96 protein-coding genes, 1 tRNA gene and 1 other RNA gene (1 of these 98 running past the window's edge) are annotated in these 115,343 nt (G+C 52.3%); 17 read left to right on the plus strand and 81 right to left on the minus strand.

From position 1 onward, the window contains the following. Both JKK62_RS04765 and JKK62_RS04770 read left to right on the plus strand, forming a co-directional pair. Nucleotides 1-231 (plus strand): DUF4368 domain-containing protein (locus JKK62_RS04765; RefSeq protein ID WP_186833030.1); only part of this gene is annotated, 231 nt, incomplete at its 5' end. Nucleotides 232-364: 133 nt separating this feature from the next. Beyond that, the gene (locus JKK62_RS04770) at nt 365-646 is read left to right on the plus strand and encodes a DUF6291 domain-containing protein (RefSeq protein WP_186833029.1); all 282 of its coding nucleotides are present in this window, start codon (nt 365-367) and stop codon (nt 644-646) included. A 368-nt stretch (nt 647-1,014) separates the two neighbouring features. Here the strand turns inward: JKK62_RS04770 and JKK62_RS04775 are convergent, their stop codons facing one another. The 17 genes from JKK62_RS04775 to efp form a co-directional block, all read right to left on the minus strand. After that, a complete protein-coding gene (locus JKK62_RS04775; protein ID WP_186833028.1) occupies nt 1,015-1,941 on the minus strand; it encodes an RluA family pseudouridine synthase in 927 nt (308 codons plus the stop codon). Continuing rightward, the gene (lspA, locus tag JKK62_RS04780) at nt 1,928-2,416 is read right to left on the minus strand and encodes a signal peptidase II (RefSeq protein ID WP_186833027.1); all 489 of its coding nucleotides are present in this window, start codon (nt 2,414-2,416) and stop codon (nt 1,928-1,930) included. The genes JKK62_RS04775 and lspA overlap by 14 nt, the downstream gene beginning before the upstream one ends. 321 nt (nt 2,417-2,737) lie before the next feature. Next, on the minus strand, nt 2,738-5,515 hold the full coding sequence (gene ileS / locus JKK62_RS04785) for an isoleucine--tRNA ligase (RefSeq protein WP_186833041.1): 2,778 nt from the start codon (nt 5,513-5,515) through the stop codon (nt 2,738-2,740). A gap of 306 nt (nt 5,516-5,821) precedes the next feature. Continuing rightward, on the minus strand, nt 5,822-6,502 hold the full coding sequence (locus tag JKK62_RS04790) for a DivIVA domain-containing protein (RefSeq protein WP_186833026.1): 681 nt from the start codon (nt 6,500-6,502) through the stop codon (nt 5,822-5,824). Between the two features lie 85 nt (nt 6,503-6,587). Beyond that, nucleotides 6,588-7,316 carry a YlmH family RNA-binding protein gene (locus tag JKK62_RS04795; protein ID WP_186833025.1) on the minus strand — a complete coding sequence of 243 codons (729 nt, stop codon included), beginning with the start codon at nt 7,314-7,316 and terminating at the stop codon, nt 6,588-6,590. Further along, nucleotides 7,317-7,841 carry a cell division protein SepF gene (locus JKK62_RS04800; protein ID WP_186833024.1) on the minus strand — a complete coding sequence of 175 codons (525 nt, stop codon included), beginning with the start codon at nt 7,839-7,841 and terminating at the stop codon, nt 7,317-7,319. 580 nt (nt 7,842-8,421) lie between these two features. Further along, complete coding sequence (locus JKK62_RS04805; protein WP_186833023.1) at nt 8,422-9,135, minus strand: YggS family pyridoxal phosphate-dependent enzyme; 714 nt, start codon at nt 9,133-9,135, stop codon at nt 8,422-8,424. Further along, nucleotides 9,116-10,438 (minus strand): biotin/lipoyl attachment domain-containing protein, encoded by a 1,323-nt coding sequence (locus JKK62_RS04810; RefSeq protein WP_186833022.1) that lies wholly within the window; start codon nt 10,436-10,438, stop codon nt 9,116-9,118. The genes JKK62_RS04805 and JKK62_RS04810 overlap by 20 nt, the downstream gene beginning before the upstream one ends. Continuing rightward, nucleotides 10,431-11,369 (minus strand): tRNA (adenosine(37)-N6)-dimethylallyltransferase MiaA, encoded by a 939-nt coding sequence (gene miaA / locus JKK62_RS04815; RefSeq protein ID WP_243411760.1) that lies wholly within the window; start codon nt 11,367-11,369, stop codon nt 10,431-10,433. The genes JKK62_RS04810 and miaA overlap by 8 nt, the downstream gene beginning before the upstream one ends. 2 nt (nt 11,370-11,371) lie before the next feature. Then, the gene (gene mutL, locus JKK62_RS04820) at nt 11,372-13,417 is read right to left on the minus strand and encodes a DNA mismatch repair endonuclease MutL (RefSeq protein ID WP_186833020.1); all 2,046 of its coding nucleotides are present in this window, start codon (nt 13,415-13,417) and stop codon (nt 11,372-11,374) included. Between the two features lie 374 nt (nt 13,418-13,791). Continuing rightward, nucleotides 13,792-16,395: a DNA mismatch repair protein MutS gene (gene mutS, locus JKK62_RS04825; RefSeq protein ID WP_186833019.1), complete on the minus strand. Its 2,604-nt coding sequence runs from the start codon at nt 16,393-16,395 to the stop codon at nt 13,792-13,794. Between the two features lie 140 nt (nt 16,396-16,535). Beyond that, nucleotides 16,536-16,943 carry a YlbF/YmcA family competence regulator gene (locus JKK62_RS04830; protein WP_186833018.1) on the minus strand — a complete coding sequence of 136 codons (408 nt, stop codon included), beginning with the start codon at nt 16,941-16,943 and terminating at the stop codon, nt 16,536-16,538. A gap of 237 nt (nt 16,944-17,180) precedes the next feature. After that, complete coding sequence (gene miaB / locus JKK62_RS04835; RefSeq protein ID WP_243411761.1) at nt 17,181-18,581, minus strand: tRNA (N6-isopentenyl adenosine(37)-C2)-methylthiotransferase MiaB; 1,401 nt, start codon at nt 18,579-18,581, stop codon at nt 17,181-17,183. A gap of 285 nt (nt 18,582-18,866) precedes the next feature. Continuing rightward, the gene (locus JKK62_RS04840; RefSeq protein ID WP_186833017.1) at nt 18,867-19,331 is read right to left on the minus strand and encodes a hypothetical protein; all 465 of its coding nucleotides are present in this window, start codon (nt 19,329-19,331) and stop codon (nt 18,867-18,869) included. Nucleotides 19,332-19,371: 40 nt separating this feature from the next. Next, nucleotides 19,372-19,953: a sporulation protein YunB gene (locus JKK62_RS04845; protein WP_186833016.1), complete on the minus strand. Its 582-nt coding sequence runs from the start codon at nt 19,951-19,953 to the stop codon at nt 19,372-19,374. A gap of 475 nt (nt 19,954-20,428) precedes the next feature. Continuing rightward, a complete protein-coding gene (locus JKK62_RS04850; protein WP_186833015.1) occupies nt 20,429-20,917 on the minus strand; it encodes a CD1247 N-terminal domain-containing protein in 489 nt (162 codons plus the stop codon). Between the two features lie 91 nt (nt 20,918-21,008). Further along, a complete protein-coding gene (efp, locus tag JKK62_RS04855) occupies nt 21,009-21,566 on the minus strand; it encodes an elongation factor P (protein ID WP_186833014.1) in 558 nt (185 codons plus the stop codon). Between the two features lie 84 nt (nt 21,567-21,650). On the opposite strand from efp, the gene JKK62_RS04860 reads away from it, so the two are divergent. Then, the gene (locus tag JKK62_RS04860) at nt 21,651-21,797 is read left to right on the plus strand and encodes a hypothetical protein (protein WP_207752138.1); all 147 of its coding nucleotides are present in this window, start codon (nt 21,651-21,653) and stop codon (nt 21,795-21,797) included. Between the two features lie 235 nt (nt 21,798-22,032). On the opposite strand, the gene JKK62_RS04865 is transcribed toward JKK62_RS04860, so the two are convergent. The 20 genes from JKK62_RS04865 to JKK62_RS04960 form a co-directional block, all read right to left on the minus strand. Next, nucleotides 22,033-23,100: an aminopeptidase P family protein gene (locus tag JKK62_RS04865; RefSeq protein WP_186833012.1), complete on the minus strand. Its 1,068-nt coding sequence runs from the start codon at nt 23,098-23,100 to the stop codon at nt 22,033-22,035. Further along, entirely contained in the window at nt 23,100-23,681 is a 582-nt protein-coding gene (locus tag JKK62_RS04870) for a hypothetical protein (RefSeq protein WP_186833011.1), read from the minus strand. Before JKK62_RS04870 ends, JKK62_RS04865 begins: the two co-directional genes overlap by 1 nt. A 137-nt stretch (nt 23,682-23,818) precedes the next feature. After that, nucleotides 23,819-23,995: a 30S ribosomal protein S21 gene (gene rpsU, locus JKK62_RS04875; protein ID WP_186833010.1), complete on the minus strand. Its 177-nt coding sequence runs from the start codon at nt 23,993-23,995 to the stop codon at nt 23,819-23,821. Nucleotides 23,996-24,207: 212 nt separating this feature from the next. Beyond that, nucleotides 24,208-25,749: a hypothetical protein gene (locus JKK62_RS04880; protein WP_186833009.1), complete on the minus strand. Its 1,542-nt coding sequence runs from the start codon at nt 25,747-25,749 to the stop codon at nt 24,208-24,210. A 226-nt stretch (nt 25,750-25,975) separates the two neighbouring features. Beyond that, a complete protein-coding gene (gene leuS / locus JKK62_RS04885; RefSeq protein WP_186833008.1) occupies nt 25,976-28,396 on the minus strand; it encodes a leucine--tRNA ligase in 2,421 nt (806 codons plus the stop codon). 196 nt (nt 28,397-28,592) lie between these two features. Then, complete coding sequence (gene rsfS / locus JKK62_RS04890) at nt 28,593-28,949, minus strand: ribosome silencing factor (protein WP_186833007.1); 357 nt, start codon at nt 28,947-28,949, stop codon at nt 28,593-28,595. An 80-nt stretch (nt 28,950-29,029) separates the two neighbouring features. Further along, nucleotides 29,030-29,590 carry a bis(5'-nucleosyl)-tetraphosphatase (symmetrical) YqeK gene (yqeK, locus tag JKK62_RS04895; RefSeq protein WP_186833006.1) on the minus strand — a complete coding sequence of 187 codons (561 nt, stop codon included), beginning with the start codon at nt 29,588-29,590 and terminating at the stop codon, nt 29,030-29,032. A gap of 106 nt (nt 29,591-29,696) precedes the next feature. Then, a complete protein-coding gene (gene nadD, locus JKK62_RS04900) occupies nt 29,697-30,293 on the minus strand; it encodes a nicotinate (nicotinamide) nucleotide adenylyltransferase (protein WP_186833005.1) in 597 nt (198 codons plus the stop codon). Further along, on the minus strand, nt 30,290-30,583 hold the full coding sequence (yhbY, locus tag JKK62_RS04905; protein WP_186833004.1) for a ribosome assembly RNA-binding protein YhbY: 294 nt from the start codon (nt 30,581-30,583) through the stop codon (nt 30,290-30,292). Before yhbY ends, nadD begins: the two co-directional genes overlap by 4 nt. A 272-nt stretch (nt 30,584-30,855) precedes the next feature. Continuing rightward, a complete protein-coding gene (gene rdgB / locus JKK62_RS04910; RefSeq protein ID WP_186833003.1) occupies nt 30,856-31,449 on the minus strand; it encodes an RdgB/HAM1 family non-canonical purine NTP pyrophosphatase in 594 nt (197 codons plus the stop codon). Next, nucleotides 31,446-31,952, minus strand: a complete 507-nt coding sequence (locus JKK62_RS04915; protein WP_186833002.1) for a hypothetical protein — start codon at nt 31,950-31,952, stop codon at nt 31,446-31,448. Before JKK62_RS04915 ends, rdgB begins: the two co-directional genes overlap by 4 nt. Before the next feature lie 21 nt (nt 31,953-31,973). Further along, the gene (gene ftsY / locus JKK62_RS04920) at nt 31,974-32,894 is read right to left on the minus strand and encodes a signal recognition particle-docking protein FtsY (protein WP_186833001.1); all 921 of its coding nucleotides are present in this window, start codon (nt 32,892-32,894) and stop codon (nt 31,974-31,976) included. 182 nt (nt 32,895-33,076) lie between these two features. Next, nucleotides 33,077-36,652 (minus strand): chromosome segregation protein SMC, encoded by a 3,576-nt coding sequence (gene smc, locus JKK62_RS04925; RefSeq protein WP_186833000.1) that lies wholly within the window; start codon nt 36,650-36,652, stop codon nt 33,077-33,079. 97 nt (nt 36,653-36,749) lie between these two features. After that, on the minus strand, nt 36,750-37,751 hold the full coding sequence (locus JKK62_RS04930) for an elongator complex protein 3 (protein ID WP_186833039.1): 1,002 nt from the start codon (nt 37,749-37,751) through the stop codon (nt 36,750-36,752). Continuing rightward, nucleotides 37,747-38,421, minus strand: a complete 675-nt coding sequence (gene rnc / locus JKK62_RS04935) for a ribonuclease III (protein WP_186832999.1) — start codon at nt 38,419-38,421, stop codon at nt 37,747-37,749. Before rnc ends, JKK62_RS04930 begins: the two co-directional genes overlap by 5 nt. Continuing rightward, nucleotides 38,421-39,437 (minus strand): phosphate acyltransferase PlsX, encoded by a 1,017-nt coding sequence (plsX, locus tag JKK62_RS04940; protein ID WP_186832998.1) that lies wholly within the window; start codon nt 39,435-39,437, stop codon nt 38,421-38,423. Before plsX ends, rnc begins: the two co-directional genes overlap by 1 nt. 221 nt (nt 39,438-39,658) lie before the next feature. Next, nucleotides 39,659-40,987: a methylenetetrahydrofolate--tRNA-(uracil(54)-C(5))-methyltransferase (FADH(2)-oxidizing) TrmFO gene (gene trmFO / locus JKK62_RS04945; RefSeq protein WP_186832997.1), complete on the minus strand. Its 1,329-nt coding sequence runs from the start codon at nt 40,985-40,987 to the stop codon at nt 39,659-39,661. A 185-nt stretch (nt 40,988-41,172) separates the two neighbouring features. Beyond that, nucleotides 41,173-43,242 (minus strand): type I DNA topoisomerase, encoded by a 2,070-nt coding sequence (gene topA, locus JKK62_RS04950; RefSeq protein WP_186832996.1) that lies wholly within the window; start codon nt 43,240-43,242, stop codon nt 41,173-41,175. Nucleotides 43,243-43,445: 203 nt separating this feature from the next. Then, a complete protein-coding gene (dprA, locus tag JKK62_RS04955; RefSeq protein ID WP_186832995.1) occupies nt 43,446-44,555 on the minus strand; it encodes a DNA-processing protein DprA in 1,110 nt (369 codons plus the stop codon). Beyond that, a complete protein-coding gene (locus JKK62_RS04960; protein ID WP_186832994.1) occupies nt 44,552-45,337 on the minus strand; it encodes a TrmH family RNA methyltransferase in 786 nt (261 codons plus the stop codon). Before JKK62_RS04960 ends, dprA begins: the two co-directional genes overlap by 4 nt. A gap of 63 nt (nt 45,338-45,400) precedes the next feature. On the opposite strand from JKK62_RS04960, the gene JKK62_RS04965 reads away from it, so the two are divergent. Both JKK62_RS04965 and JKK62_RS04975 read left to right on the plus strand, forming a co-directional pair. Further along, nucleotides 45,401-45,574, plus strand: coding sequence for a hypothetical protein (locus JKK62_RS04965; protein ID WP_201427110.1), 174 nt, complete (start codon nt 45,401-45,403; stop codon nt 45,572-45,574). Between the two features lie 666 nt (nt 45,575-46,240). Then, a complete protein-coding gene (locus JKK62_RS04975; protein WP_201427112.1) occupies nt 46,241-46,486 on the plus strand; it encodes a hypothetical protein in 246 nt (81 codons plus the stop codon). 1,179 nt (nt 46,487-47,665) lie between these two features. Here the strand turns inward: JKK62_RS04975 and rplT are convergent. The 3 genes from rplT to infC form a co-directional block, all read right to left on the minus strand. Next, complete coding sequence (gene rplT, locus JKK62_RS04980) at nt 47,666-48,016, minus strand: 50S ribosomal protein L20 (protein WP_186832993.1); 351 nt, start codon at nt 48,014-48,016, stop codon at nt 47,666-47,668. Between the two features lie 42 nt (nt 48,017-48,058). Next, nucleotides 48,059-48,256, minus strand: coding sequence for a 50S ribosomal protein L35 (gene rpmI, locus JKK62_RS04985; RefSeq protein ID WP_186832992.1), 198 nt, complete (start codon nt 48,254-48,256; stop codon nt 48,059-48,061). A 78-nt stretch (nt 48,257-48,334) separates the two neighbouring features. Then, nucleotides 48,335-48,892, minus strand: a complete 558-nt coding sequence (infC, locus tag JKK62_RS04990) for a translation initiation factor IF-3 (RefSeq protein ID WP_243411762.1) — start codon at nt 48,890-48,892, stop codon at nt 48,335-48,337. A 559-nt stretch (nt 48,893-49,451) separates the two neighbouring features. Here infC and JKK62_RS17955 point away from each other — a divergent pair. The 3 genes from JKK62_RS17955 to JKK62_RS05005 all read left to right on the plus strand — a co-directional run bounded on the left by JKK62_RS17955 (nt 49,452) and on the right by JKK62_RS05005 (nt 51,464). Beyond that, a complete protein-coding gene (locus tag JKK62_RS17955; protein ID WP_201427113.1) occupies nt 49,452-50,504 on the plus strand; it encodes a CPBP family intramembrane glutamic endopeptidase in 1,053 nt (350 codons plus the stop codon). Next, a complete protein-coding gene (locus JKK62_RS05000; RefSeq protein WP_186832989.1) occupies nt 50,504-50,944 on the plus strand; it encodes a nucleoside deaminase in 441 nt (146 codons plus the stop codon). The genes JKK62_RS17955 and JKK62_RS05000 overlap by 1 nt, the downstream gene beginning before the upstream one ends. Before the next feature lie 178 nt (nt 50,945-51,122). Continuing rightward, nucleotides 51,123-51,464, plus strand: a complete 342-nt coding sequence (locus tag JKK62_RS05005) for a ComEA family DNA-binding protein (protein ID WP_186832988.1) — start codon at nt 51,123-51,125, stop codon at nt 51,462-51,464. A 39-nt stretch (nt 51,465-51,503) separates the two neighbouring features. Here JKK62_RS05005 and JKK62_RS05010 read toward each other — a convergent pair whose 3' ends face one another. The 7 genes from JKK62_RS05010 to JKK62_RS05040 all read right to left on the minus strand — a co-directional run bounded on the left by JKK62_RS05010 (nt 51,504) and on the right by JKK62_RS05040 (nt 59,164). Further along, a complete protein-coding gene (locus tag JKK62_RS05010; protein WP_186832987.1) occupies nt 51,504-52,760 on the minus strand; it encodes a methionine gamma-lyase family protein in 1,257 nt (418 codons plus the stop codon). Nucleotides 52,761-52,867: 107 nt separating this feature from the next. Further along, entirely contained in the window at nt 52,868-53,623 is a 756-nt protein-coding gene (locus JKK62_RS05015) for a GNAT family N-acetyltransferase (protein WP_186832986.1), read from the minus strand. Next, complete coding sequence (gene murD / locus JKK62_RS05020; protein WP_186832985.1) at nt 53,620-55,008, minus strand: UDP-N-acetylmuramoyl-L-alanine--D-glutamate ligase; 1,389 nt, start codon at nt 55,006-55,008, stop codon at nt 53,620-53,622. Before murD ends, JKK62_RS05015 begins: the two co-directional genes overlap by 4 nt. Before the next feature lie 75 nt (nt 55,009-55,083). Next, entirely contained in the window at nt 55,084-56,085 is a 1,002-nt protein-coding gene (locus tag JKK62_RS05025) for an AI-2E family transporter (RefSeq protein WP_186832984.1), read from the minus strand. Between the two features lie 538 nt (nt 56,086-56,623). Further along, nucleotides 56,624-56,875, minus strand: coding sequence for a helix-turn-helix domain-containing protein (locus tag JKK62_RS05030; RefSeq protein ID WP_186832983.1), 252 nt, complete (start codon nt 56,873-56,875; stop codon nt 56,624-56,626). Nucleotides 56,876-57,441: 566 nt separating this feature from the next. After that, nucleotides 57,442-57,802: RNase P RNA component class A (gene rnpB, locus JKK62_RS05035), an RNA gene on the minus strand. Between the two features lie 18 nt (nt 57,803-57,820). Next, nucleotides 57,821-59,164 (minus strand): CCA tRNA nucleotidyltransferase, encoded by a 1,344-nt coding sequence (locus tag JKK62_RS05040; protein ID WP_186832982.1) that lies wholly within the window; start codon nt 59,162-59,164, stop codon nt 57,821-57,823. Nucleotides 59,165-59,514: 350 nt separating this feature from the next. On the opposite strand from JKK62_RS05040, the gene spoIVB reads away from it, so the two are divergent. The 3 genes from spoIVB (at nt 59,515) to JKK62_RS05055 (ending at nt 62,535) form a co-directional block, all read left to right on the plus strand. Next, complete coding sequence (gene spoIVB, locus JKK62_RS05045; protein WP_186832981.1) at nt 59,515-60,525, plus strand: SpoIVB peptidase; 1,011 nt, start codon at nt 59,515-59,517, stop codon at nt 60,523-60,525. 311 nt (nt 60,526-60,836) lie between these two features. After that, nucleotides 60,837-61,616: a sporulation transcription factor Spo0A gene (spo0A, locus tag JKK62_RS05050; RefSeq protein ID WP_186832980.1), complete on the plus strand. Its 780-nt coding sequence runs from the start codon at nt 60,837-60,839 to the stop codon at nt 61,614-61,616. 322 nt (nt 61,617-61,938) lie between these two features. After that, nucleotides 61,939-62,535, plus strand: a complete 597-nt coding sequence (locus JKK62_RS05055) for a DUF4364 family protein (protein WP_186832979.1) — start codon at nt 61,939-61,941, stop codon at nt 62,533-62,535. Between the two features lie 150 nt (nt 62,536-62,685). Here JKK62_RS05055 and JKK62_RS05060 read toward each other — a convergent pair whose 3' ends face one another. From JKK62_RS05060 to JKK62_RS05155, 20 genes are all read right to left on the minus strand, one after another. Further along, entirely contained in the window at nt 62,686-62,937 is a 252-nt protein-coding gene (locus tag JKK62_RS05060; protein ID WP_186832978.1) for a pro-sigmaK processing inhibitor BofA family protein, read from the minus strand. Nucleotides 62,938-63,197: 260 nt separating this feature from the next. Further along, entirely contained in the window at nt 63,198-63,521 is a 324-nt protein-coding gene (gene secG, locus JKK62_RS05065; protein WP_186832977.1) for a preprotein translocase subunit SecG, read from the minus strand. A gap of 418 nt (nt 63,522-63,939) precedes the next feature. After that, nucleotides 63,940-66,180: a DNA gyrase subunit A gene (locus JKK62_RS05070; protein WP_186832976.1), complete on the minus strand. Its 2,241-nt coding sequence runs from the start codon at nt 66,178-66,180 to the stop codon at nt 63,940-63,942. Between the two features lie 82 nt (nt 66,181-66,262). Continuing rightward, a complete protein-coding gene (locus tag JKK62_RS05075) occupies nt 66,263-68,263 on the minus strand; it encodes a DNA gyrase/topoisomerase IV subunit B (RefSeq protein WP_186832975.1) in 2,001 nt (666 codons plus the stop codon). A gap of 171 nt (nt 68,264-68,434) precedes the next feature. Then, nucleotides 68,435-70,396: an excinuclease ABC subunit UvrB gene (uvrB, locus tag JKK62_RS05080; RefSeq protein WP_186832974.1), complete on the minus strand. Its 1,962-nt coding sequence runs from the start codon at nt 70,394-70,396 to the stop codon at nt 68,435-68,437. A gap of 156 nt (nt 70,397-70,552) precedes the next feature. Next, entirely contained in the window at nt 70,553-71,194 is a 642-nt protein-coding gene (locus JKK62_RS05085) for a JAB domain-containing protein (protein ID WP_186832973.1), read from the minus strand. Between the two features lie 240 nt (nt 71,195-71,434). Then, nucleotides 71,435-72,070, minus strand: coding sequence for a signal peptidase I (locus JKK62_RS05090; protein WP_186832972.1), 636 nt, complete (start codon nt 72,068-72,070; stop codon nt 71,435-71,437). A 54-nt stretch (nt 72,071-72,124) separates the two neighbouring features. Next, nucleotides 72,125-73,282, minus strand: a complete 1,158-nt coding sequence (locus JKK62_RS05095) for a signal peptidase I (RefSeq protein ID WP_186832971.1) — start codon at nt 73,280-73,282, stop codon at nt 72,125-72,127. Between the two features lie 155 nt (nt 73,283-73,437). After that, on the minus strand, nt 73,438-74,778 hold the full coding sequence (locus JKK62_RS05100) for a hypothetical protein (protein WP_186832970.1): 1,341 nt from the start codon (nt 74,776-74,778) through the stop codon (nt 73,438-73,440). 41 nt (nt 74,779-74,819) lie between these two features. After that, entirely contained in the window at nt 74,820-77,546 is a 2,727-nt protein-coding gene (locus JKK62_RS05105; RefSeq protein ID WP_186832969.1) for an InlB B-repeat-containing protein, read from the minus strand. A gap of 28 nt (nt 77,547-77,574) precedes the next feature. Beyond that, entirely contained in the window at nt 77,575-79,392 is a 1,818-nt protein-coding gene (locus JKK62_RS05110; RefSeq protein WP_186832968.1) for a hypothetical protein, read from the minus strand. Between the two features lie 44 nt (nt 79,393-79,436). Beyond that, nucleotides 79,437-80,528 carry a hypothetical protein gene (locus JKK62_RS05115; RefSeq protein WP_201427114.1) on the minus strand — a complete coding sequence of 364 codons (1,092 nt, stop codon included), beginning with the start codon at nt 80,526-80,528 and terminating at the stop codon, nt 79,437-79,439. 129 nt (nt 80,529-80,657) lie between these two features. Then, nucleotides 80,658-83,054 (minus strand): coiled-coil domain-containing protein, encoded by a 2,397-nt coding sequence (locus JKK62_RS05120; RefSeq protein ID WP_201427115.1) that lies wholly within the window; start codon nt 83,052-83,054, stop codon nt 80,658-80,660. Nucleotides 83,055-83,306: 252 nt separating this feature from the next. Further along, nucleotides 83,307-84,842: a hypothetical protein gene (locus tag JKK62_RS05125; RefSeq protein ID WP_186832965.1), complete on the minus strand. Its 1,536-nt coding sequence runs from the start codon at nt 84,840-84,842 to the stop codon at nt 83,307-83,309. Between the two features lie 227 nt (nt 84,843-85,069). Beyond that, nucleotides 85,070-86,014, minus strand: coding sequence for a hypothetical protein (locus JKK62_RS05130; RefSeq protein WP_186832964.1), 945 nt, complete (start codon nt 86,012-86,014; stop codon nt 85,070-85,072). Nucleotides 86,015-86,075: 61 nt separating this feature from the next. After that, nucleotides 86,076-87,035 (minus strand): S24/S26 family peptidase, encoded by a 960-nt coding sequence (locus tag JKK62_RS05135; protein WP_186832963.1) that lies wholly within the window; start codon nt 87,033-87,035, stop codon nt 86,076-86,078. 1,073 nt (nt 87,036-88,108) lie between these two features. Continuing rightward, nucleotides 88,109-88,903, minus strand: a complete 795-nt coding sequence (locus JKK62_RS05140; RefSeq protein WP_186832962.1) for a hypothetical protein — start codon at nt 88,901-88,903, stop codon at nt 88,109-88,111. A 175-nt stretch (nt 88,904-89,078) separates the two neighbouring features. Further along, nucleotides 89,079-89,426 (minus strand): four helix bundle protein, encoded by a 348-nt coding sequence (locus tag JKK62_RS05145; protein ID WP_186832961.1) that lies wholly within the window; start codon nt 89,424-89,426, stop codon nt 89,079-89,081. A gap of 84 nt (nt 89,427-89,510) precedes the next feature. Beyond that, nucleotides 89,511-90,326: a hypothetical protein gene (locus JKK62_RS05150; RefSeq protein ID WP_186832960.1), complete on the minus strand. Its 816-nt coding sequence runs from the start codon at nt 90,324-90,326 to the stop codon at nt 89,511-89,513. Nucleotides 90,327-90,907: 581 nt separating this feature from the next. After that, entirely contained in the window at nt 90,908-92,089 is a 1,182-nt protein-coding gene (locus tag JKK62_RS05155) for a leucine-rich repeat domain-containing protein (protein WP_201427116.1), read from the minus strand. A gap of 200 nt (nt 92,090-92,289) precedes the next feature. Between JKK62_RS05155 and JKK62_RS05160 the strand changes: the two genes are divergently transcribed. Further along, nucleotides 92,290-92,379, plus strand: a tRNA-Ser gene (locus tag JKK62_RS05160). A 269-nt stretch (nt 92,380-92,648) separates the two neighbouring features. On the opposite strand, the gene JKK62_RS05165 is transcribed toward JKK62_RS05160, so the two are convergent. From JKK62_RS05165 to JKK62_RS05180, 4 genes are all read right to left on the minus strand, one after another. After that, nucleotides 92,649-93,827, minus strand: a complete 1,179-nt coding sequence (locus JKK62_RS05165; protein WP_186832958.1) for an iron-containing alcohol dehydrogenase — start codon at nt 93,825-93,827, stop codon at nt 92,649-92,651. A 68-nt stretch (nt 93,828-93,895) separates the two neighbouring features. Further along, nucleotides 93,896-94,411 carry a nitroreductase family protein gene (locus JKK62_RS05170; RefSeq protein ID WP_186832957.1) on the minus strand — a complete coding sequence of 172 codons (516 nt, stop codon included), beginning with the start codon at nt 94,409-94,411 and terminating at the stop codon, nt 93,896-93,898. 30 nt (nt 94,412-94,441) lie between these two features. Then, nucleotides 94,442-94,762 (minus strand): TfoX/Sxy family protein, encoded by a 321-nt coding sequence (locus tag JKK62_RS05175; RefSeq protein ID WP_186832956.1) that lies wholly within the window; start codon nt 94,760-94,762, stop codon nt 94,442-94,444. A 62-nt stretch (nt 94,763-94,824) separates the two neighbouring features. After that, entirely contained in the window at nt 94,825-95,649 is an 825-nt protein-coding gene (locus JKK62_RS05180) for a LytTR family DNA-binding domain-containing protein (protein ID WP_186832955.1), read from the minus strand. A gap of 177 nt (nt 95,650-95,826) precedes the next feature. Between JKK62_RS05180 and JKK62_RS05185 the strand changes: the two genes are divergently transcribed. Continuing rightward, nucleotides 95,827-97,923, plus strand: a complete 2,097-nt coding sequence (locus tag JKK62_RS05185; protein ID WP_186832954.1) for a ubiquitin-like protein — start codon at nt 95,827-95,829, stop codon at nt 97,921-97,923. Nucleotides 97,924-98,142: 219 nt separating this feature from the next. Here the strand turns inward: JKK62_RS05185 and JKK62_RS05190 are convergent, their stop codons facing one another. Then, nucleotides 98,143-98,598, minus strand: coding sequence for a DUF5684 domain-containing protein (locus JKK62_RS05190; RefSeq protein WP_186832953.1), 456 nt, complete (start codon nt 98,596-98,598; stop codon nt 98,143-98,145). A gap of 48 nt (nt 98,599-98,646) precedes the next feature. Then, nucleotides 98,647-99,888 carry an AI-2E family transporter gene (locus JKK62_RS05195; RefSeq protein WP_186832952.1) on the minus strand — a complete coding sequence of 414 codons (1,242 nt, stop codon included), beginning with the start codon at nt 99,886-99,888 and terminating at the stop codon, nt 98,647-98,649. 540 nt (nt 99,889-100,428) lie between these two features. On the opposite strand from JKK62_RS05195, the gene JKK62_RS05200 reads away from it, so the two are divergent. Beyond that, nucleotides 100,429-103,458, plus strand: coding sequence for an HAD-IC family P-type ATPase (locus JKK62_RS05200; RefSeq protein ID WP_186832951.1), 3,030 nt, complete (start codon nt 100,429-100,431; stop codon nt 103,456-103,458). 65 nt (nt 103,459-103,523) lie between these two features. Here the strand turns inward: JKK62_RS05200 and JKK62_RS05205 are convergent, their stop codons facing one another. The 7 genes from JKK62_RS05205 to JKK62_RS05235 are packed head-to-tail and all read right to left on the minus strand — an operon-like array spanning nt 103,524 to nt 109,631. Beyond that, on the minus strand, nt 103,524-104,216 hold the full coding sequence (locus JKK62_RS05205; RefSeq protein WP_186832950.1) for a YjjG family noncanonical pyrimidine nucleotidase: 693 nt from the start codon (nt 104,214-104,216) through the stop codon (nt 103,524-103,526). Beyond that, entirely contained in the window at nt 104,209-104,874 is a 666-nt protein-coding gene (locus JKK62_RS05210; protein ID WP_186832949.1) for a TIGR03936 family radical SAM-associated protein, read from the minus strand. Before JKK62_RS05210 ends, JKK62_RS05205 begins: the two co-directional genes overlap by 8 nt. Further along, nucleotides 104,861-106,720, minus strand: coding sequence for a TIGR03960 family B12-binding radical SAM protein (locus JKK62_RS05215; protein WP_186832948.1), 1,860 nt, complete (start codon nt 106,718-106,720; stop codon nt 104,861-104,863). The genes JKK62_RS05210 and JKK62_RS05215 overlap by 14 nt, the downstream gene beginning before the upstream one ends. A gap of 46 nt (nt 106,721-106,766) precedes the next feature. Further along, nucleotides 106,767-107,339, minus strand: a complete 573-nt coding sequence (locus JKK62_RS05220; protein ID WP_186832947.1) for a site-2 protease family protein — start codon at nt 107,337-107,339, stop codon at nt 106,767-106,769. Continuing rightward, nucleotides 107,314-107,682 carry a hypothetical protein gene (locus tag JKK62_RS05225; RefSeq protein WP_186832946.1) on the minus strand — a complete coding sequence of 123 codons (369 nt, stop codon included), beginning with the start codon at nt 107,680-107,682 and terminating at the stop codon, nt 107,314-107,316. Before JKK62_RS05225 ends, JKK62_RS05220 begins: the two co-directional genes overlap by 26 nt. A gap of 50 nt (nt 107,683-107,732) precedes the next feature. Beyond that, a complete protein-coding gene (locus tag JKK62_RS05230; protein WP_186832945.1) occupies nt 107,733-109,118 on the minus strand; it encodes an MATE family efflux transporter in 1,386 nt (461 codons plus the stop codon). Nucleotides 109,119-109,151: 33 nt separating this feature from the next. Continuing rightward, entirely contained in the window at nt 109,152-109,631 is a 480-nt protein-coding gene (locus JKK62_RS05235) for a VanZ family protein (protein WP_186832944.1), read from the minus strand. A 162-nt stretch (nt 109,632-109,793) separates the two neighbouring features. On the opposite strand from JKK62_RS05235, the gene JKK62_RS05240 reads away from it, so the two are divergent. Genes JKK62_RS05240 through JKK62_RS05250 form a run of 3 tightly spaced genes read left to right on the plus strand, consistent with a single transcriptional unit; the run spans nt 109,794 to nt 113,085 of the window. After that, nucleotides 109,794-110,294: a COG2426 family protein gene (locus JKK62_RS05240; RefSeq protein ID WP_186832943.1), complete on the plus strand. Its 501-nt coding sequence runs from the start codon at nt 109,794-109,796 to the stop codon at nt 110,292-110,294. Continuing rightward, nucleotides 110,294-111,505, plus strand: coding sequence for an aminoacetone oxidase family FAD-binding enzyme (locus JKK62_RS05245; RefSeq protein WP_186832942.1), 1,212 nt, complete (start codon nt 110,294-110,296; stop codon nt 111,503-111,505). The genes JKK62_RS05240 and JKK62_RS05245 overlap by 1 nt, the downstream gene beginning before the upstream one ends. Continuing rightward, nucleotides 111,502-113,085: an NAD(P)/FAD-dependent oxidoreductase gene (locus JKK62_RS05250; RefSeq protein ID WP_186832941.1), complete on the plus strand. Its 1,584-nt coding sequence runs from the start codon at nt 111,502-111,504 to the stop codon at nt 113,083-113,085. The genes JKK62_RS05245 and JKK62_RS05250 overlap by 4 nt, the downstream gene beginning before the upstream one ends. A 157-nt stretch (nt 113,086-113,242) precedes the next feature. Here the strand turns inward: JKK62_RS05250 and addA are convergent, their stop codons facing one another. Next, nucleotides 113,243-115,343, minus strand: partial view of a helicase-exonuclease AddAB subunit AddA gene (gene addA, locus JKK62_RS05255; protein WP_186832940.1) — the 3' portion only. Its footprint extends 1,439 nt past the window's final position; 2,101 of the gene's 3,540 nt are visible here — the last part of the coding sequence; its start codon lies beyond the right edge, outside the window — the gene reads right to left on this strand; the stop codon is at nt 113,243-113,245.

Below are 115,343 nucleotides of genomic sequence, written 5' to 3' on the forward strand. Positions count from 1 at the left end.
AACCCGACAGAACTGACGCCCGAATTGCTGAACGAGTTTATCGACAAGATCGTTGTATCCGCTCCGCATTACCTCGACGGCAAGCGTTATCAGTTGGTAGACGTCTATTACAAAGGCGTTGGGATCGTCAATGAAATGACGCCGGAAGAAGCGGAAGCAAGCTTCCAGGCATCGCTTGCAGATCAAAGGCGACGAAAAGAGCTTTTAGCTCAACAGCAAAAAACGGCATAGCAAACGCTACACCGCTAAAACCGAATCAGTCCTTACCAAAAGTTGCATGGTTTTATGACGACTTCCTTATGGAGTTGCATAAAACTATGCAACTTTTTTCTTTATCTTCTCATAGGTGAAGGAGTTGATGATGATGAAAAAGCCAAAAGGATTTTTTACCTACTTTCACCACAGCGCGATGATCAACCATCTGACCGACGAGCAGGCAGGGCGACTATACAAGGCACTGCTGAGATACGGCGACGAGGAAATCGAGACCGACTTTGAGGACGATCGCACCTGCGCGCTTGCGTTCATCGTGCTCAAGGGCGAGGTCGATCTCAACTTTGAGCGCTACGCGGAGGCATGCGAAAACCGATCAAAGGCGGCAAAAGAACGTGAAGCCAAAAAGCGGAAGATCTGTAAGAAAGCATAAGCTTCTCCTTCAAAGTCCCGTGCGGCAAGCCGTGAGGTATCAGCATTTTTTATAGGTTGAGATTGCCGCAGGGCAACCACACGTGTCTGCCCTTCGCAATGACTGTTTCGGAATAACACAAAAAGCACAACTGTGGTCTGTTGTCACAAAAAGCACTAAGAGAAAGAGAAAGAGAAAGAAAAAAAGATAAAGACAATGGTAATGATAATGGTAAACGCCGCTTGCGCGGCGCTCATCTCATCTCATGTCATATCATGATCCTGTTCATGTTTTCATGCAGTTGAGATTGCCACGGGATAAAACCCTCGCAATGACATCCATGGTTGCAATCGCCGCAGGGCTATCCCCTTTGCGATAAACCTTTGTATTCAGACATCCATCCGGCTTCGCAGTTTTTCTCTGAAACTGATAAAGCTCTCGGGCGGGTCGGCGGTGAACTCGATATACTCGCCCGTGACCGGGTGGATGAAACCGAGCTGATAGGCGTGCAGACATTGGCCGCCGAGCGCGGTGATGACCTTTGAGGGGCCGTAGACGTCGTCGCCCGCGATGGGGTGTCCGATGCTCGCAAGGTGAACGCGGATCTGGTGGGTGCGGCCTGTTTCCAGACGGCACTTGATATAGGTGAAGCCTTGATAGCGCTCGAGCACCTTGATATGGGTAACAGCGGGCTTTGAATTGAGCTGTGTGACGCACATCTTTTTGCGATCGATCTTATGCCTGCCGATGGGCGCGTCGACGGTACGCTCATCCTCCTTGATATTGCCGTAGCAGATCGCGAGATAACGGCGCGTGAAGCTGTGATCCTTGATCTGTTCGCTCAACCCCGCGTGGGCGATATCCGATTTTGCGACCGCGAGCAGACCGCTGGTGTTCTTGTCGATACGGTGGACGATACCGGGGCGCAGCTCGCCGTTGATGCCGCTCAAATGATCGCCGCAGTGGTACATCAGGGCGTTGACCAGCGTGCCGCTGTAGTTGCCCGGCGCGGGATGGACGACCATGCCCTTGGGCTTGTTGACGACCAGCAGATGCTCGTCCTCATAGACGATATCGAGGGGGATGTCCTCGGGCGTGATATCGACGGGCTTAGGATCGTCGATCAGCACCGTGACGCGGTCGCCGTCAGCGACCTTGTAATTCTTTTTGACCGCCTTCTCCCCCACCGTGACCTTGCCGTCCTCGATCAGTTTTGTCAGTGAGGAACGGCTGAGTCCTTCAACGGAATCGGAGAGGAATTTGTCGAGTCGTTCACCGGCGTGTTCAGCCGATACGGTGAGATCAAGCCTGTTCATCTTGCGTTTTCTTCTTTTTGCCGTCCTTCAAAAAGTCGGAGAAGAACAGCAGATAGACGATCAGGCAGATCGTACCGGCGGTGATGCAATAATCGGCAAAGTTGCAGATCGGCGGAAAGAATGACAGGCTGAGATAGTCGACAACGTAGCCTAAAAAGATACGCTCGAACAGGTTGCCCAGTCCGCCGCCGATGATTAGCGCGGCGGCTACGGAGAATAATTTGCTCTTTTTATAATTCTTAAAAAGAAGTATAGCAAATACGATGATCACGATCGAGGTGGTGATCGCGAAAAACAGCGTGCCGTCCTGGAACAGTCCGAACGCGACGCCGCGGTTCTCGGAATAGGTCAGGCTGAACAGACCCGGGATGACCGAGATAAAGCCCTGCGGCTTGACGTTCGCTTCGATCGCGGTACGGATACACTGCGACAGGATCGGCACGATCACGATGATCGCGATGTATACGATAAGCATGGTATCACATCCTAATGCAATGAGTAGTTTAAGAGTAAGGTTGAGATTGGGCGCGCGCGCCTTTTTTTATGATAACTCAACATGGATAATCAATGCCGTTGAGTCGGCACACGCTGTATCGTTGTGATAATGGAATCGGTTGAGATTGCCACGGGGCGTATATAAATTGTCATTATGAGGAGGAACGCAGTTCCGACGTGATAATCTCAACCTTAACAATACACGCCCCTCGCAATGACTCATTATAGTATAATGCGGTGTACCGTGTGATACACCGCATCAATTATTACATATAACTAATCACTGATCACTGACCACTGATCACTGACCAAGGATGGCGGCACAGCGGGCGCAGAGGGTGGGATGCTCGCTGTCGGAGCCGACCGTGGTGGAATACGACCAGCAGCGCTCGCATTTTTCGCCTTCCGCCTTGGTGACGGCTACTTCCAGTTCACCGGACAACGCGTTGTCCGCCTTTTCGAGCTTGACCTCGGACACGATGAATACGGATCTCAGCTCGGGAAGCACCTTCTCGATGAAGTCGTATTCCTCGCCGCTCGCCTTGAGGGTCACGCAGGTCTCGAGAGAAGCCTTGACGACCTTCTCCTTGATGACGACCTCGAGCGACTTTTTGACGGTATCGCGCAGCTCATGGATGCGATCCCACGCGGCGATAAAATCATCGTCCACATCGATGGCGACGGTGGAGGGCATGCTGTTATACAGGACGTTTTCCGCGTCGTCATCCGCGCGGTGCGGCAGGTATCTCCAGATCTCGTCAGCGGTGTATGCCAGGATAGGAGTGAGCATACGGGTGAGAGAATCGAGGATGAGATACATCGCCGTCTGTGCGGCGCGGCGCTGTTTGGAATCCGCCTTTTCGGTATATAATCTGTCCTTGAGAACGTCGAGATAGAAGTTGGACATATCGACGACACAGAACTTGTGGATGGAATGATAGACCTGATGGAACTCGAACTTGTCGTAAGCGTTCTGGCACTTGGTGATCAGCTCGTTGAGCTTGACGACCGCCCATTTATCGATGGGCATGAGGTCGTTCGCGTCGACCATATCCTTCTCGGGATCGAAATCATTCAGATTGCCGAGGATATAGCGCGCGGTGTTGCGGATCTTACGATACGCCTCGCTCATCTGCTTGAGGATATCGCGCGAGATGCTGATATCGGACTGGTAATCGGAGGACGCGACCCACAGACGGAGCACATCGGCGCCGTACTGCTGTGTGACCTCCTGCGGGCTGATACCGTTGCCCAGCGATTTACTCATCTTGCGGCGCTCCATATCGAGGATCATGCCGTGGGTCAGAACGGTGCGGTAAGGAGCAACGCCCTGCGTCGCGACGGAGGTGAGCAGGGAGCTCTGGAACCATCCGCGGTACTGGTCGTTGCCCTCGAGATACAGATCGACGGGCGCGCCCAGATAGGGACGGCGCTTGCAGACAGCGCGCCAGGATGAGCCGCTGTCGAACCATACGTCCATGATGTCCTTTTCTTTATCGAAGGACGAGGAGCCGCATTTTTCGCACTTGGTGCCCTCGGGCAGGATCTCAGACGCGTCCTTCTCGAGCCACGCGTTGGAGCCTTCCTTACCGAAAAGGTCGGCTACCGCGAGCATCGCTTCTTTGTTGACATAGGGCTCGCCGCAATCCTTGCAGTAGAAGATCGGGATCGGAACGCCCCACTTGCGCTGACGGGAGATACACCAGTCCTTGCGGTCGCGTACCATCGCGGTGATGCGATCCTTGCCCCACGCGGGGATCCACTCGACGGTGTTGATCGCGTCAACAGCCTTGTCCTTGAAATCGTCCACGGAGCAGAACCACTGGTCGGTGGCGCGGAACAGGATCGGGGTCTTGCAGCGCCAGCAGTGCGGATACTGGTGGATGATCTTCTTCAAAGCGAACAGAGCGCCTGTCTCGTCGAGATAGATGGCGATCTGCTTGTTCGCTTCATCGGTGGTGAGACCGGCAAATCTGCCGGCTTCTTCGGTCAATTTACCGTCGCCGTCAACGGGACAAACGGTGGGGATATCGTAATTCTGGCAGACGTTAAAGTCGTCTACACCGTGTCCGGGAGCGGTATGGACACAGCCGGTACCACTCTCGAGCGTAACGTGCTCGCCGACGATCAAGAGAGATTCGCGGTCGAGGAAGGGGTGCTGTGTCTTCATATACTCGAGCTCAGCGCCCTTGATGGTCGCCACGACCTCATAATCGGTCAGCTCCGCCTCCGCCATCGCGTTCTCGTACAGATCGGTCGCCATGACGTAGTATTCGTCGCCGCATTTGATGACGGAATACTCATAGCGCGGTCCGACGCAGATCGCGAGGTTCGCGGGCAGCGTCCATGTGGTGGTCGTCCAAATGACGAAGAACACCTTATTGGGGTCGATGCCCATCGCCGCGAACTTGCCGAGGTCGTCGGTCACACGGAATTTGACATAGATGGAATGGCAGGGATCCTCCGCGTATTCGATCTCCGCTTCCGCGAGAGCCGTCTTACACTCGGGACACCAGTATACGGGCTTGAGACCCTTGTAGATATAGCCTTTGTCCGCCATTTCGGCAAAGACCTTGATCTGCTCCGCCTCAAACTCGTGCTTTAAGGTGATGTAAGGATTGTCCCATTCACCGATACAGCCCAGACGCTTGAACTGGCTGCGCTGGTCGTCGATATAACCCGTGACGAACTCCTCGCAGAGCTTTCTTAATTCTAATACAGAAATATCCGCGGAAGAACCGATACCTGCCTTGGCACGCGCCTTGAGCTCGGTGGGCAGACCGTGGGTATCCCAACCGGGTACAAAGGGCGACTGGAAGCCCGCCATGTTCTTATATCGAACGATAAAGTCCTTTAAAATCTTGTTCAAAGCGTGACCGAGGTGGATATCGCCGTTGGCGTAGGGAGGGCCGTCATGCAGTACATACTTGGGCTTGCCCTCGTTCTTCTCGATCAGCTTGTCATAGACCTTCTCCTCTTCCCAACGCTCGAGCGTCTTGGGCTCCGCCTTGGGCAGACCGCCTCTCATGGGGAATTCGGTCTTGGGGAGATTCAGGGTCAAATTATAATCCTGGGACATCTTCACATACACTCCAAATTTTTAATATATACATTGAGTATCATCTAATGAAAAGGAACAACGATTCATTATCCCCTTTCTCTGCGATCGGCAGTTATCACAAGGGGATTGCCACAGCCCCCTCAACCCTCCGGCACTTCGTGCCACCTCCCTTAGGAAAGGGAGGCAAGGGGCTTCGCAATGACGATTAGTCGGTTGAGATTGCCGCGGGCGCATACAAATTGTCATTACGAGGAGGAACAGAGTTCCGACGTGGTAATCTCAACCTTATCCTTTCGCGCCCTCGCAATGACGATTGATAATCAATTATTCAACGTCGTAGTTGTCGCCGAACTGCAGCTTGTCGAACTTATCATGTCTCTCGCGCTTTAAGTCGGGACGGATCTTGACGTCCTCGTCAGCGTTGACGGTAACCTCGGGCTCTTCGGCAAGCGGCTCGGTGACATCTTCTGCATCATCGACGGGAGCCTTGATCATATCTTCGACCGGCTCGAAGGGATACTTCTGATCCAGTTCCTCGCGCTTCGCTTTGACGTCAGCCTCCTTGGGCATTTCCTCTACCATCGCGAGGTGCTTTTTGTACAGCGCGATGATCTCGGAACGGAGCTTTGCGGTCTCGGCATGGAGCGCCTCGAACTTATCCTTCTCGCGCTCGGTAGCCATCTCAGCCTCGGTGAGGATCGCGCGGCTCTTTCTCTCAGCGGACTTGATGAGATAATCCGCTTTATCCTGCGCTTCCTTGATCTTGGTATCGCTGAGCTTCTGAGAAGTGAGCAGGGCGTTGCGGACGGTCTCCTCATCCTCGCGGTACTGCTCGATCTTGTTCGCCAGGATATCCATCTTGCGCATACAATCGTTCTTTTCCGCTATGAGCTGCTCGACGGTATCGGTGACATCATCGATAAACTCATCTACATCGGCAGCATTATAACCGTTCTTGCCCGCGCGACGGAAGCTGACTTCTCTGATTTCGTCAATTGTTAACATAGTAAACACTCCTATCCTTGGTTTCCATTTTTTGATCGGTTGGGATCGCATGTCGGCAACTGACCGCCATGACGATCCTTATCCCTTATCTGTAGTGCTTGACCGCGACACGCAGTTTTCCTTTTTTGGAGGTACCGCGCAGCTCGGTCAAAACAAATTTACCGTATTTTCTGATCGTGATCGTCATCCCCTCTTTGAGAAAAGACGACACCTCTGTTTCGGTGACATGATCGACCATCACCAGTTCGTTTTTGATCAGCCGCGCCGCCTTATCGCGCGACAGATGCGCGGCGGCAGCGACAAACGCGTCGAGACGAAGAGAGCTGAGTGTGAACATCAGTTCTTCGATATCGTCGGGGATCGGAAGATCATCCGCGTCCGCGTAAGCGACCTTCACCCCTACCCTGCCGATCTTATCGACGTCGGACAGGAGAAAAGGCACGATGTCGTCACGGACGAAGATCACCGTCCTGCCCTTGCCTGTCAGGATATCTCCCAGCGTATCGCGGCGGATGCCCAGCGCCATCAGCGATCCTAAAAAATCCCTGTGCCGCAGATCGTCCTGCTCGCGATAGGTGAACTCCAGCGCCGTGATCGGAAAGCTCTCCTCCTCAGCCGCGGCGCCCATCATCAGGCGAACGGCGTCGGGATAGCCGCCGTAAAAGGCGACGTCGGCGCTCTTGGGGAGATGTTGTCTGAGATACAGGCTCTCATGCTCATTGAGAAAGCCCAGAAATCGGGGGATGTTCCTGCGCTCGGCAAGATGGAGCGCGTCATACGCCTTGTCGAGCAGGAGCTTATCTTCCGCGATCACTTAAAAGTATACGCCGCTGTGCTCAAGCTCATCGAGCAGATCATCGCCGGTGAGGTCGACGTTGTTCGGGATGATGATAAAGGTAGAGGTAGCTACCTTCTTGATCTTACCGCGGTTCGCGTACGCGACGCCCGACAAAAAGTCGATGATGCGGCGCGCCATATCCTTGTTGGTGTTCTCCAGATTCAAAACAACGGTATGGGTCTTGATCAGCTCGTCCGCGATATTGCGGGTCTCCTCGCCGAAGCGCTCGGGCTTGAAGAGTGCCACGGAGAGCTTGGCGGTAGCGCTGATGTTGACTACCTTGTTGCGGCGGGTCGTATCGCGGGACGACAAGTCGATGTCATCGAGGTTATCATAACGCGCCGAAGAACGGCGGGAGCGGGGCTCGGCATCACTGTCTCTGTCTGCTCTTCTGTCCCTGTTTCTGTCGTTCTTACCCTCGTAATCATCATAATCGCTGTATTCGTACTCATCATCCGGCGCATCCCACATGCGCTTGAACTTGTCTACAAATCCTGCCATTTTGGTTTCCTCCTGTTTATCGTTTGGTTTCTGTTTATCATAAGGTTGAGATTGGGCGCGCGCGCCTTTTTTTATGATAACTCAACATGGATAATCAATGCTGTTGAGTCGGCACACGCTGTATCGTTGTGATAATGGAATCGGTTGAGATTGCCACGTCGTCGTCACTCGCCGTATTCGGTCGGCATATCCGGTTGGTATGCCTTGACCTCATGTGGCGGTTCCTCCTCTCCCCAAAAAGCGGGGCTTTTCGGGGACCCCATATGGAGCTTCGCAATGACAATGTATTAGGTTTAGTCTTAAGCCTTCTCCTTGAAGCAATGTTGACAACTTCAAGAATGAATTGTATCGTCGGCTTACACGCAACATTTGTTGCGGAATATCATGTCATCGTAGGGACGAGCATTGCTCGTCCGCAGAATGACGGGCGTTTTTGTTATCGAAAGCCGCAGATAGTATCAGCAAGTCTCAGCCAAACGGACGACCGATGGTCGTCCCTACGGCAAGGAACATTTGCTTTGCGTTTGAACGACTGCCTTTGATAGGTTTCAGCAGGAGCAGGCTCCTACCCTACGAATCATTATGTCGGATAATTGCGCTTGCCGAACAGAGCCGATCCGACTCTGATCATGTTTGCGCCGCAGCGTATCGCCTCGGCATAATCATCGGACATGCCCATAGACAATATTTCCATAGATATATTATCTATATTTTTACTGCCGATGTCAAGGAAGATGTGCCGCATATTATCGAAAAATTTACAATTTTCTTGTGCATTTTCACAAATCGGGGGGATCGCCATCAGTCCGCGCACTTTGATCGCGGGGATATCCTTGATCTCATCGAGCAATTCGGGCAGTGCCTCGGGCAAAACGCCGGACTTGTTCTCCTCCCTGCCGATATTGACCTCGAGCAGGATATCGGTGGAGATGTTTTGCTTGATGGAACAGCGGGAGATCTCACGGGCGAGCTTGACGGAATCGACGCTCTGGATCAGATCGACCTTGCCGACGATCTGGCGCACCTTGTTGGTCTGCAAATGACCGATGAACTGCAAGGAGGCGTGGTCGAGGTCGTAGTCCTCGTACTTTGACAGCAGCTCCTGCACACGGTTCTCGCCGATATAGCGCAGTCCCAGAGAGATGGCGTGATTAATGGTGGGCGCGTCGACGGTCTTGGTCGCCGCCAAAAAGGTGATGTCATCGGCGGTCTTGCCGACGGACTGTGCCGCCCGCGCGATATTCTCACAGATGACCTGATAATTGTATGTGACATCAGCTAATGATCTTGCCATTGAATAGATCTCCTCCTTCTGTTACAACCTTATCGTAGAGCGCGACCGTGGTGCCGTTGAGCAGCTTGCCCGGATCGGGCTGTTCGTTACAAATGACGAATTCATCGCCCGCATAGACGATCGAGACCTGCTTGAACACCAGCTCCATGCCGTACTGGACGTAGACGCCCTGGACACGTTCTTTCTTTTCGGTTTCGTTGCCCGCGTCATCCTTCGCGGTATAGGTGATATCGTCGTCATGCAGCGCGGATTTGCTGATCTTCAAGCCCTCGTACTCGTTCACGATGATCTCGACGTTTTCCTGACGGAGCTTGGAGAGCGCGTCGTTCATATAATTGCACTGCAGTACGGCAACCGCTTTGTCATTATCGGCGGCGTTATTGTTGACATACAGGATCCTTGCGGGGATCTCGCCGTCGATCGCGGAGGGCAGGCGCACCTTGATGCTCTCATCGGCGTGACTCAGCGCGGTGGCTTCATCACGGGTGACGGGACACAGCAGATACCAGTTCACGCCCTTGACGATCTTTCCGAGATAGGAATCGGCGTTGATCTGTTCGGGCGAGGCGTCTTCGATATCCTTCGCGGTCACCTCGTCGAGCTTGGTGACGTCAAAGCTGTTTTCATAGCCGTCCACCTTTGACACGAAATAGCCGGCGGAACCCGCCTTGACCGTACCGATCGGCGACGCGGCGCTCAGTGACGCGCGCTGACCTTCGAGCTCGGCGATCTTGTCATCAAAGTTCCTTTGGTCGCCTGTGAGCAGCTGCTTGCGCAGAATGGAGGTCAAGAGGTTCTGCTCCACGGTATCCATGTTGGAATAATCGCAGGCGTTGACGGACTTCATCAGCGCGACCATACGCTCGTTGATCTGGCTGTTGAGGGTATCGATACCGACGTTGGTCGAGTTGTTGACCGCGTTGAGCGATTTCAGGTATTCGATCCGCTGATCCAGCTCCTTGATCTGCTGGACAGAGGATACGTCCTCCTGAGAGTTGTAGGCGGTCGCGACGACACCGTCGGAGGTGACCTTGTCGCCGTCGCTGACGTTGTATACCATCACGCCCGACGCGTCGGAGGTGAGATACTCTTCGTTTCTGACCACCAGACACTTTGACTCGATGATATCGTACGCCTTTGATTTAAAGGCTGTCTCGGTCACGATATTGTTGTTGCCGAGAAAGTTGGTTGTGATAAACAGGAACACGATGTAGACCAGTACCAACGTGATTCCCACACCGATCAGGATCCTTTTGGTCAGCTTGGATCGATTGGACGGTGTTTTGGATGTTGACTTACTCATAATGAAATTCCTTTGTAATCATATCTGTTGCTTCGCTGAGGATCTCATCGAAGCTTTGCTCGTCGATATTGAACCAGCGGATCGACTCGTCGCGCTTGAACCACGTCATCTGACGCTTGGCGTAACGGCGCGTCGCGCGTTTTAAGTTAGCGACGCAGATATCGAGGCTGAGTTCTCCGCTGAGATACGGCAAAAGTTCTTTGTAGCCGATCGCCGCACAGGCGGTATCGCCGGACTGCTGCTGATAGAATCGCCGCGCTTCTTCCAGAAGCCCGTTCTCCATCATCAGATCGACACGACGGTTGATGCGCTCATAGAGAAACTCTCTGTCGCGGGCGGTCAGCCCGATCTTGATCGCCTGATAAGCGGAACCGCTGCCCGCCTGCTTTTCGTTGAGCTGTGTCTGGGTCATGCCGGTGGAAAGATAGACCTCGATACAGCGGATCAGGCGCTTGGGGTTGCGGCCGACGCTGAGCCGTTCGGCGGAGGCGGGGTCGAAGGTGCGGATGTACTCCAGCGTTTTGTCAACGCCCTTTTCCTCCACGTCGGCGGTGATGGATGTGCGCAGGACGGGGTCGACCTCGGTTTCTTCAAACTGCATATCGCCCAGCAGCGCGTCGACATACAGCCCTGTGCCGCCGGTGACGATCGGCAGGTTGCCCCTGCCGCTGATATCGGTGACGGCGTTTTTTGCCAGCTCGCAGAAGCGCGCCACGGAGAATTCCTCACAGGGATCCAGAAAGTCCATCAGATGGTGCGGGATGCCCTGCTTTTCTTCCTCGGTAGGCTTCGCGGTGGCGATATCCATGGTTTTGTAGATCTGCATCGAATCGGCGGAGATGATCTCTCCGGAAAAACGCTTTGCCAACTCGACGGATAAGGCGGTTTTGCCGGACGCGGTAGGTCCGATGACCGCGACGATATTTTGCATGATCATTCCACCCTGCCGAACATTCGCTCCAGCTCGTGTTTTTTGAGCACGATGCACACGGGTCTGCCGTGGGGACAATGACGAATATCCTCGTCCTCCACCTGCTTTGCGAGCGCGATCAGCTCCTGCTCGGTGCTGTTGTTGCCGCCCTTGATCGCGGCGCGGCATGATACGTTGGCATAGATCCACTCCATCTTCTCGGAACGGATCTCCTTTTGATGGTTAGAGAGAAATCCCGCCATCTCGATCACGGACGGCTCGATATCCTCGAGCGGCAAATATTGCGGCGCGGAGCGTACAATGATGCTACCGCTGCCGAAATCATCGATGTCAAAGCCCGCCTCACGGAAGACGTCGAGGTGCTCGATGACAGCGTTATAATCGATCTTGTTGAGGGTAACGGTGATGGGCGTGAGCAACAGCTGGCTGTAACCGCTGCTCTTATCTTTTTTCAGCTTCTCGAAAATGATCCGCTCATGCGCGGCGTGCTTATCGATGAGCAGCAGCTCGCGGGGATTCTTTTCGATGATGACATAGGTTTTGAACGCCTCGCCGATGTAGCGATAGGCGTTGTCGTCCACCTCGATCAGGGGCTGGGGTTCCTCGATCGGTTCCTCAGGAACATCCGCCGCCGATCGATCGGCAGGAGGGTCAAGACCCTCCCCTACAGGCGCGGGCTGTTCCGGCTCAGGGTCGGGAATAATCCGCTCCTGCGCGTTTTCGGCGCGTTTTTCTTCGACATCCCGACGATAATGTTCTTCGACAGGTGAAGCGGCGTCGGCGACCTTGGGGTTCAGGTTCAGCTTGGGTACGCTGACCTCAGGCTCGTCGAGCATTTCGAATAAAGCGTCCGATCGTTTTTCTTCACGCTTGGTATCCAATCTGTTGTTGACTGCTTTTGCGGGAGGTATTGATCCCTCCCCTGTATTCGCTTTCGAAGCCGTATTCCGTGCGGGCTGTTCGTCGCGTTCACGGAACACCTTTTGCGCCAGTTCAAAGGGATTGACGCGCTTGATCGGTTTTGTCGTATCGTTGCCGAGGTGTGCCTCCACGCGCTTTTCGGAATTCATCAAAGCGGTTTTGACCGCGTGATAGACCGCGTCGAACACAGGGCGTTCGTTGACGAAGCGCACCTCTAATTTGGTGGGATGGACGTTGACGTCCACCGCGTTGAAGGACATATCGAGGTTGAGCACGCAGGAAGGGAACTTGCCGACCATGACAGTGCCCTTGCACGCCTCGCTGATCGCCGCCATCGCGGCCTTACAGATCACGAAGCGGTGATTGATAAAGAAGTTCTGCATATTGCGGTTGGGGCGGGCGTTCTCGGGACTGCTGATAAAGCCCGTGACATGTACGCCGCCGAGGGTGTAATCCACGGGGATCAGCTTGCGGGTGAAATCCCTGCCGTAGACGGCGTAGATCGCCGAAAGCAGCTTGCCGTCGCCCGCGGTACGCAGGACGTTTTTGGAATCTTTGATATAGGTAAGCGCGATCTCGGGGTGAGACAGCGCGATCTTGTCGATCACATTGGATACGGCGTTGCCCTCCGCCATATCGGTTTTGAGGAACTTCATGCGGGCGGGCACATTGTAAAAGAGGTCACGGATGATGAAGGTGGTGCCGTCGGGACAGCCCGCGTCTTCAAAGAGCACCTCTTCTCCGCCCTCGATCAGATAGCGGGTGCCGATCTCTTCCTCACGCGCCTTGGTGATCAGCTCGAGATGAGATACGGAGGCGACGCTGGCGAGCGCTTCACCGCGGAAGCCGAGGGTCGCGATCGCGTCGAGGTCATCCTCTTCCTTTACCTTGGAGGTCGCATGGCGGATAAACGCGGGACGGATATCCTCCTTGAGGATACCGCAGCCGTTGTCGGAGACACGCATGAAGGTAACGCCGCCGTTTTTGATCTCGACAGTGATGGCGGTCGCGCCGGCGTCGATGGAATTCTCGACGAGTTCCTTGATGACGGAAGAAGGGCGTTCGACGACCTCGCCCGCCGCGATCAACTCCGCGACGTGCTTATCGAGTACGTTTATCTTTCCCATATGCAGTTGCCTCCTTTCTGTGCCTCCCTTTGGTAAAGGGAGGTGGGTTCGCGTTGAGCGAACTCGGAGGGATTGCAAAAATGACCGAGCGTCAGCGAGTAACCATTTTAATCGGTTGGTCGCTCCGCTCTATTCATACAATCCCTCAGTCGCTTTGCGGCGACAGCTCCCTTTACCAAAGGGAGCCTTTATCGGTTGAGATTGCCACAGGGCTGCGCCCTTCGCAATGACGATTTGTATACAGACATCAAAAGATCAGCGCCCTTCGCAATGACGATTTGTATATGTGAGATCGATCCCACTCCATACTATCATCACAATAGAATTGTTTGAGCGAAGCGAGTGACCGGCACCGTTCACCATTCACCATTCACCTACTCCGCCATTCCTTTCAGTTCATACAGCAGGTTCATCGCCTCGATGGGCGTTAAGGTGTTGACGTCTACCGCGCGGAGCTTTTTGAGGATCATGCTGTCGGTGTCGGGCATGAGGCTGAGCTGCATACTGTCCTCCTGCGCGGGTGCTTCGTGCTGAATATGCTCCTGCGGAGCGGATGAATTGAGCTCCGCCAAGATCTCTTTGGCTCTTTCGATGATGCTGTCGGGCAGACCGGCTAATTTAGCGACCTCAACGCCGTAGCTTTCATCGGCGCCGCCGGGTACGATACGGCGCAAAAAGGTGATCTCGTCACCGCGTTTTTTGACGGCGATGTTATAGTTCTTGACGCCGTCGAGCAGCTCCTCCATCACCGTGAGCTCATGGTAATGGGTCGCGAACAGGGCGCGTGCGCCGAGCTTCTTTTTATCGGCGACGAATTCCAGTACCGCGCGCGCGATACTCATGCCGTCGTAGGTCGAGGTGCCTCTGCCGATCTCGTCGAGGATCAGCAGGCTCTTGGACGTCGCGTGAGAAACGATGTTGGCGACCTCGTTCATCTCCACCATAAAGGTCGACTGACCCGAGGCGAGATCGTCGGACGCGCCGACACGCGTAAAGATCGCGTCGACAAGACCGATCTCGGCATAGGACGCAGGCACAAAGCTGCCCATCTGCGCCATCAGCACGATCAGCGCGACCTGGCGCATATAGGTCGATTTACCCGCCATGTTGGGGCCGGTGATGATCGCGATACGGTTGTCGATATTGTCGAGCAGGACGTCATTCGGGACAAACATCGCGTCGCTGAGCAGCGCCTCCACCACGGGATGGCGGCTGTCCTTGAGACGGATGACCGAGTTCTGGGTGACGTCGGGACGGGTATAGCGGTTGTCCGCCGCTACATTGGCGAGCGATACCAGTACATCCAGCGCGGCGATCGCCTTAGCGGTGCGTTCGATGCGGTCGAGGTTGAGCGCGATCTGCTCACGCACATCGTTGAACAGCTCATACTCGATAGCGACCGATCGCTCCTTGGCGCCGAGGATCCGACTCTCGATCTCTTTGAGTTCGGGTGTGATATAGCGCTCGCAGTTGGTCAAAGTCTGTTTGCGGATGTAGTGCTCGGGCACCAGATTCTTGTAGGAATTGGTGACCTCGATATAGTAGCCGAAGACGCGGTTGTAGCCGACCTTCAGCTTGGGGATCCCTGTCTGCTCCTTTTGCTCCGCTTCGATGCGGGCGAGCAGAGAGGTGGAGTCGTTCATGTCGTGCTTGAGCTCGTCCAGCGGCGAGGAGTAGCCCTCTTTGATCAAGCCGCCTTCACGCACCGAAAAGGGCGGATCCTCTACGATCGCCTCATCGATCAGCGCGCGCATATCATCGAGCGGATCGATATCGCGGTACAGCTCGTGCAGGAGCTTGGATTTGAAGGGTTCAAGGGTCGCTTTGAGCGCGGGCAGGTTGGTCAGCGCCTGACACAGCGAGCGCAGTTCACGCGCGTTGGCGGAGCCGTAGACGATCTTGGTCATCAGGCGCTCGATATCGAAGATACCGGTGAGGTTCGCCGTCAGCTCCAAACGGTTGACGGTGTCGTTCACCAGCTCCTCGACGGCGTTCTGGCGCTTTAGGATCGTCGTGATATTCATCAGAGGATGCTCGACCCAGAACTTCATCAGGCGCTTGCCCATAGCGGTCTTGGTCTTATCGAGCACCCAGAGGAGTGAATGTTTCTTTTCCTTCGCGATCATGGTGCGGGTGAGCTCCAGATTGCGGCGGGTGTTGAAGTCGAGCTTCATGTACTGGTCTTCGGCGTAGAGCTCGATGGTGTCGATACGCTCTAGACCTGTTTTTTGTGTATCTTTCAGATAGGACATCAGCACGCCGAGCGCGATGATCAGCTCATTTGAGTCGGCGATCTTGTCCATATTCTCTTTACTGAACTGCTGTTCGAGCAAAGCGGTACATTCGAGCAGTCCGCAGCGGCTTTCATCGGGATGAGATACCGCGGCGTTGGGGAGCTTTTCTTTGATGAACAGGTGCAGCACCTTGTTCTGCGCGAGCTTGCCGGAGATCAGAAGCTCCTTGGGGTTATAGGAAGTGATCTGATCCTTGAGCTGAGAAAAGCTGTGGTCGCTTTTGAAGCGGGATACAAACAGCTGACCGGTGGAGATATCGCAAAACACGACGCCGGTATAGCGCTTGTCCGCGTACAGTGAGCAGATGTAGTTGTTCTCGCTCTCATCGAGCATGGAGGATTCCATGACGGTGCCGGGTGTGATGACGCGGATGATATCGCGCTTGACAAGTCCCTTGGTGGCTTTGGGATCCTCTGTCTGCTCACAGATCGCGACCTTGTAGCCCTTTTCGACCAGTCGGGCGATGTAGCTCTCGGCGGAATGGAAGGGTACGCCGCACATCGGCGCGCGCTCCTCCTGTCCGCAGTCGCGGCCGGTGAGGGTGAGCTCCAGTTCCTTGGAAGCGAGCTTGGCGTCGTCAAAGAACATTTCATAGAAATCACCGAGTCGGAAGAACAGGATGCTGTCCTTGTTCTCCTCTTTGATCTTAAAATATTGCTGCATCATCGGAGATAACTCCGCCATATCCTCACTTCCTTTCTCAGTGGTCAGTGCTTAGTGGTTAGTTAGTTAGTTAACAAATAGAATTGTTTGAGCGAAGCGAGTGACCGGTACTGTTCACTGATCACTCATAACTGTTCTCTGAGCAGAACAAAGTTCTGCTCTCAGCCACATCCTCCGCAGGTGGAGCAATCGTGGGTGCAGTCTTCGGAAAAATCGGTGGTGTCGGGATCCTGACCCTCGGCGCTCTGCTGAACGATCGCGAGGACGCGCTGGAGCACCTTATCGAACGCCTGCTTTGCGTCGTTGTATGCCTTCATGTGCTCGTTGTTCATGATGTCGGAGTAAGCGGTGCGCATTTCCTCATTGAGCTTTTTGAGGGTCTCGTCATCGCGGTCGGTCTTGCACGCCTCGGCATTGATCGCGACGCGCTTGATATTGAATTCGGTGATCAAAGCCTGTAAGGCTTCATCGTTATCAGCCGCGTCCTTCGCGGTCATGATGGTTTTATATTCTTCCTGTTCCTGGATCGCGTGTCCGAGTTGTCTTGCTATTGCAATTACGTCTGCCATTTTATATTTCTCCTTTGGAATTATACTGCCTTCCTTTGGGAAAGGAAGGTGTCACCCTGCGGTGACGAATGAATTGTATTAATTAACCGAGCGTCAGCGAGCAACCATTTTTTCGGTTGGTCGCTTTGCTCCATTGATGCAATCCCTCACCCGCCATTCGGCGGGAGCTCTCCGGTGTATGGGAGTTGTAGCCCAAATCAAAGATTTGGACAACACCTCACCTTTACCAAAGGGAGCCTATGCTAACTCTCCCGTCAGGATCCAGTTCCTAGCCTGAGTGATCCTGACGTTATGAAAGTCGCCGATCAGGCTGTCGTCGCCGTCGAATTCGACGATGATATTGCCGGATGTTCTGCCGCAGAGCCTGCCCTCTTTCTTCGCCTTTTCTTCGACGAGCACCTTCTCCACTCTGCCGACCATGGAGGCGCATCGCTCGGCGGCGATCTCCTCCTGCACGGCTAATAGCTCGCGGAACCACTTGCCCTTCTCTTCATCAGAGACGGGGTCGTCCATCTTGGCGGCGGGGGTGCCGTTGCGGGGTGAGAAGATGAAGGTGAACAACGAGGTGAAGCCCACCTCGCGAATCAGCGACAAGGTCTGCTGAAAATCCTCATAGGTCTCGCCGGGAAAGCCGACGATGACGTCGGAGGTCAGGGATACATCGGGGATACGCGCTTTGGCGTAGTTGACGATATCGAGGTACTTCGCGCGGTCATAGTGACGGTTCATCGCCTTGAGCACCCGATCCGATCCCGACTGGAACGGCAGGTGCAGATGGAGCGAGATATGCTCGCTTTCGGCGATGGTATCGATCAGCTCATGGGTGCAGTCCTTCGGGTGCGAGGTCATAAAGCGCAGCCAATAATCGCCGGGGATCTTGTCGATCTCGCCGATCAGCTGTGCGAAGGTCGGTCGCGGGTCGAGGCCCTTGCCGTAGCTGTTGACGTTCTGTCCGAGCAGGGTGATGTCCTTGTAGCCCTGTTCGATCATTTCCTTCGCTTCCGCAATGATGATCTCAGGCTGACGGCTGCGTTCTCTGCCGCGCACATACGGCACGATGCAATAGGTGCAGAAGTTGTCACAGCCGTACATGATCGGCAGCCATCCCTTGAACTTGCCGTCACGGCAGGTCGGGATGCCCTCATAGACCTTCTTGTCGTCGTTATCGCGGACAAAGACGCGCGAGCCGTCCACGAGACTTTTATAGAGCAGTTCGGGGAACTCGTGCATACAGTGAGTGCCGAATACCAGTCCGACGAACGGAAAACTGTCGTGGATCCGTTTCGCGACATGCTCCTGCTCCATCATACAGCCGCACAACGCGATCAGGATCTGCGGATGGCGGTGCTTGAGCTTTTTCAGAGCGCCGACGTTGCCGAACACCCTGTCCTCGGCGTGTTCGCGTACCGCGCAGGTGTTGAACAGGATGAAGTCCGCTTCTTCCGCATTCTCGGTGAAGCTGTAGCCGGCTTTTCGGAGCATACCCTTGATGCGCTCGCTGTCGGCGACATTCTGCTGACAGCCGTAGGTGCGGACATACGCCAGAGGAACATCACCGCGCTTGCGGATGCTCATCAGCTCGGCGGTCAGGTTCAGATATTCAATTTGACTGTCGGACATCTTGACGGTTTCAGACAAATTGTATTCCTCCGTTCGTCGTCACTCGCCGTATTCGGCAGGCATATCCGGTTGGTATGCCTTGACCTCATGTGGCGGTTCCTCCTCTCCCCAAAAAGCAGGGGCTTTTTGGGGTCCCCTATGATGATTCTTAAATATTATAGACAAATGCGCATATCTGCACATTATAATCCTATTATCCGTAGTATTATAGCACAATATATCCGCCTTTTCAAGCATTTTCACGCAAAATATTGGGATGGCCGTAAAAGAAAGCCGCCTGTCAGCAAGACAGGCGACGAAGGTTCATCTCCATATAAAATCAAACGCGTTGGCAAAGACGCTGAGCCGATATTCACAGTCCCGATACTTGCGTTTCATTACACTATCGTGAGAGGAAAGCATCTGCAATTCGAGCTCGTCGTTATTCGAAACGGCCGCAAAGGTAAACCGCGCACGAAGCGACCGAAGGAAATCGACCAATATATCATAATCCATCTTCATACATTTGAACCTCTCCCCTTTCAAAATGCAAAGGGTCGGTTCATTCAAATCCTCAACGGGGAAGGTGTGCAGGTGGATCTCGAGCGTACATTCCCGATAGTCCTTGTATCGCTCATAGTAGGTTTCATCGGAATAATCCTCGCGAAAGATCCTGAATTCACCGAAGGTCAATCTCAAAATGTCGTTCTCATAAGCGGCGTCGGTCAGAAGCTGGTCGTGCAGCATACTGAACTGCACCCTGAACTCGTTATAGTCAAAATGTCGCATTTTATCACCGCACCCAGTTTAACACAGCATCCGACACAAGTCAATATGATACCACGCCGCTGTAGGACGGTACCGTGCCGACGATGACGGTCTGGGCGATCTCGAAGGCGGATTCGGTGCTCACGGTCTCGCCGACGCGTATCGGACCGTAGATCAAGAGATCCACATACACGGTGACGGTGATGTGGTGGACGGTCTGGTTGACGCCCGCGGACGCAAAGCTGCTTTGGAATTCGCAGGATACGGTTTGGGTGCTGTCGACGGAGAAGGGGATCTCGGGGCCGAAGTTCGACAGGAACACCAAGCCCGTGAAATTGCCGAGCCGTACGCTGATGCCCTGTGAATGGGACAGGCTGTCGATGCGATCCTGCGCGTGTTCGGTGATGTAGGTCTTGGCGGCATTGACGAAGGCGGCGTTGGTCGAGATCGCTGCGACGGAGCCGTTGTCATAGGTGATGTCGCACATCCTGTTCCCTGTATCGGCATGCTCCTCCAAAAAGTCATCCACCGCCATGGTGACAGCCTGTTCGGACAGCGTTTGCATATCACGGATGATGACGTCGCGGAGCTGGTGCTTGACCGCAAGCTCCGCGTAGACGGTGAGCAGGATGAGGATCGCCATAAACACGGCGAGATATTTGCGGAGTTTGCGACGGACGGGGCTTGGTTTTTTGCGGCACAGCATCACGATCACCTCGTGATAGTGTATGCGGGAGGACGGATGGTGTGATCAAATCAGGTTTATCGTAGGGACGAGCATTGCTCGTCCGCGTGGCATAAACGTTTGTTTCCTATCTCACGTTTTCGATAACGTAAACGCCCGTCATTCCGCGGATGGTCAATGACCATCCCTACGGAGAGATTGATTTGCTTTGCGTTTGGGTGGGAGATATTGGATAGGTTGCGGGAGGGTCGAGACCCTCCCCTACAATGGGGTTCATTTGCTTCGCGTTTAGGTGGGAGGTATTGGATAGGTTGCGGGAGGGTCGAGACCCTCCCCTACAAATAACAATTATACGACAAAAAAGGCGGTACGACCGGAGTCGTACCGCCTATGTTGATTGAATCGGATCGGCAAACGGGAAAGGGTTAACGGATTATTTCTCTTCCGCTTTGTCCTCTGCCTTGTCTTCGGCTTTTGCATCAGCCTTTTTGTCCGCTTCTTCGAGCGCGTCGATATCCTCGTTGAGCTCGGAGAAGTCGAACTCGATCTCGGCGCCGCAGTAGGGGCAGTCGAGACCGCCCTCGATCAGCGCGTCTTCGTCAACGATGGTCGTCTTGTCACACGCGGGGCAGGTGACCTCATAATACGCCTCGTCGTCGCTGAACTCGTCGGTATCCTTGTCGTAGGACACATAACCGCCGTCGCCGTAGATATCTTCTTCGACCTCGGCAAGATCCTCGTCGATCTCATCGACCTGGTTGCAGACCTCGTCCACGACCTCTTCCATCTCGACTACGTCGTATGCCATATCCTCGAGAAGATCGATCATCGCTTTGATGACCTTGACCTCGTCGCGGTTTTCATCGAGCTTTAATCCTTCGGCAAGACCGCGGATATAAGCGATTCTCTCAGTCAGATTCATAATATCTCCTTTAAAATGAAACTTATGGAAACACAATTAAAATCATAGCGGGAGGAGCAAGCCCCTCCCCTACAATTTTTTTGATCAGCGCTTACGCTCTGCCCAGATACTCGCCGGTACGGGTATCGATCTGGATCATTTCGCCTTCCTCGATGAAGAGCGGAACCTTGATCTCAGCGCCGGTCTCAAGGGTAGCGGGCTTGGTCGCGTTGGTAGCGGTGTTGCCGGCAAAGCCGGGATCGGTCTGGGTGACCTGGAGCTCGACAAAGTTAGGCGGCTCTACGCCGAATACGTTGCCCTTGTAGGACAGTACCTTGCAGACCATGTTCTCTTTGACGAACTTGAAGCTGTCGCCGAGGATAGAAGCGTTGATCGGGATCTGCTCCCATGTCTCGGTATCCATGAAGTAGTAAAGATCGCCGTCGTTGTAGCTGTACTCCATATCCTTTCTGTCAATGAAAGCGGTGGGGTACTTATCGTTGGGGTTGAAGGTCTTTTCAACAACCGCGCCGGTAATCACGTTGCGGATCTTGGTTCTGACAAAAGCGGCACCCTTACCGGGCTTTACGTGCTGGAACTCGATGATGGAAACAACCTGTCCATCCATTTCAAATGTTACGCCGTTTCTGAAATCGCCGGCAGAAATCATAATCATTTCCTCCTAATGTCTAATTTGAACAGTCTTGTGTCATGATCGGTTGAGATTGCCACAGGCTTCGCCTTCGCAATGACAATGAATGTCGAGATTGCCACAGGCTTCGCCTTCGCAATGACAATGAATGTCGAGATTGCCACAGGCTTTGCCTTCGCAATGACAATGAATGTCGAGATTGCCACAGGCTTTGCCTTCGCAATGACAAAGGATCATGACGAACCTTAACTTAATTATTATACAGGCAAAGTACGGAAAAAGTCAATACTTTCAAAGAATTATATTGTAAATAGGTCACTCGCGTGTTACAACACGCTCAAACATAGATACAATTCCTCACCCGCCTTTTGGCGGGAGCCTCCTCGCCGGAAGCGGCTCCCCCCTTGTCCTCCGGACATTCCCCCAACGGGGGTACCTTTACCAAAGGGAGCCTTTTAGGGCGATCGCCGCATCGGAACAGCCGCTAAATCACAGTAAACTCCTTGGAGATCTGAGCGAGGTCAACGGGAGTATCGCCTTTCACCAGCACCATATCCTCGATACGTACGCCGAATTCTTCGGGCAGATAGATGCCGGGTTCATCGGTGATCACCATGTTGTCCCGCAGCACGGTACGGTTCGTTTTGTAGACGGCGGGGGCTTCATGGATATCCAGCCCGACGCCGTGACCGGTGCTGTGACCGAAGTATTCGCCGTAGCCGCAGCTCTCGATATGGTCGCGCGCGGCGGAATCCACATCAGCGGCGGTATTGCCCGCCTTGATCGCGCGAAGGGCTTTGAGGTGCGCCTGCAGGACGGTCTCATAGATCATCCTCATTTCGTCGGTGGCGCAGCCGACGGCAACAGTTCGGGTCATATCGCTGTGGTAGCCCTCGTACACCGCGCCGATATCAAAGGTGAAGAAATCGCCGTCCCTGACGATCCTGTCCCCCGGCACACCGTGCGGTAAAGACGTATTCTCCCCCGTCACACAGATCAGATCGAACGCCACGCGCTCGCCGCCGTAGAGCTTGATCAGATGCTCGAGCTCGATCGCGATATGGCGCTCCGTGACACCGGGCTTGAGGATATTGAGCACCTCGGTATAGGCGCGTTCGGTGATGCGCTGGGCGGTGACGATCTTTTCGACCTCTTGCTTCATCTTGCACATCCTGATCCGGTTCAGCTCGGCGGACAGTCCGTCGGTGAGGACAGCGGGGATGAACGATTCTTCCAGCTCATGACAGCGCGCGACCGTCACACTCTCGCCTTCGATATAAACGGATCGGATGTTCCAATCAAGAAAAACGCGATTCAGATCATCGATCAACCGAACAAAGCGCACGACCTCCAACGGCGGCTCTACACAGCGGGTCGCCGCCTCATAATAGCGGAAGTCAAGCATCAATACAGATCGGTTTTTCGTGACAAGGATCGCGCCCGCGGACGAATGGAACCCGCTGAGATAGCGGCGGTTCACCTCGCTCGTCACCAATGCGGCGGTGTTTTCATCGGGCAGGAAATCCTGTATACTCTGAATCGCAGTCATCATTAGATCAGTCCGTAGTTAATGGATGAAATATTGTAGTTGTCGTCGTACAGAATAACGGTGTGGTAGCCGTCGCCTGTATAGTGATCGGTTCTCAGATCAGTGCCGGAGGGATCGACCAAAAACGGGAAGTAGGCAACCGGATCGGTAGACTGCACCTTTGTGACGTTATCGCCCTCTTTGAGCAGATCAAACTTGCCGCGGGTCTCGGTAACGCGGTACATGCTGTGCAGACGATCTCTCTTGACCCACTCGCCTTTTTCATTGAAGCGGAGTAAAAGAATCCTGGTGTTGCCGATATAATAAACGGCATAACCGTCATCGTCTTTTCTCAGGCACTGGATCTCGTACTTGTCGTGCAGCTTCTTGGTGTTGATCTTCTCATCATCGAGCATGAATTGATAAATCTTGTCAAGCTCGGTATCCTTGTAGCCCTTGGTGCAGAGTTCAAAGGCACTGCGGGTCGTATCGGACAGCGCGACCGGGAAATTCGGCTCGTTGGACTTGCAGCCCGTCAGACAGGCTGACAGCACCATCACGGCACACAACAGGATCAGGATCGGTTTTTGGATTATCTTTTGCATAGTAGTAACACCTCTTGGTGAAAGTTCATCGGATGAACGCGGCTCATTGATCATTCTATCAACAAATAAGCGCGCATCGTGTCGTTATGACCGTATTACAAAAAACGGACAGGATGACCTGTCCGTTCGTTTGTTGATTATCTGTACTTACGCTTGCGAGCAGCCTCGGACTTCTTTTTACGCTTTACAGAAGGCTTCTCGTAAGCCTCTCTCTTACGAACCTCGGCGATGACGCCGGCGCGCGCGCACTGCTTTTTGAAGCGGCGCAGAGCGCTCTCTAAGGATTCGTTTTCCTTGAGCCTTACTTCTGACATGTATTTCCCTCCCATCCGCCAAAAGGCAGGGGTTATTCGCATAATGCTTCATTGATTATACAATAATGTACCCGAAGTGTCAAGGGTAAAGCCCCAATTTGTAGAATTTTGCCAATATTCAGCGTTAAATTTTTACAAATCGGAGAATAGACATTTGAAAACCGGCGCGGGCAAATACCACCCGCGCCGGTTATAATTCAATTAAAGAAATATCAGTCGTGCTTCTTCGAAATTTGCTTGACAGATACGCAAGCGCCGAACATCGCGATGAAGAGTAATACAACTACCATCATGACCATGTCGGTATGACCGGTCTGCGGAGATTTAGCGGAATTATCCTGTCCTTTTTCCGCGGGTTGCGGAGAAATAGCATACGATGACAGGTCAAACAAAGAAACCTTTGTGATCTCAGCTTTTGTGAATTCATCAGTTAATTCAACAACATAAAGATCCGTTTTGCCGTCTTTTGTTCCGTAGCAAAGGAAACGATAATTGATTCCGGTATCGACAATCCGGGTTGCCAACTCAGCAATATAATCGAGTTTAATTTCCTTGTAGTTAGTTAACGCTTGTTCAACGTCACTTGAATAGTAACTCAAATCATCTGCGCTCGGAGTTTTTGCCGAAACTGTCCATCCATCAGGCGCTTTATCAGTAGTTTTGATATCAGCGGGGTCTATAGCGGCTGAATTCAACAATTTACTGTTGCCCTGATTATCTACAAAAATCGTAGTGATCTCCCATCTAATGGAATCAAAAAAGGCATCCACATCAGTTTTGAGCTCAGTCACAGAAGTCAAAAACACATAATACGTACCTGAATCATCTGTTTGCTTCGCAATGACTTGAGAAGGAAGATATAATACGTTAGTATTACTCTTCATAACAGAAGAAAATATCTTTTTTTCGTCATCTGTAAATTGGTCAGAAGCAAAAGTATAAGTGTGCCATTTACCTGAGATATCGGAATAATAGCCGCTTGAACCGCCGGAGCTGCCGGAACTACCCGAGCCGGAACCGCTGGAGCCACCGCTGCTGCCTTCACCGGGTAAATTTGATTTATCATAATCCCAATTCGTATAAGCACCGGCTTCACTAAGCGCCGCTTCAACGTCATTCTTTGACAAGCCTAACGCACCTGCGGTATCATCGATAAGAGTCTGGTCATCCTTCCCGGAATACACGCGGGCATTATCGAAAGTGTTCTCCAGAAATCCGACAAACAAATCATACGGTGTTTCTGAAGCAAGGCAAGTCTGACCGACCACGTTACCGATCGAAGTGACCTGAAGGCGCGGACCGAGAGTATTGTTCTTCCAAACAGCTTCACCCGCGTTTTTATTAGAGTCTACAGGATTTTCAATCAAATTATTTGTTGTAACAGCAGTATCACCGAAACAGGAAGCATCAAAAACGAGATCATAGGTCTGGGCGCCGGTTGAGGCATCACAAAAGATGACGCAATACTGCTTGCCGGATTCCAATCCATACTCGGAAAGATCCTTCGACCAGATGTTGTTGCCTTCATCCGTACCGTTGAGCTTTTTAGAACCCCAAGGGATCAATTCCTCACCCTCAGGATCATACACAAAGAATTGTACGGGACCCGTCCATTTTGTAATGCTGTTATCAAACTTGATCACATCAGCGCCGGTTACAGCTTTATCGTTGACCTCGGCAGCGGAAAAGCTGAATGCAAAAACGCTTAGCAGCATAACCGCAACCAATGTCAAACAGAATAATCTTTTCATCATTGTTCTATCCTCCAAAGATACCAAATTCAACAAAACAGCCGGATGATGCTGTTTTATCAATATCATTCTACTCTCTGCAACATTCAAAGTCAAGAGAATATCCAAAAAATATTGTATGTTTATAAAAAGTATTGTCTAAAACGTAGAACAGTATGGTGTTCGAAAAAAAAGATGTCCGACAAATAATACACAGCAAAAAAAAGAGGGCATGAAGCCCTCTTTCGAATTATTTCTGCGGTTTGACAACGATGTTGACCAGTCTGCCCTTGATGTAGATCTCCTTGACGATGGTCATGCCGTTGATCGCGTCGGCGACCTTTTGCTCCGCCTTTGCCTGTGCCAGCACATCCTCCTGCGCGGCGTCGGCGGCGATGTTGAGCTTCGCCTTGATCTTGCCGTTGACCTGCGCGACGATCTCGATGGTATCGTCAACACACTTATTTTCGTCATACTCGGGCCACTGCGCCTCGGCGAGGATGCCGTCGCCCAGACCGCACGCCTCCCAGACCTCTTCGGTCACGTGAGGAGCGAACGGATTGAGCAGGATCGCGAAGACAGACAGCTCCTTCTTATTGATCTTGCCGTTGGCGTAGATGGTGTTGATCAGCGCCATCAGCGCGGCGATCGCGGTATTGAACTTGATGTTCTCGATGTCGCCCCCGACCTTCTTGATGGTCTTATGGAAGTCTTTCTCGACCTCGGGACGGATCGTGTCGCCGTCGATCAGCATATCCTGCAGATTCCAGAAACGCTCGATGAACTTGCGGCAGCCTCGCACGGAGTTGGTGCTCCACGGAGCCGCCTTCTCAAAGTCGCCGATGAACATCTCATACATTCTGAGGGTGTCGGCGCCGTACTCGTCGACGATATCATCGGGGTTGACGACGTTGCCGCGGGATTTACTCATTTTCTCGCCGTTCGCGCCGAGGATCATGCCGTGAGAGGTACGCTTCGCGTAGGGCTCCTTGGTGGGAACTACGCCGATATCGTAGAGGAACTTGTGCCAGAAACGGGAGTAGAGCAGATGCAGGGTGGTGTGCTCCATACCGCCGTTGTACCAGTCGACCTGATGCCAGTAACCGAGCGCTTCTTTGGCAGCGAGCGCCTCGTTGTTATGGGGATCCATATAGCGGAGGTAGTACCATGACGAACCCGCCCACTGGGGCATGGTGTCGGTCTCGCGGTACGCCTTGCCGCCGCAGCACGGACAGGTGGTCTCGACCCAGTCGGTCATGTTGGCAAGGGGTGACTCACCGGTATCGGTCGGCTCATAGCTCTCGACCATCGGGAGCTTGAGCGGCAGCTCAGATTCGGGGATCGGAACATAGCCGCACTTTTCGCACTTGACGATCGGGATGGGCTCGCCCCAGTAGCGCTGACGGGAGAATACCCAGTCGCGCAGCTTGAAGTTGACCTTTTGATGACCGATGCCCTTCTCGGTGAGGACTTCGACGATCTTCTTCTTTGCGTCCTCGACAGAAAGACCGTTGAGGATATCGGAATTGACCATAATGCCGGTCGCGCAGTCGGTGAACGCCTCTTTCTGGACGTCCTCGCCGCCCTTGACGACCTCGATGATGGGCAGGTTGAATTTCTTCGCGAACTTCCAGTCACGGGTATCGTGAGCCGGTACCGCCATGATCGCGCCGGTACCGTAGGAGATCAGAACATAGTCTGAGATGAAGATCGGGATCTCTCTGCCGTTGACGGGGTTGATCGCGGTCACGCCCTCGAGCTTGACGCCGGTCTTGTCCTTGTTCATCTCGGTGCGTTCAAAGTCGCTCTTCTTGGCGGACTCATGCTGATACGCCTTGATCTCGTCGAGGTTTTTGAGCTGATCCGCCCATTTCTCGATATAGGGATGCTCGGGGGATACGACCATGTAGGTAGCGCCGTAGAGCGTATCGGGACGGGTGGTGTAGACAACGAGCTTGTCGCCCGCGGTGGTGTCGAACTCGACCTCAGCGCCGTAGCTTCTGCCGATCCAGTTCTTCTGCTGGAGCTTGACGCGCTCGGGATAATCGACCAGATCGAGATCGTCGATCAGGCGGTCGGCGTACTTGGTGATACGCAGCATCCACTGGCTCTTGACGCGATGGACGACTTCACTGCCGCAGCGCTCGCATACGCCATTTACGACCTCTTCGTTCGCCAGAACGCACTTGCAGGAGGTGCACCAGTTAACCGCCATCTCCTTTTTGTAGGCAAGATCATGCTTGAAAAGCTGGAGGAAAATCCACTGCGTCCACTTGTAATAGTCGGGATCGGTGGTATTGATCTCACGGCTCCAGTCAAAGGAGATACCTAAGGACCGGATCTGCTTTTTGAAGCGCGCGATATTGTTCTTGGTAACGATCTCGGGATGGATATGGTTCTTGATCGCGTAGTTCTCGGTGGGCAGTCCGAACGCGTCCCAGCCGATGGGATACAGAACGTTGTAGCCCTGCAGACGGCGCTTGCGGGATACGGTATCCAGCGCGGTATAGGGACGGGGATGTCCGACATGGAGTCCCTGACCCGAGGGATAAGGGAACTCGATCAAAGAATAGAACTTAGGCTTGTCCGAATTGGTCTCGGAATGGAAAACGCCCTTGTCCTCCCAGATTTTCTGCCACTTAGGCTCGACTGTCTTGTGGTTGTATTTCATATAGATTCCTCCAAACGGTTAGATACGTTATAGCCTCCCTTTGGGAAAGGGAGGGGGACCGCGATCAGCGGTGGAGGGATTGCATCATTGACCGAGCGCAAGCGAGAGACCGTTTTATTTGGTTGGTCGCTTTGCTCCATTCATACAATCCCTCAGTCTGCTTCGCAGACAGCTCCCTTTACCAAAGGGAGCCTTTTTATTCCGTGATGATATCGGAGATATCGATGACTTCGCCGTCCTCCCAGAGGCGGTCGAGGTCATAATACTGACGGCTTTCTTCGTTGAACACGTGCACGATAACATCCACATAATCCAGCAGGATCCATGTATCGGAGCGATGACCCTCGATATGGCTGACGGATACGCCCTGCTCGTCCATCTCGTACTCGACGTAGTCGGCGAGGGACTTGACATGGGTGGAGGAGTTACCGGTCGCGATGACCATATAATCGGCAAGAGAAGAGATGTCGGCGATCTTGATGACGCGGACATTCAGACCCTTGCGGTTATCCAATATTTTTGCGATTGCTTTTGCTTCTTGTAATGAATTCATATTATCCTCTCAAATCAAGAATTTGTTCCTATTAATTTTCATTCGGGTGCGGGCAGCGCCCGCCCTTCACCGTTCACCATTCACCGATTTAACAGAATATCATTATATGCCGCGAGGGCGTCGGGGCTGATGAGCGCCTCTCTGCCGGTCAGGCGGCTGATCGTGAACTTGATGCCGTAGATCATGCCTTCCTCCAAAGAATTCTCGGAATGAGCACGGATCACATCGATATCGGGATAATCACGCTCGGCGGAGGTGAAGTCCGCGAGGAAGATCAGCTTTTCGAGCTGACTCATGCCCGCGCGTCCCGTGGTATGATATCGGATCGCGTTGAAGATATCCTCATCGTCGATCCCGATCACATCGCGCACATAGCACGCGCCGGAGATGGAATGCCACAGCTTTGGAGAGCGTTTCTCCAACTCGGTGAGAATTATACCACCGTTTGCGATGATTTGCAACTGTTTCTCGTTATCCGTTTCTTTGGTCACGTCGTGGAGAAGTCCCGCCAAACGCGCTTTCTCTACATCGCCGCCGTACTTCTTTGCAAAGCGCACGGCTTCTTCGGCGACGTTCAGCGAATGGACGCGGCGGTATTCGGACAGATTATCAAGATAAGGCAGATATTGATCGATGTTCATAATGCACCTCAAATAGAATGGTTCTCGCTGTCGCTCGGTCAGATATACAATCCCTCAGTCGACATTCGTCGACAGCTCCCTTTACCAAAGGGAGCCTATGATGACTTTATTCGCGGTACAGGTCATGCTGTTGGATGTATTCGAGGACGCGGGGGTGGATCATGCCGCTGACGTCGGCGCCCGAAGCGATCCCCTCACGTATCAGCGTCGATGACAGTTCTCCGATCGCCTGATGAGCGATCAGCGTGCGGCAGTCATAGTGCTCCCGATAAAAAAGATATTTTTCGTTTAAAGAATCATAATCGACTTCATCGCGCGGCGCGACCAGGATCGTGACATGGTCAAAGATGAACCGGCAATCATGCCACTTGTCGAGCGTCATGTACATATCCGCGCCGACGATCAGATAGAGCGAATCCTCGTCGTTCATCAGCTGCGCGATGGTTTCGGAAGTATAGCTCGGACCTTCACGCCGCAGCTCGATATCGCTGACCTCGAGGAGAGGTTCATCTTCTGTCGCGAGCAGGCACATCTGATAACGGTGCTTGCCGTCGGCGATATGGGAATTATCCTTGAGCGGCGTGTAATGCGTCGGGATCAGCGTCACTCGATCGAGCTCAAACTGCTCCGCGAACTGCAACGCCAGCTTGATATGGTCGTTGTGGATGGGGTTGAATGAGCCCCCGTAGATCGCGCGCCTCATTTGACGAGCTTGATCTTGGGCTCTTTTTTGTTTTTGCGATAGAGCACGAATTTAGAGCCGATCACCTGCACCACGTCGGCGCCGATCTGCTCGGCGATGGTATCCGCCGCCTCACGCGAGGTATACTCGCACGCTTCGAGCACCTTGCCCTTGATCAGCTCGCGGGCGGTGATCGCCTCATCGGCAGTTTTATAAAGCTGTTCGGAAAAGCCGCCCTTACCGACCATCAAAACGGTGTCGATCGGGTTGGCAAGCGCTCTGAGCTGAGCGCGCTGTTTACTGGTTAACATGGTTTTCCTCCAGAATAAGGTTGAGATTGCCACACCTCCTAAAGGAGGTTCGCAATGACAGTTGAATTCGGTTGAGATTGCCACGGTTCCTGCGGAACCTCGCAATGACAATTTATATGATTAGTTTAACCCTCAGTCGCTTTCGCGACAGCTTCCTCGCCGGAAACGGCTTCTTCTGCGAAGACAGCCGACCCTTTTGTCCGCTTTGCGGACATTTCCCCTAGCAGGGGAATCTCCCCTTGTCCTTCGGACATTCCCCCAACGGGGGTACCTTAGGAAAGGGAGCCCTTAAGCGCGTCGCGGAGGTTGCGCAGAGCGTTGCCGCGATGGCTGTATATGTCTTTTTCATCGCCCGACAAAGAGGCAAAGCTCTTGCCGTCCACGACGAACACAGGATCGTAGCCGAAGCCGCCTTCACCCGCGGGCGCATGGGCGATCATGCCCTCACATCTGCCCTCGACCTCGATCACGGTGTTTTCATCGAGGATACAGCAGACGGCGCAGGTGAAATGCGCGGTGCGCTTTTCATCGGGGACGTCCTTTAGCTCATCGAGCAGCAGGGCGATCTTTTCGAGATAGGTCGCATCCTCGCCGCCGTAGCGGGCGGAGTAGATGCCCGGTCTGCCGTCGAGCGCGTCGACACACAGTCCCGAATCATCCGCAATCACAGGGCTGTGACACAGATCAAAGGCGTGTTTCGCCTTGATATACGCGTTGGCGGCGAAGGAATCGCCGTCCTCGACGACGTTGCCGAGGTCGATCCCTCTCTCCCCTGCTGTCACCGCGGTGATGCCGAGGGGTGAAAGGATGCGTTCGATCTCCACCACCTTATGCGCGTTGTTGGTGGCTATGATAAATTCTTTCATTTTTTCACTTCATTCTTTTTCTTACTTTTATACTGCAGCAGTACCAGCACGATATTCGCAACGGTCAAAAAGAAGAGCATCAGAACAGGCACGCGATAGGCAGATTCCCAATAACGTCCCATCATCGAGAGCACGAACCAAGATTGCACCGCATAGTAAACAGACGCAATCAGACCGATGGACCATGACTTGCTCGAACGTTTGAAAGATCGGATTGCCCAGATCAGCAATAAAATCATTGACGCGGTAAGGGAAATGAAAAGGAGGATCGATTCAAAATCACCGATGCTTAAAAATTCATTATGGATCCCGTCGATCGCAAATTGGATCATTCCGGTGGTAGACCTTTGAGAGATGACTCCCAACGGAGCAAAATTCATCGTAATACTCAGTAAGGCGCTGATTCCGCAAAAAACAGAAAGAACCGTATTCGGTCTACCTTCGGTAGATTTCGATTGTTGACTCATTTCATACCTCTCATTCTGATTTGTCTGCACTGTCATTTCGGACACAACAGAACAGATTTATCCTTCTTCCTTTACAAACAGGGCACGGGAGAATTCCTCGGGATCGAAGGGCTGGAGGTCGTCGACCTTTTCGCCTACGCCGATGAACTTGACGGGGATGCCGAGGGTATCTTTGATCGCCAGCACGACGCCGCCCTTTGCGGTGCCGTCAAGCTTGGTCAGCACGATGCCGGTGATACCGGTCGCCTTGGCGAATTCCGCCGCCTGATTGACGGCGTTCTGTCCGGTGGTCGCGTCAAGCACCAACAGCGCCTCTTTATCCGCGTCGGGCAGCTCGCGGTCGATGATACGGCGGATCTTGGCGAGCTCGTCCATCAGATGCTTTTTGTTATGCAGACGGCCGGCGGTATCGACGATGATGACGTCGGTACCCTTCGCCTTAGCCGAAGAGATCGCGTCGAATACGACGGCGGCAGGATCACTGCCCTCGCCCTGCGCGACGATATCGGCGCCGCTGCGCTCCGCCCAGATCTTGAGCTGATCGATCGCCGCCGCGCGGAAGGTGTCCGCCGCGGCAAGGGTGACCTTCTTGCCCTGCTGAACGTAATAGTTCGCGATCTTGCCGATGGAGGTGGTCTTGCCCACGCCGTTGACGCCGATCACGAGGATGATCGAGGGTTGGGTGTTGAGCACCATTTCATTGCCGCCCTCCGACAGGATCTCGGCGCTGATCTCGGCGATCTCGTCCATGATCTTCGCGGGCTTGGTGATGCCCTTTTCACGTACACGTACACGCAGCATACCGCAGATCTTGTTGGCGGTCTCTACGCCGACGTCACCCATGACGAGCAGTTCTTCGAGCTCGTCGAAGAGTTCGTCATCGATGACGGTAAACGCCTGGAGCATCGAGTCGATCTGACCGACGACGCTCTCTCGTGTTTTCTTTAAACCATCTTTTAACTTCTTAAAAAATCCCATAGTGTTCTCCTTTTTCGGTTAACGGTTAACGGAGATCGGTTAACGGTTACGGGAAAGCCTGACGGCTTTTGGATTGTAGGTTTGGGTAATATACTTTAATCGGTGACTCTATTGTATAAAACGGGTGAGGGCGGAGCCCTCCCTTCACCGTTAACTGTTAACCGTTAACCGTTCTCCACATACTAATTCGCTTTCATGCCCAGCTTTGCCGCTACTTCGGATGCGCGAAGCTCGAGCAGCTTGCTGATACCCTCGTCCTGCATGGTAACGCCGTAGAGGACGTCAGCCTCTTCCATCGTACCGCGGCGGTGGGTGATCAGGATAAACTGGGTGCTTTCGGTCAGGTTGCGCAGATACGCCGCGAAGCGGTCTACGTTGACCTCATCGAGCGCCGCTTCGATCTCGTCCATGACGCAGAAGGGCGCGGGACGTACCTTCATGATCGCGAAGTACAGCGCGATCGCGACGAGCGCTTTTTCACCGCCGGAGAGCGCCTCCAGATGGACAACGATCTTGCCGGGCGGATGGACGATGATATCGATGCCCGATGTGAGGATATTCTCGGGATCGGAGAGCTCGAGATGAGCCTCACCGCCGCCGAAGAGCTCCTTGAACGTCAGGGTGAAGTTCTTGTTGATCTCGGCAAAGGAGTCGACAAAGACCTCTTTCATCTGCTTGGTCAGGTTGGTGATCAGGTTTTCGATCTCTTTCTTGGATTTCTCGACGTCGTCGACCTGCGTTTTCATAAAGGTGTATCGCTCGGATACCTCTTTGTATTCTTCGATCGCGCCGGTGTTGACCGAACCGAGCGCGCGGATCTTGTTTTTGAGGGAGCTCAGTCGGGAACGTGCCTCGGTGAGGTTCTCGATCTCGATCGCCTGCTGCTCCGCCTCGTGGCGGGTCAGCTCATACTCCTCCCAGAGCTTCGCGATGATATCGTCGAACTCCTTCTGCTTGCTCGCCTTGCGCTCCTCGAGTCGGGAGAATTCGTTGGAGGCAAGCTCACGCTCGGCAGTCTTGTCACGCTCGAGCTGTCGAAGTGATACGGAGTTTTTCTCCAGCTCCAGCTTCTCGTTATTCAAGCGCTCGATGTTTTCGGCTGACTGCGTTTGCTTCTCGGTCAGCGCGTCGATCTCGGCACGGAGCGCGGTGATTTTATTTTCTATTTCAGAATTATTCTGTTCGTAGGTTTGTTTTTCATTATTCAACTCGGTGATGCGGAGCTGCTGGTCGGAGCCGGTGCTTTCGGCGGACTCGATCTCCGCCTTGCGGGTGTCGATATCCTTCTCAAAGCCCAGAATATCCAGACGCAGCTGCTGGAGCTGATCGGCGTATTCTTCACGCTTTTGCGCCATCTCGTCACGCGAGCCGGTGATGGTCTTGATCTTGAGCTCGGTCGATTCGATATCGGCGTTGAAGCGGATCATATCCTTCTGCGCGAGCTCTCTGGACGCCTTTGCCTCGGTGATCTTCTCAGCGCCGCTTTTGAGCTCACGGTCGATATCCTCCAGATCGCGGCTCACGCCCGCCAGCTCGCTCAGGCAGGCGTTGTACTCGGCGTTGAGACGCACCTTGTCGTTCTGGGTGTTGGTCAGATCGGCACGGGTACCGAGCAGATCCGCCTCGACCTTGGCGTACTGGCTTTCCGCCTCGGTGAGCTTTTCGGCGGCGTTCTTCGCTTTGGCGCTGAGCTCAGCAGCCTGCTTTCTCAGCTTGTCGATCTCGCTCTCACGCGACAGCAGACCGGAATTCTTCGCGCGGGATCCGCCGGTGAAGGAACCGCCCGCGTTGATGACCTGACCGTCGAGGGTCACGACCTGGAAGCGGTAGCCGTATTTCTTCGCAATCGCGGACGCCGCGGAGAGATCCTCGGCGATGACGATCCGTCCCAAAAGGTTGGACAGGATATTCGCGTACTTCGGCTCGGTAGAGCAAAGCTGTGACGCGATACCGATGTAGCCATAGCAGTCATCGAGCCCTTTTTCATCAAGTGAGCGAGGCTTGATGGTGGTGATGGGCAGGAAGGTCGCGCGGCCGCCGTCACGCTTTTTGAGCAGCTCGATAGCGCGCTTTGCGTCGGCGTCGTTGTTCACGACGATGTGCTGCATCTTGGCGCCCAAGGCAACTTCCATCGCGACGTTGTACTCCGACGGCACCTTGATCAGGGTGGTCACAGGGCCGCAGATACCGCCTAAGCCGCCGCGCTTTGCCTCTTTCATGACGACCTTGACGCTGTTATAGAAGCCCTCATAATTCGCCGACAGATCGGACAGGATCTTTGCTCTGCGGGATTTTTCCTCTGCGTCAAGACGCAGGGTCTCGGCAGCCTGTCGGAGCTCCTCACGCTTATCGGCGCGGGAACGAAGCTTCATCTCCAGACCCTCGATCGAATTGCCGAAGGCGGCGATCTTCTGCTCCGCTGTTTTGATCTGTTCTTCGTATTTTTCTTTTATCGAAATAAGCTCATCACGCTGGACGCGCTTTGTTTCACTTGATTCACTGAGCACCTCGGCACGCTCTTCGAGCTCTTCGATCGCGGTCGCGGCGGTGATATCCGTCACGCGGACGTCAGCCAGCCGCTGGGATAAGGACGCGATCATCGCGCTGAGCTTCTGGAGCTCGTCGTTCGAGCGGGAGGTATCGTTGTTGATGCTGTTCAGCTCGTCGGAGATGGCGTTGTAGTCGCTCTGCTTTTCAAGGGTTTTCTCACGCAGGGCATCGATCTCAGCCATTTTGCTCTCGACGACCTTTTTGATGTCGACAGTGGAGCTTTCCGCCTTTTCGATCTCGCCGATGATACGCTCGATGTTCTCTTTGTTATGCAGGATATCGTTCTCGGCAACGGAGATCTCGGCGTTCTTGCCGGCGATCTGAGCCTCAAACAGTGACGCGGCGTTGCGCTCCTGCTCGATCTGCGAACTCATCATACCGTTCTTGATATAGATCTCCTCGGTCTGAGAGGCAATCGATTGCAGGGCGGCGTCCGCTTCTTCATACTGGTTCTTGGCGATCGCGATCTTGTCCTCATGGTCACGCAGGATCGCGGCGCTTTTATCGAGAGTATCGAGCCAAAGGGCGATCTCAAGACCGCGCTTCTCACCGCTGTACTCGAGGAATTTCTGCGCCTTTTCGGACTGGACGCGCAAGGGCTCTACCCTGTCCTCAAGCTCGGTGACAATATCGCGCAGTCGGAGCAGGTTCTCTTCGGTATGGTTGAGCTTACGCTCCGCTTCGGTCTTGCGGTAGCGATAGCGGGAGATACCCGCGGCTTCTTCAAAGATCTCACGTCTGTCCTCGGATTTGGAGGCAACGATGGAGTCGATCTTACCCTGACCGATCATGCTGTAGCCGTCGCGTCCGAGACCGGTATCCATGAACAGCTCATGGATATCCTTGAGTCGGACAGAGGCTTTGTTGATCAGATACTCCGACTCGCCCGAGCGATAATAACGGCGGGTGACCGCTACATCGTCGCCGCCGTACGGCAGACTGCGGTCGGAGTTGTCGATGGTCAGAGTGACCTCGGCATAGCCCTGGCGCTTACGGCGGTCGGTACCGTTGAAAACAACGTCCTCCATCTTGGAGCAGCGCAGGGATTTTGCGCTCTGTTCACCCAGCACCCAGCGGATCGCGTCGCTGATATTGGACTTGCCGGAGCCGTTGGGGCCGACGACAGAGGTGATGCCTTTGTCGAAGGTCAATTTTGTTTTATCGGGAAAGGTTTTGAATCCCTGTAATGTGAGAGATTTTAATAACATTCTGAACCTCTGTGGGAATATAGTTTATTCTTATAATCTGAATGTGATAGAACTATTACGCTTCCACCTCATCCACCGCAAGCGGTCCCCCTTCCCCTCAAGGGGAAGGCTTCACTTCGAGATAAGACAATCGATCATCTTCCGTGATCTGTATCTCATAGCCCATTTCTTTCAGGGCGAGCAGGTTGGATCTTTTGTTGCCCGTCATCTTGGAGCGGCTTCTCGGATGGACGCGCAGGATGTATGCGCCGGGAACTTTATTCTTTAAAAGAATTATTGCTTGATCGAGCATGATTCGGCTCTCGCACAGCTCCTTGAACGCGGGGTGATAAGGTCCCGCAAGACGGTTTTCTTTCAGGCTTTCACTGTCGTGCAAGCCGACACGGATGACGCGGACGCCGTTTTCTTCAAACAGCCGGATCAACCGGGCGCACAGCGCAACCGCTTCTTCCAAGGTCTGCGGCTGATACAAGCCCTGTTCGTATAAATCGCCTAAGCGTGTGCCCTTCATGACGATCGTCGGATAGATCCGCACGCAGGACGGCTGTAACGCGATGAATTCCCGCGCGGTTTGTATATCCGAATCGGGGGTGCTTTGGTACAGTCCCGTCATCATCTGCAAGCCGAGATCGAAGCCGCGGCTTTTGATCAGCTCGCACGCACGGCGGACATCCGCAGCGGTGTGACCGCGCTCATTTGCCAAAAGGACGGCGTCATCCATGCTCTGCGCGCCGAGCTCGATGGTGGTAACACGGTAGGCTTTGAGTAAATCAAGAACCTCATCATCGATGCAGTCGGGGCGGGTGGAGATGCGGATGCCCTTGAAGCGGTCGATATACGGCACGGTCGCGTCGAGCAACATCATCATATACTCGCGGTCGATCGCCGTAAAGCTGCCGCCGAAAAAGGCGATCTCACTGTGGAATGAATTTTCTTTTAGAGAAATTAAAGCGGTTTCGATCGCGCTTTTAACATCCTCGGAGGTCGGCTGGTACGCCCTGCCGGTGATACTGCGCTGATCGCAGAAGGAGCACCGATGCGGACAGCCGTTGAACGGGATGAACAGCGCGACATTCGCGTGTGCTGACTTGCCTTTAATAGCCCATCAACTCCAGTGCTTCACGCGCCGCCTGCTGTTCCGCTTCTTTCTTGGAACGGCCGCCGCCCTTGCCGATGACATTGGAGTTCAGGCATACCTCGACCTTGAAGTGCTTGTCATGATCGGGTCCTGTCGCGCTCACCAGATGATATTCCAGCTTTTCGCCGGGGTTCTTCTGGATGATCTCCTGCAACTTCGTCTTATAATCCTTGAACGAACGATTCTTGTGCTGTTCGATCTCGGGCACAACAAAGCGCAGGATATGCTTTTCGGCGGGCTTCATACCGCCGTCGAGATAGATCGCCGCGATCAACGCCTCGAACGCGTCGGACACGATGGACGGACGCTTGGCGCCGCCGTTGCGGCGTTCACCGTTGGAAAGGCGCAGATAGGAACCCAGGTCGATCTGCTTGGCAAAATCAAACAGGCTCTTTTCGCACACCAGCGAAGCGCGGAGCTTTGTCAGCTCACCCTCGGGCAGATTCGGACAGTGCTTGTAGATATAGTCGGACACGACGATCGACAGCACCGCGTCGCCGAGGAACTCAAGGCGCTCGTTGTATTTCATATTCTTATGCTGCTCATGCGCGTACGAGGAATGGGTCATTGCCTCGGTCAGCAGAGCAGGGTCACGGAACGTGTAGCCGATGGCTTCCTGCAAATCTTTCATCACGCTTCTCCGCCCTCAGCTTCACTGATCTTACTCATTGCGTCGGTCACGGTGGCGATGATATCGGCGGAAACATAGTCCTTGCAGACACGGATCGCGTTCTTGATCGTCTTGGCGTTGGCGTTGCCGTGTGCCTTGAACACAGGCTTGGAACAGCCAAGAACAGCCGTGCCGCCGAACTCATCGAGATCCATTTCCTTTTTGAAGGCTTTCATGTCGCCGAGCACCAGCGCCGCGGCGATCTTGTTCTTCAGGTTCTTTGTGAAGATTCCCTTGATCTTGCCGAGCAGTGCCAGAGCGACGCCCTCGTAGGTCTTGATGATCATGTTGCCGGTGAAGCCGTCACATACGACGACGTCCGCGCCGTCGAGCGGAACATCGCGGCCTTCGATGTTGCCGACAAAATTGACAGGGGTATTCTGCAAAAGCTTATAGGTCTCCTGACGGAGCTCATCGCCCTTATGCTCCTCGGTGCCGACATTGGCGAGTCCGACACGGGGATCCTTGATGCCAATGACCTTGTTCATATACACCGAACCCATGATCGCGAACTGCTGGAGCACAGCGGGACGGACGTCGGTATTGATACCGCTGTCGATGACCATCGCCTTGCCGCTGACGGTCGGGATGACGGGTGCGAACGCGACACGCTTGACGCCCTTGATGCGCTTGACGATAAACATCGAGCCTGCGCCGATCGCGCCGGAGTTGCCGGCGGAGACAAAGGCGTCGCCCTCACCCTCCTTGAGCAGTCGGAATCCCGTCGCCAAAGAGGTGTCCGCCATCGCCTTGGTGCGGATTGCGGAGGGGGAATCGTTGTTGGTGAAGACGCCGGGCGCGTGATGGATAGCGATTCCGTCGAGGCTGATCTGATTGTCAGCCGCTACCTTGCGGATCGTTTCCTCCGCGCCGACGAGGAGGATATCGACGCCGTATTCGTTTTTGGCGTCTACCGCGCCTTTGATGATCTCGAGCGGGGCGTTGTCGCCGCCGAACGCGTCTACAATGATTTTCATACTACCAAATCCTTATCTATAATAATCATACAAACTGATTCAGCCTCCCTTTCCTAAGGGAGGTGGCTCCGAAGGAGCCGGAGGGTTGCCACGTGAAAAACAGAAAGTCTGAGGTGACAGTATTATAAAGAGTAGTATCAACCCTCAGTCGCTTCGCGACAGCTTCCTCGCCGGAAACGGCTCCCCCCTTGTCCTTCGGACATTCCCCCAACGGGGGCACCTTAGGAAAGGGAGCCTATTTCATTCTCCTTCATGAACTCAAGTAAATCAGAAAGCGAGCGATCGGCATATGCCTGTCCGCGTTCCGACTTGTCGCGCGGACGGTGTTCGAGCTCGGGCAGGATGCCGAAGTTAGCGCCCATGGGCTGGAAGTCAGTCACGAAGCTGTCGCTGATATACCGCGCCATCGCGCCCATCATCGTGGTCGGCGGCAGGGTGATCGTGTCCTTGCCGTCAAGCAGACGCGCGGCGTTGACGCCGCAGAGCAGTCCCGACGAGGCACTTTCCATATAGCCCTCGACGCCGGTGAGCTGACCGGCAAAGAAGCGGGTTTTATTTTCTTTATCAGAATAATCCGAATTGAGTATCTTCGGAGAATTGATGAAGGTGTTGCGGTGCATCACGCCGTAGCGCAAGAACTCCGCGTCGTGCAAAGCGGGGATCATGGAGAACACCCGCTTTTGCTCGCCGAATTTGAGGTTCGTCTGGAAGCCGACGAGGTTGTACATGGTGCCCGCGGCATTCTCCTTGCGTAATTGCAATACCGCCCACGGACGGTGACCGGTGCGCGGATCGCGCAGTCCGACGGGCTTCATCGGGCCGAAACGCACGGTGTCCAATCCACGCTGCGCCATCACCTCGATGGGCATACAACCCTCATAGACCTTGGGATTCATCACATCGAACTCGTGTACGGGAGCGCGTTCGGCGCTGACAAGCGCCTCGTGGAACGCCTCATACTCGGCTTTGTTCATCGGGCAGTTGAGGTAATCCTCTCCCCCGCCCTTGCCGTAGCGCGATTCATAAAACGCGTGTTCCATGTCGATGGAATCCGCCGAGACGATCGGCGCCGCCGCGTCGAAGAAGCGCAGACTCTCGCCGTAATGAGCGGCGATATCCCGGGCGAGCGCGTCATGGGTGAGCGGCCCTGTGGCGATGATCACCACACCGTCGTCGGGGATCGCGGTGATCTCCCGGGTGATATAGGTGATGTTCGGTTCGTTAAGGATCGCGTCCGTCACTAACGCGGAGAACTGTTCGCGGTCGACCGCCAGCGCTCCGCCCGCAGGCACGGCGCATCGGTCGGCACACTGCAGCAAGAGCGAGCCGAGGGTGCGCATCTCTTCCTTTAAGAGTCCGGCGGCGGAATTCACGCGCTTTGCCTTAAAGGAATTGGAGCAGACGATCTCACATAATTTTTCGGAATGATGGGCAGGGCTGAATTTGTTCGGCTTGGTATCGTAAAGGTCGACAGGAACACCTCTTTTGGAGAGCTGATATGCCGCCTCACAGCCGGCAAGCCCCGCGCCGATGATGGTTACTTTTTGCATAATGTTCGGTTGAGCATGGTGAGTCGGGCAAATATTAAGGTTGAGATTGCCACGGGACAGACACAGGTGTCCATCCCTCGTAATGACAATTGATATGCCCTCCTCATAATTTCATATTATCAATCGGGTGCGGGCAGCGCCCGCCCTCAACTATTCACTGATCACTGAAAACTGATCACTGAAATTTATTTCTTATACCCGCAGCCTTCGTGCTGGCAGAACAAGCCGCCTTTTTTGCCCTTGCGCTTAAAGAGGATGTCGCCGCAGTTGGGACAGCGCTCTTCGACCGGCTCGTACCATGACACAAAGTCGCAGTTCGGATAATTGGAGCAGCCATAGAAGATCTTGCCCTTGCCGGTGCGCTTCACGATGACGTCGCCGTCGCACTTGGGACATTTCACGCCCACGTTCTCCACATATTTCTTGACATTCTTACAATCGGGATAGCCGGGGCAGGCAATGAACTTGCCGTAGCGTCCGACCTTGACGACCATCTGTCTGCCGCATTTTTCGCAGATGATGTCCGTCTTGTCCTCTTCGAGCTCGATCTTGACGCCCTGCATATCGGCCTTCGCCTTTTTGAGGGTCTTGTCAAAATCGGTATAGAAGCCGTCGAGCAGCTCGACCCACTCGGTCTCACCGCTTTCGACGGTGTCGAGCTCCTGCTCCATCTGAGCGGTGAACTTGACATTGACGATCTTGGGGAAACGCTCCTTCATCAAGCCGGCAAGCGCCTCGCCGAGCTCGGTGGGAACCAGCGTCTTGCCCTCGCGCTTGACGTATTCACGCGAGGTGATGGTGGAGATCGTCGCGGCATAGGTAGAAGGTCTGCCGATGCCGTATTCCTCCAGCGCCTTGATCAGCGACGCTTCGGTAAAGCGCGCGGGCGGCTGGGTGAAATGCTGATTGCCGAGCAGCTCCTTCGCCTTGCAGGGGGTATCCTTTTCTAATGAGAGGATGCGGTTATCCTTATCGTCCTCGTCGTCCTTGCTCTCGACATAGAGAGTGGTGAAGCCGTCGAAGTCGACGCGGTAACCCGCCGCCTTGAAGATATAGCCGTTGCCCTCAATATCCGCCTGAGTGGTTTTCTGGATGCAGTCCGCCATCTGAGAAGCCATGAAGCGCTCCCAGATCAGCTTGTACAGCTTATACTGGTCGTTGGTGACACTGCCCTTGATCTGCGCGGGAGTGATCGACGGCGTGGAGGGACGGATCGCCTCGTGACCGTCCTGAGCACCCGCGCGGGATTTGAAGTGGCGGGGCTTGGCGGGCAGGTATTTATCGCCGTAGGTATCGCGGATGTAGGTCTGCGCGTCGGCGATCGCGTCATTGGAGATACGCAGGGAGTCGGTACGCATATAGGTGATCAGACCGATCGCGCCGATGCCCTCGAGCTCAACGCCTTCATAGAGCTCCTGTGCGACCTTCATGGTACGGCGGGACTGGAAATTGAGCTTACGGGAAGCCTCCTGCTGTAAGGTAGAGGTGATGAAGGGCGGTGCGGGGGATTTTTTGCGGGTGCCGTTCTTCACCTTGGTGATGATGAAATCGGCGCCCTCTAAATCAGCCAGAATCTTATCCGCCTGTTCTTTGTTCTTGATCTTGATCTTGCCGTTTTTGTCGCCGTAGAGCGCGGCGGAAAACGCCTTGCGCGAGCCCTTGGGGATGAACTTGGCGTCGATCGACCAATACTCCTCGGGCTTGAAGGCGCGGATCTCGTTCTCGCGGTCAACGATGATACGAACCGCGACGGACTGGACGCGTCCCGCACTCAGACCGCGATGGATCTTCTGCGATACAAAGGGGCTGAGCTTGTAGCCCACCAGACGGTCGAGGATGCGGCGCGCCTGCTGCGCGTTGACCAGATCGATATTGATGGTACGCGGTGACGCCATACCGTTTTTAACGCCGGTTTTGGTGATCTCGTTGAATTCCACACGATCCACCTCGTCGAGCGGCAAATCGAGCAGATAGGCAAGATGCCATGAGATCGCCTCTCCCTCGCGATCGGGGTCCGTCGCGAGATAGACTTTGTCGGAGCTTTTCGCCTTGCTCTGCAACTCGTCTACCAGCTTTTCTTTTCCCTTGATGACCTCATATTTCGGCGCGAAATTGTTGTTGACATCGACGCTCAGGCGTGCCGAGGGAAGATCCCTGACATGGCCCATGGACGCAACGACGTCATAATCCTTGCCGAGGTATTTTTTGATGGTTTTCGCCTTTGCCGGCGACTCCACGATAACAAGATTAGACATTGTGATTTGTCCTCCAAAAGGTTTGATTTCTGTTTTTGATATTGGTTGAGATTGCCACAGCTCTCGCGAGCTTCGCAATGACAATCGATAGTAGTTGAGATCAAAAGATCCTTATCATTTATTAATCTAATCACTGACCACTAATCACTGACCACTAATCACTGACCACTGATCACTGACCACTGATCACTGACCACTGATCACTATACGATCCGGTACATCCTGCCTTTTTCGGCTTTGATCAGCCCTTCGAGTTCCAGCTCGGTCAACGCCTGTAAAACGACGTTGACAGGGAGCTTGACGGCGGATGTGATCGTATCGATATGGATGGGCTCGGCTGTGACGGCATGATAGACCTTCACCGCGTCCGCGCTGACGTCGATATCGGTTTTATGCGTGGGGATATCCTCAACAATATCGTCGGGATCGCCCTCCAAACGGAACTGCGGATAATACGAGATGATGTCGGTATAATCCGTGACAGGGATCGCGCCGTCCTTGATCAGCGCGTTGGTGCCCTGTGAATAAGGCGAGGTGATGTTGCCCATCACGGCGAACACATCGCGGTTCTGTTCCAAAGCGTTGCGCGCCGTGATCAGCGAACCGCTTTTCGCGCCGGCTTCTATCACCAGAACGCCGTCGGACAATCCGGAAATGATGCGATTGCGTTCGGGGAAGGTATATTTGCCCGGCGGATAATCGGGCGGATATTCGCTGATAAGCGCCCCGCGTTCGGCAATGGTATTGCGCATGCGGGCATTTACCATCAGATAAGGATAGTTGATGCCGCAGCCTAACACGCAGAGCGTCACGCCGCCGACCTCCAGCGCCGCGGTATGGCTCAGGCTGTCGATACCGACCGCGCCGCCGCTGATGATGATCACACCCACCTTCGCGAGTGAGCCCGCGAGCACATGAGAGGTCCTCTTGCCGTAGGCGGTCGCGTTGCGCGTACCGACGATGCCGATGCTCAGACAGCGTTCAAAATCGGGCAGCCGCCCTTTCATATATAATACCGCGGGCGGATCGTAGATATCCTTGAGTTTTTCGGGATAATTCGGATCGTCCAGCGACACGATACTGATACCGAGCTCGTTGCACCGCGCGATCACCTCATACGCTTTTGCGACAGGCGTAGCTTCAAGAGCGGAAATATCCTTGTCGTTCAGAACGCCGGATAATCGCCACTCCATGACCCCGCCCTGATAAAATGCGGTGATATTCGGATAGATTGACGCGAGCGCCTTGCACTTGGGCGTACTGTAGCCGAGTGCGAGGCTGAGCCAGATATAGTATTTTGTCGCGTTGGTCATTTTTTCATTTCCCAGAGAATGATACTTGCGGCGGCGGAGACATTCAGCGATTCCGCGTCGCCGCGCATCGGAATATACAGCCGATGGGTACACGCCTCAATGGTCTTGGGCGTGATGCCGTTGCCCTCATTGCCAACAACAGCCAACACCGCTCCCTCGAATGAGCAGTCATTCAAAGAAACGGAGTTTTCATCGAGCACCGCCGCGTAGGTCGTGCCGAATGCGTTGAAGCGTCCGATCAGCCCGGGCAGGTCGTCGGTGATATGGAATGACAATCGGAACACCGCGCCCATACTGCCGCGCGCTACCTTGGGCGCGTAGATATCACAGCAGTCACGGGTCAAAACGACCGCATCAACACCCAGCGCCTCGGCAGTTCTCAGGATCGTACCGAGGTTGACGGGATCCTGTACGGTCTCCAAAGCCAATACTTTTCCATTATTCTTAATTTTATCAAAGTCGATGGTTTTGTCAAGTGTTTTTATGATGAACAATACGCCCTGCGGCGTTTTTGTATCGGATACCGCGGAAAAGATGTTGTCTTTGAGCAGGAATGTCTGATCCGTGATCGAGGCGGTATCCTGTACGAAGGAGGCGTTCTTCGCGTAAAAGCTCTCGGAAAAGAACGCGGAGACGATCTCGGCGCCGCTTTTGATCGCGTCGCCGCAAAGGCGCAGCCCTTCCGCGACAAATACGCCCTCTTTCCTGCGGAAGGACGCGGAGGAAAGGAGCTTTTTGATGGTTTTGATTCGTTTATTTTCTTTAGAAGAAATTTGTTCCATAGTGTTACCTGTTGTGATGTGTGTCGTGTGTATCGATTGTAGGGACGAGCAGTGCTCGTCCGCATGGCAGAAGCGTTTGTTTCCTATCTAATGTTTTCGGTTATTGAAACGCCCGTCATCCTGCGGATGGTCGATGACCATCCCTACGGAAGCAAGCATTTGCTTCGCATTGAGACGACATCTGATTCAACCCTTTCGGGAGGAGCGAGCCCCTCCCCTACAGTAAACGTCGCATAATAATTGTAGGGGTCGGCATTTGAACACGTGTGTTCGACAACCCGCGGCAGGACGTTTGATATGCTCTGTGGTTGGGTTACAATCAATGATCGTTTCAGAATATTTGTAGGGGAGCGCCTTGGTGCTCCCGCGGCAGGGCGTTTGATAACGAACCATGTTGGTCGAGATAACGAAACATTTCCGTAGGGACGAGCAGTGCTCGTCCGCATGGCAGAAGCGTTTGTTTCCTATCTAATGTTTTCGGTTATTGAAACGCCCGTCATCCTGCGGATGGTCGATGACCATCCCTACGGAAGCAGACATTTGCTTCGCGTTTTGGTGGCATACGCCGGAAAGGTTGCGGTACGTCGGCAAGCGCCGTACCCTACGGAAAAATTGATTTGCTCCGCGTTTCAGTGGCATATATTGGATAGTTTACGGGAGGAGCAAACACGCGTGCCACGCCCCTCCCCTACAGTAAACGTCGCATAATAATTGTAGGGGTCGACATTTATGACGACCCACGGAAGGGCGTTTGATACGCTATGCGTTTGGGTGACATTCAATGAACGTTTCAGCATATTTGTAGGGGAGCGCCTTGGTGCTCCCGCGGCAGGGCGTTTGATAACGAACCATGTCGGTCGAGGAAACGAAACATTTCCGTAGGGACGAGCATTGCTCGTTCGCATGGCAGAAGCGTTTATTTCCTATCTCACGTTTTCGGTTATTGAAACGCCCGTCATTCTGCGGATGGTCGATGACCATCCCTACAGAAGCAGACATTTGCTTCGCGTTTTGGTGGCATACGCCGGAAAGGTTACGGTACGTCGGCAAGCGCCGTACCCTACGGAGAAATGGATCTGCTTCGCGTTTGGGTGGCATCTTGACAGATGTTTCGGCGGGAGCAAGCCCCCGCCCTACAATAAACGTTGATTTGCTTCGCATTGGAGTGACATATATTGGATAGGTTACGGGAGGAGCAAGCCCCTCCCCTACAATATGAGCCATCCCCTACAGTAAACATTTCAGCATATTTGTAGGGGAGCGCCTTGGTGCTCCCGCGGCAGGGCGTTTGATAACGAACCATGTTGGTCGAGGAAAGGGAACATTTCCGTAGGGACGAGCATTGCTCGTCCGCGTGGCAGAAGCGTTTGTTTCCTATCTATGGTTTTCGATAACGAAAACGCCCGTCATCCTGCGGATGGTCGATGACCATCCCTACGGAAGCAAGCATTTGCTTCGCGTTTGGGTGACATCTTTACAGACGTTTCGGGAGGAGCAAGCCCCTCCCCTACAGTAAACGTCGCATAATAATTGTAGGGGTCGGCATTTGAACACGTGTGTTCGACAACCCGCGGCAGGACGTTTGATATGCTCTGTGGTTGGGTTACATTCAATGATCGTTTCAGAATATTTGTAGGGGAGCGCCTTGGTGCTCCCGCGGCAGGGCGTTTGATAACGAACCATGTCGGTCGAGGAAACGAAACATTTCCGTAGGGACGAGCATTGCTCGTTCGCATGGCAGAAGCGTTTATTTCCTATCTCACGTTTTCGGTTATTGAAACGCCCGTCATTCTGCGGACGACCGGTGGTCGTCCCTACGGAAGCAGATATTTGCTTCGCGTTTGGGTGACATCTTTACAGACGTTTCGGGAGGAGCAAGCCCCTCCCCTACAGTAAACGCTGCATAATACTTGTAGGGGTCGGCGACCTCGACGACCCGTGGTAGGTCATTGGTCAAAATGCAGTTTCCGTTGAGGAGATGCGTGTTTTGTAGGGTACGGCGCTTGCCGACGTACCGCATGGTAGAAGCATCGTATTCCTATCTTACGTTTTTGAAAACGAAAACGCCCGTCATTCTCGGTACGTCATAAATGCCGTACCCTACGGAGAAATAGATCTGCTTTGCGTTTGGGTGATATCTTTACATGCGTTGCGGGATGTCGCAAGCGTCATCCCCTACGGTAAACGTTTACTGTGCTTCGCGATAGAATGGGATCTAATCCGTCGTTTTCGGATCGTCAAGACGCCGACCCCTACCATATAATAATATATGACGGCGGACAATATAAAAGCGTTTGGGATGACCCAAACGCAGTTATAGCTTATTAGTTAGGCGTTTTTAACCTGCTCTACGAGAGCGGTGAAAGCGGCGGGATCGGCGATCGCGATCTCGGACAGAACCTTGCGGTTCAGGGTGATGCCGGCTTTCTTCAGACCGTTCATAAAGGTAGAATAGTTGGTGCCGTTAGCCTTGCAGCCGGCAGAGATACGGGTGATCCACAGTCTGCGGAAATCTCTCTTCTTCTGCTTGCGGCCGATGTAAGCGTAGTTACCGCTCTTCATCACCTGCTGCTTCGCCATCTTAAAGTGCTTACTTTTTGCACCGTAATAGCCCTTAGCGAGCTTTAATGTCTTTTTTCTTCTCTTGCGAGTCATCATCGCGCCTTTAATACGTGCCATTTATCTTTACCTCCGATAATTCTAAAGTCAATTAAGCGTTGATTATTTGTAGGGGATCAGGCGCTTTACCTGAGCTACATTGGTCTTATCTGCGACAGCAGTCTTTCTCAGACCTCTCTTACGCTTGGTGGTCTTCTTGTTCAGGATATGGCTCTTGTTAGCGTGAGCGCGGATAACCTTACCGTTCTTGCTCAGTTTGAAACGCTTCTTCGCGCCGCTGTGTGTTTTGATCTTAGGCATATTGATATTCCTCCTTTTAATCGGTTGAGATTGCCGCGGGCTGACAGCAGTCGAGCCCTTGCAATGACTTTGACTTTGTTACTTGGTGGGCTTAGTGGGCTTGGGAGCCAGGAACATGATCATCTGGCGGCCGTCCAGTTTAGCGGGACGTTCGATATTCGCCTCTTCGGCGCAAGCGTCGGAAAAACGCTTCATGATATCATAGCCGTACTCGGAATGTCCCATCTCTCTTCCGCGAAAGCGGATAGAAACCTTGACCTTATCACCGTGAGCCAAGAATTTTTTGGCGTTCTTGAGCTTGGTGTTAAAGTCATGAGTATCGATATTCAGGGAGAGCTTAATCTCCTTGACCTCGACGGTATGCTGATTTTTTCTCGCCTCTTTTTCACGCTTCGCCTGTTCAAAGCGATACTTGCCGTAGTCCATGATCTTGCAGACAGGCGGCTTAGCCTGGGGAGCGATCTTGACGAGGTCGAGATTCTTTTCGTCCGCGATATGCTGGGCGTCGGCAGCCGACATAATGCCGAGCTGAGTGCCGTCAGATCCGATTACGCGTAACTCTCTGTCACGAATTTCCTCATTGATTTGAGGTTCCTGTTTAGCGATGTGTAAGCACCTCCAAAGTTTCTTTAACAAATGAAAAAGCGGACAGAAGGCTCCGTCCGCATACAATACAAAGATAAGGGAAAACTCCCCGATTGTATTGACCCGTGCAGACGACACCCCACAGGTGAAAGCCGTATCCGCAATAATTACGGAATTCCGCTTTACTTTGTTTTCGTTATGTATTATAATATCTTCAATATTGTTTGTCAAGAATTATTTTTGTAAAAAAATAGATTATACTGTTTTCTAATAAAACAGCTTAGCATCTGTTGCGTCTAATTCCGTATAACTTTGTTGTCGTCGTCGCTCGCTGTACTCGCTGAGAGTGGTCAGGTGTGACCACTCTCGTGCTCGTGTTGCGGCTCCTCCTCTCCCCACCGCGCAGGGCGCGTCGGGGACCCCGAGATTTGACATACGCCGGTATGCCCGCGTCGTCCGCCTCGTTCTACACAATTATCCGTTAACATCTGTTTAATCCGTTTTATTAGAAACCAGTATTATTATAATAAACACAGATCAAAATGCGTTGCCGCTTCCCTTAAAAATCGCGATGGTGGCAAAAGATCAAGCAAAATGTAGGTGAAACAACGTGCAATATTATCCGCAACCGACACAATATCCCTATCCCCCGCAGCAATATATGCAGCCGGTCTATTATCCGCCGCAGCCCAGTCCCGAACAGCAGCGTGAAAACACCTATCGCCGCCTGCTCAGAAAAAACGCCAACAGCGTGGGTACGCTCCTGCTCCTGTTCTTCGGCGCGGAATTGGTCATCGGCGTTATCGTGGTACTGATATTGACCCTGCTGGGGCTTCAAGGTCAGGGCACGACGGGAGAATTGATCCTGCTGGAAAACGGCGCGATCTCCATGATCGTCTTTTTCGTCGTCGGCGTCATCTACTGTCTGATCCGCAAATTGCGTTTTGCTTCTATTTTTCCTTTTGAGAAAATAGGTGCGGGATTTTTGACGCAATTATGCGTGGTCGGACTGACCTTCTCGCTGATGAGCAACTATGTCGTGTCTTTGGTCAACGGCGTTTTCGGACTGTTCGGCGTTGAGAACACCGGCGGCAGCTTTGAAGTCGGCGATCAGCCGAATGTCCTTTTGTACCTTTTGGTCGTTGCGGTCCTGCCCGCGTTCGCGGAAGAATTCGCGTTCCGCGGCATCATCATGGGCGTGCTCAGACCGTATTCGGAGGGGCTGGCGATCCTGATCTCCTCCGCGGCTTTCGCGCTGATGCACGGCAACTTTGTACAGCTGCCGTTCACCTTCTGCTGCGGACTGGTATTCGCGTTCATCGACATCAAGGTCAACTCCCTGCTGCCTTCTATCATCATCCACTTTTTGAATAACGGACTGTCCGTTCTTTCGGATATCCTTATCTCCTATAAGATTCTGGATGAAGCAACCGCCAATATGTGCTACGGCGTCCTCTTTGTGATCCTCGGCATCCTCTCATTCATCTTCATCAAGCGATTCGTCAACAAGGATGACGGCAGCTTCTTCACGGTCAAAAACGGCAACACCGTACTGCCGTATAAGGAGAAGGTCAAGACGGCGATCACCTCCCCTACCCTGATCGCGTTTGCCGCTGTGATGGTGTCCTATAGCCTGCTCACCCTGATCACAGGCGCCGCGTAATGGATGAAAGAATGATGGAGCGGGCGCTCGAGCTCGCGCAGGAAGCCTTTGACGACGGCGAGGTGCCGGTAGGCGCCGTTGTCGTGCGCAAGGGCGAGATCGTCGGCGAGGGCAGGAACCGCCGTGAAAAAGGTAAAAACGCGCTGTATCACGCGGAGCTTGAAGCGATCGATAACGCCTGCAAGCATTTAGGCGGCTGGCGGCTGTGGGAATGTGAGCTGTATGTCACCTTAGAGCCCTGTCCCATGTGCGCCGGCGCGATCGTCAACGCGAGGATCCCGCAGGTCTATTTCGGCGCGTATGATCCGAAGAACGGCTGCTGCGGCTCAGTGGCGGATGTACTGAATCTGCCGCTGGCGTTTCATCCCGCTTATCAGGGCGGGGTGATGCAGGAAAAATGCAGCGGGATATTGAGCGAGTTTTTTAAACGGCTGAGATAATACAGGCAACGGAACAATCGATCATCATCCGACGTATCAACCCTCAGTCACCGGACGCGCATGTCCGGCGACAGCCCTCCTCAGCGGAGGCAGCAGACCCTTTTGTCCGCTTTGCGGACATTTCCCCTAACAGGGGAATCTCCTTAGGAAAGGGAGCCTCAAAGAAAGCATCAACAATATGAAAATCATCAAAAACGGTACGATCATCCTCATCATCGGCGTGATCGGACTGATCGCCGTCATCGGCGTACTGCTGTATTTGCAATACACCTATGAACAGCCCGCGAGGAGTTATACCCCCGAAGAGATCGCCGAGATCAAGCCCGATCCGATCAACATCAATACCGCCTCCTTGGAGGAGCTGAGCACCCTGCCGGGGCTTACGGAAAAGCAGGCGCAGAGCATCATCGAGTATCGGGAGGAAAACGGAGATTTCGGATCCGCCGAGGATATCCTGAAGGTCAAAGGGATCGGTGAAAAGACATATCGCAGATTCGCCTTTTTCATCACAACAAAATAAACAGATAAAAAGCGCTTCGGATTCCGAAGCGCTTATCTTTTACTGTACTTTCTCTACTTCCTGCGCGGCAAGCATGACGCTGATCTTGGCGGTGGCAAAGGAAATGCCTCCCTGCAAATACACCGCGTAAGGCTCTCGCAAAGGCCCGTCGGCGGAGATCTCGATGGAGGAGCCGAGGGTAAAGGCACCCGCCGCCATGATGACGTCGCTGTCGTAGCCCGGCATGGGTGACGGCTGCGGTGTGACGAAGCTGTCAATCGGCGAACCGCTCTGGATGCCGCGGCAGAACGCGCAGAGCTTTTCGGGCGTGCCGAGGGTGATCACATCGATGATATCACCGCGGCGCTGTCGGTAATTCGGCTCAACATCGTAGCCGAGCACCTCGAAGAGCGCCGACGCGAATACGGCGGTCTTGATCGCCTCTGCCGTCGCGACAGGGGCATGGTAGGCGCCGAGGTACATCTCTCGCAGGGTGCCGAGCGTACAGCCCAGTTCTCTGCCTGTTCCCGGCGTAGATAAACGATAAGCGCACAGCTCGACCAGATCGGCTCTGCCCGCGATGTAGCCGCCGGTAGGCGCGATACCGCCGCCCGCGTTCTTGATCATGGAGCCCGCCATCAGATCGACGCCGACCGTAATGGGCGATTCAACCTCCGTGAACTCGCCGTAGCAGTTATCGAGCATGATAACGGTATCGGGAGATAACGGCTTGACGATATCACAGATCGCTTTGATCTCCTTGTTCCTCAATGAAGGGCGTTGCGCATAGCCCTTGCTGCGCTGGATATACACCATTTTGGGCTTCTTTTCGGCAACCGCCTTTTTGACGCCCTCGAGGTCAACGGTACCGTCGGATAGCAGATCGACCTCGCTGTATCTGACGCCGAAATCGACCAGCGATCCCGAACATTCGGTGATGCCGATCACAGGTTGGATGGTATCATACGGCGTGCCGGTCACGCTCAGCATCTCGTCGCCGGGGCGCAGTACGCCGAACAGCGCGACGGTGAGCGTATGGGTGCCGCTCAAAAAATGCTGACGCGCCAAAGCGTCCTCCGCGTCGAAAACATAGGCGTAGATCTTATCGAGCGTATCTCTGCCGCGGTCATCGTAGCCGTAGCCTGTCGAGCCCGCGAACATCGCCTCGCTGACATGGTATTCCTGAAACGCTTTGAGCATCTTTTGCTGGTTATATTCTTTGATCCGCTCGATCTCTTCAAAATGCGCGCGGCAAAGCTCCATCGCCTTGTCGGCGGCGGAGCGTATTTTTTCATTGATTTCAAATAAGTTCTTCATATTCTCTCCATATGGCGGAATGGTCATTCCTTATCGAAAAGAACGATTCTCCCGTTGGTCGATCAATTTGTACAATCCCTCAGTCGCCTGACGGCGACAGCTCCCATTTACCAAAGGGAGCCTAATATTTCTGCAAATTCGGCGCAGATCGTGAACCCTGAGTTCTGATAAAATCGGGTATTCGCTTCACTGGCGCTGAAAACGTAAGCCTCTCTGCCCCGCGCGTTGATTTGCGACGCAAGCGTCCGCACCAGTTCGCGCGATAATCCCCTGCGGCGAAAGTCGGGATGGGTCGCCACAGCGCCGAGGATAACAGCGGATGACGTTTCTGACACAGTCATTAAACCGGACACAAGTGTCCCGTCGATATCCGTGCCGAGGATCGTGCATTTCCCGAGATTGCGGCGGTGGGTCACATCGGACAAAAAGGTCATGTATTCCGGGACGATAAATATGTCGCTCGCACAGCTCTGCAGCAGCTCATAAAACGGCTTGATCTCGGGTGAATATAATTCCAATACAGAATTATAGTACTCACCGTTATAGCGCAAAACCTGCCCATCGATCACACGATCCGCCTTGATTTCAAGGGAAAATTTGCGGGCGGACATGACCGCTCCCGCTCCCTGAAAACGCAGGAAGGAGCTGATCTCTTCGAGATCGGAATCATCGGTGAGATACAGGCTGAACTTATCCTCAAAGCGTGAGATCACCGAAGTGAGTTTACTCTCTGTTTCCTGCACCCAAAAGCCGACAAAATCATATCCTCCGCCATAGCTTTCGTACAGCGAGAGGATACGGGTATAAAACGGATCGTTTGTCAAAAAGGAACGCAGGCTTTCTCGGTCTGCCTGTCGGATCATAGGGCGTTGACCAGCGCTTTGAAGTGCTTGCCGCGCGCGTCAAAATCCTTGTACAGATCGAAGCTCGCGGACGCCGGCGACATCGACACGATATCGCCCTCCACCGCTTTTTCACGCGCGCATTTTACCGCTTCTTCCATGTCGTTGACACGAATGATGACGGGATTGTTCTCGGAGTATTTGGACGACTGACGGATCGCGGTCTCGATCTTGTCGGCAGTCGCGCCCATCAGGATCGCGATCTTGACCTTGTCGCAGATCTTGTCGCCCAGCTCGGTGTAATCCAAGTGCTTGTCATAGCCGCCCGCGATCAAAATCAGCTTGAAGTCATAGAGCGACAGGGTGCCGCTGGCGGTACGGGTCGGGCTGGAGGCGATGGAATCGTTATAATACTTGACGCCGTCGAGCTCGCGGACGAACTCGGCGCGATGCTCCACACCGCCGAATTCACGCGCGACCTTGCGGATGCTTTCGACGCTGACGTCACCCCACACGGCGCAAATCGCCGTCATATAATTCTCGACATTGTGCATACCGGGGATCTTGATCTCGCGGATGTCGAGAACATCAAAGATCTTGCCGTCCTCCGCATACTCGATGGTGTTGCCGTCGAGGTACGCGCCGTGACGGAGCTTTTTGCCGCGGGAGAAAAAGACGACCTCTCCCTTACAGCTCAGGTCAAACAAGCGGGTGATCTCGTTATCGTAATTCAGAACCGCCTTTTGATTTTCATTCTGATAAAGAATTATATTTCTTTTTGCTTCTATGTACTCGTCCATGTCCTTGTGGATGTCGAGGTGGTTGGGCGCGAGGTTGGTCACGACCGCAACGTCGGGGCTCTGACGCATGGAGATCAGCTGGAAGGAGCTCAGCTCCACGACGCACACATCCTCGGGCGAGATGGTCTCGATCTCAGGCAGGAGGGGCTTGCCGATATTGCCGCCGACATGGACGGTATAACCGTCGGCTCTCAGCATCTCGGCGATAACGGAGGTGGTTGTGGTCTTGCCGTCGGAGCCGGTCACCGCGTAGATCTTGCACGGACAGATATCGAAGAAGATCTCCATCTCGGAGCTGATGGTCACGCCTTTCTCACGCAGGGCGTTGAGCTCGTCACACCAGAACGGCATACCGGGGGTGCGCAGCGCGATATCGACGTCGATATCGTCAAGGTAGTGTTCGCCTAAGGAAAGTTGAGCGCCGTCCGCCTTTGCCTTTTCGGCGGCCTCGCCGAGCGCTTCTTCGTTGCGCTTATCACAGGCGATGACGGTCGCGCCGTATTTGGTGAACAGCGGGATCAGCGGCATATGACTGCGGCCCATGCCGATCAGCGCAATGCGTTTTCCGCGAATCGATTCAAAAAAGCTGTCCATACTCTGTTTCATTTGTATTCCTCCAAAAGCACAGATTTATCTATTATAATTGTATTATACTATATTATAAAAAAATATCAAGACATATCACAGATTCCGCTTATTGGAATCTGTGTCAAATACACGCGCTGTATTCAGTACGCGATACGCGATGAAGATGCTGACCACATAAAACAGCACCCAGATGTTCATGCTGACGATGGAGAAATAGATCGCCGACAGCACGACCAGCGGGTGCACCTTGACCTGATCGGACACGATGCGCGGCTCGAGGATCTGGCGGATGATCACCGTCAAAAGAAAGTAGATCAGCAGGATCACGCCGCCGATATAATTCTTTTGCAGAATAAAAACCACGGCAAGCGGCACATAGACCGTGCCTGGGCCTAAGATCGGCAATATGTCCGCCACGGCGGTCACAAACGCGAACGCGATCGGATATTCTACGCCTGTCAGATAAAAGATAAAGACCGCTTCAACGAAGGTGATCGCGTACAAAATCAGATAGGAGCGGATCAGCCGGCGCAGGGTATCGCCCGCGATGTGCATGACGCTGCCGAGGACATCACGGTACTCCCCCGCGCGATATAGCAGATCGTCGCGCAAACCGTCTATATGGTGCAGGAAAAACACCGTCAGCGCGAAGGTCACGATCACGAAGGTGATCCCGAGCGGTACCGCGTGAAACAGCGTTGTCGCGACAGAGGTCACGGTATTCAGCAGATCACCCGAGAAAATGTGCTCTTTGAGTGTGTCAAACAGCTCGGGAGAGCGGAACAGATCGACGATCACGCCGCGATAGTCCTCCAACAGGCTCAGTGCCTGACTCACCGCCAAATAAAGAATGATCCCGATCACGGCGAAAATGACGCCGAACACGAGCAAGGTGAGCGTTGTCGCGGCGAAGGAGGATCGAAAGCGAAAGCTCGTCCGCAGACAGCCGTACAGCGGCTTCATCAGCACCGCGATCAGGAGCGATAAAAAGAACGGCAGGACAAATGCTGCCGCCTGTACCGCGAGGATAAATATTAATGTATAGCCGAAAAAGAAAACCAGCCGGGGCTTGCCGCTGAAAAAACGCGCCTTCATATCATCACCAACCTGAGGGTAAGGTAAAGAGAGTCGAACCCCAATCGGTTTATGTCGGTATATTTGCACCTGCTCATCGTCAAAATCCTCGTGAATACGTCAGTATTCATTCCGGTTTTTCCTCGATCAGACGCAAATCTGCACGCCATCAACTGCTACGCACTGAGAAAGAGATCATTTTTAAGGATTTTTCGGTGCAGAGGAGGAGTAACCCTGACGGGTTGCGATCGACGATAAGCCGCGAAAAGACTGAAAATGACTCTTTATCAGCGGTTGTGGTTCGATTCTCTTTACCTTAGTGTTTGTTTCGCGGAATCTTTTATACGATTGAGATCGCCACTTACTTTACTAATTGAAATCGGTTGAGATTGCCACGGGATAAATCCCTCGCAATGACATTCTTTGAAGTAGTTGAGATCGCCGCGGGATCAATCCCCCGCAATGATTTTTTCCATAAAATTCAAACGACAGGCCCTATCAAGAACCTGCCGTCTGAAAAAACAGAAACCAAAATGCTTGGAAAATATCTAATTGAAAGTTACTGCTGAGCGCGTCCGAGCAGGAAATCTACACTGACCTCGAGGATATCCGCTAATGCTACCAGCTCTACGTCGGTAACAAAACGAATCTGTCCCTCGAGCTTGGATAAGCCCGACGCGTTCATGTCGACGCCGTTGACTTGCAGTTGTGCGAGCAGCTCTTTTTGCTTCATACCTTTTTTCTTACGAGCCGCCTCGACACGTGCGCCTACAAGATTACGATCGCCTAATTCCTGTTTACGAAGTCTCATTTTATCTCCCCAAATCTATTCTGAAAATCTGTAATTAATTTCTTTTAAATAATTCCGTGTGGAAATTCTTTAAACGTAAAAAGCTAATGTATCTGTATTATAATACGTTATTCGAAAAAAAACAACCCTTTTTTGTAAGAAAATTTAAATTTTTGATACATTTTTCTGCTTTTCGTTACAAACCTTTAATTTCTGCACAAGAAAATGTATCAATTTTTGTAAACTTTTTCATGTCTCTTGGTGTTGACAAAAACCGACACACAAGATATTGAGGAGCTGTCCAAATCTTTGATTTGGCTTACAGCTCCCATGCTCGTCGTCACTCGCTGAACTCGGTAGGCATATCCTGTTGGTATGCCTTGACCTCGTATCGCGGCTTCTCCTCTCCCCATAATCCGGGGAATTATGGGGACCCCGTTACTCCCAAGAAGCGGAGCATACTTGCGAACGCTGATTGGCTGAGAGCTACTGCAGGGAATGTTTCCAATAATAATATAAACTTATAGTAAAAAAGCAATAGACAACGAAGTTCAATATCCTTGAACGCGTAATGTCTATTGCTCTTTCAAGCGAGCAAATCTATAAGCCGGGTTCTGTATTGGGCAGTCATCTATCTTGGCCGTGCGTTGCCGCAGCGGCTCGGTGCCACCTCCACGGGACTGCCGAGCAAGCATCTTGTCCCTCCGCGGTGTTGCTTCGGATAGGGTTTACACGGCGGTGACGTCTCCGCCACCCCGGTGAGCTCTTACCTCACCTTTCCACCATCACATCCCCCGCCAAATTCCGGCAGAGGAAGCAGTTATTTTCTGTTGCACTATCCCTGGGGTCGCCCCCGGCGGCTGTTAGCCGTTATCCTCGCTCTGTGAAGCCCGGACTTTCCTCGCGCGGAGCCTTTCGGCTCTCGCCCGCGACTGCCTGATTTACTCGTGCCTTATTATAATCAGTTTACCCCTCTTTGTCAATCGTGCTTTTCGCATACGCCAACAGCGCTTCTTTGTCGTTGGGCAGCTCGCCGGCGATCACCTTGTCGAGCAAGAGATCGAGCGTCTTGCCGATCCTCACTCCCGAGCCGACCCCGATATGGATCAGATCGGAGCCGTTGACCGCGAGCTGTCGCAGGCTGTAGCACTCCCCTGCCGCGATGATGCGGTTCAGCTCGTCCGACACCGCGGATAACGTACGGAGCTTTTCTTCGCGCATATATTTGGACTGCGCCAAGATATCCGCGTGCTGGATCAGCATCAGCGCCTGCATGGTCTCCACGCCGAGGCGTTTGAGATAACCCTTGAGCATCACGGCGTCGGGCACAAAGCGCTCATCATGCCAGCGGATCAGCGTGCAGACCTCGTCGATGAACGCCGACGACATACACAGCCGTCTGAGGATCTCACGGGTCATCGCCGCGCCGATCTTCGGATGGTTCTTATAATGGCTCATGCCGTATTTATCCGTCGTCTGCGCCAGCGGCTTGCCGATATCATGGAAAAGCATCGTGACACGCAGCAGCGGCAACGGCTCGATATGGTGTACTGCCGCGACGGTATGGCGGTACACATCACGGTTATGGTGCTTGGAATTCTGCTCAAAATCGAAGGTGCCCTTGAGCTCCGGGATAAATACCGCGATAACGGAACGATAACGCCGCAGGACAAAGGCGGCATGGTCGCCGCACAGTAGCTTCAACAGCTCCTCACGGATGCGCTCGCCCGCGATATCGGAAAGCAGCTTACGCTGTCGAAGGATCGCGTCGGAGGTGTCGGGCTCGATGGTGAATCCGAGCGTCGCCGCGAAACGTAAGGCGCGCAAAATGCGCAACGCGTCCTCAGAAAAGCGCTGTGTGGGATCGCCGACGCACCGGATCACGCCGTTCGCGAGATCCTGCTGTCCGCCGTAGAGATCCACTAAGCCGTCCTCGTCATTATACGCCATTGCGTTGACGGTGAAATCACGACGCGCGAGATCGTCGCTCAGACGATCGGAGAACCGCACCTCGTCCGGATGGCGGGAATCGGAATACTCGCCGTCGATCCGATAGGTCGTGATCTCATACAGCTCGCCCTCTACGATCACCGCTACGGTACCGTACTTTTTGCCGACGCTGACGGTCTGGTAATCCGCAAAGATCCGCTCGATCTCTTCGGGAGGCGCGGAGGTGGTGAGATCCCAATCGTGCGGAGTGATCCCGCGCAGGCTGTCGCGCACGCAACCGCCCACAACATAACCGCTGTAGCCGTTATGCCGTAGCCTGTCGATCATCAGTTTTACGTCTGAGGGCAACCGAATTTCCATATTCCACCGTTTTTCCGCATATTTTTGACAATTTCAGTATAACATCAATTTGATACGGTTACAATAAAAATATGAAAAAAATAGAATGAAATGCAACTCGGCTCCGCCTCAAACAGTTTATACAATCCCTCAGTCTTTTATCGGTTTGAGCCCTCCTAGCGGAGGCAGCAGACCCTTTTGTCCGCATTGCGGACATTTCCCCTAGCAGGGGAATCTCCTTTACCAAAGGGAGCCTTAAACTGTTTGCATGAACCTTCCTGCTTTATTCTGTCGAAAAAACCAAATACTATCGACGGAGCAGATCAAAATCATGAAATGCTCCGAGTGAATAAGTAAAGGTTGTGTGAATAATGAAGAAGATGATCCGATATGTTTGTATGACGCTCGCGGCTGTACTGCTGTGTCCGATCATGACGGCGTCATCGCAAGAGGTGCGTCGTACCGTGCACGTCGGCGGTATGCCGTTCGGGCTGACGATGTACACCAATGGCGTTGTGGTCGTCAATGTCGACGACAGCTATGACTCGCCCGCCAAAGCCGCGGGGCTGCGCGAGAATGACATCATCACCCGCGCGAATGACGAAAAGATCACCTCCAACGAACGCCTGCAAGAGATTATCGCCTCATCCGGAGGAGCGGATATCGAATTATCTGTGTTACGAGGTAAGAGCCCGCTATCCATGACCATTACTCCCGAAACGGATGACGACGGCAATTATACGGCAGGCATGTGGATCCGTGACTCGACCGCGGGACTGGGTACGATCACCTATTTTGATGAAAACACCCATTCCTTCGGCGCGCTGGGACACGGCATCTGTGACCGCGACACGGGGCTGCTGATGCCCCTGGGCAGCGGTAAGATCGTGAAGGCGCAGATCGGCTCGATCACCAAGGCAAAGAAGGGTATCGCAGGCGGGTTGAACGGCTATATGTCGGATGAAGAGATCGGCGAGATGACCGTCAACAACAGCTTCGGCGTATATGGAAAGTATACCGACGAGCCCGAGGGTGAGGAGATCCCCTGCGCCTTTGACAGCGAGATCGAAACAGGCCCGGCACAGATCATCGCCACATTGGATGACGGTGAACTGCAAACCTTTGATGTAGAGATCGAGGGCTTCCATTTGAATGATAAAAGCGGACAAAATATGGTCGTCCGTGTGACCGACGAGGATCTGCTGGACAAGACAGGCGGTATCGTACAAGGGATGAGCGGATCACCCATCATCCAGCATGACCGGCTGATCGGCGCGGTGACGCATGTGTTCGTCAACGCGCCCGAAAAGGGCTACGGCATCACCATCGGCAATATGCTGAGCTGTTATGAGCAGTTCGGCGGTATCAGAGAGGAATCGTAAGATTCATTGTTATCGAGATTGCCACGTCGTCGGCTCTGTTGCCGACTCCTCGCAATGACACCGACTAACACTCCGACAATGATGACGAGCTCTCCGTTTCGCTGTGTGCAACACTCCGCCTTTATTAAAAGAAGGTTCAGAGGCTTATCATAACACACGAGGGTTCTGTGAATGACAAAAAACAGGACGCGCGCGTCCACGCGTCCGCGAAAAATGTCGAATATTTCTTTCAAAAATTTTTATGTTTTCTCTTGCCAAATTTACCAAATTATGGTAAACTCAAAATACAAATTAAAACAGGAGATGTAAAAATGACAGAAAGAATGAAACTCTTGATGACGCAGGAGCCGACTGACAATATGACTGAAATCATGCAAACCCTCGAGCAATACGGCTTTTCGACCGCCTTTTGTACGAAAGACGGCGAGGAAGTGATCAACCGCATCCAAAGCGAGAGGCCCGATGTAGTGATCATGGATCTGTTCATGACCCACATCGACAGTATCGGGGTCATGCGCGCGATCCGTAAGCAAAAGCCCGATAAGCTGCCGATGTTTGTGGTTTATTCGAGCTTTGACAGTCCGGTGCTCGAGCGTGAGGTAATGAGCGCGGGCGCGACGTATTTTGTATTGAAGCCGTTCAATCTGAGCGATCTGGCGGAAAATATCGTCAGACTGAGCAAGCGACAGCGGCAGAGATCGAAGGGCGGAATCCGACAGATCGGCTACGACAGCAACAGCTTGGAGCTGAAGGTAACGGAGATACTGCACCAGATAGGAGTCCCCGCCCATATCAAAGGCTACCATTATCTGCGTGACTCTATCATCCTGTCCATCGAAAAGCCCGAGATCATCAACGCCGTGACCAAACAGCTCTACCCCACCGTGGCGAAGAAATATGAAACGACGTCATCCAGAGTGGAGCGTGCGATCCGCCACGCGATCGAGGTCGCGTGGGACAGAGGCGACGTCGAGGTGCTGAACAGCTATTTCGGCTACACCATCCAAGGGAGCCGCGGCAAGCCTACCAACAGCGAATTCATCGCGATGATCTCGGATAAGCTGAGATTGCAGATGAAGAACGCGGGATAACAAGCGCGCTTGTTTTCTATTTATTATCGAACCGCATAGACCCATTTCAACCGAAATACGCCTTATCATTCTGAGGATCGATCCGAAGGATCTTTTCAAAAGAATTGATCAGAATAAAACAGAGCTGTCACGGAAATGTCCGCGGCAGCTCTTGCTTATTGACAGAGTTTAGGGATGAATGGTATAATATGATCAGTATAAATGTATCTCGCGTGACACTTTTGCCACGCTCAATCAATCGATACAATCCCTCAGTCTGCTTTGCAGACAGCTCCCTTTACCAAAGGGAGCCTTTGATCATCATAAAAAAGGCGGTGTTAGAATGGCGTTTGATACATTTGATGAAGGCATCAGCTTAGGCGGTATGCGCTCCAAAACCGAGATCCGCACCCTGATCTGTTATCTGTTCAAGAGCGTCGGCGTCCCGATGACCAAGGACGCGGTCGTGAACGCGCTGATGGAAAAGGGTCTGGCGAATTATTTTGAGACCAGCTCGAGCTTTGACGATCTGATCAGAAACGGCAATATCGAATTGGTAGACGAAGAAAAGAAGCGCTATTTCAATACCGATAACGGCAATATGATCGCGGTACAGCTCGAGGACACCCTGGCGCCGACCGTCAAGGAGCGCGCGATCGAATGTGCACTGGCACTGCTCAAGCAGGAGCGCGTCGAGAGCGAGAACAAGGTCACGATCGAAAAATGCGACAACGGCTACACCGTCACCTTCCGTATCTCCGGCGGCGATATGGAGCTGCTGAGTTTCTCACTCTATGTGCCGGATAAACAGCAGGCACGCATCCTCAGAAAGAACTTCTATAAGGATCCCGATCTGTATTATTCGGTGATGATCGCGATGCTCACCCGCAATAAACGCGCTGTGACGGAGATCCTCGACGAGCTCGGGTCGGTGATTTAATTAGGAATGAGGAGTTAGGAATTAGGAATTATCCTTGATATGCAAAGCATTACCCTGTATCGTATAATCCTCTGTCGGTAACCATTTTTCAATCCAAAAGCCGAAAGGCTTTCCCGAAATTCCTCATTCCTCATTTCTAATTCCTAATTTCTAAAAAGCCGACAGCAGTACCATCAGCGCGACGCCGGGCACCCCACCTGCCGCCGAGGTCAACAGCGTGAGCTGTGTCACCGGGATGTACACCCCCGTCATACCCGACAGGATATTGACGACGCCCAAGGTCAACAGCCCTGCCAATATGGAGAGTAAAGCCCTTTTGAAGGGCTTTTTCTTTTTGGCGGCATAATGGATGAAGGAGAAAACAAGAAAGGTCGATACGGATACGATAAACACAAACAGCATAATGGCTCCTGCAAAAAAATTATTCTAAGGTAATCCTCCGGTTCTTAACAATCGTGTCCGTGGCACCTTACTTATGAACAATAATATCATTAAGTTAAGAAAAGGTATCTCGCTGATGCTCGATCAATTGATACAATTCCTCAGTCCCCATTCGGGGACAGCTCCTTTTACCAAAAGGAGCCTTCTTAACTCTAGATATAACAAAAAAAGACTACCGGATTTCTCCGATAGTCTATTCTATGATAGCTTGTGCAAAAATATTATGCCTCGGGAGCAGTAGTTTCGGTAACCTGATCGCTGACAGAGGTGGTATCTGTCGCCTCTACGGAATCAGCGGGAGTGGTGTAATACGCGATGATGTTCAGTGCGATAACGACGACGACAAAGCCAACGGCGAACCACTTGGTCGCGCGGGCAAGGAATGCGTCATAGGAACGAGCCTTATTCTTGGAGAAGAAGGTGTCCGCACCGCCGGATACAACACCGATACCCTGCTGGTTGCCTTCCTGCAGAATGATAATGATAATCAATACGATAGAAGCGATCAGCAATAATGCTCCTAAGATAATCTCAACAACTGACATAATGTATCTTCCTTTCAAAACGACTGTTCAAAATCGATATACTCAAATGCAAAGATTATTGTATCATACAAATATGCAGATTGCAAGTGTTTTTTTGTGGAATCAAAAAATTTGTTGTAAAGCAACATTGATCGGAAATGTTTCGGGAGGAGCAAGTCCCTCTCCTACGGTAAACGTTTCATCTGCTTCGCGTTTAGTTGACATTGATCGGAAATGTCTCGGGAGGAGCATTCCTCGGCGGAGACGCCTTTCTCTAAGCGAGAACGGCAACCCTTTTGTCCGCTTTGCGGACATTTCCCCTAACAGGGGAATCTCCCACTGTCACTTCGTGACGTCTCCCCAACGGGGAGCACCCCTCCCCTACATTTTTACTTCTTTAAACCTTTTCCGCAGCACTATACTGTACTGCCATTCACCGTCAAATGAGGGAAAGCTGCTGGGCTTCATCCTCCTGTGAGGGCAATGCGCCCGCGGCAGGCAGGGTACGGGTGCGATAACGCGAGGGCTTTGAGAATCTACCCTCCTCATACGGTTCGATCGCCATGACACGGTGACCCTTCCTCAGCTTCATCACCGCTACGCCCTGCGTATTCTTGGTCGTCTTGGGAGCGATCGCGCCGCTGTGGAAGAGCAGCATACGACCGTTGGACGAGGTGAGCAGGAATTCGCGGTCGGTCTTGGTAAAGTCGATCCCCGCGAGAGGCGCTTTATCGGAATAAGCGTTGATCAGCTTTTTGCGGTTGGTCTTGGTCTCGTAAGCGGAAAGCGGCACCTTGGCGACCTTGCCGTTCTCAAAGGCGAACAGCAGATAGCCGCTGTAGTCCTTGGTCTTTAGGACAAACACCGCCTTTTCGCCCTCGTCCATCCCGAGTCGCGCGGGGATGAACTCACCGAAGGCGCTCGCCTTGGTGTCGGCGATCTCACTGACCTTGGTCTTGTAGACCTGACAGCGGTCGGTAAAGAACAGCAGATCGGTGTTATTGGTGGTCTCGGTAGTATAGACGATCTCGTCGTTTTCCTTGAGCTTTTGCTCGCCGCTCATGCGCAGAGACTGCGGTGTGATCTTCTTGAAATAGCCCTCTTTGGTGAAGAACAGATGCACGGGATAATCGGGGATCTCCTCCTCCAGATTGACCTCGGCAGGCAGATCGTCCACATGGAGCAGCGGACAAAGGCGCTCTTTGCCGTATTTATCCGCGACGGCTTTGAGCTCCTTGACGATGATGGTCTTGACACGCGCCTTGGAGTTGAGGATCGCCTCGAGCTCCTCGATATCCTTGATGAGCTGTTCGATCTCAGCGGTACGCTTCAAAATGTATTCGCGGTTGAGATGTCTGAGCTTGATCTCGGCGACGTACTCCGCCTGGATCTTGTCGATACCGAAGCCGATCATCAGGTTGGGGACGACCTCGGCTTCTTCCTCGGTCTCGCGCACGATCTTGATCGCCTTGTCGATATCCAGCAGGATGAGCTTCAAGCCCTCGAGCAGATGGAGCTTGTCCTTCTTTTTGTTGAGGTCGAAGAAGGTACGGCGGCGGATACATTCGACGCGGAACGCGATCCACTCGTTCAGTATCTCCCCCACTCCCAGCGTCATCGGCACGCCGCCGATCAGCACGTTGAAGTTGCAGGAGAAGCTGTCCTCGAGAGTGGTCAGCTTATAGAGCTTGAGCATCAGCTTATCGGGGTCGGTACCGCGCTTTAAGTCGATGGTGATCTTCATGCCGTCGAGACCGGTCTCATCACGAATATCGGAGATCTCCTTGATCTTGCCATTCTTGACCAGATCGATGACCTTTTCGATGATGACCTCGGTGGTCGTCGTGGGCGGGATATGGGTGATGTCGATGCAGTTCTGCTTTTTGTCGTATTCGTAGATCGAACGCACCTTGATAGAACCGCGTCCGGTACGATAGACCTCACGGATCGTCTCTTCGTTATAGATGATCTGCGCGCCGCCCGAAAAATCGGGCGCGGGCAGCGTCGAGATGATGTCGTGATCCTTATCACGGATCAGCGCGGCGGTTGTCTCGCAGATCTCACGCAGGTTGAAGGAACAGATATTGGACGCCATGCCGACCGCGATACCGGTGTTGGCGTTGACCAGCACGGACGGGAATGACGCGGGCAGGAGGGTCGGCTCCTTCATGGTATTGTCATAGTTGTCGACGAAATCGACGGTATCCTTGTCGATATCCTTGAACAGCTCGTTACAGATGGGATCGAGCTTAGCCTCGGTATAGCGGGAGGCCGCCCACGCCATATCGCGCGAGTAGAACTTACCGAAGTTACCCTTGCTGTCGACATACGGATGCAGCAGCGCCTCATAGCCGCGGCTGAGTCGCACCATCGTGTCATAGATCGCGGAGTCACCGTGAGGGTTGAGCTTCATGGTGGCGCCGACGATGTTCGCGGACTTGGTGCGCGCGCCGGTGAGCAAGCCCATCTTATACATGGTATAGAGCAGCTTGCGGTGCGAGGGTTTGAAGCCGTCGATCTCGGGGATCGCGCGCGACATGATGACGCTCATGGCGTAGGGCATGAAGTTTTCTTCGATCGTCGAAGCGATGCGCTGTTCGACGATATCACCCGCGCCCGCGATCACGCCGTTAGCGATCGGTTTGATATTCGGTTGTTTTGTTTGTTTTTTCTTTGCCATAACTTTACCTTAAATAATATAAATTGGGTGAGGGCAAAGCCCTCCCACCACCATTCACCATTCACCGTTCACCATTCACCGATTAAGACACATCCAAATTATCGGTGTAATTCGCGCCGAACTCGACGATGAAGTCTTTTCTGCCCTGCAGATTATCGCCCAAAAGCACATCAAAGATCTGCGCGGTGCGCTCGACATCGTCGGGCATCACCTTGATCAGGCGGCGGGTATCGGGATTCATGGTGGTCAGGCTCATCATGTCGGGTTCGTTCTCACCCAGACCCTTGGAGCGCTGGATCGTGAACTTCGCGCTGCCGATCTCGCTGATATACTTCTCTTTTTCCGCCTCGGTATAGGCGAAATAGACCTTATCCTTCGTCGTGATCTCATACAGCGGCGATTCCGCAATATAGACCTTACCCTCCTTGATGAGGTCGGGCGTCAGGCGGTAGATCATCGTGAGCAGCATGGTGCGGATATGGAAGCCGTCCACGTCGGCATCCGTACAGATGATGACCTTGTTCCAGCGCAGATTATCGATGTTGAAGGCGTTGATGTCCTTTTTCTTCGACTTGGTCTTGCCCATATCGACCTGCACGCCGCAGCCGAGAATCTTGATCAGATCGGTGATGATCTCGCTCTTGAAGATGCGGTCGTAATCCACCTTCAAGCAGTTGAGTATTTTACCGCGAATCGGCATGATCGCCTGAAAATCAGGGTTACGCGCCTGTACGCAGGCGCCCTTCGCGGAATCACCCTCGACGATGAACAGCTCGCGCTCATCGACGTTTTTGGAGCGGCAATCGGTGAACTTCGCGATCTTGGCGGTGATGTCGATCTTGGCGGTCAGATTCTTTTTGATATTGATACGGGTCTTTTCGGCGCTCTCGCGGGAACGCTTGTTGACCAACACCTGATTGGCGATCTTATCCGCCTCAAGGGGATTCTCGATGAAATAGACCTCGAGCTGTTTCCTCAGAAAGTCGGTCATCGCGTCCTGGATACCCTTGTTGGTGATCGCGAGCTTGGTCTGGTTCGCGTAAGAGGTAACGGACGAGAAGGAGGAAATGACGATCACCAGACAATCCGCTACGTCATCGTATTTGATCTTGCTCTCGTTTTTATTGTACATGCTCTTGCTTTTCAGATAGCTGTCGATCTGATAGACAAAAGCGTTGCGCACCGCTTTATCGGGCGAGCCGCCGTGCTCGAGCCACGAGGAATTGTGATAATACTCGGTGACGGAGGCTTTATTGGAAAACGCCAGCGCGACGTTGATCTTGCACTTGTACTCGTCCTTGTCGTCGCGGTCGCGGCACATGCGCTCACCGCTCCAGCTCTGGACGGTAGTGAAGCCATCCTCCCCGATCAGCTCGCTGACATGGTCGGCGATACCGTTCTCATAGAAGAATTCTTCAACGTCAAAGGAACGTCCCGCCTGCTGACGGAAAATGAACTTGACGCCGGGGTTGACGATCGCCTGACGGCGGAGCATCTCGGTGAAAAACGCCTTATCCATCTTGATGTCGGTGAAGACTTCGAGATCGGGCTTCCAGCGGATCTTGGAGCCGGTATCTCTGCCGCTGTAATCTGTTGATTGCAGACCGCCGACGTTCTCGCCCTTTTCAAAATGCAGGGAGTATTTTTTGTGATCGCGCTTGATATCGGCGTCCATGTACTCGGACGCGAACTGGGTCGCGCAGAGTCCCAGACCGTTGAGGCCGAGAGAAAACTCGTAGTTGCCGCCGCTGTCATTGTCGTATTTGCCGCCCGCGTAAAGCGTGCAGAACAACAGCTCCCAGTTGTATTTCTCTTCGTTTTGGTTGTATTCGACGGGGATGCCGCGTCCGTGGTCTTCGATCTCGATCGAGCCGTCGTTGTAGGCGGTAAGGACGATCTCTTTGCCGTAGCCTTCACGCGCCTCGTCGATGGAGTTACTGAGGATCTCAAACACACTGTGCTGACAACCCTCGATACCGTCGGAGCCGAAGATGACCGCCGGGCGCTTACGCACCTGATCGGGACCCTTGAGCACCTTGATATCGTCGTTACTGTAGACAGGTTTTTTCTTTGCTTTTGCCATAGTTTCACCTTGGTTTCTGTATGATAGCCTTCCTTTCCTAAGGGAGGGTGCCCGGCAGGGCGGAGGGTTGCCAATCCCATATCCGAATTGCGCTATAATATAACTGTGCGAGAAAACAAATCAACCCTCAGTCTGCTTCGCAGACAGCTCCCTTAGGAAAGGGAGCCTCATTTATTTGATCCCTTTGAGCTTTTTGATCTGGTCACGCAGATATGCCGCGTGCTCGAACTCGAGCAGCTTTGACGCTGCCTGCATCTCTTTGGTGAGCTGCTTGATCATCTCGATCCGCTGCTCACGCGAGAGTCTGCCGACCAGCTCCATCTCTTCGTCGGTATGGGTGGAGATCTCGATGATGTCGCCCACCTTCTTGATGATGGTCTGCGGCGTGATGCCGTGCTCCTCGTTATATGCCTGCTGGATACCGCGGCGGCGGTTGGTCTCAACGATGGTTCGCTTCATCGAGTCGGTCACGCTGTCGGCGTACATGATGACCATGCCGTCGGCATTTCGCGCGGCGCGTCCGACCGTCTGGATCAATGAGCGTTCCGAGCGCAGGAAGCCCTCCTTATCCGCGTCGAGGATCGCTACCAGGCTGACCTCGGGAATGTCCAGACCCTCTCGGAGCAGGTTGATGCCCACCAGTACGTCGAACTTGCCCAGCCGCAGGTCGCGCACGATCTCCATGCGCTTGACGGTGTCGATGTCGTGGTGCATATAGCGCACCTTGATATCCATACTCTCGAGGTATTCGGTGAGATCCTCCGCCATCTTTTTGGTCAGGGTCGTCACCAGAACACGCTGGCTCTTTTCGGTGCGGATGTTAATCTCGGAGATCAGGTCGTCGAGCTGACCCTCGGTCGGTCTGACGGAGATCTCGGGATCGAGCAAGCCCGTGGGACGGATGATCTGTTCCGCTATCACGGCGCTTTTCTCCAGTTCCAGATCGCCGGGCGTCGCGCTAACGAACACCGCCTGATTCAGCCGCTCATAGAACTCGTCGAAGTTCAGCGGACGATTATCATAGGCGGACGGCAGTCGGAAGCCGTAGTCAATCAGGCTCTTTTTGCGGGCGTGATCGCCGCCGTACATGCCGCGCACCTGCGGCAGTGTGACATGGCTTTCGTCCACAAACAGCAAAAAGTCCTTCGGGAAGTAATCAAGCAGGGTGAACGGCGCGGAACCCGGTTCTCTGCCCGATAAGACGCGCGAGTAGTTCTCTACGCCGGGGCACATGCCGATCTCCTGCAGCATTTCAATATCGTAATGGGTACGCTGTTCGATGCGCTGGGCTTCGAGCAGCTTGCCGTTTTCACGAAAATATTTCAGCCGCTCCTGCAATTCGCGCTCCAACTCAGCGATCGCGCGCGCCATCTTCTCACCGTCGACGATATAGTGCGACGCGGGATAGATAGCGGCATGGCGCAGAGTCGCGATCAGCTCGCCTGTCAGCGGATTGATCTCCGTGATACGGTCGATCTCATCGCCGAAGAACTCCACGCGGATCACACGGTCGGAGGATGACGCCGGGAAGATCTCGACGATATCGCCCCTGACGCGGAACTTGTCGCGCACAAAATTGATGTCGTTGCGTTCGTATTGCAGTTCGATCAGCTTGCGGATCAGATCGTCGCGGCTTTTCTCCATTCCGGGGCGCAGTGAGATGACCATGTTGCGGTAGTCGATCGGGTCGCCCAGTGAATAGATGCAGGATACCGAGGCGACGATGATGACGTCGCGGCGCTCGGACAGTGCCAGTGTGGCGCTGTGGCGCAGCTTGTCGATCTCATCGTTGATCGAGGAATCCTTTTCGATATAGGTGTCGCTCTGAGGAATATACGCCTCAGGCTGGTAGTAATCATAATAGGATACAAAATACTCGACCGCGTTCTCGGGGAAGAACTCCTTGAATTCGGAGCACAGCTGCGCGGCAAGCGTTTTGTTATGGGCGAGCACCAAGGTCGGCTTGTTCACCTGCGCGATGATGTTCGCGATGGTGAAGGTCTTTCCGGAGCCGGTAACGCCCAAAAGCGTCTGTTCCTTATGACCCGCCTTGATACTGTCCACCAGGGTTTGGATGGCGGCAGGCTGGTCGCCCGTGGGCTGATATTCAGATACGAGTTTGAAGCGGTCCATTTGCCGTCCTCCTGTATAATCTCCCCGTTGTTAGCAGCGGGGTAGTACACTCTTTTTAATTGTTTCTCCCGTGACACAAGTGTCTCGGTCGGTCAATCTAATACAATTCCTCAGTCAGCTAAAGCTGACAGCTCCCTTTCCCAAAGGGAGCCTTTTTTATATAATGCCCGATTCCGCCATCGATACGCAATCGTGGTCGGCAACGATGAAGTGATCGAGCAGGGTGATGTTGACGAGCTTCAGAGCATCTTTGAGAGAAATTGTCGTCAGCACATCCTCTTTTGACGGCAGCGCCAGACCGCTGGGATGGTTGTGCGCCAATACCGCGGCAGTCGCGCCGTAGTTGATCGCTAAGGTAACGATCTGTCGGATCGAAACGCCGGCGGAGCTGAAATCGCCGTGGGCGATCATGCCGCTGTAGACCTCTTTCCCCTTTGTGTCCATCAAGAGCAAAAACACGTGCTCGGTTTCTTCATAGCCGATGAACTTGTTCAGGATCAAGCCGGGGATATTGCCGAAGTTCAGCGTCTTGTCGGAGTTCTCGTACTTGTCGACCATATACAGCCGCGTCACACCGGGAAAGAGCTTGAGATACATCGCCTGATGCTCGGTGAGTCCGGCGTCCTTCAAGCTGTCCAGCGATGCGTCCAGTACCGCCGAAAGTGAACCGTAACGTGCGATCAGGTTCTTTGCGATATCATTGGTGTTGCGCTGAGGGATCGCGTAATAAAGCAAGATCTCCAGCACCTCATGCGGCTCGAAAGCGTCGATCCCGTTCGCTATCAATTTCTTTTTCATTCGGGCGCGATGACCGCTGTGATCGGCTTTTTGCATAATATTTGCTCCTCTTGGATAGTTACATCTGTCAGGCAACAATACAAAACCCTATATGTAGCCATTATATAGCGATTTTACCACAAATTGTGGTAGATTGCAAGAATTGTAAAAGGATTTTAACCGCTCCGGATGAATAGTCGGCAATATTATTCTGATAAAGAAAATTGCTGCTCCATACGGAGCAGCATATCAACTGATGCTTTATTCTGATTTATTCGAAGGATCGTTCTTTTCCGATTTCTCCGCCGCGGACTTGCTTTTCTCAGAATTGTCTTTTTCAATCGTTTCAAACAGCAAATCATCTGTCGCGTCGAATTTTTTAGATGTAAAGAACAATGAGACCATCTCGGATCCAAACAATAACACAATGATTCCGATAAAAATAAATATCCCTGTCGGCGTACAGAAAAAGCTATATACCTTTCCTATCAGAACAAGCTTGCGGACGAGCTTTCCTTCGATCTGATCGTAAGTGATCGCTTTGTCCAAGGGCGCACCGGGCGCGTCGCCCCGTGTTTGATAGTAATACTTACCTTCTTTTATCACAGGATCCGAAACGACACGGTGGGTAACATCGCGACCATACATCGAGCCTTCTTTTGACTTGTAAGTAACGATATCATCCTTATGGATATCTTCCGCATCTGAGGAATGAACCAATAACACATCGCCGACCTGCAACGTGGGCTCCATCGAATCCGACGTCACACGGAAAAAGAAGTAGCCGAAAATCGATGGCGTTTGTCCCATAATACGAGACGCAAGAGAATACACTACGATCAAGCTGAGGATCACCAAAAGCACAACAGAAAGCACATGGGTTATCTTTTTGAACACAGAGTTACCTCCCACATTTCAATGCGACCGAAACGATGAAGCAGGGTCAAATTTTCAGCGCTTTTTACGCTTTTTTGAATTCTTCTTTGTTGTGTTGTTTGAAGAAGTCCGGTTTTGGTTGTTTCTCGGTTTTTGCTGTTTTCCGTGCTTGGATTTTTTCTTCTTTGTATCATCCTTGCCGGAATTTGACTTCTGCTTATGCTGATCGTTTTCCTTGAACGAATCATTTTCTCGGGCATGCTTCTCAACCTGCTCTTCGCCGGTTTCATTCTCCACGGGTTGAGCTTCTTCAAACAAAGAGAAGTCTATGGTATCAGCATCATTCGGTTGAGAGCCCTGCTCAACATCTGTATTCTCAGGCGGCTGTTCCTCGGCTTCGGCGGCTTCGGAAGGCTGTTCCCCGGTTTCAGCTTCTTCGGGTTGAGGAGACTCTGATAAAGAGAGATCACTTTTTTCAGCGTCGTCCAATACAGATTCATCCGAATCAGATGCTTCGTTTTGTTTTGCTTCTTTCTCCTTTTCAGCTGCTCTCTTCTTTTTCATTTCTTCCAGCTGCTCTCGCTTGACGCGCTCCACGATCTCCTGGAATGATTCGGTATCCTCCTCTTTTGCGGCGCCGATCGTCAGCTTGATGATATTCACGATCTCGTCAAAGAAAATCAACAGGAGCAGGAAGATAAAAACAAGGAACCCCCCCGTTGAGAAGAAGAAGTTGTAGAGCACCCTCAAAAAGTCTAACTTAGAGAGATATTTTGATTCAACGTCGGCGTAGTTGATCACACCGTCATCGTTTTTATTCGCGTCACCTTTCGTAACGAGAACAAGATTTCCTTTTCCGTCATCATACGGCGCAACCAGCACTCGGTGAGTAACCTTTTGGTTATCGAATCTGGCGTCACCCTGAAAAGTGATAATATTCCCGATGCCGATATCGGAAGGGTCCTTTATCTCTTTGCTGAGAATAACATCGCCGATCATCAGCTCGGGCTCCATGCTGCCGGTAATGATCCGATGCAGAGAGAAGCCGAACAGTGTCGGAGATCCGCCGGACACCTTAGTGAGCATGAAAACAACAACAGCGACAGTGAGTATCGCGATCAACGTCCAACACACGATGTTTTTCACGATACGCGCGACGTGAAGCGACTTTTTGAGCTTGGCTGTCTTCTTTTCACCGAGCTTATTTTTGATCTTTTCTTTCAGCTTTTTCATAAGCATACTCCGATCAGCGGTCTTGTACAATATCAGTATAATAAAAAAGGGCTGTAAAAACAACCCTTTTTGTTAATTTAATTCGGTTAAGATCCTCACGGAATGAACTCCTCGCCGGGAATGTTCGATCGATTGAGATCGCCGCAGATCAAGCCTTATACGCCGATATAAACGTTGTCGATCGTATAAGAAAGCGCCTTGCTGGGAGAATTGTTGATCACATACCAGTAGACCTTAACGATATTGGCGTCATTCACCGTACTGGCAGGGATCTCGATATTCTTGACGATCGGTACATCATTGAAAACATAGTTCGCGTCAGCGGTTACATGTACGGTTGTTTCTACCTGCTGCTCATCGGGATAGGAGCCGCCGGTCGACTTAGTATACAATATCGCCTCGCCTGCTCCGACAGGAGTGATCACACCGGTATCCACATCAACTGTGAAAACAGAGTCATTGCCGGAATAATACTTTAATGTACCGATATAATTCGCGTTGTACTGATAGGTAGTCGTACCGACCGTGTAGGTATCGCTTCTGAGAGGAAGACTGCTCAAAGCCGCGTTAAAGGAATTGCCGGATCCTGTCGCGACAAAGATATCCTTATAATAATGGTTGATGCAGTTACCCGTGACCGTATAGGGCGGCGTATGAACCAAGTGGTTACCGGCAGTATTCGTATCGGAGGTGATCTTATACAGCTTACTATGGGTCGGATCCTGCCCGTCAGACTTTAAGTTATACAGCGTCTGGGAACGCAAGCTATTATCCGGTTGACCGTTATTATGATAATCCCAACCTTCTACAGCGAAAAACGCGTGGGTAGCTGTCGAGGGAATATCAGCAAAATACTGATTGGGGTTGCTATCTCCTCCAACATGCTGCATCTTACGCCACTGACCGTTGGAGCCTTTACCATCCAAGCTCTCTACGCTTGTATCCGGATCTTCATTATAGCAGATATAGAACTCGGTGCCTTTCCAGCCTTCGATTCCGTTGTCTTTTTCAAAATAGATACGCATCTCATTGCGATTTGCGTCAGTCGAAGGCGTCGCCAACGCTGAGTAGTCATGGTAGCTGCGGGTGGGACCGTTTACGCCGAGCGCAAGAGAACCGTTATTTGTCGACGTCGGGATAGAAAGCGTGCGCGCGTAGAGCGAAACATTCTGTACCGAACCGGAATTGTTTGTCAAAGTGGTACAGAAATATTTACGGTTATTGTTCAGCACGTCGGAACCGCTGCAGGCATTATTACCGTTGCAGTCTGTCGTATAAGTACCGTCCGCACCGGTTGCGGAACCCATAGTGGAAACCGCAACATTCTTACCGTTAAAGGCATTAATGTGATAGGTGCCGTCACTGCCGCCGAACATCGCTTTTTCGCCGTCTTGCCCATGAGGACGTGAGAACCATGAAAACGTCGGAACGTTCATGCAGACGATGACCAACACTACCGCGAGTACGATCGCAATAATTACTTTTGACTTTTTCATGGTTTCACCTCCTTAATAATCTGTAAAACTATCAAAGTGTTTTACGGGTCAGTAATCCAGAACTTCTTTGAACTGCTGTCGAAATGGAATATGTAGGTTTTATTACTACCATTCATCGTACAGTTACCGCTCGAAGAATTAAACGTATCACCGCCGGAAGCTCCGTAATAGCCATCATGATAACCGAATCCGTTACTGTACCATGTGCCGCTGTTCGTAAGAATCTTAAATGATTTTGTTCCATTCACATCTACTGAATAAGTATATTCAGTAGTATTGCCGACACGGGTCATTTTGTTGTTATTACCATAATCCCATCCGCCGGTGATCTCGCCAACGACATGATAGGTTGTCACTTCAGTCGCAGTAATCCAGAACTTATTAGTAGTTCTGTTGAAGTGGAATGTAAACTTACAGGTATATCCAACATTCAACTTCATATTGCCGGTACTGTTATTAGAGTTCAAAGTATCGCCGCCACTGCCACCTAAGAAAGTATCTGTACTGTTGGAATACTTGTACTTATAGGTATAAGCGTTGGACCAGTGGATAGCATCTACACCGTCATAAATCTTGAACTCATACGCGCCGGGATCAAGCTCTTGCGTAAAGGTAAGCTCGTTACCGGAACCGGTAAGATGATCCTGTGATTCTGACCATCCGTTCCACGAAGCCTTCAGATAATAGCTGTTCTTCGCCTCAAACTTAGCATAGTAATGGACATCAGCATCACCTAATGTAAAAGTATATGACGCATTCGTTGACGCTGCTGTACCGGTACCACTTGAATTCGTATACCAACCGACAAACTTATATCCGGTTGCCGGATTCGCCTTGATGGTAACAGATGAATTATATTTGACATCGGTCTTTGTAACGGATGTAGAAGCCGTTTCGTTTCCATACTGCACGGTGCTGCCGCTTGAACCTATCGCATCAATATAGACAGTATGCGTGTTCGTCGTGTAGCGTGCGTAATATGTGGTATCAGTATCGAGCGTTATAGGTGAAGACGACGTCACATCCGTACCACCGGATGCATTAGTATAAATACCTTCGAGCGTATAACCCGTAGCAGCGGACGCCGAGTAAGGTACCTCCGTACCCTTATCAACCGTCTTTGAAACAGATGATCCTGAAGAGGAATTCGTGCCGGCAATCGTAATCGTACCGCACGCCGTACCGGAATTGACGCCATCCAGATATCTGTAGATCGTCAACTTTCGTACTTCCTTGAACTTCGCGTAGTAGGTTTTCTCGGTAGGAGTAGCGGGTGCGGTCGTCGTATAAGTCGCGCCGGTATACAATAAGTTTTTATCGTCGCCGTTATCTTCGCCCTCGGGATTATCATACCAACCGACAAACGCATAGTTAGTATTAGCAACAGTGGCGGTCAGCCTGATCGCCTTCTCGGGCCAGGCGTGAACAGTATCCTTATGCTTTTGGCTGGTGCTTTTGGTAGACTCGATCACATGGGTCGAGGTCGTAGTGCCGATATAAGAAGTTGCCGTAACCGTGCCCCACGTACTCTGATTAGTGCAGGCAGCAACCTTGATCGTTGCGGGATCTTGAAATTCACCGGTGCTCTTGTTGCTACCGGTATCGTTGTCATATGCTCCGCCGTTGATCGTCTTGATGATATAGGTCGGGTCGACAGGATCATCCGGAATGGTTGTGTCTTCGGTTTTGTTGTGTATATAAGTAGTATTCCACTGGTTAGCCATGTTCTCCGTAGTCAGGTCGTTTCTCTTAGCGCGGATGAACAAGGTGCTTTGATATGTACCGTTATAATCGAAGGAATAATGCTCATTTTCATCCAGTTCAAGCTTATACAGCTTATCGGGATCACCCTTGGAGCTATCCCAACACCATGCATAGAAATATTGGGTCTCTCCGCTTCGATCCCACTCCGGAGTCGGGAGCAGGGTAACATGGCGAGGCGTCAGATCAGATGTAATGCCGAGATAATTGATCGCCTGTGTAGCGGCCATATTAGTGGTAATATCCGTATTGTCAGCCGTTTTCTTCTGGAGCCATACGTTGATGGTAACGATCTTTGTCTCGTTAGCGCCGACCGAGAACAAACGAGCAGTCGAGCTCTTGCCCTTCACATGGTCGGAGAACTTTTCGACCGCTGTAGCGCCGGTAGTGCCGGAGGTAGAATTGACCACCGCCGTGGTACTGGCGTTGTTTGCATATATCTTTGTATTGCTGATCAGCTTACCGGTAGCAGGGTCATAATGACCCTCAGGGTTCTCACCCTCGGAATATGCCGTAACGGATACACGGATATTATCGTCAACGGATATCGGTTTTTCCTGTTCATTCACAAAGAAGAAATCCGCGTTTGTATCTGCTCTCAGACGAAAACTCACGCTGAGATACGTTGTATTCTTATCACTGACGTTGCCTTTTCTGTAAATAAAGTTAGAAGAAATATTCGCCTTGGGGAAGTAGAACGTCTTTCCGTCTGCGCTCGACGCGGGCGCCAGGTGCATACCGCCGGACGGCTCGAAATAGTCAAGAAGATCGATCGTACCGCTCTCGCCGCCGATCATGATATCGGTATACCTGATATCATTGATGACCGCACCGTTAGTGCCCGTCTCGTTCGTGATCTTGATGGATGAAACCGTCTCGACCCACGCGTAGACGCCTACCGTACAAAGCGCAAAGATCTCAAGGAGGATCACAACTGAAATCACTAAGCTCTTTACTTTATTCTTACCGGAACGGCGAACCTTGAGCATCTTCCATAGCTTATTCAATTGTATCACCTCCTTGAAATCATATTATTTAGTTATGACCCCAGTAATCACTGTTTGTCATCTCGTAAGTTACCGTATAACTGCTTGAATTCGGCACTGTGAAGGTTTGCGTACCGCCGCCGAACGGATAATACTTTGTACCGGAGCTGTTTTTCTTACAGAAGCGGACAATCTTCTCGCCGACAGGGATAGAAACCGTAACAGTAGAAGATTTATTGCTCCAGTCACCGAAGTAGTAGGTGTTTCCGGCGTCAGTCTCGAATCCAACTGTATCGGTATTATATACCCATTCTTTTCCGTTCGGTACTCTGGCAATAACCTCCAGACGGCAATTCGTCGCCGAACTGCCGCCACCGCCGCCGGATTCGGTTGCGGGAGCCTGAGTAGGCGTAGGCGTTACACTGCTGCCGTAATCCCAGTAGCCGACACAGGGAGACAGGTTCTGTCTCTCAACAGTTGTCGAGCTATACTTGTTACCATGGGTAGCTGTGTAAACTATCGCATTATCATAGGTATTGGTTGAAGAATCCAAAAATGTTCGTGTCTCCTGTAATGGGATCTTCTGATTGTTGGAATCATGTGCATACCAACTGTCACCAATAGCCGGATTGACCATATTATTAACATTTTTACGCGTATGCCATGCGTTATAGATCTTTGCTTGACCCGAACCGTTATGAGGATTCAAACGATAAAAGGCAATATTAGTTACAGCTTTTTTCGGTATTTCGCACTGCCATTCAGAACCTGCATCTGTAGACGATGTACCGGTTCTGGTCTTTGTTTTTCTCATAATGACAGTCTTCCACCGTTTAGGAGACTCTTCGGAGTAGGGATCTTCATAAGAACATGCGATAATCGGTTCTTTCCCATTATCTGGATTATCAATCCAATTATATACATTGCTATCAGTGTCACCGATCGTATCATCGATAAATGTGATGGTATCCATTGGCGCAAAGTTACTCTCAATATCGATATCGACAGAAATCTGTCTGTTCTTATAAGCGTCAAGATCCTCTAACGTTCCCTCAAGCCACACAACCAGAGTAACATTCAGCTTCTGTCCGCCGGGAATGATAAACAGCGGAGTATGCTCATAATAATAGGTGGAGAATGAATTCCAGTTGTAGTTAGGATAAGACGGTTCGAGCGTAGGATTGCCGTTATCATCAACCATCGATACCACGCCGGGAGAATTATCGACATATTTATCAACCTGTGCGGAAGGGTCGATAACAATGGGTTTGACGCCGCTGTCGGCAATGAATGCTAATCTAACAGGGCAATGATCAGAAGGCTTAACCTGATGATCCGGAACTTTTCCTTCGGAAATAGGATCCCCATTGCTGTCAACAACTTTTAGCTCATCCTCAAAAACATCATTTCCGACCTGGATCTTATAGCTCTTGATATAGACGGGCGTGTTACCGGAGGTACCATTGAGCTCAAAGTCCTTGTACACATAATGGACATTCTCATCGCCCTTGTTGCCCTCGCGGAAGAACATCTCCGCGGTATTGGAGGTAAAGGATCTGTCAACCGGAAAATAGATATTTCTACCGTCTAAGCTGGACGCTTCATCCAGAGTAAAAGCAGGGATGGTGATTTTATTCGCGCTGGATTTATCTTTATTGATACGCAGGGACGAAGCGGACTGGAACTCCAGATTCTCGGAATTGAGTTCGGCAGCCTCACGAGCGGTAAACCATGCCATCGATGAGGTTACGCCAAGTACCAAAACAAGGAAAAGTGAAACATATGATTTTGCAAGACCTTTATTGAGAAGCAGACGCTGACCTGCTTTGATACTCAGCGCTTTCAAAATTGTCTTTATCTTCATCATGTTTCACCTCCTAAATCGTAATTGATTGAATTGGATCGATTGCGTCAGCCGGAAACCGCTTCTACAATATCAAAATTCAACGACATATTGATCTTGCCGTTAACCAGTCTGAGTCGCGCCTCGGAATCTTCGCCTTCGATCCAGAGATTGACACGGATATGACCGTAATAATAGTCGTTTGCCGTATCACGGTGAGGCAATGTGACAACCACGATATCCGTACTGCTCGCAGCTCTCAACTGATACTGATAGCTACTGTCTGTGCCGGCTATTACATTGTAGGTACCGTTTTCCCATTTAACACGGGTAGAAGCAGAGGAATAGAACGCGTGATCTGTAGTATGCTCATTTTGTCTTTCCGCTATCGCGCTGCCGGTATAATAAGCGCTGCCGTGGTTAAAATCATACGGGCTGGTACCGTTTGCGGTCAGACCGGTATACAATCGATCATTGATACCATCATACCACACATTGGGAGCCGGGATCCATAACAGCTCACACGCATTATTGGCTTCACAGTTCAGAACAGACATTCTGACAGCGCCGATCGCGCCGGGCTTCATGGAAGCTTCGTCTGTATCACCGTTATAAACATGCTGACCGGATAGACTGTTTCCGTTAACCGGTTCGATTTTTGAATCGCGAGTCAGCGCAATACTGTAATTGTGCTTGCTGCGAAAATAAAGATCAAACGACATATAGTTATCGTTAGCAACTGCCGCTTCAAAAGACTGGGTCGTATCAACATACGCGATCTGATCATACTGCATGAGTTTCGGAATATTGAATGTTGTTCCGTTACCGGTGACCTCAGACATGAAGAGACCATCCATGAACTTGAGCTGCTGATCGGAAAAATCAAAGTTCAGCTCGCCTTCATTCCATTCGGTTTGCCTGCGGGTTTCGGACGGATGATCATTATTCCAAGTGGCATTATCCCTTAATCTGGAATTGATCGCACTATACTGGTCGCTGCCAGACGGCGGCATGATGTAAAACTCAAGCTTGTCATTGACCTTAGTCGATACGTCTACCCCACCGGCAGTTGTTTGTTGATGAATCGTAAACCACGAATAAGCTCCCACGAATGCAACAACGGCGAGCACTACTAAAATTATTATGTTTTTAGCAATCATTTTCCGAGTTTTTAACCTCAGTGCATCGCTCTTTTTCATTGCAAACCTCTGTCAAACTTCTTCACTACAATTAGGCAAATCGATAATGCGGTAAGATTCATTCGTAAAAACATTCGTTTAAATCAATTATTAATAGTAATCCTTGGTTTCGGGGAGATTTAACAGCGCCTCAGGCTTATCGTCGACGAGCACACGCGCCTTCTTGACGTATTTTTTCGCTTTCTTTGTAGCTGCAGCGAGCTTCTCTTCGTAATCCTGCCGGATCGCTTTCTTCTCGGCGTTGAGGCGAATCGTGTACTTTTGATCATCGGAGAAGGTGCACGCGGCGACCTTTTCGTTCTCAAGTGTGTCGATCTTGACCTCATACTGTGACCGGATGTCGGCAATCTGTTTTTCGTACTTTTCACGGATCGCTTTGATCTCAGCCTGTTTGGTCAACTCGACAGTTTCAAGCTGCGCCTGCAGCTCTGCGATCTGATCGTCGCGGAATTTCATCGCGGCGATCTGGGTACGCAGGGAGTTGTTCAAGGCGACGTTCTTGGTCTCGATCTCGGAAACCTGTTCGCGAGCCGCCATGATATCGCGCTTCGCCTGTTGCTCAACCGCGTCAACACCGCCGATACGTTCGCTCAAAGCGGATTTTTCTTCATTCAATGTTGCGATAATGGCGTTCTTTGCGGAGATCGTGTTGAGATGAACGCGTATCTGATGCTCGAGCTCTTTCCGCTCGTCGTTACCATCGCTGATCACGCGGTTCAGATCATCCATCTCACGCTGATAATTGGAATACTTTTCTACCGCCGCGTCGTAATCGCTTTTCAGGCTGTTGTATTGACCCGTCAGTTTCTCGTTCGCAGCAGTTGCATCCGCAAGGGACGTCGTCTTGGAGACGATCTCATTGGCCTGCTCGGCGATCTTGCGCTTGTTATCCTCGATCGTCATCTTGAGGTCGGAATTCTCCGCGCTCAGAGAACCGACTGTATTGGTCAGGCTCTTGACCTGAGTATTCAAGCCGGTGATCTCTTCCGCCTGAGACGCGATCGTCGCCTCATGCGCGGCAATCTGCTTAGCCTGCTCAGCGATGACGCCCTTGAGCTGTTCGATCTCAGCCTGTAACTGCGCGATGTAATTCTGGAGTTCCTCTACGCGATTCTCCAGAACGGCAATCGTAGCAAGATGAGCCGCGATCTGCGCCTCGAGCTCTTGGATTTTTGCTTCCAACTCTGCGATCTTCGCCTCAAGCTCTGCGATATGCGCCTTGAGCTCTTCGACCTCTTTCTCGAGATCCATGATGCGAACCTGCGCCTTACGGAGCTCTTCGCGAAGATTTTCAAGCTCTTTCTTCAGAGCGGCAATAATAGATTCCAGTTCTTTGATTTTGATATCGCGGACACGGATCTGTTCCTTCGCCTGTTCGAGTTCAGCGGTCAGCTTTGAGATGATGACCTCTCGCTCACGAACTTCTTTGAGTCGCAGTGCCATTTCCTCGCGGCGGGCTTCATAGATCCTATCCTCGATATAACGCGCCATTTCCTCTTCAGGCTTGTTCGCCTCAGCGGCACGGCGCTCATTCTCAGCAACATACTCCGCATGGAGCTTCTCGCGAAGCGCGGAGTTGGTGTTGATGGTCGCGACGAAATGCTGGAACGCCATTACGTCGTACATATCTTTCTGAACGTCTTCAGGCATCTGACCTTCAAAGACGTTTTTCTCTAATACATAGCCGCTCTTACGGTAGCCTTCAATAAATACCCACAGATCATAGCACTGCTTGAAAGCAGGATCCTGCTTGATGCAGTTGGTCTTATTGATCGGCGATTTTACCGCGATACAGCCTTTGAGCGATTTGATCAGCTCGGTACCGACGAAATCATCCAGCTTCATGCGGATTCGCTCGATACGCTCATAGTCGGTCAAGCCGGAGAGATCTTCATCTCTGTCAACCTTATCACGTTCATGCTTCTCGGCGTGGTGCTTCAACTCAAAGCCGAAAACCTCATGTCCGACACGAATCTCACGATCCATCGACATCTTACTGGAGGAATCATTCGGCGCGTCCTGCAAAGCACGGAAACGCTGCTCAACGAACGCGATCGTTCTGAATATCAATGTATGGAGAAAGCGATTCTCATAGGTCGCGAAGCTATCTTCACGATGGGTGTTCAATAATCTTTCGGGGACAACGCTGCCATCTTCCTCGATCGCCATGATCAGGTTGGCGTGCTGCGTCAAATGCTGTACCGCATCCTTACCGACCTGCTTGACCTTGTCGATACGGTCGACCTCTTTGTGCTCTTCGATGAACTTGCGCTGTTCTTCGATCGCCTTTTCCATGTAGGGCAGCTTGCCCTCGATCATCTCGACCCATTCCATATCGATAACACGGTTATACGCGTTACCGGAGAGCTCATCATTGCCTTTATCTGCGTCAGCCAAAGCAGAAGTCAAGTACTCGCGCGCATAATCGCCGTCAAGTGTTTCTTTCATCTCGGCAAACGCTCGATAATACCGGCTATAATCAATCATGGGACTCACTCCTTTTTGGGTCGGTTATCAATTGATGAATCAGCCAGCGAGAGTAACATACCTCGCTGTTCGGGAGGAGCACAGTGGCGCTTAGCCAATCGCTGACAAAGATGTCAGCTCTTGGAGCGCTGTTGCATGGGAGTTGTATACCAAATCAAAGATTTGGACAACTCCTCAAAGCCCCTCCCCTACTTTATTCGGTTACAAGTACCACAGCTCTAAAGAGCCTTACGATGACGACTTGTATTGTTATCAGGTCATTTTCTGGAGCATGCGGACATACTCTTTACATTCATTCATATTCTCTCTGCCGAAGAGCTGATCGAGCTGCTGAACAAGTCCGTCGATCTCGTCACGGATATAAGAAATGTTCAGCGCCTCAAACTTACGGAATACCTTCTTGCACAGCGCGTAGTCGATACCGTCGATCTCAGTACCGCCGCAGCCGACGAACGCGGGTACAAAGGAGTTGATCTGCTTCATAACACGGTTACCGAAAGCAACACGGAAGTGTTCGATCACATAGTCGTCGAGGATCTCGATCTTCTTCAGATTCTCTTCACTGATCGGGTTCGCCGCAACCGCATCATCGAGCAGCTTGGTGAAATGTCTGTAGTTGATATGACACGGCGGTGTGTCGGGCGCCTCGAAGGGCTTACCCTTGGTGTTGATATCGATGGGCATCGCACGGTCATAAACCTTATCGGTGATAGCGAACGTGGAGTCATCGTTATTCGCGGTACCGACGTACCAGATATTGTCGGGGATGGTCAGCTTACCGTGATCGAGGTGCTTCGGGTCATCCGGCCACGGAGCCGCTACGATCTCAACGATCCACTCATCATGCGCCGGCATTTCGAGGATGGACAGCATCTCGGCGAAGTAATACTCGACACGGGCGATGTTCATCTCATCGAGGATGACGACGTATACGTTTTCATTATAGGATGCTTCGTACAGCGCACGGAGCAGCTCAGTCTCATTATATCTCTTGGTAAATTCGTTGTAGTAGCCGAACAGCTCGGTACGGTCACGCCACGAAGGCTGTACCGAAGCGATAACGGCGGGGTTGCAGACATATTTACCGAATGCGTAAGGCAGTGAAGTTTTACCGGTACCGGAGATACCTTGCAGGATCGTCAAACGACCTGACGCAAAGCCTGCTACAAAGCAGCGGAGCAGCTTGATCTCATACCAATAATGCATTCTGGAGCAAGCAAAGTTGCGGAAGTTGGTAACGAACTCGGGGAGGGTAACATCCCAGTCGTACGGCTCGGGCTGATAATCCGCCCACTCTTCGTCGATGGTAACGAGCTTGTTGAAGCGGCCGGTGGATACCTCTTCTTCCTCTTCTTCCTTGTTGAGGGCTTCCAGCTCTTCGCCGGTCAGCTCGGAGATCTCGTTCGGGTTCAGACCGATCTGAGAGACCTTCATGGAGAGGATCTTATCCTTCTCGAGATTGAGGCGCATGACCTCTTTGTTCAGCGCGTTGACCTCGTTGACAAGATCGTTGGTGTCCTTTGCCTTCTTCTTGAACTTAGCGAATTTCTTGATGCCTTTCACGATGAAGAAGATGATCAGACCAAAAACAGCGGCAAGAAGGAGCATAGCGACGATCGCGATAGCCCAAGCAACGCCCTTACCGAGCTCGCCCTGTCCCGTGAAATTCTGAATAATATCATAGTAGGCCTTAAAGTTGAAAGCCTGCAGTATATCGACGATACCCTTGAAAATAGAGCCGAAGAACTGCTTCAGGAACTCAAATAAGAATTTAAAGATAGTATCCATATGTTCTACTCCTTGCTGCTAGTTTATTTCATTTGGATTATGTACATAGTTATGAGCACATACACCAAGCCTTCCCCTTGAGGGGAAAGTGTCGCCGACAACTATTTGGCGGTGACGGATGAGGTGGAAACGTTTCTGTTCCAACCCGTGCATTGATGAATCAGAGAGGCTTCCACCTCATCCGCTTCACTTCGTTCAGCACCTTCCCCTCAAGGGGAAGGCTGAATTTACAGCTCTTCGTCCGCAATGTTGAAGAACCACATCAGCTTGACGTAACCGTCACGGATGACGTCGAGACACTCGGGATCCTCGCCCTCGATCCACATGACGATCGTGTACTTATCGGTTTGACCGGGTTCAAGACCCTCGACCTCTGTATTAAATACCGTCTTAGAATCAACAAAGGGCTGGATCACGATCTCTTCATCGGTGTGGTTGACGAGTTCTTTGTTTTGAGGCTGTTCCGCCGCTGCTTCAATCTCTTCGGCTGTAGGAGGAGTATAGTTCTCGGGGATCTCTTTCTTAAAGATCTTTTCAAACTCCTCCGGGGAACCATCCGGGGAGGTCAAGCCTCTGTTTTCCTTAGCGAACACCTCAGGCTCGCCGTTCTTATAGATCATCACACGGCACGCCTCGTCAGCGTCCTTTGCCGCCTTGACACTCTGGAGCATACTCTGGTAATTGAGCGTTTCTTGACCGTTGTTTGTCAGATAGAAGGTATACGCGAGGTAATTTCTTCCGTTATGGGAACCTTCCGCCTCCAGATCCAGCGTAGCCGGCAGCCAATCGTAGGTAATGTTAGTGACCTCGTTGACCATGTTCGCGCTGAGCTTGTAGGTGGAACCGTCACCGTTTTCATGCTCAGAGATCGAAATACCTTTTTTAGCGGCGCCGCTGTCAACGGTGATAACCAGATCGCCGATCGTTGTCAGCAGCCATGTCATGATCCAGATCAGGAACAAGACCGCAACTAAGGTGATCAGCGCGATACCGGCGCGGCGTTTCCATCTGACCTGCTTTGCGATATCCTGTGAGTCACGCTTTGCGCCGTAACGCTGGAACATGCCCTCTTTTTGTCGCTGCAGCTGTACCTGCTTATCACCCTTGTTTTCTAACCGTTCGAGCTGTTCGGGAGAGAAAGGCTCATCGATGTTTTTCGGTTTCTTGCTCAAATAAAACAGCTCCTTTTTCGTAATCTATCCGTTTCGGGAGGAACACGCGCCTCCCCTATCGTTATTCTTCCGGTTTGGCGTCCTTTTGCTCTGCTTGTTCGGAAGCCTGCTGCATTTTCTGGAATTCCTGGAACTTTTTGAACTGCTCCAATTCCTCTGCCGTCATTTTAACATCCTGCTCGGCGGGATGATCCTGAGGCTTAGCCTCAGCCTCAGCTTCCGCGTCGGCGGTATCGGCTGCCACAGGTTCGCCGTCCGGCTGAGCCTGTTCGGTATCTCCGTCTTTGGATGCGAGCGCGGCAGCGACAGCCGCCTTGACCGCCTCTTCCTTTTCTTCATCCGCCTTTGACTTCTTATAGTTCATGGTACTGATCACAACACGAATGACCGCGTACATGAAGAAGATGATCATCGGCAGGAGAACGACAAAGAAGAAACCCTGCTGTGTTTGGATGTAATCTAAGAAAGAGCCCCATCCTTGAAGGATCTTTCCCTGATAACTGCTTGAATAATAGATGGAACCTATATCAGACGCGTTCAGATATTCTGTCTTATCCTGCTGATCGGGCGCCGGGGATGTCGTTCTGTTATCACCCTGTGTCTGATAACGCTTTGAACCGTTCTCATCGTTTGCGACGTCAACGATTCTATGGACGATCAGCATCTGTTTGCCTTCAGCGTCTTTCGAAACAAAGGTGACGATATCGCCTTTTTCGTACTCTGCGCTGCTGTTAAAGTTTGTCGCTTTCGCGATCATCAGATCGCCTTTACCGAAATCGCCGCCGCTATAGCCGTCGGGCGATCCGCCCTTCATAGAATCGGACTGGATCGGCTGGATAGTATAACCGAACATCGTAGAGATACCGGTAGATTTTGAAGTCAAGGCAAGCGTTGCGATAATAACGGAAACGATCAGGACCAATACGATCAGGATATTGATGATCGTATTGAGGATCGTTTTAAGAACGCTATTACCCTTGCTTTGCTCTTTGTTCTGCGTATTGGTTTCATTCTCTTTCATACAAAAATCTCCATATCTGTTTAATAGCGTTAATCTCTATATACATAAGAGTACACACAGATTAGTGCTAATATTATAGAATCGTCATAAGGATGAGATTGCCACGGCATGAATGCCTCGCAATGACAATGGACTGAGGATGAGATTGCCACGGCATGAATGCCTCGCAATGACAGTGGACTGAGGATGAGATTGCCACGGCATGAACGCCTCGCAATGACAATGGACTGAGGATGAGATTGCCACGGGCAACCCTCCGCCGCTTTGCAGCACCTCCCTTAGAAAAGGGAGGCTCATCGCCTCGCAATGGCGCTTTTGTCAACCCTCAGTCACTTCGTGACAGCTTCCTCGCCGGAAACGGCTTCTTCTGCGAAGACAGCCGACCCTTTTGTCCGCTTTGCGGACATTTCCCCTAGCAGGGGAATCTCCCCTTGTCCTCCGGACATTCCCCCAACGGGGGTACCTTAGGAAAGGGAGCCCTTTGGGAACGGAATTACAGGGGCGTGATGGGCGAAACTGCCGTTCCGCCCCTACACTCCATTTTCGCATAGTTCAAAACGTTTTGACCTCTGCTCATAGGGAGCGAGAGGCTGTATTATCAGTTGAGATTGCCACGGGCTTTGCCCTCGCAATGACAATTGATAGTGGACTGACTACTGAGGATCCAGACCCCCTTTCCCAAGGGGGCTGTCACCGCAAGGTGACTGGGGGTTATCATAAAGAATGAATCAACCCTCCGGCACTTCGTGCCACCTCCCTTAGGAAAGGGAGGCTGAACCCCGCCTCCTTGTCAGACCGGAGGAGGCAATGCTAACAACTCCGAACAAGCCATGTCGAACGTCCGACGGCCGTCGCCGCGGGGCGACCGACCGCTCATACAGAGCCGGGTCTTATCAAAAACAAGTACAAATCCCTCGCGGGAGATGTCCTATGCGGCGCGGGCGTGTGTTTGCCACCCGCGCCGCCGTTTATGATAATTTAAAAGAGAAATCTCTTAGGTACCGTTATGATCGTTCTTTACCTATTATTGAATAAGCAATCTGTGATCGTATCGGTAAGTAATCAATCAGCTATTATGACTGAACGGTAGAACCGGTGACGGAGAACTTGATGCTGGGCAGAGAGTTACCGGCGTTGACGTCAGCGCATTGTTCATCCTGACCCTCGAACCATACATACAGCTTATAATACTTGATCATCTGGCTGGTAAGCTTACCAACAGATACGCTATAAGTGGTCTTAGGAGTGATGGAAGTAGCAGCAGTAGTGGTAGAATCAACAGCGTCATAAGCAACACCGTCGGCATCAAATACGCCTGCCTTGAAATCAGCAGCTGCAGGAGTAGCAGCAGTAAGAGTTTCCGTAGTAAACGAATCGCCAGAGGGAGTAACAGGTACAAGAGCTATACGAAGATAGTTATTACCGGAAGAAGCAGGCCTCTCTCCAAATGACCAAGTGATAGTAACGTTATCAATAGGAGCAGAACCGTTATTCTTGACGTTCAGAGTCTCTTCGAAGACATAACCGGACTTGTTGTCAGAAGTCAGAGGGACAAAGTTGGTGCCAGTCTTCTTAGCGAAGTTATCTCTGGCGCCCGCCTCAGCGGTGAACCAGTTAGCGCCGTTTGCGGAAGAAGCAGGCTCGAAGGTAGCGGTGGTAGCGTAGTTTACGCTTGGGCCCCATGTAAGGTCAGTCTTGGAGATCTGAAGCTCGGAAGCCTGAGTGGTCTTAACGTTGATGCCGCTTGCAGTAGCGGTGGTGGACGATGTGAACCATGCGAAGGTTGCGGAACCCAGAGCTACGAGAGCTACAAGGAGCATCGCGACAGAAGAGAGTAACGCTCTCTTTCTGAATTTTGTGTTTGTCATGAGAATTCCTCCTTAATTATTATTGTTGTCCCAAACACAAGGACAGATTTACTATTTAATCAGGCGTTTGCCGCCTGTTTAAACCAACTTTTTGGGGAGAACGGAGAACAGAGAACGGAGAACGGTTAAGGGAAAATCCTGAGACGTGTGTCATGATTTTTCATCTATAATATACCTATTTGCCGTTCTTCGATGTTTTCAGCGTTGCTGTTAACATTCGGATCAATGATTTCAATAATTGTTTTAAATCATCAAACGATTCATCAAAGAATCCGGATTGTTCTAATATAATGAGCCAATACTCTGTTTCGTTCGCTTCTTTTGCAGCGATTTGTATTTTGTTAATAAAATCCGCTTTACTGATTGCATATTCAGCTTCATGGATATTGGCGCCTATGCTCGTACCGCTTCTTAGAATCTGTCTCGCCATGACATACTCTCGCTGCGTTTCGGTAAGCCACTTGTAATACGAAACGATCCTTAAAGAAAACTGAATTGAATAGTTTGCCAATTCACCTTTCATAATCAAAAACCTTCTATAATTGAACGAGCGGAGCGAGAAACATACACCGTTCTCTGTTCTCCGTTATCCGTTCTCCGATAAGCATCATTCAAACGAATTTCCGTTTTCATCGGCGCCGCCGAAGAGCATCTGGAAGGTGACGTTGGCGTCCTGGACGTCGTTGTCGCACTCGGGGTCTTCACCCTCTGCCCAGATACGGAAGGTGATCTGCTTGGGTGTGAGGGTATCGAGGTGGAAGAGACGGCTGTCGGAGCCGAAGCTCTGGCCGACGTCAAAGGTGGTCTGACCGGCTACGGAACTGCCCTTGTGCGGTTCCCAGATCGCGGCGGAACCATTGTCCTCATAGGAAACACGAACCGCGTTGACGATATCCGCCTTGGCACCGGTCTCGGTGGTGGTGCAGGCGGTAGTAGCGTCCTGACCTTCGACCTGTACGGTCTGGCCGGAGAGGTGAACATACATTTCTTTTGTCGCGATGAACCAAACCTTGAACTCTACAAAAGAGGTATCGTTAGAATTACGGGATGCGCCGGACTGGCTCGAGAAGGTGATGCCGTTGGAAGAAGTGACGGGATCGAGCAGCTGCTGGTCGAGGGTAGGCGCGTTCTGCGCGCGAAGAGAGGTATTGATCATGTCATTGGTCAGCACCTTTTTCCACAGACTGACGTCGGTGCCGCGGTTCTCGATATCGAGATACAGCTCGGGAGCGGTGGATATTTTTAGGGTGATATCGTTGACTGAAGCAAAATTAGACAGCGTAAACCACGCAAGCGTCGCCGTGATCAGCACCAGCATCGCAATAACGCTGAGCATAAAGGTGAACTTGCGCTTGATTCGTACCTGTGCTTTTTTCAGTTTGGTCAGTTCCTGTTTTAGCTCTAATACAGTCTTTTCATCCATACTACTCACCATTTATACCTATATATTGTGTGTTCAACCGCGGATTGGGGGCACATATACGCAATAAGCCTATACTACATCATAATAATCATACCTCGATTATAGAACAAAATTTGTTAAAAATCAACAACGAATTACAGTTGATTCCCTTGTATTTTCTGTCTTTATTACCAACAGAGTTAGTAATGTGTTGAAACTGCACTTAAAACTCAGTGCTTTTTTGTATAATATGCAAACATCTTGAGCAAAACCAACAAATTCAACAGATTAAATTTGGATAGCAAAGGGAGAGTATTTGAACAAATCGTAAACAGATTGTAAAAAAAACATGATCCAACTCCGAGACCGTCGATTCATCTCCACCCGGCGAGAACCGAACGTCATCTCCAAAAAGCTCTTACCGCACAGGCTTTTGATGCGGCGATCCATGCGGGTGTTGCGCTCTGTTTATCTGTTGAGAACGCGGCGGCACAAAGAAAGGCCCGATTTCAACACAACGGTCAAAATCGGGCTTCTGTGTATTCTCATTCAACAATGATCATGAGCGACTTATTCCAAACACCTCACGCGTTTGATAAAGCTCACGTTTCGGCATACTTACCGCCTATCTGCATACGTGCGGCAAAGCTGCTCCAGTCAGCAGCCGACTGAAAAGCCGCCAGCATCTCCGCGTTTCGCACCAGAAGAACTGCATCGGTCGGGATCGCGGAAGTGCTTTCGAGGGTCGGCACAGAGGTCAACGCCGATAAATCGATCGAATTGACGGCTCTGCAATTATAAAAAGCAGAGTCTTGTATTTCGCTGACACTTTCCGGGATAAATAAGCTTTGCAGCGACGCGCAACCCTTCATCAACCCTCGGTATATCACGGTCTGGTTTTTGGGAAAAGAAAATCTTTTTATCGATTGACAGGATTCAAAAGTACTAATCGCAAAAGCGATATCGTTTTTCGGAAGGGAAACCGTCTTTAAACTTCTGCATGTTTTGAAAGACGGAACAGAAGCGCTCGTTGACGGTATTGTGATGCTTTTTAATGAATTGCAATTATCAAACGTTGCGGCACTCAGCGATTCATTCATCGGTATCGATATTTCCTCAAGGTTCGCGCAATTATAGAACGTCGATGTATTACAATCACAGTGCAGTCCGATATCTGCCTTAGTAATGAAGTACGGCATATATCGGTTTTGCGAAAAGGGATTAAGTAAGAATCGTTGATTTGAATCGATGAGGATCTCGTATTGTCCCGCGGACGCGTATCTATGAGTCACACGATTCGTCGTCAGATCCTCTGTTGTACCGTCTCCCCACTCAACAGTGATTTGCTGCCCCGCCATAATCGAAACGCCTAACCACGCAACCATACTGCCGCCATAGAGCAAATCGATCGTGATGTGTGTTTTACCATCTGTCGGAATACGAACTGCGCCGACCGTAAGAGGGAATCCGTACGCCTTGATATCGGCTAAGCTCCAGTTCCACTCCTGATAGGTATACCCCTGCCTTTCGGGCAAGGGCGGCAGCTCGGTCAGCTCCTGCACCTCTGCTTCCGTATAGCTGTATAGGATCGTACCATCTGTATCGATAAAGTCAACATACTTGGACAGAACCTCCACATTGCCGCCCTGCTGAATACTGTTGATCGTATCCGCCAGATGATCACTGTTTTCAGCGATGGGCATCACAGCGCCTTTTTCGGAACAAGCCGTATATGCCGCGGCGATATTTTGATTGATCCGCGATATCTCACTCGCTATACTCAAACTATCATTCCTTTCTGTTATTAATAGGTATACCCCTCCACCTATGCCGAGATACAGAAAGAAGTTGCATAGATTTATGCAACTATGTAAAAACAGAAAGATAAACATTTTTGAAAAAAGACTTGATTTTTTGAGAAGAATTGTATATAATAGTTGAGCAATTGAAAATCCGGCCGCGGCCGATTATCATTTGACCACACGTAGAGTTGTCCGAGTGGCCGAAGGAGCAGCACTGGAAATGCTGTGTACCTTTTCAGGTACCGAGGGTTCAAATCCCTCACTCTACGCCATATAATAAAGGGACGCCCATTAAGGGTGTCCTTTTATTATTTTACCTTACAGCGTAGAGTGAGGGATTTGAAGGCGAGTGTGCCGAGGTTCGAGCCGCGCGAAGAACCGAAGGTAAAAATGATTCGGGGAATCATTTTTTACGAGAGCGCAGATCAGCCCTTTTCCCTATCGGATGTTATCATGCGATATGCCTTTTACCTTTATATATAACATACTCACTCTACGCCATATCAAAAAGAGATACCCGAACAGGTATCTCTTTTTTGATTTAACCGCACAGCGCACGTTGATAGATCGCTTCGACAGCCGCCGCATCCAGCGGACGGATTCGGGACAGGCGCAGCGTGTCATTCTGTGTCGCGTCGAGAGATAATCCCTTTAGATCGGTTTCGCGGATCCCGACGTTCAGCTCTGCAAGCGAAACAGGCATTCCGATAGAACGGAAGAAGTCGACAGTACGGTCAATGCCCTCTCTCGCGGCATTCTTATCATCTTCTGAATCCACACCCCAAACTCGTCTTGCGAACTGAGCAAAACGAGGAATACAGTCAAGATACAGCTCATTCGCCCAAGCGCCCCATACCGCTGACAGAGACGCGCCGTGAGTCACGCCGTAACGGGCTGATAACGCATGACCGAGCTTGTGAACGGAGAAGTCTTTGCCTCTGCCGCACTCGGTCAGGTTATTATGTGACAAGCTCGACGCCCAGAACACCTCTGCCATCGCGTCATAATTCGCAGGATCCTTAACAGCAACGGCGCCGTTTTTAATAACCGTGCGCAGCAGACCTTCGGCGATCTCATCGGTCAGGTCACACCGGTTATCCGGGATAAAATATCGCTCCATCGTGTGCATCATGATATCCGTCACACCGACGGCGACCTGATAAGCCGGAAGTGAAGCGCCCCACTCCGGGTTAACGATCGCAAACCGACATCGATTGAACGGTGTATTGATACCCGCCTTTTTCCCGATCGCAGTATTGGTCAGCACGGCGGAATCGCTCATCTCACTGCCTGCCGCCGGAATCGTCAATACGGCTCCCACAGGCAGGGATCGATCCAAGGGAATCTTCTTTGTCCACAGCTCCCAAAGGGATTTCCCGGGGTTTGCCGCGCCGTGCGCGATCGCTTTCGCGGTATCGATCGCACTGCCGCCGCCGATTCCTATGATGATATCCGCACCGCAGTCAAGCGCTTTCTTAACGCCCTCTTCCGCGTGCGCTAAGGTCGGATTAGGCTGTGCGCCGCCGAATTCCTCATAAGCAATACCGGAGCCTGTCAGGGACTGCTCCAGTCTTGACAGCAGTCCGCTTCTGACGACGCTTCCTTTTCCGAATACAAGCAGCGCTTTGGTACCGTATTTTTGAGTTGTCCGTCCGATCTGATCTTCAATGCCTCGTCCGAAGATCATCTCTGTCGGTGCGTGAAATGTAAAATTATCCATGATCATTATCTCCGTTCTTATTGATTCCATCATCATTCTCTTACGGCTTTTGGGGCACAAGTTTATTCTTACAATATCCTGACGATTTCCGTCATATCTCTGCTCTCACAGTGGAGCTTCATGGGCTTTGCATCATCGGCAGGATAACCAAGCGTCATCAGCAAAACAGCCGTCTCGTTCTCTGGCAGAGCAAATGCCGCTTTCACTTCACTCGGCTTGAAATAATTGACCCAGCACGAACCGATACCGATATCCCATGCGGCGAGCATCATGTGATCGGCAGCGATACTGACGTCCTGGATGCCGGCTCGACATCCTTCCTCCAGCGGACTTTTCCGGTCTGCGGTTTCATCGAGAGCGATCAGCAATACAACTGGCGCGTCAAAGGCACAGCGTGTGAGAGAACGAATCTTCGCGATCGCCTCGTCACTTTTGAGAACATAGATCCTCTGCGGCTGATAATTACAGCCTGTCGGCGCAAGCATACCCGCCTCAAGAACACGGTTCAGCTCATCGTCCTTTATCATATCGGGTTTGTATTTGCGAACGGAATACCGCTCTTTGATTACTTTACCGAATTCCATTAAAGTCTCCTTCCAATCAATTAGAATGATTCAGTGTCGTTTGGCTTTTTTTGCTTTCCTTTCGGGCAGTTCCGCATACATGCCTTCCAGTAATTCCGCGATCAGTTCCGCGTCCTCAAATCTGTCAAAAACGTGCATCAGCGTCTTTGAACCTTCGTAAGGATAACGCAGTTCCGAATCGGCAAGAAGTCTGTCCGACGTCGGCGTTCTCTTTAAAAACAGTTCATTAGCTCCGATATCACCTATCAGCTTACCGTTAAAGTACACAAGATATCCGCCCATCATAGGTTTTATGACAATCTCACCGACTGCGGAGAAACACTCACGTACATATTCATTAAAATCATTCACTGTAATTACCTCCACTAATCCCGTATTATCTTTGTCATGATAACAGATAATACGGATATTGTCTACAGGGTTTTATTCGAAAACCGCTGAACCGCCCTGTCACGAAACGCGGTATATTTTTTCTCCGGGATCGGCAGTTCAATACCGTTCGACAACGTCAGCTTGAAACGCCGGATATTTTGGATATGGATCGGATTGACCAGATAGCTTTGGTGACATCTGAGGAACAGATGACCGTATCTCTTTTCAAGAGTGGAAATACTTGTCAGCACCTCGATCGCTTCTGTGTCGACAGTATGCAGGATGCTGTGTCTGCTCTCGTGAGCCGCTTCGATATACACAACGGTATCGGAAAGGATAAAGTAATCGGAACGGTCAAGTCCGTGGAAGTGGATGCGATCGCCGTTTTGCCTGAATGACGCGTTGCTGTAATAGATCTGATGGAAGTTTTTCGGATAGATCGTGTCCTCCTCATGCTTTGAATGGGGATTTGAGATATGACAGAGCAAAATCCTCGACGCCTTTTCCCTATTCCCCGCCTCATCCGTAACCATTCGTTCGCACCATGTCAGGAGTACGCGCTGATACAGGGTGATATCGTGATGATCCGGATAATGCGTCGTGATGTGATAACTCAGCATCACATCGCAGAACGACGAATGAGCGCTTGTGTGCATGACCTCGATGTTACCCAAGGAGAAGGACAGCGCGTGTTCCTCGGATCTCCATGCTTCGATCATGTTCTCCCTGCCGTGCAGGAACTGTCCTTCCGCGGGACCGTACCACAAAGCGTCGTCGTCCATCGCGTTCAAAAACGGCATATAGTGGTTATCATAGTATTTCATGATCAATTCCGCCGAGAGATCGGCGATATGCTGTTGGTTCATCCTCATACTCCCGATTGGTTATTGCTGTCATTATATCAAAAAAGCCATAGTGCGACAAGTGCTTTTTGTAAAAAAACAAGTCATTTTCGGAAAACTGTTGACGATAGAAAGTGCGATATAGTACAATGATATCATAATAAAAATACCGCACTAAACGGATCGCAAGGAGGATTGAACATGAAGAAGATCACCATGAGAGTATTTGCCGCGCTTTTTTCCGTATGCGTGCTGTTTGGCACTCTTTCTGTGAGCGCAACCGCGGCTAACATCGAGCTCGCTCCGACCGGGATGCAAATATTTGTCCGTACTCTGACCGGAAAAGCAGTCACACTTGAGGTCGAGTCCAATGACACGATCGAGAACATCAAGAGTAAGATACAGGAAAAAGAGGGGATCCCACCCGATCAGCAGAGACTCATCTTTGCCGGTAAGCAGCTCGAGGACGGAAGAACGCTCGCCGACTACAATATCCAAAAGGAGAGCACCTTGCACCTTGTACTGCGCATCCGCGGCGAGTTCGGTCTTTGGCTCGGGGATACACAGGTCACCCGGGAAAATTGCGGAGACATTCCCTCTGTAACCGGCGGTAAGGCAAGCTTTGATCCCGAGACCTGTGTTCTGACACTCGACAATGTTACGCGGATCAGAGGAGAGTATAGGAATTCGATCCTCTATTCAGAATTGGAGTCTCTCACGATCAAATTCACAGGAGAGAATCACTTAAACTACTTTAACTATCAGGAAGATCCCATTTCCTTAGATGCGGATTACACGCGTGACTTAGGTATCTATGCCACGGGCGCGCTTTGCTTTGACGGCAGCGGCAGTCTTTCACTCGAAGGCTTTGAGCAGTCGATCCACGCATATGCAAAGTCTGTGACCGTTGAAAGCGGCGCGCTGAATATCGAAATGAATTGGCGTCATTTTGACTTGGTCGATTATGAAGAGACCATCAACTGCGGCGCGATGACGGTCAACGGCGGCAGCTTGACGATCAACGGATACTATACGGCAAACGGCAATCATCTTGGACATGGCAGCGTTGTGGTAGGTTCGGACAACTCCTATTATGCCGACGGTATTTACTGCGACAGCTTTTCGATGACCGGCGGTATGATGACTGTGGAAAACTATACGCGGGGAATCGTCGCTGATGCTATCTCTGTCACCGACGGCAGGATCACATTCAGCGAAGGAAAAGACATAGGTTTGTACGCTATGGGGGATGAAGGCATCAGTATCAGCGGAACCAAAACATCGGTTGATGTAACTTGCAGCAACATCGCCGTAGCTTCCTATTCAGGAGCGATCGCCCTCTCTGACGACGTGGAGATCGTTGCTCCGGAGGGCGGCTATATCGGAACATGGTACAACGGCCCGGCTATCGTCAACGAAGACGGCTCCGGCGCTACCGAGGTGAGGATCGCATCAATCTACTGTACCGTCACAATCGACTGCGGAGAGTACGGTGAGGATCTTTCCGTAGAGGTACTGCGCGGAGCGAGGTTCTTTGACGCTCTGGATAATGCCGGTGTGTTTGAGACGCTTGAAGCGATGGAGACCGAGGACTATATCTTCCGTGATCTCGCGACAAAACCCCTCACTGAATTTGCCGATGCGGAGGCGTTCAGCAACGACGCAGGCGCTCTGCTCAATACGACAGTTACCTCAGATATGACCGTCTACGCCTGCTTCTTCACCAAGCTAAAGGAGGTCGCCCTGACGCTCAAACAGCCTGCCATCGGAACAACCGTTTGCGTAACGGACGGCATTCAGACCCCCGCTCCCGTATTGACTGTCGAAGAGGGCGCGCATTATTCGATCTACACCGATCCCGACTATCAGTATTCTCAGTGGTACACAACGGACAACGATGAATACAAGATTTTTGAAGGCGCTTTTGAGGAAGACGGAACCTACTATGTCGATTGTCTGCTCGATCCCGATTTCGGCTACTGGATGGATGACAACACTATCGTGACCGCAAACGGCGCGACGGTGAAGGAAGCCTACGGACGGATGTCGCTGAGCGTATCGCTATTCACTCAGGCCGCTCCCGTTGTTCTCGGTGACTTTGACGGCGACGGCGAGGTAACAATCATCGACACGACCTATATCCAGCGATACTTGACAGATAAAAGGATCCCGGACACCTTCAACGTTTCTGCCGCTGATGTGGACAACGACAATATTATCTCGATCATTGACGCAACATGGATCCAGCGTTGGCTCGCCGGAAGACCGATCCCCTACCCTATCGGAAAAGCAATATGATAAAAACAACGTGGATACGCAGGAAAAACAACTGCGTATCCACGTGTTTTTATGCGTGCGTCGATCATGCACGTGAACAGAGCCGAAGAAAATCGATCTTTCGATTGATATCGTCGGCTCCTTCCTTATTCAAAGAGTAATTGACGTCAGCGGAACATTCCGGATGCCCGTTGGAGGATGATTGTCACCCGATCCTGCCATAACGATAAAGCATCGCTTTTATGCTTTTGGTTTTCTGTATTCTGCTTTGCCGAAAGCTATGATCATCGAAAAAACGCTCGGTAGAAGAATGACGCCCACCTTGAAGGCGAATCCCTTTCCGAAGCAATCGCACAGCTTGACGGCGTGGATCACGGCGGACGTCACGGTGATGATCGCCACAGGGATACCGAACGCGATATCGATCCACTCCGGTATCGCCGTAAGCCCTAAGAACACGGATTCGATCACCCATGCGATGACCTCCAGAATGAACCAGATGTGGCTCATTCCGACGATTTTATGCGATACATAAACATCATATACAGGGATCAGGGCTTTCCATCCCTTCTCCCCCGCTTTTTGAAAGATCCCCCATTCCGCGATCACTTCCAGTACAAACCAGATGATAACCGCGACGATCAGGATGACCGCCCATACTGCTAAACTATTCTCGTCCACATTCAACCTCTTCATAGGGCGCCGCACCATCGGAACTCTTTATGCTCACCCTGTATTATTTGATTATTCCTCTGTATCGTCGACTATCTGAGTCTCCTGCTGTACAGCCTCCTCACCGATATCATCGGGTTGCTCCGCGGCTCCCTTTGCCCTTGCCGCGCGCGCTTGGCTCTTCTTTTGCAGCCACGGCACAAAGCGTTCATCATAGATGAAGGTCAGGATCGCCGCCACCGGGATCGCCAACAGGATGCCGATAATGCCGAACAGGTTGCCGCCGACCGTGATCGCGATCAACGTCCACACCGGAGCCAGACCGATGGAGCTGGAGAACAAGCGGGGCTTGATCACATAGGCGTCCAAGATCTGGATGCCGATCGTGAAGATCAGGAACCACAGCGCGTAGGACGGCTTGACCAATACGAGCACCAGCGCGCCGATCGCTCCGCCGATGATCGGGCCGAAGGTCGGGATCAGGTTCGCGACACCGACGACAAACGATACCAGCGGTACATACGGCATACCGAGGATCAGCATAAAGATCGCGTTGGAGCCGCCCACGATCATCGCGTCGATGATATTACAGCCGATATACTGGGTGAAAATATCATGGCAGCGGTTCCAAAAGCGCGTGTTGCTTTCGTAGCGCTTGGGTGTGAGGATCGCCTTGCGCAGTCTTTGCAGACCGTTGAGCAGATATTTCTTGCTGAACAGAATATACACCGCGAGGATAACGCCGATAACGATATTGAGAAGCACGGTGCCGATATCCTTGGTGGTGTTGAGGATAGACGAAAGATTGTTGGACAGGTTGTTGACAAAATCACCGAGCCAATTCCTGACAGACGCCTCGATCGCGGACAGATCGATATGCAGACCGAAGCCGAGAGAATTGACATAATCGACTGCTTTTTCGATGGTGGCATAGTAGGTATCGGCGTTGTCGATCAGCATAGAGATACTGCTGATCAGGTTAGGAATCAGCGTGCCGATAAAGACGGTGATGAGCGTCAGCACCAATACCAGCGCGATCACCGCGGATAAGGTGCGGCGCAGACCCTCTTTTTTCATTTTAGCGAAAACCTTTGTTTCAAAGAACTTGGCGACGGGGTCGATGATGTAAGCCAGGATCAAACCGATGATGACCGGCGCCAGCACCCTGGTCACCCCTTCAAAAAAGCCGGAGATCGAATCGATGTTCGCGAAAACGATGAAAAAGATGACCACAGCACACAGAATCCCCGCAACCAGAGCGGCGAGCGCGTAGATCAGTTTTCTGTTATGTACAAGCTTATCAAATCTTTTCATTGGAACATCTCCTTGAGTTGCTTAGGATGAAGGGAGTCGAACTCAATAGCCGATAATGAGTCATTTTCAGTCTTTATCGGCTTATCGTCGATCGCAACCCGTCAGGGTTACTCCTCCTCTGCACCGAGAAATCCACGAAAAATGATCTCATTCTCGGTGCGAAGCAGTTTATAGCGAGTAGATTTTTGTCTGGTCGAGGAAAAGCCGGAGTGAATACTGGCGTATTCACAAGGATTTTGACGAAGATCAGGCGGAAATCTACCGCTATAAACCAATTGGGGTTCAACTCTCTTCATCCTAAATAAACGTACCATATTTATTACAAAAAATCAATACTAAATCGGCTGTTTTACGTGCTTTTTTATCAAAAACAAGCGGTCGTCGAATTGCTGAGATTCTACAAGAATATATTTTTGAATTCTTGCTATTTAAAAACAGATATGATAGAATATAGGGTGAGTCGGATTGCTTCTCACGATCGAAACGATAAACCGTAATAGACAGAAGTAATCTACAAACACAAAACCAAGGAGTAGGTTTATGAAAAAAAGCAATAAAGACAAACCACCTATCGACCGCGTACAGGCAGCATATGACGCGGGTCTGACGTCGAAGGAGGTTGAAGAAAGAGTTAAAAAGGGTTATACCAATACCACGGAGGATCCCAACCAAAAAACAATCCTGCAGATCCTCGCGAACAACCTGTTTACCTTCTTCAATATCGTGCTGTTTACGATCGCGTCCATCTTTATCGGATTTATCATCTACTTAAACGCGATCGGCCGCTCTGACATCGTCAACGCCTATTTCGGCTTCTCGAAATTTGTCTTTCTGATCCCCGCGATCATGAACGTCGCGATGGGCTCGTTCCAAGAGTTCCAGAGCATGAAGACCATCCAAAAGCTCCGGATCGTCACCAGCACCAAGAGCAAGGTCGTGCGTGACGGCAAGACCGAGTCGATCGACGCCTCCGAGATCGTGCTGGACGATATCGTCGCACTCTCGGCAGGTGAACAGGCGACCGCCGACCTGATCGTGTTGAGCGGTGAGGTCGATGTGGATGAATCCATGCTGACGGGTGAATCGGATCATATCAAAAAGACCGCCGGCGATACCATCCTCTCCGGCTCTTCCATCATCGTAGGCTCCGCGAGATGCCGCGCCGAAAAGATCGGTGACGACACCTATGCCGCCGAGCTGACCAGAAAGGTCAAGAACACCTCCGGTCATAAATCCGAGCTGATGAGCTCGATCATGAAGATCATCAAGGTGCTGACCATGTGTCTGTGTGTGGCGATCATCGTATCCACCGTCACCCTTGCGATCAAGATCAGCGCTACCGGCAGTGATCCGTCGATCTGGAACGGTCTGACATTATCACTGAACGACCCTGTCACCTGGTCGCTGATCGTCTTGACGGACGGTATGTTCGGCGTCGGTATGATCCCGTCCGGACTGGTGCTGACCACCTCTGTCGCGCTGATGGTATCCATCGCGGGACTGACAAAAAAGAAAACGCTGGTACAGGAGCTGTATTCGCTCGAGAATCTCTCCCGCGTCGACGTGATCTGTCTGGACAAGACCGGTACCCTCACAGACGGCACAATGTCCGTCAGCGAGTTGAAGAAGTTCGATGACAGCGCCGAAAAGCACATCCGCGTGCTGATGGGCGCGACCGATGAAAGAAACGCGACGAGTGAAGCGGTGTTCCAATACTTCGGCGCCGATGAATCCGCCGACATCCGTGAGATGATCCCCTTCTCCAGTGCCAACAAATACTCCGGCATCGTCTACGGCGACGGTAAAAAGCTGCTGATGGGCGCCCCCGAATATCTGTTGCCCGAGGATGACGACCGCCTTGTATATGTCACCGAACGCGCCAAAGAAGGCAACCGCGTCATTGCCGTCACCCTCGACGGCGCGCTGATCGCCTTCATCTCCATCGAAGACCACATCCGTGAGACCGCGGCGGATACGCTCAAATTCTTCCGTGAAAACGGCGTTACCGTCAAGGTCATCTCGGGTGATAACCCCTTGACCGTCAGCATGATCGCTCAAAAATGCGGCATCGTGAACGCTGACAAATACATCTCCCTTGCGGGTGTACCGCTCGAGGATATCCCCTCTGTCGCCGAGGAATACACGGTATTTGCCCGCGTATCTCCCGAACAGAAAGAAGCGCTTGTCAAGGCGCTGCAGGCAAACAAGCATAAGGTCGCGATGACCGGCGACGGCGTCAACGACATCCTCGCGCTCAGACGCTCGGATTCGTCCATCACCTTTGCCAAAGCGTCCGAAGCGGCAAAATCCTGCTCCGACGTCATCCTGCTCGACAACGATTTCAGTCATCTGAAAGAAGTCGTCGGCGAGGGCAGACGCGTCATCGGCAACACCCAAAAGACTTCCGTTCTGTATTTGATGAAATCGATCGCGGTCTTCATTCTGGCGTTCGCGCTGATCCCCTTCTCGAAGGGTCAGATGTGGTTCTCGATCGAAAACATGTATATGCTGGAAGCTGCCGTCATCGGCACGGGCGGTTTCCTGCTCTCACTGGAACCCCGCCGCACACCGGTCAGCGGTTCCTTCCTCAAGAAAATCGTCAGTCAAGCCATCTGCGCGGGCGCGCTCGGCGCGATCGCCGTGCTCCTGCCGATCCTGTTGAACGCGGTGCCGAAGGCACTCGGATACGCCCCGGTCATCACCGACGTCAACGTCCGTCCGATGATGACGGTCCTGCTGTCCATCGCGGGCATCATCGTGGTCTTCTCCATGTGTATCCCGTTCAACAAATACCGCGCGATCGCATTGACATGCGTGGTCGCCGTAGCGGCTACACTGGGATTGCTCCTGCCGTCCGCTTATATCGGCGGCTCCACGATCGGCGCGGATATGCTCGCCTTTGATAAAGCGGCAGGTCAGACCATTTTTGACAGCCAGCTTGTACAGGAAATGTTCCGCCCGATGAACTCGCCGATCGTCAGAGGCTTGGTCGGTGATATGAACAACTACATCGTCCTGAGAATGTTCCTGTACGTCGCGATCCCGCTGTTCATCATCATTCGCTTCACGCTGGAAAGCAAGCTTGACGAAAGCGATCCCGATCGCGGTCTGAACCGCTCCTACGTCTTCGGCAAACGCCTGATCCTCGCGTCGGGTCTTGTCCTGATCCTGCACGCATTACTCTCTATCGTTGAGGTGCTTACCAACACAGGCTCGTTCCAGACCGAGAATCTGCTCGGCGACGGCAACACGGCAGTGTACTTCAACATCTTCTATGCCGTCGTCTACACCGTTGTCGGCGCGCTCGGCTACCGCATGTGGACGAATCCGACAAAGCGGCTGACGACGATCACCTTTATCGCCGGTATGGTGCTGATCAGCTTGGCGATGGCGCCGATGACCGCTGTCGAAAGCGAAGAAGTGACCCAAAGCGCGCTGATGATCATCGACAGCGCCGTTGCAAGCGCCGTGGTACTCGCCTACTTTATCGGATGTTCACTGATCTTCCTGAACATCATCTCAACAGACAATAAGCCGACCTTGGCGACAAGTCAACAGCAAAACACATAGGTTATCACCGATATGATGACCCAATAAGCAAATCACCCCCGCCGGAAACGGCGGGGGTTACATTTTTAAGAAAACAAGATATCGAAGAATTCGTCGTAGGTCGCGATCTCGTAATCGCACAACGGACTGTGGGAGGGCGCTTCTCCGTTCAGATAATGACAGGTCGTAAGCCCTGCATTCCTGCCGCCGAGCATATCGGAGGTCAGGCTGTCGCCGAGCATGATCACACGGCCTTTGTCCGTGATACCAAGGTCACGGAAGATGTAGTCAAAATACGCTTTGTCGGGCTTGCTGTGACCGATCTGCTCCGAGATATAGATGCCGTCGACATAGGGCTTGACCGCGGCGCGGTTGAACCGCCCTGTCTGGGGGATCGTCAAGCCGTTGGTCGCGAGATAGATTTTGCAATGCTCATGGAGCTTTTTGACGAACTCCAACGCGCCGTCGAGCAGGAACGCCTGATGAGAGAGGTTGTTCTCATAGGCGGCGTTCACCGCGTTGAAATCAACAGGCTTTGCGCCGAGCTGTTCAAAGAGCATCTGAAAGCGGGTCGGCTTTAAGTCCTCGCGACTCAGCTCACCGCGTTCAAGCGCCTTCCAACAGCTCAGGTTGATCGTGCTGTAGCGGCTCACCACTTCATCCGTGGGCGTCACACCGAACTGCTCGAGCGTCAGGCTGACGGCGGTTTTTTCCGCCAGCTTGAAGTCATAGACCGTTTCATCCGCGTCGAGGAGGACGATATCAAAGCGTTTAGGCAAATTCCTCTCCCCCTTTGGTGTAGATCGAGGCGCGGGTGATATCGGCATACAGCTCAATACCGAGATGATCGGCAAAGGCGCCTATCAGCAGATTGGGGTTGATGTTGAGCGTAGAACCCGCGGGGAGCTTTAAATCAAAGCTGACCCGATCCCCCTCGCGGGGTTCAAACGAGAGGATATAGGGCTTGAGGTCGATGTTCTTCATGCCCTTTTTGGTTTTCTTTTCCACGATGATCTCGGGGGAAGCGAGGAAAGCGTTCAGCTTCTCGGATAATTCCTTATTAGAAATATCATTTTCATTCATCGGCTCGAGATTCACCGTATAGAGGGAGGAATCGATATCCGCGGGCTTATGCACCGACTCGGCACAGCGCAGTACACGGATGCCGTCGGGCAGGCAGGCATTGAGCCTGTCGGGGATCGCGGACAGATCCTCGTTATCATCCAACACACGAAAATCCATACTCTCACATTCGGAGGCGAATCCGAGCGACAACGGGAGCGCAAAGGTGATATAGGCGTGCTGATTGAAGCCCTCGGTGCGCCAGATATTCAGACGGCTTTTGCCGATGGCGCGGATCATCACGCGGTTGGTATCGAGATGGGAGATATATTTACACGGTCCGAACTTGCGGTAGAAGACCCTAACGTTTTTCATAACACACGCCTCCTCCGTACTTTTTCGATCCGCAGCCGAGGCATTTTTCACGGCAGTTGGGCGACGCCTCAGAGCGATACGCGCGCTCACACTCGCGGCGCAAAAACTCCTTGGTCACGCCGTAGTCGAGGTGATCCCACGGCAGGATCTCGTCAAACGAACGGCGGCGGTTGGCATAGAACGCGGGGTCGATACCGCAGGCTTCGAATACCTCCAGCCAGTTTTGCAGTGAGAAGCAATCGCTCCATCCGTCAAAACGGATCCCGCGCTTGTGCGCTTCACACATCACCTGATTCAAACGGCGATCACCGCGCGCGAACACCGCTTCTAAACAAGATGTATCGGAATCGTGATAATTATAGGTCATCTTGCTCAGCGAGATTTTGTTGTCGACGATCGACTTCTTGATATGCTGCTGCTTTTCTCGCAGGACATCCATCGTATCCTGCGGCTCCCACTGGAAGGGAGTAAAGGGCTTGGGGACAAAGGAGGACGCGGACAGGGTAACGCGGGGGGCTTTTCCCTTGGGGCGATTCGGGGTGCTGTAGTAGGTATCCAGCACCTTCTTGCCGAGATTGGCGATATCCGCGACGTCATCCGGCGTTTCGGTCGGCAGTCCGATCATAAAATAGAGCTTAACGGTCGTATACCCGCCCTCAAAAGCGACACGGCAGGTGTTCATCAGCTCGTCCTCAAAGACGTTTTTGTTGATCGCGTCACGCAGGCGCTGACTGCCTGCCTCGGGCGCGAAGGTCAGACCGCTCTTGCGTACCGTTTTGATCTCGTTGAGGATATCGTCGGAGAAGCCGTCCACGCGCAGTGACGGCAGGGATAAACTGACATGCTCGGGCTTTGCCCATGAATTCAGCTCACGGAGCATCGGCACGACCTGTGTGTAGTCGCTCGAGCTCAGCGAGGACAAAGACACCTCGTCATAGCCGGTGTTGCGGCACAGCGCATGGCATTGCTTGCTGATACACTCCACCGACTTTTCGCGCACGGGGCGATAGAGAAAGCCCGCCTGACAGAAGCGGCATCCGCGGATACAGCCGCGGAAGATCTCCTCTACGGCGCGGTCATGGACGATCTCGATATTCGGCACAACGAAATTGTCGGGATAGTAGCAGTTGTCCATATCCATCATCACACGCTTTTCGATCACCGCAGGCGCGTCATCACGCGGCGTGACAGCGGAGATGGTACCGTCGTCGTGATAGGATACATCGTATAATGAGGGAACATAGACGCCCTTGATCTGAGCGGCAAGGCGCAGGAATTCCTCTCTGCTTTTGCCCTCTTTTTTGCAAGTTCTGTACAGCTCCATCACTTCGAGGTCGACCTCTTCCCCATCGCCGAGGAAGAAGATATCGATGAAGTCGGTGATCGGCTCGGGGTTGCAGGCGCAGGGACCGCCCGCGACGACGATATGCTTGAGATCATGCCTGTCCTTGGAGAGCAGCGGGATCCCGCCGAGGTCGAGCATGTTCAGAATGTTGCTGTAGCTCAATTCGTATTGCAGGGTAAAGCCGATGAAGTCGAACTCCGTCAACGGATCGCCCGACTCAAGCGCGTACAGCGGGATATCGTGCGCGCGCATCTGCTCTTCCATATCCATCCACGGTGCGAAGACTCTCTCACACCAGATATACGGCTTTTCGTTGAAAAGACTATAGAGGATCTTGATGCCGAGGTGCGACATGCCGATCTCATAGATATCGGGAAAACAGAACGCGAACCGCACATCCACATCCTGCTTGTCCTTGATGACAGCTCCGAGCTCACCGCCCACATAGCGGCCGGGTTTTTGCACCTTCAGGAGCAGTTTTTCGACTTTTTCAGGGATCATAGGCTTCTCCTTTTATCTGCCGATCAACATAATGTATGACCGGCAACTACCTATTCTTCAAAAACAATAAAACGATCAGATAGATCGATATGATCAACAGCGAATAATTATAGCCGCTGTTCAATAACACATACAGTCCCGCCGTCATCAGCGGCAGTAAAAAGACAAAGGTCGTCACCTTCAGCGTGATCGCGACAGTGCGCGGCGAGAACCGTTTATCCAGAATGATCGCGAGCAGATGTCCGCCGTCCAGACTCATAACGGGCAACAGATTAAAGACGCCGAGCGCAAAATGCGGCAAGGCGTATTTCATACCGACGGGGTACAGCAGCAATGCGAACAGAAAGTTCACCGCTACGCCGCCGAGGGTGATCAGCACATCCGCCTTGAACGTAGGCGCTTCATCCGACTGAATGAGCACATCAAAAAGCCGCAGTCTGATCGCGCGCACACGGACGCCGCACAACAACATCATGAGCAGATGCCCCAGCTCGTGCAGGATCGCGGCGAGAATGCAGAAGATCACGCGGTTGTCACGGTCGAGAAGCAATACGGCGGTCATCGCCGCGATCGCTTCATAGCCGATATATAGGTCAAGATTCGCTATGCGCAGTTTCATCGGGGGTCGCCTGAACCGTCACGGGATCCTGCTCAAACAACGCGTCCGCGGAACGGAAGATCTCCTCAGAAACCACGGGCTTTTGCAGCTCCTCGCGATAATAATCCATGAAGCTGTAATACCCCTCGCTGTCCATCGCCTTGAGCAGGAACAACACCAGCGCCGCCAGCAGGCTGAGTACGAGTTGGATCGTGATCAAAAGCGGTCTGCTTTTCTCATTTTCCTCCCGCGGTCGTTCATCTCGCACAGACGCTTCATCGAGCGGTGTTTCTTCCACAGCGGGAGGTGAGGCTTCCCGCCAGCCCTCTTCGTAAATGATTTCGTTACGCTTAAATTCGCTCATATCTTCACCCCTCATGATACGATAAATATATGAGGGAAGAGAACGAAGTATTACAGCTTGCTGAACTCCTTTTTCCTGAGGATCACAAAGAAGATGATACCGATGATCAAGCAAACAACCTCAGCGATCGGGAACGAAAACCATGTCGCAGTCATGTTGATTTTTGAGAGGATATATGCCGCGGGCAGCAGTACGACCAGCTGACGCAGTACGGACATCGTCATGCTGTAAAAGCCCTTGCCGACTGCCTGGAACAGCGTCGAAAACATGATGCCGACCGCCGCCATGATGAACGAGATACTGATAATGCGCAGCATCGGCACGCCGACTTCGGCGAGCAGCGCGTTAGCGGCGACATTTTCCTCTGACTCAAAGAGCGAGAGCAGCCACTCGGGCGCGAGCTGGAACAAAAGGGTTCCCGCCGCCATGACAGCGCCGGCGATGATGACGCCTAAACGAAACGCCTGATACATACGTTTTTTGTTGCGGGCGCCGTAGTTGTAGCCGATGATCGGCGACACGCCCTGGCTCAGACCGAATACCGGCATAAAGATAAAGCTCTGGAGCTTGAAGTAAATTCCGAACGCACTGATATACGCCGCGGCATATTCCACCGTCAGATCCGCCATCGAGATGATCGCGTTGATGCCCGAGATCATCACCGAGCTGATGCTCTGCATGACGATCGCGGGGAAGCTGACAGCATATATATTTTTCAGGGTCATCTTCTGCATACGGAAGCCCTTGAAGCGGATCTTGACGTCATGCTTTCTGACAAAGAGGATGACCATGATAAATATCATGGAACAGATCTGACCGAATACGGTAGCGATCGCCGCGCCGAGTACGCCCAGCCGCGGGAAGAAGCCGATACCGAAGATCAGTAAGGGATCAAAGATGATGTTCACAATCGCGCCGAGCATCTGGGTGATCATCGGGATGATCATGTTGCCGGTCGACTGCAGGATCTTCTCACCCATGCAGGAGATCATCATGCCGAACGAAACGCACAGCACAACGGTCAGATAGCCCGCGCCGTCCTTGATGACTTCGGCGTTGGAGGTAAAGAGCGAAATGAACGGTCGGGACACCGTCAGTCCGAGCACCAAAAATACCAGCCAGTCGATGACCGCCAGCACCAGACCCGTGGTCGCGGCGTTATTCGCTTCTTCATAATTCTTTGCGCCCAGTCGGCGCGCGATCAGGGAGTTTACACCCACTGCCGTACCGACGGCGAACGAGATCAGGATTATCTGCAGCGGATATGCCAGCGATACCGCCTGCAGTGCGTCGGGCGAATAGCGCGCGACAAAGATACTGTCGACCACATTGTACAGCGCCTGTATCATCATCGACAGCATAGCGGGCAGCGACATTCCCATCAACAGCGGGAGCATCGGCTTTACGCCCATTTTATTCTGAGATAGCTCACTCACGATTTATCCTTCCTTCCGAAAAACGCAATCATATCATGATTCTTTGCTGAGTTTTTTGCGACGTTTGTTTTTGATCGCCCGAATGATCAGCATCACGATCGCCGCCGCGAACGCGACGCCGCAGCAATCGAGCAGGATATCGCTCACCTGACAGGATCGGCCCGCGGGAAAGAGCTGGATGATCTCGTCGATCGTCGCGACGACAGCGCCGGTGATCAATGTCGCGATCAGCGCGGTTTTGATCTTGCGAAGATGCACATAATACGTTACGCTCAGCAACGCGCCGAGGAACGAATACTCGGCAAAATGCGCCAGCTTGCGTATAAAATTCTCTGTCACACTGAACGGGATCGGAAAGCCTGCCAGTATGCCGTTGATCCAATCCGTCAGCGGCGAGCTGCGCTCGGTCGATTCGACCGCGTCCTGTGATGAATTGTAGAAGATCGCGGCGATCGCCGCTACGGTCAACAACGTCAGGATCACGCGTGCCGCCGTCAGTTTTTTCTCTTTCATCCTGCACCTGTTTCAGCGATTTTTCTCCAGTTAATTCTAATCCATTCCGCATAAGTTGTCAAACGGATTCATATAAGTTTTATCAATCCTTCAAATTAGAGTTGAAAAGACTGCTTTTTTCAGTTATAATGCTATGGAGAAGAAATGAAAAGGAGACTCCTTATGCTTCATTACATCATCGTATTTTTGATTTCTATGGTGCCGCTGATCGAGCTGCGCGGCGCGATCCCCTATGCCGTCGGCGTCAACAACCTCGGCGGCAATATGAACATGGTCGTCGTGTACATTCTTGCTATCATCGGCAATATGCTCCCCGTACCGTTCATCTACCTCTTCGCGCGCAAGATACTCGAATGGGGCAAGGATAAAAAGTTCATCGGCAAATTCTTCACCTTCTGTCTGGAAAAAGGTGAAAAGGGCGGTAAAAAACTGCAGGCAAAAGCAGGCAGAGGTCTGTTTGTCGCGCTGATGCTGTTCGTCGGCATCCCCCTGCCCGGTACCGGCGCGTGGACGGGCACGCTCGCGGCGTCCATGCTGGATATGGACTTTAAGAAGAGCGTTATCGCCGTCATGCTCGGCGTCATCATTGCCGGCGTGATCATGGGCTTGGCGTCGATGGGCGTATTCGGCGCGATCGGCGCGATCTTCGCACCCAAAGCGTAATGAAGAAACGTAACGTTTACGCGGCGGTCATCGGCGGAGGCGCGGCGGGACTGATGTGCGCGATCCGTGCCGCGGAGAACCATCCCGATCAGGCGATCGTCATACTGGAAAAAGCAGATCGCGTGGGCAAAAAGATCCTTGTCACCGGCAACGGCAGATGCAACCTCAGCCATATCGGCGCAAACACGAACAGCTATCACGGTGACGCAAGCGGCGATCTGATCAATATTCTTTTTAAGAAATATAATCCCGACGCTGTTCTGTCATACTTCCGCACGCTCGGACTGCTCACGCATACCGACAGCGAAGGCAGGGTCTATCCCCTGTCCAATCAGGCAAGCTCCGTCCTCGACGTACTGCGCATGAGGAACAGTCAGCTTCATATCGAAACCATCTGCAATACCGATATCTCGCGCATCCAAAAGACCGCTGAGGGGTACGAGATCGTGACGCCCGAGCTGCGGCTTTTCGCCAAAAAGCTGGTCATCGCCGCGGGCGGTAAGGCGGATTACGCGGGAAGAAACAGCGACAGCCGTGAACTGATGCGATCACTGGGCTTGAGCATGACTAAGCTCAGCCCTTCCCTCTCACCCGTCAAGGTCAAGAGCGAGCATCTCAAATCGCTAAAAGGTATCCGCGCGTCGGCGGAAGCCTCGCTGATCCGCGACAAAAGGATCATCAAAACCGAACGCGGCGAGGTGCAGTTCAACGACGGCGCGTTATCGGGGATCTGCATCTTCGATCTCTCCCGATACGCCAATCGCGGCGGTTGCGAGATCCACCTCAACCTTCTGCCCGACTTCTCCTATGAGCAGGTCGAGCGGGAGATCATAAACAGATTCAAACGCAACGCATCCTGCGGCGAAGTTTTCACGGGAATGTTCCATAAAAATATCGGGTCGGCACTGCTGAAATCATGCGGGATCAAGCCATCCTCGTCATGCAAAGATATTTCCTTAAAAGAAATAAAGTCGCTGTGCCGTCATATCACCGACTGGCGCTTTGTATGCGAAGAAACCCGTGATTTCAAGAAAGCACAGGTCACCGCGGGCGGGGTCAAGCTCAGTGAGATCGACCCCCATACCTTTGAAAGCAACCGCCACCGCGGACTGTATATCATCGGCGAGACGCTGGATATCGACGGCGACTGCGGCGGCTACAACCTTCAGTTCGCATTCGCGAGCGGCATGTGCGCGGGGGATCACCTATGATACGGCTGAGCAATATCAAACTACCCCTGGGCTATTCCGACGACGACATCCGCGCGGTATGCGCCAAGGAACTGCGGGTGCCGATCAAGGCGATCCAACAAGCGTCGCTCTATCGGCGCTCCATTGACGCGCGGCACAAAAACGACATCCACTATACCACGAGCATCGATATCACGCTGAGCGGTAATGAGCAGGCGGCACTGAATAAGGCAAAATGCAAAAATGCCGCTATCACCGAGCCGTACCGCTACATTCCCCTGACCCCGAAGAATAAGGATAAGCGGCCGCTGATCGTCGGCACGGGTCCCGCGGGATTATTCTGCGCATTGACATTAGCGCAAAGCGGTATCCGTCCCATCGTGATCGAGCGCGGGTCACGCGTGGAGGAACGCACCGAAGCCGTCAACCGCATGTGGCAAAAGGCGGTCCTCGACGCCGAATGTAATGTGCAGTTCGGCGAGGGCGGCGCGGGGACTTTTTCGGACGGTAAGCTCAACACCGGCACCAAGGACGGCAGATCACGCAAGGTGCTCCTCGAATTTGCCGCGCACGGCGCTCCCGACGAGATTCTGTACAACGCCAAGCCGCATATCGGCACGGACAAGCTCCGCGATACCGTCAAAAGCATCCGTGAGGAATTGATTGCTCTCGGCGCTGAAGTCCATTTCGACACCAAGCTGACCGACATCAAAACGAACGACGGAGCGATCACCGCCGCCGAGGTCGAGCATGATGGTACAAAGCGGCTGATCGAATGTAACGAGATCGTGCTTGCGATCGGTCACAGCGCGCGCGATACCTTTGAGCTGATCCACGGCATGGGGATCCACATCGAACCGAAGCCGTTCTCCGTCGGCGTGCGTATCGAGCATCTGCGCGAGAATATCGACCGTTCTCAATACGGCGCGGCACACAGCAGGCTGCCCGCCGCCTACTATAAACAAAACGTCCACCTCAAGGATGGACGCGGCGTATATACCTTTTGTATGTGTCCGGGCGGCGTTGTCGTCGCGGCACAGAGTGAAGAAAACAGTGTTGTCACCAATGGCATGAGCGAATTCGCGCGCGACAAGGTCAACTCCAACGCGGCGCTCCTTGTATCCGTCCACCCCGACGATATCGTGGGCGAGCACCGGCTCAAAGGCATGTTCTGGCAAAGAGAGCTGGAACACAAAGCGTTTGTCGCGGGAGGCGGCGATTACCGCGCGCCGATCATCCGCGTCGGCGATTTTCTCAACAAAGAGATCTCCACCCGACTCGGCGAGGTCACACCGAGCTATCTGCCCGGCACCGAATTCGCCTCGATGGACGATATCCTGCCGCCGTTTGTGACCGACTCTCTGCGTGAGGCGATCCCGATGATCGACCGTCGGCTGCACGGCTTCAACCATCCCGATGCGATCCTCACCGCGGTGGAAAGCCGCAGCTCCTCCCCCATCCGCATCACGCGCGACGAAAATATGCAGAGCGTCAGCCTGAAAGGACTGTACCCCTGCGGCGAAGGCGCGGGCTACGCGGGCGGCATCGTATCCGCCGCCGTCGACGGCATCAAGGTCGCCGAAAAAATCATCACAACATAACAAAGGCTCCCATTCGGGACAATCCCTTTGAGCAAGGAAATGTATCTCGCTGACGCTCGGTCAGTTGATGCAATTCCTCAGTCACCGTTCGGTGACAGCTCCTTTTACCAAAAGGAGCCTCCTTGCTCATGGAAGATGTCCGTGAGGGAGCCTTTTATCATTTACGGTATACTTCGATCTGTGCGCTGTGATGGATCGAATAGATCAGACATTCCTTGACGGGCAATCCCAGACATTCCTCCATCGCGTCCTTATACAGCAGCAGTTGTGAAGCGTAGCGGTCGTTCAGCGTATGCGGATTTTTTACGCGGTCGGTCTTGTAATCGACAATCACCAGCTGTCCGTCCTCGACGAACGCCAGATCCACCGCGCCCTGCAGGATCACCTTTTCCTCGCGGAAGGCTTCGTCGATCTCGGGATCGATCAGCTTTGCGGGGATCTTGACATTAAAGCGGTACTCCTTGTACACTTCGTCGGATCTCAGACAGCGCGTTACCAGATCGCTTTGGATAAAGCGTTCGGCGCGCGTTTTGTCGATGCTGTTCACCTGTGCTTCGGTCAGGTAGCCGCCGGTATGCAGTAGGCTCAGCTGTGCTTCCATATCCGCTCTTGCCGCGGCAAAATCGACGAACTGCATGAACGCGTGCAGCGCGGTGCCCTTCTCGGCGGAGGTGAGCTTTTCGCCCTGTAAAAACGCGGGTCGGTCGAGATAGCGCTCATACGCCTTGTCGGTCATCTGATGCGCCAACGCGGACGCCGCGACCTTGACAGGCAGGGCTTCGATCGCCTCATACGGATAGCGATAATCGGCGTGCTTTTTCAGCTCGTCGAGCAGGGCGGTATTTGCCTCAACATCCGCTTCTTCCAACATGATATCGTTTGTATCTTCCACATCATACGGCGTGTCGATCACACGACAGTTGAACGCGAAATCAGCCTGCGGCTCACTGTCAGCGGAAACGCCCGCGTACTCCCGCAGTGTTTCGCCGTCAGGATGGAGCAGGGCGCACATGACCAGCCAATCGGACAGGGCGTTGGCGGAGCGCACCGCGAAGGGTGAGATCTCCCGCTGACCGGCGAGCTTCTTCGCGATACCGCCGATGTAGAATGCGACCGAACGCGAGGGAGTCGCGAGCATGATCAGCTTTTGCTTGGCGCGTGTCATCGCGACATAGAGAACGCGCAGCTCCTCGCTCATCTCATCACGGCTGATCTCCATCGCCAGCGCGTTGCGCGGCATGGTGTTGAAGTTGGCGGAAAGCGCGGGATCATAGAGCTTTTGCGCGTAGCCGTAGCGCGAATGGAGCAGTACCGACTGTGACGCGTCGGACACGAACTTGCGCGCGGTGTTCGCGATAAAGCAGATCGGGAACTCGAGCCCCTTTGACGCGTGCACGGTCATCAACTCGACGCCGATATCCGCGCCGCCGTCGCTTGTCGCCGAGGGCAGGTCGGAGCCGTCCTCGATCAGTCGGTCAAGGTAATTGACAAATGCCGACAAGCCGCGGTGGGTGTTCTGCTCAAACGTGCGCGCGTAATCGAGCAGCAGGCGCAGGTTATTGGTCGCGCCCGCACTGTCGGACGCGGAGATGATCGCCATGAACGACGAGCGTTCATAGATCAAGGTGATCAGCTGATGTAACGGAATCGTGACGGACACGTTCCGATAGTAGGACAGTTCATCGAGAAAGGCTTTGCTCTTTTGATTGCCCTTTTCCGCGTCCAGCGTGATCGCCGCGTAGAGCGAGCCCTTGCGCTGTCCGATGCGGATACGCGCGAGGTCGTCCTCATCAAAGGCGAACACCGGACTCATCACAACGCTCAACAGCTCGATATCGAGGGCGGGATTGTTGATGACGCGCAAAAAGTTGGTGATCAGCATGATCTCTCTGCTGTCCAGGAATCCCGCGCCGCTCTCGCTGTGGGCATGGATACCGTACAGCTCGAATACCTCACGGTAGACCGCGCCGTAGCTCGACAGGTTGCGCATCAAAACGGCAAAGTCGCTGAACGTCGCGGGGCGGTAAGCGTCACCGTCCTTGACGGGATACCCCTCGACGACCATTTGATGGATGCGCTCGGCGATAAAGCGTGCTTCCGCGATCGCGGCGTCTTCCTCACCGACCGCTTCTTTGTCGATCAGATCCAGCTCGACCGCGGGCTCCTCCCGCGGCTCGTAATCCGCTCCGGGAAAGAGCATTTCCTCCTCGTTATATTCGATATCGCCGACTGCCGTTGACATCAATTTTTTGAAGAAG

The organism is Ruminococcus difficilis, from assembly GCF_016680995.1.

What these genes read in the sequence shown, in the direction of transcription:
- JKK62_RS05190 (WP_186832953.1), bottom strand. Translation starts at nt 98,598, where the DNA reads ATGAAGAGGTTGAATGTGGACGAGAATAGTTTAGCAGTATGGGCGGTC.
- JKK62_RS05215 (WP_186832948.1), bottom strand. Translation starts at nt 106,720, where the DNA reads ATGATCCCTGAAAAAGTCGAAAAACTGCTCCTGAAGGTGCAAAAACCC.
- mutS (WP_186833019.1), bottom strand. Translation starts at nt 16,395, where the DNA reads ATGGCGGAGTTATCTCCGATGATGCAGCAATATTTTAAGATCAAAGAG.
- miaA (WP_243411760.1), bottom strand. Translation starts at nt 11,369, where the DNA reads ATGCAAAATATCGTCGCGGTCATCGGACCTACCGCGTCCGGCAAAACC.
- yqeK (WP_186833006.1), bottom strand. Translation starts at nt 29,590, where the DNA reads ATGAACATCGATCAATATCTGCCTTATCTTGATAATCTGTCCGAATAC.
- JKK62_RS04790 (WP_186833026.1), bottom strand. Translation starts at nt 6,502, where the DNA reads ATGTTAACAATTGACGAAATCAGAGAAGTCAGCTTCCGTCGCGCGGGC.
- mutL (WP_186833020.1), bottom strand. Translation starts at nt 13,417, where the DNA reads ATGGGAAAGATAAACGTACTCGATAAGCACGTCGCGGAGTTGATCGCG.
- JKK62_RS04830 (WP_186833018.1), bottom strand. Translation starts at nt 16,943, where the DNA reads ATGGCAGACGTAATTGCAATAGCAAGACAACTCGGACACGCGATCCAG.
- JKK62_RS04810 (WP_186833022.1), bottom strand. Translation starts at nt 10,438, where the DNA reads ATGAGTAAGTCAACATCCAAAACACCGTCCAATCGATCCAAGCTGACC.
- JKK62_RS04865 (WP_186833012.1), bottom strand. Translation starts at nt 23,100, where the DNA reads ATGATGACTGCGATTCAGAGTATACAGGATTTCCTGCCCGATGAAAAC.
- JKK62_RS05100 (WP_186832970.1), bottom strand. Translation starts at nt 74,778, where the DNA reads ATGAAAAAGTCAAAAGTAATTATTGCGATCGTACTCGCGGTAGTGTTG.
- JKK62_RS05000 (WP_186832989.1), top strand. Translation starts at nt 50,504, where the DNA reads ATGGATGAAAGAATGATGGAGCGGGCGCTCGAGCTCGCGCAGGAAGCC.
- JKK62_RS04800 (WP_186833024.1), bottom strand. Translation starts at nt 7,841, where the DNA reads ATGGCAGGATTTGTAGACAAGTTCAAGCGCATGTGGGATGCGCCGGAT.
- JKK62_RS05030 (WP_186832983.1), bottom strand. Translation starts at nt 56,875, where the DNA reads ATGAGACTTCGTAAACAGGAATTAGGCGATCGTAATCTTGTAGGCGCA.
- trmFO (WP_186832997.1), bottom strand. Translation starts at nt 40,987, where the DNA reads ATGCAAAAAGTAACCATCATCGGCGCGGGGCTTGCCGGCTGTGAGGCG.
- JKK62_RS05245 (WP_186832942.1), top strand. Translation starts at nt 110,294, where the DNA reads ATGAAGAAACGTAACGTTTACGCGGCGGTCATCGGCGGAGGCGCGGCG.
- JKK62_RS04775 (WP_186833028.1), bottom strand. Translation starts at nt 1,941, where the DNA reads ATGAACAGGCTTGATCTCACCGTATCGGCTGAACACGCCGGTGAACGA.
- dprA (WP_186832995.1), bottom strand. Translation starts at nt 44,555, where the DNA reads ATGACCAACGCGACAAAATACTATATCTGGCTCAGCCTCGCACTCGGC.
- JKK62_RS05085 (WP_186832973.1), bottom strand. Translation starts at nt 71,194, where the DNA reads ATGAAAAAGAAATTGATAGCGAACGGGATCGACGCTTTCGAGCCGCAT.
- JKK62_RS05250 (WP_186832941.1), top strand. Translation starts at nt 111,502, where the DNA reads ATGATACGGCTGAGCAATATCAAACTACCCCTGGGCTATTCCGACGAC.
- spoIVB (WP_186832981.1), top strand. Translation starts at nt 59,515, where the DNA reads ATGAAGAAGATGATCCGATATGTTTGTATGACGCTCGCGGCTGTACTG.
- JKK62_RS05145 (WP_186832961.1), bottom strand. Translation starts at nt 89,426, where the DNA reads ATGAAAGGTGAATTGGCAAACTATTCAATTCAGTTTTCTTTAAGGATC.
- rsfS (WP_186833007.1), bottom strand. Translation starts at nt 28,949, where the DNA reads ATGAATTCATTACAAGAAGCAAAAGCAATCGCAAAAATATTGGATAAC.
- JKK62_RS05040 (WP_186832982.1), bottom strand. Translation starts at nt 59,164, where the DNA reads ATGGAAATTCGGTTGCCCTCAGACGTAAAACTGATGATCGACAGGCTA.
- JKK62_RS05195 (WP_186832952.1), bottom strand. Translation starts at nt 99,888, where the DNA reads ATGAAAAGATTTGATAAGCTTGTACATAACAGAAAACTGATCTACGCG.
- JKK62_RS05005 (WP_186832988.1), top strand. Translation starts at nt 51,123, where the DNA reads ATGAAAATCATCAAAAACGGTACGATCATCCTCATCATCGGCGTGATC.
- JKK62_RS05225 (WP_186832946.1), bottom strand. Translation starts at nt 107,682, where the DNA reads ATGAGCGAATTTAAGCGTAACGAAATCATTTACGAAGAGGGCTGGCGG.
- JKK62_RS04870 (WP_186833011.1), bottom strand. Translation starts at nt 23,681, where the DNA reads ATGCAAAAGATAATCCAAAAACCGATCCTGATCCTGTTGTGTGCCGTG.
- JKK62_RS04960 (WP_186832994.1), bottom strand. Translation starts at nt 45,337, where the DNA reads ATGGAACAAATTTCTTCTAAAGAAAATAAACGAATCAAAACCATCAAA.
- spo0A (WP_186832980.1), top strand. Translation starts at nt 60,837, where the DNA reads ATGACAGAAAGAATGAAACTCTTGATGACGCAGGAGCCGACTGACAAT.
- topA (WP_186832996.1), bottom strand. Translation starts at nt 43,242, where the DNA reads ATGTCTAATCTTGTTATCGTGGAGTCGCCGGCAAAGGCGAAAACCATC.
- nadD (WP_186833005.1), bottom strand. Translation starts at nt 30,293, where the DNA reads ATGAGGCGCGCGATCTACGGGGGCTCATTCAACCCCATCCACAACGAC.
- JKK62_RS04845 (WP_186833016.1), bottom strand. Translation starts at nt 19,953, where the DNA reads ATGGCGATCCTCATCCTGCTCACCGTCTACGCGGAGCTTGCGGTCAAG.
- rnc (WP_186832999.1), bottom strand. Translation starts at nt 38,421, where the DNA reads ATGAAAGATTTGCAGGAAGCCATCGGCTACACGTTCCGTGACCCTGCT.
- JKK62_RS05235 (WP_186832944.1), bottom strand. Translation starts at nt 109,631, where the DNA reads ATGAAAGAGAAAAAACTGACGGCGGCACGCGTGATCCTGACGTTGTTG.
- JKK62_RS05120 (WP_201427115.1), bottom strand. Translation starts at nt 83,054, where the DNA reads ATGATTGATTATAGCCGGTATTATCGAGCGTTTGCCGAGATGAAAGAA.
- JKK62_RS04965 (WP_201427110.1), top strand. Translation starts at nt 45,401, where the DNA reads ATGGCAGAAGCGTTTGTTTCCTATCTAATGTTTTCGGTTATTGAAACG.
- plsX (WP_186832998.1), bottom strand. Translation starts at nt 39,437, where the DNA reads ATGAAAATCATTGTAGACGCGTTCGGCGGCGACAACGCCCCGCTCGAG.
- JKK62_RS05240 (WP_186832943.1), top strand. Translation starts at nt 109,794, where the DNA reads ATGCTTCATTACATCATCGTATTTTTGATTTCTATGGTGCCGCTGATC.
- uvrB (WP_186832974.1), bottom strand. Translation starts at nt 70,396, where the DNA reads ATGGACCGCTTCAAACTCGTATCTGAATATCAGCCCACGGGCGACCAG.
- JKK62_RS04915 (WP_186833002.1), bottom strand. Translation starts at nt 31,952, where the DNA reads ATGACAGTGCAGACAAATCAGAATGAGAGGTATGAAATGAGTCAACAA.
- rpmI (WP_186832992.1), bottom strand. Translation starts at nt 48,256, where the DNA reads ATGCCTAAGATCAAAACACACAGCGGCGCGAAGAAGCGTTTCAAACTG.
- JKK62_RS05125 (WP_186832965.1), bottom strand. Translation starts at nt 84,842, where the DNA reads ATGGATACTATCTTTAAATTCTTATTTGAGTTCCTGAAGCAGTTCTTC.
- ileS (WP_186833041.1), bottom strand. Translation starts at nt 5,515, where the DNA reads ATGTCCCAGGATTATAATTTGACCCTGAATCTCCCCAAGACCGAATTC.
- JKK62_RS05220 (WP_186832947.1), bottom strand. Translation starts at nt 107,339, where the DNA reads ATGAAACTGCGCATAGCGAATCTTGACCTATATATCGGCTATGAAGCG.
- lspA (WP_186833027.1), bottom strand. Translation starts at nt 2,416, where the DNA reads ATGCTTATCGTATACATCGCGATCATCGTGATCGTGCCGATCCTGTCG.
- JKK62_RS04840 (WP_186833017.1), bottom strand. Translation starts at nt 19,331, where the DNA reads ATGCGACATTTTGACTATAACGAGTTCAGGGTGCAGTTCAGTATGCTG.
- JKK62_RS05170 (WP_186832957.1), bottom strand. Translation starts at nt 94,411, where the DNA reads ATGGAATTCGGTAAAGTAATCAAAGAGCGGTATTCCGTTCGCAAATAC.
- JKK62_RS05200 (WP_186832951.1), top strand. Translation starts at nt 100,429, where the DNA reads ATGAAAAAAAGCAATAAAGACAAACCACCTATCGACCGCGTACAGGCA.
- JKK62_RS05015 (WP_186832986.1), bottom strand. Translation starts at nt 53,623, where the DNA reads ATGATCCGACAGGCAGACCGAGAAAGCCTGCGTTCCTTTTTGACAAAC.
- JKK62_RS04860 (WP_207752138.1), top strand. Translation starts at nt 21,651, where the DNA reads ATGAATGTCGAGATTGCCACAGGCTTCGCCTTCGCAATGACAATGAAT.
- JKK62_RS04805 (WP_186833023.1), bottom strand. Translation starts at nt 9,135, where the DNA reads ATGGCAAGATCATTAGCTGATGTCACATACAATTATCAGGTCATCTGT.
- rplT (WP_186832993.1), bottom strand. Translation starts at nt 48,016, where the DNA reads ATGGCACGTATTAAAGGCGCGATGATGACTCGCAAGAGAAGAAAAAAG.
- JKK62_RS05025 (WP_186832984.1), bottom strand. Translation starts at nt 56,085, where the DNA reads ATGAAGGCGCGTTTTTTCAGCGGCAAGCCCCGGCTGGTTTTCTTTTTC.
- JKK62_RS04975 (WP_201427112.1), top strand. Translation starts at nt 46,241, where the DNA reads ATGGCAGAAGCGTTTATTTCCTATCTCACGTTTTCGGTTATTGAAACG.
- JKK62_RS04770 (WP_186833029.1), top strand. Translation starts at nt 365, where the DNA reads ATGAAAAAGCCAAAAGGATTTTTTACCTACTTTCACCACAGCGCGATG.
- JKK62_RS05165 (WP_186832958.1), bottom strand. Translation starts at nt 93,827, where the DNA reads ATGGATAATTTTACATTTCACGCACCGACAGAGATGATCTTCGGACGA.
- JKK62_RS05075 (WP_186832975.1), bottom strand. Translation starts at nt 68,263, where the DNA reads ATGGCAAAAGCAAAGAAAAAACCTGTCTACAGTAACGACGATATCAAG.
- JKK62_RS04850 (WP_186833015.1), bottom strand. Translation starts at nt 20,917, where the DNA reads ATGAATCTGACTGAGAGAATCGCTTATATCCGCGGTCTTGCCGAAGGA.
- JKK62_RS05135 (WP_186832963.1), bottom strand. Translation starts at nt 87,035, where the DNA reads ATGAAAGAGAATGAAACCAATACGCAGAACAAAGAGCAAAGCAAGGGT.
- rpsU (WP_186833010.1), bottom strand. Translation starts at nt 23,995, where the DNA reads ATGTCAGAAGTAAGGCTCAAGGAAAACGAATCCTTAGAGAGCGCTCTG.
- JKK62_RS05115 (WP_201427114.1), bottom strand. Translation starts at nt 80,528, where the DNA reads ATGATTGCTAAAAACATAATAATTTTAGTAGTGCTCGCCGTTGTTGCA.
- smc (WP_186833000.1), bottom strand. Translation starts at nt 36,652, where the DNA reads ATGTTATTAAAATCTCTCACATTACAGGGATTCAAAACCTTTCCCGAT.
- JKK62_RS05185 (WP_186832954.1), top strand. Translation starts at nt 95,827, where the DNA reads ATGAAGAAGATCACCATGAGAGTATTTGCCGCGCTTTTTTCCGTATGC.
- leuS (WP_186833008.1), bottom strand. Translation starts at nt 28,396, where the DNA reads ATGAAATACAACCACAAGACAGTCGAGCCTAAGTGGCAGAAAATCTGG.
- rdgB (WP_186833003.1), bottom strand. Translation starts at nt 31,449, where the DNA reads ATGAAAGAATTTATCATAGCCACCAACAACGCGCATAAGGTGGTGGAG.
- JKK62_RS05055 (WP_186832979.1), top strand. Translation starts at nt 61,939, where the DNA reads ATGGCGTTTGATACATTTGATGAAGGCATCAGCTTAGGCGGTATGCGC.
- JKK62_RS05210 (WP_186832949.1), bottom strand. Translation starts at nt 104,874, where the DNA reads ATGAAAAACGTTAGGGTCTTCTACCGCAAGTTCGGACCGTGTAAATAT.
- secG (WP_186832977.1), bottom strand. Translation starts at nt 63,521, where the DNA reads ATGTCAGTTGTTGAGATTATCTTAGGAGCATTATTGCTGATCGCTTCT.
- efp (WP_186833014.1), bottom strand. Translation starts at nt 21,566, where the DNA reads ATGATTTCTGCCGGCGATTTCAGAAACGGCGTAACATTTGAAATGGAT.
- JKK62_RS05070 (WP_186832976.1), bottom strand. Translation starts at nt 66,180, where the DNA reads ATGGCAAAGAAAAAACAAACAAAACAACCGAATATCAAACCGATCGCT.
- JKK62_RS05140 (WP_186832962.1), bottom strand. Translation starts at nt 88,903, where the DNA reads ATGACAAACACAAAATTCAGAAAGAGAGCGTTACTCTCTTCTGTCGCG.
- JKK62_RS05180 (WP_186832955.1), bottom strand. Translation starts at nt 95,649, where the DNA reads ATGAACCAACAGCATATCGCCGATCTCTCGGCGGAATTGATCATGAAA.
- ftsY (WP_186833001.1), bottom strand. Translation starts at nt 32,894, where the DNA reads ATGGGATTTTTTAAGAAGTTAAAAGATGGTTTAAAGAAAACACGAGAG.
- JKK62_RS05150 (WP_186832960.1), bottom strand. Translation starts at nt 90,326, where the DNA reads ATGGATGAAAAGACTGTATTAGAGCTAAAACAGGAACTGACCAAACTG.
- yhbY (WP_186833004.1), bottom strand. Translation starts at nt 30,583, where the DNA reads ATGTTAACCAGTAAACAGCGCGCTCAGCTCAGAGCGCTTGCCAACCCG.
- murD (WP_186832985.1), bottom strand. Translation starts at nt 55,008, where the DNA reads ATGAAACAGAGTATGGACAGCTTTTTTGAATCGATTCGCGGAAAACGC.
- JKK62_RS05060 (WP_186832978.1), bottom strand. Translation starts at nt 62,937, where the DNA reads ATGCTGTTTGTGTTTATCGTATCCGTATCGACCTTTCTTGTTTTCTCC.
- JKK62_RS05010 (WP_186832987.1), bottom strand. Translation starts at nt 52,760, where the DNA reads ATGAAGAACTTATTTGAAATCAATGAAAAAATACGCTCCGCCGCCGAC.
- JKK62_RS05095 (WP_186832971.1), bottom strand. Translation starts at nt 73,282, where the DNA reads ATGAAAAAGCTGAAAGAAAAGATCAAAAATAAGCTCGGTGAAAAGAAG.
- JKK62_RS04880 (WP_186833009.1), bottom strand. Translation starts at nt 25,749, where the DNA reads ATGATGAAAAGATTATTCTGTTTGACATTGGTTGCGGTTATGCTGCTA.
- JKK62_RS05110 (WP_186832968.1), bottom strand. Translation starts at nt 79,392, where the DNA reads ATGATGAAGATAAAGACAATTTTGAAAGCGCTGAGTATCAAAGCAGGT.